125 protein-coding genes, 2 tRNA genes and 2 pseudogenes (2 of these 129 running past the window's edge) are annotated in these 115,343 nt (G+C 46.4%); 118 read left to right on the top strand and 11 right to left on the bottom strand.

Annotated elements, in window-relative coordinates:
* The 7 genes from MH117_RS10360 to MH117_RS10330 all read left to right on the top strand — a co-directional run.
* Positions 1-449, top strand: the 3' portion of a protein-coding gene (locus tag MH117_RS10360) for a TerC family protein (protein WP_239328562.1). Its footprint begins 223 nt before the window's first position; only the last 449 of its 672 coding nucleotides appear in the window; the start codon falls outside the window, past its left edge; it ends in the stop codon at positions 447-449.
* A 222-nt stretch (positions 450-671) separates the two neighbouring features.
* Positions 672-1,166, top strand: a complete 495-nt coding sequence (locus MH117_RS10355; RefSeq protein ID WP_239328561.1) for a glutamate synthase — start codon at positions 672-674, stop codon at positions 1,164-1,166.
* A gap of 66 nt (positions 1,167-1,232) precedes the next feature.
* Positions 1,233-3,068, top strand: coding sequence for a translational GTPase TypA (typA, locus tag MH117_RS10350; protein WP_239328560.1), 1,836 nt, complete (start codon positions 1,233-1,235; stop codon positions 3,066-3,068).
* Between the two features lie 178 nt (positions 3,069-3,246).
* Entirely contained in the window at positions 3,247-3,531 is a 285-nt protein-coding gene (locus MH117_RS10345) for a YlaH-like family protein (protein ID WP_239328558.1), read from the top strand.
* Positions 3,532-3,561: 30 nt separating this feature from the next.
* Positions 3,562-3,837: a hypothetical protein gene (locus tag MH117_RS10340; RefSeq protein ID WP_239328557.1), complete on the top strand. Its 276-nt coding sequence runs from the start codon at positions 3,562-3,564 to the stop codon at positions 3,835-3,837.
* Positions 3,838-3,849: 12 nt separating this feature from the next.
* A complete protein-coding gene (locus MH117_RS10335; protein ID WP_239328556.1) occupies positions 3,850-5,001 on the top strand; it encodes an LCP family protein in 1,152 nt (383 codons plus the stop codon).
* Between the two features lie 115 nt (positions 5,002-5,116).
* Positions 5,117-5,368, top strand: coding sequence for a hypothetical protein (locus MH117_RS10330; protein WP_239328555.1), 252 nt, complete (start codon positions 5,117-5,119; stop codon positions 5,366-5,368).
* A gap of 53 nt (positions 5,369-5,421) precedes the next feature.
* Here MH117_RS10330 and MH117_RS10325 read toward each other — a convergent pair whose 3' ends face one another.
* A complete protein-coding gene (locus MH117_RS10325; RefSeq protein WP_239328554.1) occupies positions 5,422-6,018 on the bottom strand; it encodes a YhcN/YlaJ family sporulation lipoprotein in 597 nt (198 codons plus the stop codon).
* 153 nt (positions 6,019-6,171) lie between these two features.
* Between MH117_RS10325 and MH117_RS10320 the strand changes: the two genes are divergently transcribed.
* Together MH117_RS10320 and MH117_RS10315 are read left to right on the top strand one after the other, a co-directional pair.
* On the top strand, positions 6,172-7,506 hold the full coding sequence (locus MH117_RS10320) for a PhoH family protein (RefSeq protein ID WP_239328553.1): 1,335 nt from the start codon (positions 6,172-6,174) through the stop codon (positions 7,504-7,506).
* 248 nt (positions 7,507-7,754) lie between these two features.
* Complete coding sequence (locus MH117_RS10315; RefSeq protein WP_239328552.1) at positions 7,755-9,221, top strand: ABC transporter substrate-binding protein; 1,467 nt, start codon at positions 7,755-7,757, stop codon at positions 9,219-9,221.
* 51 nt (positions 9,222-9,272) lie between these two features.
* On the opposite strand, the gene MH117_RS10310 is transcribed toward MH117_RS10315, so the two are convergent.
* Complete coding sequence (locus MH117_RS10310; RefSeq protein WP_239328551.1) at positions 9,273-10,388, bottom strand: hypothetical protein; 1,116 nt, start codon at positions 10,386-10,388, stop codon at positions 9,273-9,275.
* A 92-nt stretch (positions 10,389-10,480) separates the two neighbouring features.
* Here MH117_RS10310 and MH117_RS10305 point away from each other — a divergent pair, with 92 nt between their 5' ends.
* Positions 10,481-11,611, top strand: a complete 1,131-nt coding sequence (locus MH117_RS10305; protein ID WP_239328550.1) for a class I SAM-dependent methyltransferase — start codon at positions 10,481-10,483, stop codon at positions 11,609-11,611.
* A 79-nt stretch (positions 11,612-11,690) separates the two neighbouring features.
* On the opposite strand, the gene MH117_RS10300 is transcribed toward MH117_RS10305, so the two are convergent.
* Positions 11,691-11,927 (bottom strand): DUF2626 domain-containing protein, encoded by a 237-nt coding sequence (locus tag MH117_RS10300; RefSeq protein WP_028544959.1) that lies wholly within the window; start codon positions 11,925-11,927, stop codon positions 11,691-11,693.
* Between the two features lie 285 nt (positions 11,928-12,212).
* Between MH117_RS10300 and MH117_RS10295 the strand changes: the two genes are divergently transcribed.
* The 34 genes from MH117_RS10295 (at position 12,213) to MH117_RS10130 (ending at position 49,728) form a co-directional block, all read left to right on the top strand.
* The gene (locus MH117_RS10295) at positions 12,213-12,854 is read left to right on the top strand and encodes an RsfA family transcriptional regulator (protein ID WP_239328549.1); all 642 of its coding nucleotides are present in this window, start codon (positions 12,213-12,215) and stop codon (positions 12,852-12,854) included.
* A gap of 119 nt (positions 12,855-12,973) precedes the next feature.
* A complete protein-coding gene (locus MH117_RS10290) occupies positions 12,974-13,936 on the top strand; it encodes a ketopantoate reductase family protein (RefSeq protein WP_239328548.1) in 963 nt (320 codons plus the stop codon).
* 47 nt (positions 13,937-13,983) lie between these two features.
* Positions 13,984-14,370 (top strand): DUF3397 family protein, encoded by a 387-nt coding sequence (locus MH117_RS10285; RefSeq protein WP_239328547.1) that lies wholly within the window; start codon positions 13,984-13,986, stop codon positions 14,368-14,370.
* 126 nt (positions 14,371-14,496) lie between these two features.
* Positions 14,497-16,128 (top strand): bacillithiol biosynthesis cysteine-adding enzyme BshC, encoded by a 1,632-nt coding sequence (bshC, locus tag MH117_RS10280; RefSeq protein ID WP_239328546.1) that lies wholly within the window; start codon positions 14,497-14,499, stop codon positions 16,126-16,128.
* A 78-nt stretch (positions 16,129-16,206) separates the two neighbouring features.
* Positions 16,207-17,475: an adenosylhomocysteinase gene (locus MH117_RS10275; protein ID WP_239328545.1), complete on the top strand. Its 1,269-nt coding sequence runs from the start codon at positions 16,207-16,209 to the stop codon at positions 17,473-17,475.
* 279 nt (positions 17,476-17,754) lie between these two features.
* Complete coding sequence (locus tag MH117_RS10270) at positions 17,755-18,807, top strand: DUF4349 domain-containing protein (RefSeq protein WP_239328544.1); 1,053 nt, start codon at positions 17,755-17,757, stop codon at positions 18,805-18,807.
* Positions 18,808-18,959: 152 nt separating this feature from the next.
* Positions 18,960-19,391 carry a division/cell wall cluster transcriptional repressor MraZ gene (mraZ, locus tag MH117_RS10265; protein WP_239328543.1) on the top strand — a complete coding sequence of 144 codons (432 nt, stop codon included), beginning with the start codon at positions 18,960-18,962 and terminating at the stop codon, positions 19,389-19,391.
* Between the two features lie 113 nt (positions 19,392-19,504).
* Positions 19,505-20,473 (top strand): 16S rRNA (cytosine(1402)-N(4))-methyltransferase RsmH, encoded by a 969-nt coding sequence (gene rsmH, locus MH117_RS10260; RefSeq protein WP_239328542.1) that lies wholly within the window; start codon positions 19,505-19,507, stop codon positions 20,471-20,473.
* The gene (ftsL, locus tag MH117_RS10255) at positions 20,473-20,862 is read left to right on the top strand and encodes a cell division protein FtsL (RefSeq protein ID WP_239328541.1); all 390 of its coding nucleotides are present in this window, start codon (positions 20,473-20,475) and stop codon (positions 20,860-20,862) included. The genes rsmH and ftsL overlap by 1 nt, the downstream gene beginning before the upstream one ends.
* 12 nt (positions 20,863-20,874) lie before the next feature.
* Positions 20,875-23,097 (top strand): penicillin-binding transpeptidase domain-containing protein, encoded by a 2,223-nt coding sequence (locus MH117_RS10250; protein ID WP_239328540.1) that lies wholly within the window; start codon positions 20,875-20,877, stop codon positions 23,095-23,097.
* Between the two features lie 116 nt (positions 23,098-23,213).
* On the top strand, positions 23,214-25,142 hold the full coding sequence (locus tag MH117_RS10245) for a stage V sporulation protein D (RefSeq protein ID WP_239328539.1): 1,929 nt from the start codon (positions 23,214-23,216) through the stop codon (positions 25,140-25,142).
* 12 nt (positions 25,143-25,154) lie between these two features.
* Complete coding sequence (locus MH117_RS10240) at positions 25,155-26,642, top strand: UDP-N-acetylmuramoyl-L-alanyl-D-glutamate--2,6-diaminopimelate ligase (RefSeq protein WP_481857263.1); 1,488 nt, start codon at positions 25,155-25,157, stop codon at positions 26,640-26,642.
* Positions 26,639-28,042, top strand: coding sequence for a UDP-N-acetylmuramoyl-tripeptide--D-alanyl-D-alanine ligase (locus MH117_RS10235; protein ID WP_239328537.1), 1,404 nt, complete (start codon positions 26,639-26,641; stop codon positions 28,040-28,042). Before MH117_RS10240 ends, MH117_RS10235 begins: the two co-directional genes overlap by 4 nt.
* 29 nt (positions 28,043-28,071) lie before the next feature.
* Positions 28,072-29,034 (top strand): phospho-N-acetylmuramoyl-pentapeptide-transferase, encoded by a 963-nt coding sequence (mraY, locus tag MH117_RS10230; RefSeq protein WP_239328536.1) that lies wholly within the window; start codon positions 28,072-28,074, stop codon positions 29,032-29,034.
* Positions 29,035-29,038: 4 nt separating this feature from the next.
* Positions 29,039-30,469: a UDP-N-acetylmuramoyl-L-alanine--D-glutamate ligase gene (gene murD, locus MH117_RS10225; RefSeq protein WP_239328535.1), complete on the top strand. Its 1,431-nt coding sequence runs from the start codon at positions 29,039-29,041 to the stop codon at positions 30,467-30,469.
* Positions 30,470-30,511: 42 nt separating this feature from the next.
* Positions 30,512-31,609: a stage V sporulation protein E gene (gene spoVE, locus MH117_RS10220; protein WP_239328534.1), complete on the top strand. Its 1,098-nt coding sequence runs from the start codon at positions 30,512-30,514 to the stop codon at positions 31,607-31,609.
* Positions 31,610-31,614: 5 nt separating this feature from the next.
* Positions 31,615-32,721: an undecaprenyldiphospho-muramoylpentapeptide beta-N-acetylglucosaminyltransferase gene (gene murG, locus MH117_RS10215; RefSeq protein WP_239328533.1), complete on the top strand. Its 1,107-nt coding sequence runs from the start codon at positions 31,615-31,617 to the stop codon at positions 32,719-32,721.
* A 438-nt stretch (positions 32,722-33,159) separates the two neighbouring features.
* The gene (locus MH117_RS10210; protein ID WP_275444566.1) at positions 33,160-33,372 is read left to right on the top strand and encodes a UDP-N-acetylmuramate dehydrogenase; all 213 of its coding nucleotides are present in this window, start codon (positions 33,160-33,162) and stop codon (positions 33,370-33,372) included.
* A 93-nt stretch (positions 33,373-33,465) separates the two neighbouring features.
* Positions 33,466-34,749 (top strand): UDP-N-acetylglucosamine 1-carboxyvinyltransferase, encoded by a 1,284-nt coding sequence (gene murA, locus MH117_RS10205; RefSeq protein ID WP_239328532.1) that lies wholly within the window; start codon positions 33,466-33,468, stop codon positions 34,747-34,749.
* Positions 34,750-34,812: 63 nt separating this feature from the next.
* Positions 34,813-35,598: a cell division protein FtsQ/DivIB gene (locus tag MH117_RS10200; protein WP_239328531.1), complete on the top strand. Its 786-nt coding sequence runs from the start codon at positions 34,813-34,815 to the stop codon at positions 35,596-35,598.
* Between the two features lie 239 nt (positions 35,599-35,837).
* Positions 35,838-37,082, top strand: a complete 1,245-nt coding sequence (gene ftsA, locus MH117_RS10195) for a cell division protein FtsA (RefSeq protein WP_239328530.1) — start codon at positions 35,838-35,840, stop codon at positions 37,080-37,082.
* Between the two features lie 67 nt (positions 37,083-37,149).
* Positions 37,150-38,280: a cell division protein FtsZ gene (gene ftsZ / locus MH117_RS10190; RefSeq protein WP_239328529.1), complete on the top strand. Its 1,131-nt coding sequence runs from the start codon at positions 37,150-37,152 to the stop codon at positions 38,278-38,280.
* Positions 38,281-38,512: 232 nt separating this feature from the next.
* Positions 38,513-39,496, top strand: coding sequence for a sigma-E processing peptidase SpoIIGA (locus tag MH117_RS10185; RefSeq protein ID WP_239328528.1), 984 nt, complete (start codon positions 38,513-38,515; stop codon positions 39,494-39,496).
* A 67-nt stretch (positions 39,497-39,563) separates the two neighbouring features.
* Positions 39,564-40,286: an RNA polymerase sporulation sigma factor SigE gene (gene sigE / locus MH117_RS10180; RefSeq protein ID WP_239328527.1), complete on the top strand. Its 723-nt coding sequence runs from the start codon at positions 39,564-39,566 to the stop codon at positions 40,284-40,286.
* Between the two features lie 220 nt (positions 40,287-40,506).
* Positions 40,507-41,289, top strand: a complete 783-nt coding sequence (gene sigG, locus MH117_RS10175) for an RNA polymerase sporulation sigma factor SigG (RefSeq protein WP_028544982.1) — start codon at positions 40,507-40,509, stop codon at positions 41,287-41,289.
* 239 nt (positions 41,290-41,528) lie between these two features.
* Positions 41,529-41,822 (top strand): YlmC/YmxH family sporulation protein, encoded by a 294-nt coding sequence (locus MH117_RS10170; protein WP_239328720.1) that lies wholly within the window; start codon positions 41,529-41,531, stop codon positions 41,820-41,822.
* Between the two features lie 61 nt (positions 41,823-41,883).
* Positions 41,884-42,744: a peptidoglycan editing factor PgeF gene (pgeF, locus tag MH117_RS10165; protein ID WP_239328526.1), complete on the top strand. Its 861-nt coding sequence runs from the start codon at positions 41,884-41,886 to the stop codon at positions 42,742-42,744.
* Positions 42,741-43,424: a YggS family pyridoxal phosphate-dependent enzyme gene (locus MH117_RS10160; protein WP_239328719.1), complete on the top strand. Its 684-nt coding sequence runs from the start codon at positions 42,741-42,743 to the stop codon at positions 43,422-43,424. Before pgeF ends, MH117_RS10160 begins: the two co-directional genes overlap by 4 nt.
* 1 nt (position 43,425) lies before the next feature.
* Positions 43,426-43,884, top strand: coding sequence for a cell division protein SepF (locus MH117_RS10155; RefSeq protein WP_028544986.1), 459 nt, complete (start codon positions 43,426-43,428; stop codon positions 43,882-43,884).
* A gap of 16 nt (positions 43,885-43,900) precedes the next feature.
* Positions 43,901-44,170, top strand: coding sequence for a YggT family protein (locus MH117_RS10150; RefSeq protein ID WP_239328718.1), 270 nt, complete (start codon positions 43,901-43,903; stop codon positions 44,168-44,170).
* Positions 44,171-44,189: 19 nt separating this feature from the next.
* Positions 44,190-44,975 (top strand): YlmH family RNA-binding protein, encoded by a 786-nt coding sequence (locus MH117_RS10145; RefSeq protein WP_239328525.1) that lies wholly within the window; start codon positions 44,190-44,192, stop codon positions 44,973-44,975.
* A gap of 121 nt (positions 44,976-45,096) precedes the next feature.
* Positions 45,097-45,579, top strand: a complete 483-nt coding sequence (locus MH117_RS10140) for a DivIVA domain-containing protein (protein WP_028544989.1) — start codon at positions 45,097-45,099, stop codon at positions 45,577-45,579.
* A gap of 441 nt (positions 45,580-46,020) precedes the next feature.
* Complete coding sequence (gene ileS, locus MH117_RS10135; protein ID WP_239328523.1) at positions 46,021-49,113, top strand: isoleucine--tRNA ligase; 3,093 nt, start codon at positions 46,021-46,023, stop codon at positions 49,111-49,113.
* A 228-nt stretch (positions 49,114-49,341) separates the two neighbouring features.
* Positions 49,342-49,728, top strand: a complete 387-nt coding sequence (locus MH117_RS10130) for a DUF5665 domain-containing protein (protein WP_239328522.1) — start codon at positions 49,342-49,344, stop codon at positions 49,726-49,728.
* Between the two features lie 2 nt (positions 49,729-49,730).
* Here the strand turns inward: MH117_RS10130 and MH117_RS10125 are convergent, their stop codons facing one another.
* Positions 49,731-50,480 carry a TraR/DksA C4-type zinc finger protein gene (locus MH117_RS10125; RefSeq protein ID WP_239328521.1) on the bottom strand — a complete coding sequence of 250 codons (750 nt, stop codon included), beginning with the start codon at positions 50,478-50,480 and terminating at the stop codon, positions 49,731-49,733.
* Positions 50,481-50,659: 179 nt separating this feature from the next.
* On the opposite strand from MH117_RS10125, the gene lspA reads away from it, so the two are divergent.
* The 10 genes from lspA (at position 50,660) to pyrE (ending at position 62,897) form a co-directional block, all read left to right on the top strand.
* Positions 50,660-51,169, top strand: a complete 510-nt coding sequence (lspA, locus tag MH117_RS10120) for a signal peptidase II (RefSeq protein ID WP_239328520.1) — start codon at positions 50,660-50,662, stop codon at positions 51,167-51,169.
* A gap of 47 nt (positions 51,170-51,216) precedes the next feature.
* Positions 51,217-52,128 (top strand): RluA family pseudouridine synthase, encoded by a 912-nt coding sequence (locus MH117_RS10115; protein ID WP_481857262.1) that lies wholly within the window; start codon positions 51,217-51,219, stop codon positions 52,126-52,128.
* 234 nt (positions 52,129-52,362) lie between these two features.
* The gene (locus tag MH117_RS10110) at positions 52,363-53,616 is read left to right on the top strand and encodes an LL-diaminopimelate aminotransferase (protein WP_239328518.1); all 1,254 of its coding nucleotides are present in this window, start codon (positions 52,363-52,365) and stop codon (positions 53,614-53,616) included.
* 473 nt (positions 53,617-54,089) lie between these two features.
* Entirely contained in the window at positions 54,090-54,626 is a 537-nt protein-coding gene (gene pyrR, locus MH117_RS10105; RefSeq protein WP_239328717.1) for a bifunctional pyr operon transcriptional regulator/uracil phosphoribosyltransferase PyrR, read from the top strand.
* Positions 54,627-54,631: 5 nt separating this feature from the next.
* Positions 54,632-55,543 (top strand): aspartate carbamoyltransferase catalytic subunit, encoded by a 912-nt coding sequence (locus tag MH117_RS10100; protein ID WP_239328517.1) that lies wholly within the window; start codon positions 54,632-54,634, stop codon positions 55,541-55,543.
* A 74-nt stretch (positions 55,544-55,617) separates the two neighbouring features.
* Positions 55,618-56,898: a dihydroorotase gene (locus MH117_RS10095; protein ID WP_239328516.1), complete on the top strand. Its 1,281-nt coding sequence runs from the start codon at positions 55,618-55,620 to the stop codon at positions 56,896-56,898.
* A 169-nt stretch (positions 56,899-57,067) separates the two neighbouring features.
* The gene (locus tag MH117_RS10090) at positions 57,068-58,198 is read left to right on the top strand and encodes a carbamoyl phosphate synthase small subunit (protein ID WP_239328514.1); all 1,131 of its coding nucleotides are present in this window, start codon (positions 57,068-57,070) and stop codon (positions 58,196-58,198) included.
* Between the two features lies 1 nt (position 58,199).
* On the top strand, positions 58,200-61,418 hold the full coding sequence (gene carB, locus MH117_RS10085) for a carbamoyl-phosphate synthase large subunit (RefSeq protein WP_239328513.1): 3,219 nt from the start codon (positions 58,200-58,202) through the stop codon (positions 61,416-61,418).
* Between the two features lie 128 nt (positions 61,419-61,546).
* Positions 61,547-62,257 carry an orotidine-5'-phosphate decarboxylase gene (gene pyrF / locus MH117_RS10080; protein WP_239328716.1) on the top strand — a complete coding sequence of 237 codons (711 nt, stop codon included), beginning with the start codon at positions 61,547-61,549 and terminating at the stop codon, positions 62,255-62,257.
* Between the two features lies 1 nt (position 62,258).
* Entirely contained in the window at positions 62,259-62,897 is a 639-nt protein-coding gene (gene pyrE, locus MH117_RS10075) for an orotate phosphoribosyltransferase (protein WP_239328512.1), read from the top strand.
* Between the two features lie 118 nt (positions 62,898-63,015).
* On the opposite strand, the gene MH117_RS10070 is transcribed toward pyrE, so the two are convergent.
* The 4 genes and pseudogenes from MH117_RS10070 to MH117_RS10055 form a co-directional block, all read right to left on the bottom strand.
* Positions 63,016-63,669, bottom strand: a complete 654-nt coding sequence (locus MH117_RS10070) for a PepSY domain-containing protein (RefSeq protein WP_239328511.1) — start codon at positions 63,667-63,669, stop codon at positions 63,016-63,018.
* A gap of 233 nt (positions 63,670-63,902) precedes the next feature.
* Entirely contained in the window at positions 63,903-64,670 is a 768-nt protein-coding gene (locus MH117_RS10065; RefSeq protein WP_239328510.1) for a PepSY domain-containing protein, read from the bottom strand.
* Between the two features lie 82 nt (positions 64,671-64,752).
* Positions 64,753-66,114 carry a sensor histidine kinase gene (locus tag MH117_RS10060; protein WP_239328509.1) on the bottom strand — a complete coding sequence of 454 codons (1,362 nt, stop codon included), beginning with the start codon at positions 66,112-66,114 and terminating at the stop codon, positions 64,753-64,755.
* 16 nt (positions 66,115-66,130) lie between these two features.
* Positions 66,131-66,829: pseudogene (locus tag MH117_RS10055) on the bottom strand (response regulator transcription factor); the annotation flags it as partial.
* Positions 66,830-67,337: 508 nt separating this feature from the next.
* Here MH117_RS10055 and MH117_RS10050 point away from each other — a divergent pair.
* The 19 genes from MH117_RS10050 to MH117_RS09960 all read left to right on the top strand — a co-directional run bounded on the left by MH117_RS10050 (position 67,338) and on the right by MH117_RS09960 (position 80,022).
* Positions 67,338-68,066 (top strand): ABC transporter ATP-binding protein, encoded by a 729-nt coding sequence (locus MH117_RS10050; RefSeq protein ID WP_239328715.1) that lies wholly within the window; start codon positions 67,338-67,340, stop codon positions 68,064-68,066.
* A complete protein-coding gene (locus MH117_RS10045) occupies positions 68,029-69,132 on the top strand; it encodes an efflux RND transporter periplasmic adaptor subunit (protein WP_239328508.1) in 1,104 nt (367 codons plus the stop codon). Before MH117_RS10050 ends, MH117_RS10045 begins: the two co-directional genes overlap by 38 nt.
* Positions 69,132-71,969: an ABC transporter permease gene (locus MH117_RS10040; RefSeq protein ID WP_239328507.1), complete on the top strand. Its 2,838-nt coding sequence runs from the start codon at positions 69,132-69,134 to the stop codon at positions 71,967-71,969. Before MH117_RS10045 ends, MH117_RS10040 begins: the two co-directional genes overlap by 1 nt.
* 3 nt (positions 71,970-71,972) lie before the next feature.
* On the top strand, positions 71,973-72,860 hold the full coding sequence (locus tag MH117_RS10035) for an ABC transporter ATP-binding protein (protein ID WP_239328506.1): 888 nt from the start codon (positions 71,973-71,975) through the stop codon (positions 72,858-72,860).
* Complete coding sequence (locus MH117_RS10030; protein WP_239328505.1) at positions 72,857-74,341, top strand: ABC transporter substrate-binding protein; 1,485 nt, start codon at positions 72,857-72,859, stop codon at positions 74,339-74,341. Before MH117_RS10035 ends, MH117_RS10030 begins: the two co-directional genes overlap by 4 nt.
* Positions 74,342-74,512: 171 nt before the next feature.
* Positions 74,513-74,680, top strand: coding sequence for a hypothetical protein (locus MH117_RS10025; protein ID WP_239328504.1), 168 nt, complete (start codon positions 74,513-74,515; stop codon positions 74,678-74,680).
* 143 nt (positions 74,681-74,823) lie between these two features.
* A tRNA-Met gene (locus MH117_RS10020) sits at positions 74,824-74,900 on the top strand.
* A 29-nt stretch (positions 74,901-74,929) separates the two neighbouring features.
* Positions 74,930-75,006: transfer RNA gene (locus MH117_RS10015), tRNA-Ile, on the top strand.
* 253 nt (positions 75,007-75,259) lie between these two features.
* The gene (locus tag MH117_RS10010; protein WP_239328503.1) at positions 75,260-76,231 is read left to right on the top strand and encodes a tyrosine-type recombinase/integrase; all 972 of its coding nucleotides are present in this window, start codon (positions 75,260-75,262) and stop codon (positions 76,229-76,231) included.
* 192 nt (positions 76,232-76,423) lie between these two features.
* Entirely contained in the window at positions 76,424-76,732 is a 309-nt protein-coding gene (locus MH117_RS10005) for a helix-turn-helix domain-containing protein (RefSeq protein ID WP_239328714.1), read from the top strand.
* Positions 76,733-77,013: 281 nt separating this feature from the next.
* The gene (locus MH117_RS10000) at positions 77,014-77,343 is read left to right on the top strand and encodes a hypothetical protein (RefSeq protein WP_239328502.1); all 330 of its coding nucleotides are present in this window, start codon (positions 77,014-77,016) and stop codon (positions 77,341-77,343) included.
* A 125-nt stretch (positions 77,344-77,468) separates the two neighbouring features.
* On the top strand, positions 77,469-77,834 hold the full coding sequence (locus MH117_RS09995; RefSeq protein WP_239328501.1) for a hypothetical protein: 366 nt from the start codon (positions 77,469-77,471) through the stop codon (positions 77,832-77,834).
* A complete protein-coding gene (locus tag MH117_RS09990; protein WP_239328500.1) occupies positions 77,821-78,186 on the top strand; it encodes a hypothetical protein in 366 nt (121 codons plus the stop codon). Before MH117_RS09995 ends, MH117_RS09990 begins: the two co-directional genes overlap by 14 nt.
* Positions 78,177-78,581, top strand: coding sequence for a BC1872 family protein (locus MH117_RS09985; protein ID WP_239328499.1), 405 nt, complete (start codon positions 78,177-78,179; stop codon positions 78,579-78,581). The genes MH117_RS09990 and MH117_RS09985 overlap by 10 nt, the downstream gene beginning before the upstream one ends.
* A gap of 112 nt (positions 78,582-78,693) precedes the next feature.
* Entirely contained in the window at positions 78,694-79,053 is a 360-nt protein-coding gene (locus tag MH117_RS09980) for a hypothetical protein (RefSeq protein ID WP_239328498.1), read from the top strand.
* Positions 79,050-79,226 carry a hypothetical protein gene (locus MH117_RS09975; RefSeq protein WP_239328496.1) on the top strand — a complete coding sequence of 59 codons (177 nt, stop codon included), beginning with the start codon at positions 79,050-79,052 and terminating at the stop codon, positions 79,224-79,226. The genes MH117_RS09980 and MH117_RS09975 overlap by 4 nt, the downstream gene beginning before the upstream one ends.
* Positions 79,223-79,444 carry a hypothetical protein gene (locus tag MH117_RS09970; protein WP_239328495.1) on the top strand — a complete coding sequence of 74 codons (222 nt, stop codon included), beginning with the start codon at positions 79,223-79,225 and terminating at the stop codon, positions 79,442-79,444. Before MH117_RS09975 ends, MH117_RS09970 begins: the two co-directional genes overlap by 4 nt.
* Positions 79,444-79,839 carry a hypothetical protein gene (locus MH117_RS09965; RefSeq protein ID WP_239328713.1) on the top strand — a complete coding sequence of 132 codons (396 nt, stop codon included), beginning with the start codon at positions 79,444-79,446 and terminating at the stop codon, positions 79,837-79,839. The genes MH117_RS09970 and MH117_RS09965 overlap by 1 nt, the downstream gene beginning before the upstream one ends.
* Before the next feature lie 24 nt (positions 79,840-79,863).
* On the top strand, positions 79,864-80,022 hold the full coding sequence (locus MH117_RS09960; RefSeq protein WP_239328494.1) for a hypothetical protein: 159 nt from the start codon (positions 79,864-79,866) through the stop codon (positions 80,020-80,022).
* Here MH117_RS09960 and MH117_RS09955 read toward each other — a convergent pair.
* Positions 80,019-80,189, bottom strand: a complete 171-nt coding sequence (locus tag MH117_RS09955) for a hypothetical protein (protein ID WP_239328493.1) — start codon at positions 80,187-80,189, stop codon at positions 80,019-80,021. The two genes, MH117_RS09960 and MH117_RS09955, sit on opposite strands and share 4 nt — an antisense overlap.
* 117 nt (positions 80,190-80,306) lie before the next feature.
* On the opposite strand from MH117_RS09955, the gene MH117_RS09950 reads away from it, so the two are divergent.
* The 7 genes from MH117_RS09950 (at position 80,307) to MH117_RS09920 (ending at position 85,947) form a co-directional block, all read left to right on the top strand.
* Positions 80,307-80,519, top strand: a complete 213-nt coding sequence (locus tag MH117_RS09950) for a hypothetical protein (protein ID WP_239328492.1) — start codon at positions 80,307-80,309, stop codon at positions 80,517-80,519.
* A gap of 56 nt (positions 80,520-80,575) precedes the next feature.
* Positions 80,576-81,439 (top strand): DUF3102 domain-containing protein, encoded by an 864-nt coding sequence (locus MH117_RS09945; protein WP_239328491.1) that lies wholly within the window; start codon positions 80,576-80,578, stop codon positions 81,437-81,439.
* A 13-nt stretch (positions 81,440-81,452) separates the two neighbouring features.
* A complete protein-coding gene (locus tag MH117_RS09940) occupies positions 81,453-81,968 on the top strand; it encodes a hypothetical protein (RefSeq protein WP_239328490.1) in 516 nt (171 codons plus the stop codon).
* A gap of 100 nt (positions 81,969-82,068) precedes the next feature.
* Complete coding sequence (locus MH117_RS09935; protein ID WP_239328489.1) at positions 82,069-82,830, top strand: ATP-binding protein; 762 nt, start codon at positions 82,069-82,071, stop codon at positions 82,828-82,830.
* A gap of 207 nt (positions 82,831-83,037) precedes the next feature.
* A complete protein-coding gene (locus MH117_RS09930) occupies positions 83,038-84,387 on the top strand; it encodes an AAA family ATPase (protein ID WP_239328488.1) in 1,350 nt (449 codons plus the stop codon).
* Positions 84,388-84,467: 80 nt separating this feature from the next.
* Positions 84,468-84,992 carry a hypothetical protein gene (locus MH117_RS09925; protein WP_239328487.1) on the top strand — a complete coding sequence of 175 codons (525 nt, stop codon included), beginning with the start codon at positions 84,468-84,470 and terminating at the stop codon, positions 84,990-84,992.
* 1 nt (position 84,993) lies between these two features.
* Positions 84,994-85,947 (top strand): toprim domain-containing protein, encoded by a 954-nt coding sequence (locus MH117_RS09920; protein ID WP_239328486.1) that lies wholly within the window; start codon positions 84,994-84,996, stop codon positions 85,945-85,947.
* Between the two features lie 76 nt (positions 85,948-86,023).
* Here MH117_RS09920 and MH117_RS26815 read toward each other — a convergent pair whose 3' ends face one another.
* A complete protein-coding gene (locus MH117_RS26815; RefSeq protein WP_481857253.1) occupies positions 86,024-86,254 on the bottom strand; it encodes a helix-turn-helix domain-containing protein in 231 nt (76 codons plus the stop codon).
* Between the two features lie 140 nt (positions 86,255-86,394).
* Between MH117_RS26815 and MH117_RS09915 the strand changes: the two genes are divergently transcribed.
* The 37 genes and pseudogenes from MH117_RS09915 to terL all read left to right on the top strand — a co-directional run bounded on the left by MH117_RS09915 (position 86,395) and on the right by terL (position 113,289).
* Complete coding sequence (locus MH117_RS09915) at positions 86,395-87,009, top strand: sigma factor (protein ID WP_239328485.1); 615 nt, start codon at positions 86,395-86,397, stop codon at positions 87,007-87,009.
* 332 nt (positions 87,010-87,341) lie between these two features.
* Positions 87,342-87,491 carry a hypothetical protein gene (locus MH117_RS09910; RefSeq protein ID WP_239328484.1) on the top strand — a complete coding sequence of 50 codons (150 nt, stop codon included), beginning with the start codon at positions 87,342-87,344 and terminating at the stop codon, positions 87,489-87,491.
* Between the two features lie 15 nt (positions 87,492-87,506).
* Positions 87,507-88,034 (top strand): hypothetical protein, encoded by a 528-nt coding sequence (locus MH117_RS09905; protein WP_239328483.1) that lies wholly within the window; start codon positions 87,507-87,509, stop codon positions 88,032-88,034.
* Between the two features lie 198 nt (positions 88,035-88,232).
* Positions 88,233-89,009, top strand: coding sequence for a single-stranded DNA-binding protein (locus MH117_RS09900; RefSeq protein WP_239328482.1), 777 nt, complete (start codon positions 88,233-88,235; stop codon positions 89,007-89,009).
* A gap of 21 nt (positions 89,010-89,030) precedes the next feature.
* On the top strand, positions 89,031-89,189 hold the full coding sequence (locus tag MH117_RS09895; protein WP_239328481.1) for a hypothetical protein: 159 nt from the start codon (positions 89,031-89,033) through the stop codon (positions 89,187-89,189).
* On the top strand, positions 89,182-89,568 hold the full coding sequence (locus MH117_RS09890; protein ID WP_239328480.1) for a group I intron-associated PD-(D/E)XK endonuclease: 387 nt from the start codon (positions 89,182-89,184) through the stop codon (positions 89,566-89,568). Before MH117_RS09895 ends, MH117_RS09890 begins: the two co-directional genes overlap by 8 nt.
* A gap of 27 nt (positions 89,569-89,595) precedes the next feature.
* Complete coding sequence (locus MH117_RS09885; RefSeq protein ID WP_239328478.1) at positions 89,596-91,296, top strand: hypothetical protein; 1,701 nt, start codon at positions 89,596-89,598, stop codon at positions 91,294-91,296.
* Between the two features lie 15 nt (positions 91,297-91,311).
* Positions 91,312-94,131, top strand: a complete 2,820-nt coding sequence (locus MH117_RS09880; protein ID WP_239328477.1) for a DNA polymerase — start codon at positions 91,312-91,314, stop codon at positions 94,129-94,131.
* Entirely contained in the window at positions 94,132-94,395 is a 264-nt protein-coding gene (locus MH117_RS09875) for a hypothetical protein (protein ID WP_239328476.1), read from the top strand.
* Positions 94,395-94,967 (top strand): 3'-5' exonuclease, encoded by a 573-nt coding sequence (locus MH117_RS09870; protein ID WP_239328475.1) that lies wholly within the window; start codon positions 94,395-94,397, stop codon positions 94,965-94,967. The genes MH117_RS09875 and MH117_RS09870 overlap by 1 nt, the downstream gene beginning before the upstream one ends.
* A complete protein-coding gene (locus tag MH117_RS09865) occupies positions 94,967-95,302 on the top strand; it encodes a hypothetical protein (protein WP_239328474.1) in 336 nt (111 codons plus the stop codon). The genes MH117_RS09870 and MH117_RS09865 overlap by 1 nt, the downstream gene beginning before the upstream one ends.
* Before the next feature lie 20 nt (positions 95,303-95,322).
* Positions 95,323-96,363: a hypothetical protein gene (locus tag MH117_RS09860; protein WP_239328473.1), complete on the top strand. Its 1,041-nt coding sequence runs from the start codon at positions 95,323-95,325 to the stop codon at positions 96,361-96,363.
* A complete protein-coding gene (locus tag MH117_RS09855) occupies positions 96,364-96,750 on the top strand; it encodes a hypothetical protein (protein ID WP_239328472.1) in 387 nt (128 codons plus the stop codon).
* Complete coding sequence (locus MH117_RS09850) at positions 96,750-97,058, top strand: ImmA/IrrE family metallo-endopeptidase (protein WP_239328471.1); 309 nt, start codon at positions 96,750-96,752, stop codon at positions 97,056-97,058. Before MH117_RS09855 ends, MH117_RS09850 begins: the two co-directional genes overlap by 1 nt.
* On the top strand, positions 97,058-97,279 hold the full coding sequence (locus MH117_RS09845; protein WP_239328470.1) for a hypothetical protein: 222 nt from the start codon (positions 97,058-97,060) through the stop codon (positions 97,277-97,279). Before MH117_RS09850 ends, MH117_RS09845 begins: the two co-directional genes overlap by 1 nt.
* Positions 97,276-97,782, top strand: a complete 507-nt coding sequence (locus MH117_RS09840; protein ID WP_239328469.1) for a crossover junction endodeoxyribonuclease RuvC — start codon at positions 97,276-97,278, stop codon at positions 97,780-97,782. Before MH117_RS09845 ends, MH117_RS09840 begins: the two co-directional genes overlap by 4 nt.
* A 228-nt stretch (positions 97,783-98,010) precedes the next feature.
* Positions 98,011-100,221 carry a ribonucleoside-triphosphate reductase, adenosylcobalamin-dependent gene (gene nrdJ, locus MH117_RS09835; RefSeq protein ID WP_239328712.1) on the top strand — a complete coding sequence of 737 codons (2,211 nt, stop codon included), beginning with the start codon at positions 98,011-98,013 and terminating at the stop codon, positions 100,219-100,221.
* 18 nt (positions 100,222-100,239) lie between these two features.
* Positions 100,240-100,419, top strand: coding sequence for a hypothetical protein (locus MH117_RS09830; RefSeq protein WP_239328467.1), 180 nt, complete (start codon positions 100,240-100,242; stop codon positions 100,417-100,419).
* Positions 100,406-100,738 carry a hypothetical protein gene (locus MH117_RS09825; protein WP_239328466.1) on the top strand — a complete coding sequence of 111 codons (333 nt, stop codon included), beginning with the start codon at positions 100,406-100,408 and terminating at the stop codon, positions 100,736-100,738. The genes MH117_RS09830 and MH117_RS09825 overlap by 14 nt, the downstream gene beginning before the upstream one ends.
* A 58-nt stretch (positions 100,739-100,796) precedes the next feature.
* Positions 100,797-101,330, top strand: a pseudogene (gene dut, locus MH117_RS09820) (dUTP diphosphatase); the annotation flags it as partial.
* A 177-nt stretch (positions 101,331-101,507) separates the two neighbouring features.
* Positions 101,508-101,810 (top strand): hypothetical protein, encoded by a 303-nt coding sequence (locus MH117_RS09815; protein WP_239328465.1) that lies wholly within the window; start codon positions 101,508-101,510, stop codon positions 101,808-101,810.
* Positions 101,811-101,892: 82 nt separating this feature from the next.
* Positions 101,893-102,297 carry a 3D domain-containing protein gene (locus MH117_RS09810; RefSeq protein ID WP_239328464.1) on the top strand — a complete coding sequence of 135 codons (405 nt, stop codon included), beginning with the start codon at positions 101,893-101,895 and terminating at the stop codon, positions 102,295-102,297.
* Complete coding sequence (locus MH117_RS09805) at positions 102,294-103,835, top strand: hypothetical protein (protein WP_239328463.1); 1,542 nt, start codon at positions 102,294-102,296, stop codon at positions 103,833-103,835. The genes MH117_RS09810 and MH117_RS09805 overlap by 4 nt, the downstream gene beginning before the upstream one ends.
* Positions 103,832-104,398, top strand: a complete 567-nt coding sequence (locus MH117_RS09800; protein ID WP_239328462.1) for an HNH endonuclease — start codon at positions 103,832-103,834, stop codon at positions 104,396-104,398. Before MH117_RS09805 ends, MH117_RS09800 begins: the two co-directional genes overlap by 4 nt.
* 104 nt (positions 104,399-104,502) lie before the next feature.
* On the top strand, positions 104,503-104,970 hold the full coding sequence (locus MH117_RS09795; RefSeq protein ID WP_239328461.1) for a nucleoside/nucleotide kinase family protein: 468 nt from the start codon (positions 104,503-104,505) through the stop codon (positions 104,968-104,970).
* Positions 104,954-105,130 carry a hypothetical protein gene (locus MH117_RS09790; protein WP_239328460.1) on the top strand — a complete coding sequence of 59 codons (177 nt, stop codon included), beginning with the start codon at positions 104,954-104,956 and terminating at the stop codon, positions 105,128-105,130. Before MH117_RS09795 ends, MH117_RS09790 begins: the two co-directional genes overlap by 17 nt.
* Entirely contained in the window at positions 105,130-105,519 is a 390-nt protein-coding gene (locus MH117_RS09785; protein ID WP_239328459.1) for an RNA polymerase subunit sigma, read from the top strand. The genes MH117_RS09790 and MH117_RS09785 overlap by 1 nt, the downstream gene beginning before the upstream one ends.
* 97 nt (positions 105,520-105,616) lie before the next feature.
* Complete coding sequence (locus tag MH117_RS09780) at positions 105,617-106,936, top strand: DNA cytosine methyltransferase (RefSeq protein ID WP_239328458.1); 1,320 nt, start codon at positions 105,617-105,619, stop codon at positions 106,934-106,936.
* Positions 106,933-107,511: a hypothetical protein gene (locus MH117_RS09775; protein WP_239328456.1), complete on the top strand. Its 579-nt coding sequence runs from the start codon at positions 106,933-106,935 to the stop codon at positions 107,509-107,511. The genes MH117_RS09780 and MH117_RS09775 overlap by 4 nt, the downstream gene beginning before the upstream one ends.
* Positions 107,502-108,065 carry a GIY-YIG nuclease family protein gene (locus MH117_RS09770; RefSeq protein WP_239328455.1) on the top strand — a complete coding sequence of 188 codons (564 nt, stop codon included), beginning with the start codon at positions 107,502-107,504 and terminating at the stop codon, positions 108,063-108,065. Before MH117_RS09775 ends, MH117_RS09770 begins: the two co-directional genes overlap by 10 nt.
* Positions 108,066-108,181: 116 nt before the next feature.
* On the top strand, positions 108,182-108,388 hold the full coding sequence (locus MH117_RS09765) for a hypothetical protein (RefSeq protein WP_239328454.1): 207 nt from the start codon (positions 108,182-108,184) through the stop codon (positions 108,386-108,388).
* Positions 108,375-109,226: a hypothetical protein gene (locus tag MH117_RS09760; RefSeq protein ID WP_239328453.1), complete on the top strand. Its 852-nt coding sequence runs from the start codon at positions 108,375-108,377 to the stop codon at positions 109,224-109,226. Before MH117_RS09765 ends, MH117_RS09760 begins: the two co-directional genes overlap by 14 nt.
* Before the next feature lie 162 nt (positions 109,227-109,388).
* Complete coding sequence (locus MH117_RS09755) at positions 109,389-109,658, top strand: hypothetical protein (protein WP_239328452.1); 270 nt, start codon at positions 109,389-109,391, stop codon at positions 109,656-109,658.
* A 272-nt stretch (positions 109,659-109,930) separates the two neighbouring features.
* Positions 109,931-110,077, top strand: a complete 147-nt coding sequence (locus MH117_RS09750) for a hypothetical protein (protein ID WP_239328451.1) — start codon at positions 109,931-109,933, stop codon at positions 110,075-110,077.
* Between the two features lie 733 nt (positions 110,078-110,810).
* Positions 110,811-111,272, top strand: coding sequence for a phBC6A51 family helix-turn-helix protein (locus MH117_RS09745; protein ID WP_239328450.1), 462 nt, complete (start codon positions 110,811-110,813; stop codon positions 111,270-111,272).
* 13 nt (positions 111,273-111,285) lie between these two features.
* Positions 111,286-111,510 (top strand): DUF2829 domain-containing protein, encoded by a 225-nt coding sequence (locus MH117_RS09740; protein ID WP_239328449.1) that lies wholly within the window; start codon positions 111,286-111,288, stop codon positions 111,508-111,510.
* Positions 111,511-111,525: 15 nt separating this feature from the next.
* Positions 111,526-113,289, top strand: a complete 1,764-nt coding sequence (gene terL / locus MH117_RS09735) for a phage terminase large subunit (protein WP_239328448.1) — start codon at positions 111,526-111,528, stop codon at positions 113,287-113,289.
* Here the strand turns inward: terL and MH117_RS09730 are convergent.
* On the bottom strand, positions 113,286-113,906 hold the full coding sequence (locus tag MH117_RS09730) for a hypothetical protein (RefSeq protein WP_239328447.1): 621 nt from the start codon (positions 113,904-113,906) through the stop codon (positions 113,286-113,288). The two genes, terL and MH117_RS09730, sit on opposite strands and share 4 nt — an antisense overlap.
* A 178-nt stretch (positions 113,907-114,084) precedes the next feature.
* On the opposite strand from MH117_RS09730, the gene MH117_RS09725 reads away from it, so the two are divergent.
* On the top strand, positions 114,085-115,343 hold the 5' portion of the coding sequence (locus MH117_RS09725) for a phage portal protein (RefSeq protein ID WP_239328446.1). 202 nt of this gene lie beyond the right edge of the window; 1,259 of the gene's 1,461 nt are visible here — the first part of the coding sequence; the start codon lies at positions 114,085-114,087; its stop codon lies beyond the right edge, outside the window.

The raw sequence follows: 115,343 nt of genomic DNA, 5'->3' as shown, positions 1-115,343 counted from the left end.
TGCTGTTTGCCATCGCGATTCAACTGCTCGCAGGCAGCGGCTCCCACGTGGGACGTAAAGAGGGCATAGTGTCTCTTGCGAGCGCAATTCGTACGATATTGGTTGCTGATGTCGTGATGAGCTTGGACAATGTTCTCGCAATAGCAGCCGTGTCCCAAGGACATCTGCCTTATTTAATCGCAGGGATTGCGATCAGCATTCCGATCGTGGTATGGGGAAGCACATTAATTAGCCTCTGGCTGACACGCTTCCCGATATTGATCTACGCTGGAGCTGGTATACTCGGCTATACAGCTGGCGAAATGATAGCGAGTGATACAAAGCTAAGGCTGTGGATGCCAGAATTGTGGCTCAATTTGCATGTGATGCTCCCATGGGTGCTCACTGCGATGGTTTTGATTGCAGGTTATTGGATCAAACGTCAGACTTGCAACACCGTTCAGGAGTAAGCTGGATTCATATTCTGTGCAATGCGGAGAACTATGCTTGTCTAATGCTTAACTTCTTGCAAATAGTCGCTGAAGCGATGCATGCAGGAAGTTTTTTGCGTGGAAGGTAGTATTTTTACCACGTATCAAGTAAACTAGAAAAAGTAAAATGGGCGCGAAAAACGTCGTTCCGTGTCCTTCATCCCTGTCCAATGTATAATGGATGCAAGAGGTGAGTGTGTCATGTCCAAAAAAGAACCGATTATCGGGATTGTTATTTTGGCAGCAGGACTATTTATTTTGTTAGGAAAATGGGGGTTCTTCTCCTTCCTGGGAGGAACAATGTGGCCGTTGTTTATTTTTTTAGCAGGCGTTGTCCTGTTTGGCCTCATTCGGGCGCGTTTGCTGCCTCCGATTGCTTTTGTTCCTGCCGGCGCGTTATTGGTGTATGGATTGTTATTTATGTTAAGCCATTGGATCAGCTGGGGGCTGTTCGGTTATTTATGGCCGTTCCTGCTTCTTGGTTTGTCATTCGGCTTATTCGGGTACTGCCAGCTTGATCCATATGCGTCTCGCAGCGCATGGATCGGTGCAATGGGATTAGGCGCGCTCGGCATCATTATGCTGCTGTTTACAGTTTTCGTAAGCATCGGCATTTATTTGATTGCGGCAGCCTTGATTGTTGTTGGAGCAGCACTGGTTTTTGGAAGCCGGACAGGCCTTTGGCGGCGCCGATAACGGTCCAAGTTAGAGAGTTAGAAGCCCCATTCATTTTTGGTATAAGAGAAGGGAAAGATCGATTGTATGCATCAAAGAGAACATATTCGTAACATCGCTATTATTGCCCACGTTGACCATGGCAAGACAACACTTGTAGACAAGTTGCTTCAACAATCAGGAACATACCGGGACAATGAAGCGGTTCAAGAGCGCGTTATGGATTCCAACGATTTGGAACGTGAGCGCGGCATTACCATTTTGGCTAAAAATACAGCAATTACGTATAAAGACAATCTCATTAATATTGTCGATACCCCAGGACATGCTGACTTTGGCGGCGAAGTAGAACGTATTATGAAAATGGTTGACGGCGTGTTGCTGGTTGTGGACGCGTTTGAAGGCTGTATGCCGCAAACCAAATTCGTACTTCGCAAAGCATTGGCTCATAACTTGACGCCAATCGTCGTTGTGAATAAGATTGACCGTCCTAACGCTCGTCCAAGTGAAGTTATCGACGAAGTGTTGGACTTGTTCATCGAGCTGGAAGCTAATGATGATCAGCTTGAGTTCCCTGTTGTTTATGCTTCTGCATTAAACGGTACGTCCAGCTTAGACCCTGAGAAGCAGGACGATAACATGCAAGCGATGTACGACACAATTGTTAAGCACATCCCGGCTCCGCAAGAGAATCCGGATGAGCCGTTCCAATTCCTCGTGACGTTGCTTGATTACAACGAATACCTTGGACGAATCGCTATCGGACGTATTAACCGTGGTACAGTTCGCCAAGGTCAATCGATTGCCGTTATCGACCGTGAAGGTAAAGTGAAACAAGCTCGTATTGAGAAGCTTTTTGGCTTCCAGGGCTTGAAGCGTGTGGAACGTGAGATTGCGGGTGCTGGCGACATCGTGGCGATTGCAGGTATCAAGGAGATCAACATCGGAGAAACGATGACAGATCCTGCTACACCTGAACCATTGCCAGTTCTTCATATTGATGAGCCGACTTTGCAAATGACATTCCTCGTTAACAACAGTCCATTTGCAGGTCGTGAAGGCAAATGGGTAACGTCCCGTAAAATTCGTGAGCGTCTGTTCAAGGAATTGGAGACGGACGTGTCGCTGCGAGTGGAAGAGACGGATAGTCCGGATGCATTTGTCGTGTCTGGCCGCGGTGAGCTTCACCTTGGTATTTTGATCGAGAACATGCGCCGTGAAGGTTTCGAGATGCAAGTGTCGAAGCCGGAAGTTATTATTCGCCATATTGAAGGCAAGAGAATGGAACCGATGGAGCGCCTGATGATTGATGTTCCAGAAGAATCCACGGGTGCTGTAATGGAAAGCTTGGGAACACGCAAAGCGGAAATGGTCAACATGATTAACCATGGTAATGGCCAAGTTCGCTTGGAGTTTATTATTCCAGCGCGTGGTTTGATCGGCTATCGTACACACTTCTTGACGTTGACACGTGGCTACGGCATCATGAACCATGCCTTTGACCATTACGGTCCATATGCAGGCAGCCAGGTTGGCGGACGTCACCAAGGCGTATTGGTATCTACTGAAACAGGTAATTCCACTTTGTACGGCATCATGTCCGTAGAAGATCGGGGTATCTTGTTTGTTCATCCGAGCACAGAAGTATACGAAGGTATGATTGTAGGCGAGCATACTCGCGACAATGATATCGTCGTTAACATCTGTAAGGAAAAAGCGCTTACGAACGTACGTTCTGCAACGAAGGAAGATACAGTACGGATGAAGACTCCTCGTATTTACTCGTTGGAAGGTGCGCTTGAATATCTAAATGATGACGAGTATTGCGAGATCACACCAACTTCGATTCGTTTGCGCAAGAAAATATTAAACAAAAGTGAGCGTGAACGTGCAGAGAAGCAGCGCAAGTCGTCTGAAGTATAATCTGCTTCAGCTTCGGCCCTCTTCTTCTAAATAGCTGCACCGATGTATTTGATTACATCGATATGGTGCAAGTTGCTAATGATTGATGTTTGCACAAGTTGATGCCAACGTACATTTACATGCAGGCAAGACAGATGTTTAGGATTGGACATATCTTCTACAAAAGGAGTGTCTGTTCATGCAGCACTGGTTAGCGACTCATCCGATAGTCAGTTATTTGCTTATCTTTGCATTTGTAACGTATGTATTTAATAGAGTGTTTCGCGTAAAGAAGCTGCCGATCCTAAAGGAAATCGCCATCTATATAGTGATGGCGATCGGCTGCTTTATGCTGCTCATTTTCCAGATTGACAAGCTGCCTATTATACAGTGCTTGTTTGTGGCTGTTGTGCTTATGTTTATGGTCCGTATTCGTTATTTTGTGGAGGAACGCCGCAAGAAGCAGGAACAGAAGCAAGGGTAAGTACGTGCAGTATTTTGGGGAGGGCGAAGTATGAAGCTCAGCGATGCACTGTTTAATTGGCTGCAGATGGACATTGTCTCCAGCATGCGACCATATGATGTAGCCGCAAAGGAAACGTTTGATTTCTTTGCGGTTATTCTGTATGAAGATCATCAAATTCGGAATGTCAAGGCCTTGTTGACGAATGAAGATTCATATGTAATCACTTATGAATTAGACGGACAGCAAGCTCAAGCCATCTTTGACCGTCAACATGCAGAGCAGTTATGGCATGATATTGAATCGAATCCGAAATACAACGAGTAAGTGAGGTACAGTATGAGTTCAAAAACACCATTGCCACCTCGACAAACAGCGCGCAAGCAGACTAAACCGGCAGTAAAGAAAAGAAAAGGCATGCCGACATGGTTGAAGTGGTTGTTAACGATAATTATGATTGTTCTGATCGTTATTATTGGTTATGCGACATACATATTGTTATACGGGAACAGCAAGCTGGATAAGATCTCGACGGTTACCAATAAGGGCGAAGGCACCTCCACTGTAACAGAAACATTGTCCCCACAAACGGAACCGTTTTCATTTGTCTTGATGGGTATTGATTACCGTAAAGAGCTTCCGGGGCTGCGTACGGATGTTGTGATGGTTGGTGCACTGCATCCCAAAACAAAGGAAGCCGTCCTTGTATCTTTGCCGCGTGATACGTATTTTCAAGTAGGGGAATATCGTGCAGATAAATTAAATCATTTCTATCCCAAGTTCCATGAGATGAAGAAGCATAATACGTTAGAAAGTGCCTCTCCAGAGGACGAGATGAAGATTATGCTTGGCCAGTACTTAGGGATGAAATTTGATCATGCTGCAGTAATCAACTTCCAAGGTTTCGTAGATGTTGTTAATGCACTGGACGGCATTGAAGTAAATGTAGACCAGAACATGTGTTATCGCGACCGTGCCGATGGGACTAACATTAACCTTAAAGCAGGATTTCAAGAGATAGATGGACAACAGGCACTTGACTTTGTCCGCTACAGAAAGTCGAATTGCAGTCCTATGACCAAAGGGACGACTGATTTTGACCGGAATATGCGTCAGAACGCAGTTCTTCAGGAACTGGTTGGCAAGATGCAATCACTTGGTGGTATAACGAAGGTGACATCTATTATTGATGCATTAGCTGACAACTTTAAGATGGATATGACACCTGATCAGATGCGAAGCTCTATTATGACGTATCTTGATATTAATCGTAAAAATATCCATTATATTTCGGTAGATGGCGAATGGAAGAGCCCTTATATTTATATTAATGATAGCAAGCTGCAAGAAGCAAAACAGGCACTTGAAGATGTGCTAGCAGGCAAATCCTTAGCAACGACGTCTGAAAGCTCAACAAGTGGAGATTCCAATGGAAGTACTTTAGACAGTTCAACACGATCTAAGGGAGATACCGGAACAGGTGGCAAGTAGTGTGCCGCTTGGACATTCACCCGATTTTGAGCCAAGTTGCAAAAGTGGATGCAATTTTTCCCTTATGTTATAATACAATATGTATAAGCCGTGAAGCGATATGGGAGGTCTGAAGATGTCCGATAATGATGCTGCTCTGAAAGAGGCTATGTATGCACAATTACAGCAGGACATGTTTGTGCTGCATACGACAAGTATCGTATCGCTTGGACCAATAACCAACGTATTCGCAGGGGTATACAAGATGGGACAGAATACAGTTCGAGTGGCGCTGGCTGGTCGTTCTCGATTTGTGTCGAATATGATTAATAAGCGTGCGGCTAAGAAGCTGGACGAACAAGTGCATGCTTATACGAAGAAAGCCTAGCGGGGTCGCCGCTAGGCTTTCTGTGCATTACGCGAGCTTGTCCTTGTTGCGCTTTAATTTGCATGATCATGGGATGATTTGGTGGTTGGATTGGACCTTGATTTTGCTTTAGGGATGCTTGTTTCTGCATCAGCCTTCATATTCTTCACATCTTTAGGGATTTGTGGCACCATCCGTCCGATAATGTCGGATAATTCCTCCGTGATGCCAGCTATCGGGCGACCTCGCTTAATATCAGTAGACATTTCTTGTATTCGTTGATTAAGATCAATGTCTGCTGTAACGTACGCGTTCACTCCGTATTTATCCTTGCTTAAGGCTTCAGCTACTGAGTATTTGATAGTGCCGACACGTGATCGATCCAGCTTACTATCGACATCAATTCCAACTACTGCTGTATTACCCAACACGACGCAATTGACATGCTTAACGCCTGGAACACGCTGCGCGAGTTCAACTAGATGCTGCTTTACAGCCTCGCGATCGCGAATCGGCTCCTTGGCCGATGCTTGCTGCCTCATGTTAGAACGCATTTGTACGCTTGAGTCTGTCGTGTAAGAGTGGGCGTCTCCAACGGATTGCTTCTTCAACGTGTCGCAACCTGCAATAAACACACACAACATGACAACAGCGATTAAAGTTCTGCGCATGTATCATCGATCCTTTCACATCAATTCATGGAACAACATTGCGGCATTGCTACTGCTAATAGTGTGAGCGACGTCCACAATTTTTATGTAGCCTCGAGAGATATGTCGCAAGGCTGGTGCAAAAAGTAATGCTGCCCACGCGGAGGGGAAGCTATGAACAAGATTTTTGTATTGGACACCAACGTGCTGCTGCACGATCCAAATGCTCTGTTTGCGTTTGCTGACAATGAGGTGGTCATTCCGGCTGTTGTTCTGGAGGAGATTGACTCCAAGAAACGGAATGCAGACGAGATTGGCCGCAATGCGCGTTCTGTGTCACGGCTCTTGGATGGCTTAAGAGAACTGGGTCATTTGCATAGCGGAGTCCCCTTGCCGACGGGTGGAACGCTCAAAGTGGAATTAAATCATCGCAGCTTCGCAAAGGTTCAGGAAATGTTTGGAGATATGTCTAATGATAATAGGATTATAGCGGTAGCGCTTAATTATAGTCTGGAGCAGCATGACCAAGAGCACCCCAAAACGACAGTACTTGTAAGCAAGGACGTGCTTGTAAGAGTAAAAGCTGACGTGCTGGGTTTGTTGACGGAAGACTATTTATCAGATCATACCGTTCGTTCAGGGGATGAGCTGTACTCTGGGCATGTGACGTTATTTGTTCACCCGGCTGTTATTGACGAGTTTTACACGTACCGATATTTATTGATCAAGCATATGACAATTAAAGTGCAGCTAAATCCACATGAATTCGTTATTTTAAAAGACGAGATGGGTACGAGCAAATCGGCGCTTCTTAAAGTAAATGCCGAGGGAACAAAGCTGGAGCCGCTATATTTAAGCAATGATCCGGTGTGGGGGATCACTGCACGCAATGCGCAGCAGCGTATGGCGCTTGAACTGCTGTTGAATGACGATATTCCACTGGTTACGATGTCGGGTAAGGCAGGTACAGGCAAGACGCTGGTTGCCCTTGCTTCTGGTTTGTTGAAAGTGGAGGATGAACGCAAATACAAGAAGCTGCTGATTGGCAGACCTGTGGTGCCAATGGGGAAAGATATTGGATACTTGCCAGGAGAAAAGGAAGAGAAGCTGAGACCGTGGATGCAGCCGATTTATGATAATTTGGAATTTTTGTTTGACACAAAGAAAGCGGGAGACATTGAGAAAATTTTGTTTGGCATGAGTAATATACAGGTAGAGGCTTTAACGTATATCCGAGGGCGCTCGATCCCGGGACAATTTATTATTATTGATGAAGCTCAAAACTTATCAAAGCATGAAGTGAAGACGATTGTATCACGTGTTGGAGAGGGCAGTAAAATTGTGTTGATGGGCGACCCCGAGCAGATCGATCATCCTTATTTGGACTCCGCAAGTAATGGCCTCACTTATTTGGTAGAACGGTTCAAGTCTGAAGGGATCAGTGGGCACATTACCCTGGAGAAAGGGGAACGTTCGAAACTGGCACAGCTTGCGGCTGACTTACTGTAAGGGGAGAGGTTCTGAGTTGTTTATCACAGCTATATAGCTTAAAACATGTGATCATAAACTAATGGAATATTGAGCTTGGAGATGCAGCCCCCTCTTAATTGGGAGGCTGCTTTTTTTTGGTGCAGACATACCAAAGTTGAAAGTGTTAAAATAGAATGGCGCCTATAGCTTAGCCTATTAGCTGCAAGGAAGGCGTATCTGCGGTTCGCTGTGGTTCGATAAAGAGCTCAGAAAGGAGTTCCAGATAGATGCCCAGTACGAAAAATACGCTAATTGTTGTTATTCTAATATTTATTACTTTACTACTTATGAGTGAGTTTGGCGGACATCCTATTTTTATGAATACGCTGCCAAAGAAAGAAGCTCGCCAACTAGAGCAAGTTGTCCCCGATTCAACGATGTCGCCAAGGCAATTGCGGGTCGAGGTGGGGATGTCTCCCCTTGCGTTTACCAAGCTTCGTAAGCTAAATGAGGCATTTATGAAAGAACATGGCATTTTAGTGGATCTGGTTAATCGTGATACGACTCAAATTCGATCTGCTTTGCCAGAAGAGTTCCAATTGCAGCAAAGTGCCGATGTAGTGCTGGTGGAGAGTGAAATGGTTAATCGCTATGCGGTCAAAGGCTGGCTGCTGCCTAACGATTCGGACACAAGCTGGATGGAGGCGGGGCCTGAATGGATCGGGGTGTATACACGCTGGAATGGCTTAATGTGGGGCTTTCCTGCGTACGTAGATCCTTATGTGCTGGTGTGGAACAAAGACAAGCTGCAGGCTGCAACGGGTCTTGATATGCCTCCGTCTACGTTAAAGGAATGGCACAGAGTATTAAACGCGTATGCGCATTCTAAGAAGCTGCATGCAGGATCAGGGGATACCGACCAGCGCATGAAAACAACCAAGGTTGCGGTAGATAAGGATGCTCAGCCTTTGCAATTTATGTTTGCATGGCAGGGTGATGACGATTATGCCTTATTGTCATTGTTATGGAGACTAGGTATCGTATTCCCAGATACTAGAGACAGAACTACTATGTCTAGAGAGGCAGCACAGCAGACAGTTGACGGAGTACGGTCAGGCTCGGTTTCGCCAACTAGCAGAGAGCAGGATACTAAGGGTGCGACTGTCAAGACTAATACGAATACAAGCGATACAGAGCAAATAGAGGCAGGCTGGCAAGCTCGATTCGAAGAATGGGATACATACAAGGAATTGTTTCATGAAGTCTCGGAGCAAGAGAAATTGACGCTGTGGGACGAACTTGAAGCTGGCAACTACTTGTTTGCAATCGTACCCTATTCCACGGCTATGCTTCAGCTAAAAGAGCCGTTTGCCATTGAAGATCCAGAGCACATTGCATCTCCTTACAGCCATTGGGTACGAAGCAGCAGCTACGTCATCTCTGCGCATAGTGAACTGCCGGAGGATGCAAAGAAGTGGATTGCATTTATGACACAAGTTTCAATTCAGCAGGATATATTGGAATCTGTTTCGCTGTTACCTGCTGACCGTAAAGCAGTTGAACAAGTATGGCCGTTAATGAGTCGACGTATTCCACGGATGTTTGACCAGGATAATCCAAGCCTGAAGCTTGCACTGCAAAGAACTACATATATTGAGAAATGGCTTCCCAAGGTTAAGCAGTGGCTGCATGGTAGAACGTCACTGTCAGAAGTGCAAACGGGATGGAAAGAAGTATGGATAGACAATAAATAGGAGCCTCAACTTCCGGGTTGTGTTCACCCAGGAGTTGAGGCTCCATCGTACTTACCACTTGACGGATAGCTTGACCGTTAATACATGAGGTTCAAGTGTTACTTCTTTAGCTTCAATGAACTGTATCAGTTGTTGGGGGTAGAAGTTGAGATCAAATTGCTCCTCCAACTGCTTGCGGGTAGACTCCGGCAATTCGAGTCCATTAAACTGTAATCGCTCGACATGAAACCGAATGGCATGCTCAGGGTCATTTTCAAGTGTATAAGAGCCTTCTACAATAACCTTTATCCCTTCACGCTCGCCGACAGCGGCTATTGTGCCTTTACGAAACACAAAGCTAAAATCTTTGAACAGCGGATCTTGCTTGCTCAGGAATTCATTCAGTTCCGAGTCCTTGATGGAGACGGTGTAATTTAGGCCGTCGGAAGTTAGATTTCCATTTTTTTGAATGAAATTCGGGAGTTTTTGCATGGACTGTGCAATCGCTTTAAAATAATGCTTGACCTCAAAAAGACCGACACTTTGCCAGTACTTGTTGAATTCAGCGATGAGCTGCTGCATGGCTGCTGGGTCCTTGCTGCCTGCTACATCATTGTCTAACTGGCTTTTCATTTGGATGAGACGATCTCTTTGTTCAATAAGCTGTGTTCTGACCTGCGACAGATCTTTCTCTAGCGATGCCTGCTCTTGATGCAGACGATCAATATGCTTGACATTGTTGCGATAGGAAGCAAGTGTGTTCTGGTCCGTTTCGATCAAAAATTGATAATAGTCCAGTAGTTTAAACATATCAGACCACCGATCTGCGGATAAGGCAGCCGCAAGCAGTGTATCACGTTCACCTATGTAATAAGCCCTTAACACCCTACCCGCTTGGTCCTGCTTATCAAGCAGCGCGGCTTCCTGAGACTTCAGTTCGTCTTCTAGTTCTTGGCGCCGAGTGGCTGCTTCGCCTTGACGTGTTGTTATTCGACGAATCTCTTGATCTAGTTCTTGAATGGATAAGCTTTGCTGCAGCAGATGCTGCATTTCTTTGGATTGTTCGGCCGCCTCCCATGGGATGGGCTGCACTGGCTCTGCGTGTGTGCTGTAAGGTACAGAAGCCGCAAACAGGATAAATAGACACAACCTGAGGCAGTGCTTGGCGGCACGTCTGCCATCTATCATCAGGTACCCCCTTGTACATAGTGCGCATTATCATCATATGATAGGCATGACCAGGTCATTACCTATCTTTTGGAAATGGACGTGACAAATCAATGAACCAAAATGGCTCACAGAAGTTGATTGCCCGCCTTCGGGAACAATTGTCGCAATTTCCCGATAATCGTATGCCGTTTTCTATCTATATGTCAAGCTGTTTATATGATGTGGAGCATGGTTATTATATGAGCCATCGTCCCAAAGTAGGGCGGGACGGGGATTTCTATACTAGTGTATACGTTGGCGATTTCATGGCACAGATGATTAGCCGTTACATTGTTCAACGTACAGCGGCAAGAGGCTGGCAGCCCGAACAAGTTCGGATTGTTGAGTGGGGAGCAGGTCCTGGACGGCTGGCGGCACAATTGCTGCGTGCTCTTTATGCAAATGATTATACTCCATATTCTTATACGATGGTCGAAGCGAGTGCCCACCACCGGACAGAGGCTGAACAGACTTTGGTCCCGTTATTGTCTGCACAGACCCAGATTGAATGGTGGGACATGGCTGAATTTCAGCGCTGCGCCTCGCATAGTCCAGTAATTTTTATTGCCAATGAGTTGTTGGATGCGTTTCCTATTGAACGTGTTCGCTGGGCCACATCTCACTTCGAACAAGCCTATGTGTGCTGGGACGAAAGGAAGGACCGGCTTGAACTGATATGGGGGCCTGCTTCTAGTGATGTTATCCAATGGATGAAGCAGCATCAGATCCACCTGCGGAATGAACAGATTTATGAGGCCCATATAAGTGGGACTGTTTGGTTATCTCAGGTTATGCAGTCAATGGCCGCTGCTGAAATGATATTTATTGATTACGGTGATATAACGGAAGAATTGACAGCTAGTCACCGTATGAACGGCAGCTTGATGTGTTACCGTAATCATATCGCAAGTGATGATCCGTTTGCAGCGCCGGGAGAACAAGATTTGACTTCTTTTGTCGATTTTGATGTATTTAAGCATGTCGTTCTTCATACGGGCACAGGCGAGTGCATCGTATATCCCTTGATTCATCAGCAGCAATTTCTGCTGGAGTACGGGATTATGGATTTGCTCCAATCTCATGCTGATTTGAATCCTTTCAGCGAAGTGGCGAGACACAATCGAGCGATTCGTCAATTATTGTTATCTGATCATATGAGTGAAAGATTTAAAGTGATGCGAATTAGCAAAGGTCCATTATAAGCTTACAGTATCAAAATAAAACGACCGGAGCACAAAGCGCTCCGGTCGTATTTGTGTGGTATGAATAAAAGTGACAGGATTAAAAAGGCTTGCCCATGACGAATACAGACCAGTATGAAAAACCGGTAAAGCATACGATCATGTACGCCCAAAACGTTAAGATGTATGTACGTTCGGACAACTTCAAATAACCAAGCAACACGAAAAATGCCGTTTGCATAAAGAACAGCAAAGCCATTTCAATCATGTCCCCAGCAAATGCCATCAGACCGATGACCAATGTCCAGAAACCGAGTACGCGAAACATCCGTGCCACGATTCATCCCCCTCTCGTTACAATCGGCCCAACATTTACTAATTGACATTATAGCCTTCATGTAATCTGGTGTAAACTGTAAATGATGACGAAATGGAGAACATTTTGTGTACGGCCGTCTGAATGTGATATTCCGCATGGACAAAGCCTACGTATGTTTCGTAGAGAAATTGGTTATACATTTTAGTATCCGATAGATTCTATGAACTCTACCATGGGCATAGAGATGAATAAGCGGTGAAATACCGAGAGCAATAATGATGGATGTCGTTAGGAGGGTATGGCATGACAGCAATAAGACAGGATGCATGGACTGCAGATGATGATTTAATATTGGCAGAGGTAACGCTTCGGCATATTCGTGAAGGAAGCACCCAATTAGCGGCCTTTGAAGAAGTAGGAGAGAAAATAGGGCGGACATCGGCTGCGTGCGGGTTCCGGTGGAACAGTTGCGTTCGTAAAAAATATGAAGCTGCAATCCAACTGGCCAAAGCACAGCGGCAAAAACGGAATTATTTCAAGAAACAGCCGATAGGCGCACAAGTGGCTTCCATAGCACTTACAGATCATGAGGAACTGAATATGAAAGCGGATCTATCGGAAGACTCCTTGTCTATCGATATGGTCATACGCTTCTTACGTCAATGGCGCAATAATCATCAGGATGTAACTCGCCAGTTAAAGCAGTTGGAAAAAGAACTACATGATAAAGACGAAATTATGCTGCGCCTGCGTCAAGAAAATGATTATTTGTCCAAACAGGTAAATGAGGTTCAAACCGATTATCGTACCGTTAATGATGATTATAAGGCGCTTATTCAAATCATGGATCGTGCACGGCGTCTTGCTATTCTCAGCGAGGATGAAGAGGACAACAAGACTAGATTTAGAATGGACGCAAATGGAAATTTAGAAAGAATCGAATAGACCACATCAAAAGCGGATTACGGAGGATTAGTCTTCCTGTAATGCGCTTTTTTTGTATTTTATGCAGAGCTTTGATATAACTAACTTAGCATATAAGCAAGAAAGAAAGGTGCGTAATATTGTTAATTGATATTGTTGGTGCAGGTGCAGTTGGTTTGTTATATACGTCTGGCTTAATTCGTGCAGGAATTCACGTACGTTTGTGGACACGAACGAAGCAGCAGGCGGACATACTTCGAACAGAAGGCTTGATGGTAACGGAACGAGATGGGAGTCTCGCAAGATGGCGCCAGGTTGAAGCTTACCCGTTTCAGGAAGCTGCTCAAGTTATACAAGACAGTGGCAGTCCGATAGAGATATTAGGACTATTTGTGAAGCAGACACACTTGACGAATTCATTTATTAATCAGTTGGGTGCTCTGCCAAGAGCGACAGACAGTCTGTTTGTCTGCTTTCAAAACGGCATTGGTCATATGGAGCGATTACAGTCTGTTATCGCTGGAGAACAGCTTGTTAAAGCGGTCACAACAGAGGCGGCTACACGAGTAGAAGCTAACCGTATCATACATGCAGGATCAGGTATAACCTGGCTCGGACAAGACTTAACAAGCTGTGAGCGACTGCAAAAGAATATAAAAGTATTAAATAACTTGTTGAATCAGGCAGGATTTCAGGCAAATCTGTCGAACAACATCGATAATATGATTTATCATAAACTTCTCATAAATGCTGTTATTAATCCGATTACAGCGATGCTTCGCATCCCGAACGGCGAACTGCTCCAGACGGAGCGACGTGTTCAGCTTATGCGGGATGTGTATGAGGAAGTGACGTCTATTTACCGGGAAGCAGGTATTCCGGTTGCAAATGATGCATGGGATAATGTCCAATTGGTATGCCGAAACACGGCCCATAATACCTCCTCTATGCTTGCAGACGTACTGCAAGGCCGGTCCACAGAGATCGATTCTATTACGGGAGAACTGCTCCGCAAAGCGGATGCCCATGCTTTAAATGTACCTGTACAGCGTGCGCTCTATCAATTTATACAAGCTTTGGACCCGATGAACCCTTTACTTTGAAAGTGAGTTCCATACCCCCTTAAAGAAAGGAGCGGGCCTTAACCAACATGATAAGCCTTATAGCTAACTCTTTTGGTCTACTGGCAGTTTTACCGTTTTTTCCATTTGCAGCAGTCTTTTTCCTATCATCTTTCTGGATGGAGGACAAGAAGAAGCGACTTATGCTGGCAATGGATGTAACAACGTTATTTCTAATCGCTTCTGTCTCCGGCATATTTAATGTGTTGTTTCATTTTTCCTTTGGTTTGTACGGACTTATTTTGTTTCTTCTTTTGGCAGCTGGCTTGCTTGGGAATATGAAGCACCGTAAGCATGGCAAGGTCAATATTAGACGATTGATCAGAACGATTTGGCGGTTATCCTTTTTTTTGCTGAGTATTATATACGTGCTGCTGCTTCTCATCGGTATAATTGTGTATTGGACTCATGTCTAAGACATCGTACTCAGCAATGCGAGGGTCATTTACTATGGATAATAGACTAAATTTGAACAGTCTTCCACTTTGACGGACAGGAATATATTTGTGTACAATCAAGTCAAAAGAGGGAGGCGGCTTCATATGATGTCTTGGCCTACAATGCCAATTCCAACGCAACAAGATTTATCCCGACATTACATAGAACGTAATGGTGAGATCATACATAAACTGTACGAGTTTCATCCTGATGAAGATTGGGACAAACGTGTGCAATGGATTGATGAATCACATTCTACACGTGTGAACAGATCAGAACTCGCTGAGGTTCTAGAGCGTTATCAAAAGTTGGTGAATCCCGCTCCAGAAGCTATGCAGTCGCTTTCTCGGCTTAAGGAAGAAGATGCGCTGGTAATAGTAGGGGGGCAGCAAGGTGGTCTGTTTATGGGACCACTGCTCATGATATACAAGGCGATCTCCATCATCCGCATGTCACAGGAAGCTGAGCAGCGCCTTGGCCGGCCTGTAGTTCCTGTTTTCTGGCTTGCTGGAGAAGACCACGATTATGATGAGGTAAACCATACGTACGTATTGACAACAGATCCGGCTATTCAACGGATTAGAGTGGATAAAGACACAGATAAGCGTATGCCGGTCAGTCAACTGCATCTTTCTGATGAGGCGTGGCAGGCAGTCCTGAAGGAGCTAGAAACATCGCTGCCACAAAGTGAATTTAAGCCAATTATGATGGATCGGCTGCAGCGCATTTGCAGCGATGGCCGCTCCCTGACGGAGGCGTGCGCCCTCATGCTTGGGCAGTTGTTTGGCCAATATGGTTTGGTGCTGCTTGATTCGGCCGATCCATTGCTTCGCAGGCTGGAGCAGCCGATGTTCGAGCAGCTTATCTTGAAGCAAGCCAAACTGCATGAAGCAGTAGATCATAGTGAGCGTAATATAACTGAGAGTGGTTACACTCTTCAGGCTGTACACGCGGCGAATAGTGCGAATTTGTTTCTAGTTGAGGACGGCGAACGGCTGCTTTTGCTTCGAGATGAGGACGTGTATGCAGATCGTCATGGTCGTGTCAGTCTTACACAGACTGAACTGCTGCAGCGTCTGGAGGCCCATCCAGAGCAATTCAGTAATAACGTACTGACGCGTCCGCTAATGCAAGATTATTTATTCCCTGTACTGGGGACGGTACTTGGCCCAGGCGAGATTGCTTACTGGGCCCAAACTAAGGATTCTTTTCATGTGTGTGGCATGAGAATGCCTATCCTATGGCCTCGTATGGGCTTCACATGTGTCGAAGGTACCCTGCAGAAGCTGCTGCAGAAGTATGGAGTTGAGGCAGCAGATATTTGTTTCCGTTATGAGGAGAAGCGTGATGCATGGCTAGCTCTACAGGACCAAATCCATTTGGATGATCGATTCGGAGCTTTGAAAGAAAATGTAGATACCCAGTATAAAGAACTGCTCGGCGTGATTACAGAAGCACTGCCCTCGCTAGGCAAGCTAGGGCAGACAAATCACCTTAAAGTGCTCGAACAGATCGATTTCCTTCATCAGCGTGCGCAAGATGCGCTGTCCAAGCAACATGAAACGGGATTGCGCCAGTGGGAGCGCTTGAAGCTGGCTATTTGGCCGCAGGATCGGCCGCAGGAGCGTGTGCTGAATCCGCTCGTGTATGAGTGCCGTTACGGTCAAGATTGGTTTGCACCGATTATGGAAGTACCGGTTGTATGGAATGGGGAACACCGCTTAGTGTCATTATAAACATTCTGGTTGTATGTGCAGGGTGGGCAGCATACCAATGATTGACGCTGGCGTAGAATATATGTGGAGGGATTGTAGATGTCGACTAAGGCTTTGCAAGACAGCATTATTCGTGATATCGGCTTAGCGCCGGAAGGGCACTTGAAGATTGATTGGGTAAGAGCACATATGCCAGTATTGAACCGTATTCGCGAGCAGTTCGAAGCGGAACAGCCCTTTAAGGGGCTAAAGGTAACTATATCACTTCACCTGGAAGCAAAGACTGCTTACTTAGCAAAAGTCGTTCAGGCTGGTGGTGCGGAAGTGACGATTACAGGCAGTAATCCACTGTCTACCCAAGATGACGTCTGTGCAGCTCTTGTCGAAGATGGCATTAAAGTATATGCCAAATACAATCCTGACCCAGAAGAGTATAAACAACTCTTGATCAAAGCGCTGGAGACGAAGCCAGATTTGATTATCGATGATGGCGGCGATCTGATTTCTATTCTTCATTCCGAGCGTCCTGACCTTCGTGCGCAGGTGCGTGGCGGAGCAGAAGAGACTACTACCGGTATTTTACGTTTGAAAGCTATGGAAAAAGAAAACAAGTTGGAGTTCCCGATGGTGGCGGTTAATGACGCTTTTTGCAAATACTTGTTTGACAATCGATATGGTACGGGTCAATCCGTATGGGATGGTATCAATCGGACAACTAATCTAGTCGTAGCAGGCAAGACGGTCGTAGTTGTTGGATACGGCTGGTGCGGCAAGGGTGTTGCGATGCGTGCGAAAGGCTTGGGTGCTAACGTCGTAGTAACGGAAATAGATGCGATAAAAGGCGTAGAAGCGTACATGGACGGATTTACAGTCCTGCCGATGAGTGAAGCGGCTAAAGTCGGTGATTTCTTCGTAACAGTGACTGGTAATAAAGACGTTATCCGTGGAGAGCACTTTGATGTTATGAAGGATGGAGCAATTCTGTCTAATGCGGGCCACTTTGATGTTGAAGTAAACAAACCTGAACTGGAATCACGCTCTAGCAGTGTGCGCACGGTTCGTCGCAATATTGAAGAATATCGTCTTGTAGATGGACGCAGCATTTATGTATTAGCTGAAGGTCGATTGGTTAACCTTGCTGCAGGTGATGGCCATCCGGCAGAAATTATGGATATGACGTTTGCCCTGCAAGCGATGTCGCTGAGGTATGTGAATGAGCAATATGAGCAATTAGGCAAACATGTTATTGCAGTTCCGTATGAGTTGGATGAGCAGGTTGCGCGTGTGAAGCTTGAATCTCTTGGCATTCATATTGATGAGCTCAGCGAGGAACAAAGATCCTATTTGGATAGTTGGCAAGAGCATTAACATCAGCATTTTATCATTGGAATATTTCACAAGCATCGGGTGCAACAATCCGATGCTTGTTTGCGTTTGGGGATTAATACCAGATATAAACAAACTTAGATTTACACATGAACAGAGAATTTATGCTGTTAATCCAGACACAAGATATCAGGGATAGGAAAAGTAGAAAGGGGCGATGTAATGGAAACAAAAAGCGAAATTGAAAGTAATAAGAACAGCAGAAATGGTAGAACTATTTTATGCAGATTGAGATGTATACGCAGGCATTCTATCGTTTGGGTGAGTGTGTGCTTATGGTTCATCCTTGCTGTACTGGCAGCAGGTTGTTCTAGCTCTGGAGGCAAGCAAGATGTGGTGGCTCGTCTGGAATCGACTGCTGCTTCCTCAGAAGCAAATAATGAAGTCAGTAGCGCAGATAAGGCGGAAGATTCTAAGACGCTCCAAGATCAGGGGGAGCATCCCGTAACAACAGTGCTGTCCGAGCCACAAGCACAGACGGATCGTAAGCTGATCTACAAAGCAAACCTTACGATGGAAGTGGAGAGTTACGATAAAGCGAAGCAACAAATTAACGATATCATTCACTTGGCTCGTGGATACATTTTATCTTTCGAAGACCAGTATTCGGAATACGAACGAGCTGGGTTATATGTCATGAAGGTGCCTGCGGACGGTTTTCAATCCCTTCTTGAGCAGATAAACAAGCTGCCTAATTTGAGGTTTCAGCGCAGCTATTCAGCAACGGATGTCACTGAAGAATTTGTAGATTTGAGCGCACGATTGAAGGCTCGTCGGGTGGTTGAGTCACGATTGTTGGGATATATGGATAAGGCGGGGAATTCCAACGATTTATTGAAATTTTCAAACGAGCTGGATACGGTTCAAGAAGAGATTGAAAGAATAGTTGGTCGTATGCGATATTTAAACAATAATGTAGCAATGTCTACAATTGAGTTTCGACTATACGAGACGATCCAGATAGATCATACGAGAGCGGCGCTGACGGCTCCGTTTGGAGAACGAATTGGCAGTACATTATCAAGCAGCATTCAATCGCTTACCGAGCTGTTTAAGAATATCGTGCTCTTTACCGTTGCGGTGTTACCCTATTTAATTGTTTTGGTACTGCTTGTTCTTCCGACTTGGTGGATGATCCGATTCAAGCGAAGATCAAGTGGTGTGAGTGGTAGTGATCCATATACCGAGCATAATCGACGGCTAGCAGAACAAACAAATACAGCAGCCCCTAAACAGGATCTTCTTTTGGAGCAGAATGGCGATTCCTCATCCGTTTCTATGAATGAAAAAGAACCTTTAGACAACAACAAGTAAAGTGATTTTGGAATAATGGTATTATAACCAAATATCGGATATAGAAAAATCCTGCCTTCCAAGCAGGATTTTTTGCTTGTGTGGCGAATAAGTTAACCGTCGTGGTGAAAAGTGGTGAGTTGTGGTGGAAATAGGGAGAGGAGTGGTGGCACATGTTCATGGGTGAATATCAACACAGCATCGATGACAAAGGCCGCTTAATCATTCCTGCCAAGCTCCGTGACAATCTCGGCACTACTTTTATTATTACAAGAGGATTAGACCAATGCTTATTTGTATATCCCATGGATCAGTGGAGCTTGTTGGAGCAGAAGCTGCAGGCGCTGCCGCTTATGAAGGCGGATGCTCGTGCGTTCTCGCGGTTTTTCTTCTCAGGGGCTTGCGAATGCGAGTGGGATAAACAAGGCCGTATTAACATTCCGAACCATCTGCGAGAGTATGCCAAGCTTGAGAAAGAATGTATGGTTATAGGGGTACAGAACCGTGTGGAAGTGTGGAGCAAAGGCGCTTGGGAGCACTATTTTAATGAATCTGCGTCAACCTTTAACGAGATTGCGGAGACGTTGGTTGATTTTAATTTTTAGTGCAGCAGCCTTCAGTAGACACATAATCGGCACAAGGTACGTTGACTGAGGTCTAGAAAACAGTAAATATTGGCATACAACTAAGAGGGAATCGGAATGCAGGAGGAATGGAAATGTTTCATCATATAACAGTATTGCGGGAACAATCAGTCGACGGTTTGGCCGTTCGTCCTGATGGTATATATGTGGATTGCACGCTTGGTGGTGCGGGACATAGCGAGTTGATCGCGTCCAAGCTATCAGCAGAGGGAAGATTGATTGCGCTTGATCAGGATGACTGGGCTCATGATAATGCAAAGCAGCGTTTGGCTGCATATATGGACCGTGTCACACTTGTCCGCACGAATTTTCGTCATTTGGAAGAGGCGTTGTTAGAAGCAGGTGTGCCGCAGATTAATGGCGTGCCGCAAGTCGACGGCATTTTGTTTGATTTAGGCGTGTCATCCCCCCAGTTGGATGAAGGAGACCGTGGATTCAGTTATAACCATGATGCGCCGCTTGATATGCGTATGGATCAGTTAGGACTTCTGACAGCTCATGATATTGTTAATGAATGGTCAGAGGCGGAAATAGCGAAGATTTTGTTTGAGTACGGAGAGGAAAAATTCTCACGACGGATTGCCAAGGTTATCGTAGAGGCGCGGGCGCAAGAACCGATCGAAACGACAGGCCAACTGGCTGAATTGGTGAAGAAGGGGATACCTGCAGCTGCCCGTCGTACAGGCGGTCATCCTGCGAAGAGAAGCTTCCAAGCGCTGCGGATAGCGGTCAATGACGAGTTGGGCGCATTTGAAGATTCGCTTCACCAGGCAGTCAGATGCTTGAACCCGGGTGGTCGTGTAGCTGTTATTACGTTCCACTCGTTGGAGGATCGTATATGCAAGAAGACGTTTACCTCTTACGTAGGCAGATGCACGTGTCCGCCAGGCTTGCCAGTGTGCGGCTGCAACAGTACTGGCAGCCTAACCTTAGTGAATCGCAAGCCTATTCTTCCAAGTGAGGAAGAACTCGAACACAATCCTCGCTCACGTTCCGCTAAGCTGCGTATTGCCGAGAAGTTGAATGGAGAGGGGAACAGGTAATGGGATATGTTAGAGGTAATTTAGCTGTTCGTCCTGAACGGCGTCCACAGGTACAAGAACGATATAAGGAAACGACTAAGAAAGTTGTACGTAAGGCTAGTCTACCTATGCGCGAGAAGATGCTGTATCTGCTCACGATTGTATTCTATTCAGCGGTTGCGTTCATGCTAATTGCCAGATATGCAGACATCTATACGTTGAACCGAGAGATTCAAAGCTCCAAGCGGGAAGTTGACAAAATGGCTACCGAGATGGGCGTGCTGAAAGTAAAGCAGCAGCAATTATCGGATTGGGATCGGATCAGACAGGTCGCAGAGGCTAATGGCTTGCGTTTGCCCGATCAGCCTGCGGAAATTCATTCATTTAAAGTCGATAGCGGGAATGAGTAATGGGGCAGCAATATGATTAAACGTATAAAAATTCGAACGTTAATAATTGGCGGCTTGTTCTTACTATTTTTTGCAGTTATTATAAGTCGCTTGTTCTGGTATCAGGTGTGGAACCAGGATTTTTGGCTCAGTAAGGCAGAAGCGACATGGTCTGTTGAGAAAAATATCCCTGCGAAACGCGGTACCATATTTGACCAGAATGGCGAAGTGTTGGCTATGGACGCTCCTGCTTATGATGTGGTTTTGAATCCAAAGGTTATCCAGGAACTGAGGACTAACGATAAGTTGGTCAAAGACCGCATAGACGTGGAGCGTTTGATCGTAGAGAAATTACATGAAGTGTTGGGCAAGTCGGAAGATGAATTATACCAACTGGTGCGTAAGCTGAATGATAAAGGAAAATACCATGTTTATCGTGAAGTAAGAAGTGAAGGTTGGAAAATTAATCAAGAGCCTGCAGATAAGCTGACTACGTTTATTTCCGATTTGAAAAAACAGACGGAACAAGCGGACATCGGCTTATATGTGCTTAGAGACACTAAAAGGTACTATGCCAAAAACACGCTTGCTTCCCATGTGCTTGGCTACATAAACAAAGAGGGCAAACCAGTGGGTGGCATCGAGTCCCAATTTAATGATTTGCTTGATGGGACAGATGGCAAGCTTAATTATCAGAAAGATCGGCAAGGGAACAAGCTTCCATCCGCGAACGAATTGTATGCGCCGGCTCAAGATGGCAGCAATATTTACTTGACGATAGACCGTACAATCCAACAGTATATCGAAGAAGCGATGAAGAAGGTGTACAATCAGTACAGCCCGCAGAGTATGACTGTCATTGCTGCTGACCCAAGCACAGGGGATATTCTAGGTATGGCAAACCTGCCTACCTTTGATCCGAATAAATATTGGGAATCAGCAAAGGATCTTCGTTCATTTAACAATTTAGCAGTAAGCGGAGGATATGAACCAGGGTCCACCTTCAAAATTGTAACGCTGGCGGCTGCCGTGCAAGAGAACTTATTTAATCCAAATGATTACTTTCAGTCAGGAAGTATCGTAGCCGGCGGCAGAAGAATTCATGACCATAACAAAGTTGGGTGGGGCACGATTCCTTATCTGGAAGGTTTGAAGCGTTCTAGTAACGTCGCCTTCGTCAAGCTTGGGTTTGAAAAGCTCGGTGAGACACAGTTTAAGTCCTATATTGATCAATTTGGCTTTGGTAAAAAGACAGGAATTGAACTGCCGGGCGAGATCGGCGGGAAAATACATTTTCAATATCCGGCTGACGTTGCAGCTGCTTCTTATGGCCATGGTCAGCTCGTTGTAACACCGTTGCAGCAGATTATGGCGGTATCTGCTGTTGCGAACGGCGGCAAGTTGATGACGCCGCACATCGTCAAGAAGATCGTAGATCCGATGACGGGCAAAGTGGAGAATCGTGAGCCTGAAGTGCTGCGTCAAGTGCTGAAGCCAGACATATCCAAGCAAGTCAGCGAATACTTGGAACAGGTCGTTTCCGATCAGAAAATCGGTACAGGGAAAAATGCGTATATCGAAGGTTATCGTGTAGCGGGTAAGACGGGCACAGCGCTTAAAGTTATTAATGGTAAATATGACGATGTCAGATCCGTTGTATCCTTTATCGGATATGCGCCGGTTGACAATCCGAAGATCGCCTTAATCGTTGTCGTCGATGATCCGAATGATTTTTATGCGGGCGGAGGCTTCGTGGCTGCGCCTTTATTTAAGGAAATTGTAAGTAAATCACTCCGTCACATGGGTGTACCTACTACAACTGAATCGCAAACATCGGTCCAAGAGAAGAAACAAACCATGACAACACTTGCTAAAGCTCCTAATATTCAAGGGCTGAAGCCGTTTGAAGCCAAGAAACGCCTTGCAGAGAAGGGCATTGTCTTTGAGACGGTAGGAGCAGGTGTTGAAGTAAAGCGGCAGTACCCTGAGCCTGGTACGGAATTAGCGGTGGGGCAGCGCATTTATTTGCTCACCGATGAACCTACCAAGATGCCACTTCCAGAGTTAAAAGGCAAATCATTACGTGACGTGCTTGAGATTACATCCTTGCTGGAGTGGAAGCTTACGATGGAAGGTGAAGGTTATGTGAAGGAATATACGAAGTCAACGGAAAATGGCCAACGTATCGTTCATGTAAAGCTTGAGCCTACATTAGCACTAGAAGCTGACAAGCCGGATGAAGAGAAGACTGAATAACGTCCTCCCCTCTTTAAGCTCTTAAAAGCTCTAAATAGCTTTTAAGAGCTTGTTCTAACCCGTGGTTGTTCGGAATAGGTTGATTATAACCATTGTCGGACAAGGGAGGGATTGACGTGAAAGTATCTGGTGTAACTGTCCGTAAACGTCTAATCATTGGATTTGCGCTAATGGCGGTTGGCTTTATGGCGCTTGTCGTCCGTCTTGCCTACGTACAGCTGTGGCAAGGCAGTGAATTGGGTGCCAAGGCGGAGGAGTCTTGGCGACGCAACATTCCTGTAATCGCAAAGCGAGGGGAAATCGTAGACCGCAATGGAGAGCGATTAGCCTATAATATTAGCTCTCCTTCGGTCATGGCAGTGCCAGCACAAATCAAGGATGCCCAACAAACAGCGGAGCAGCTTGCTCCGTTACTTGGCATGTCTGTAGAAAAAGTGCACAAGGAAATTACAAAAAGAGCTTTAATTGTCCGACTGAAACCAGGCGGGCGCAAAATACCGCTTGACTTGGCGACCCAAATCCGAGCATTAAAGCTGTCAGGGATAGTAGTCGCAGAAGATAATAAGCGCTTTTACCCTAACAAGGACTTGGCCTCACACATATTAGGCTTTACGGGGATTGACAATCAGGGTCTGACAGGCATCGAGGCCAAATATGATACGGCATTAAGCGGCCTGCGAGGAAGTATCACATTTTTGGCCGATGCCAAGGGACGGTTAATGCCAAATTCAACTGAAAAATTTGAACAGCCACGAGATGGGTTAAATTTGCAATTGACGATTGACAAAGATATACAGACAATAATGGAGCGGGAGTTGGATCAGGCGATGCTTGATTTAAGCCCCAAACATATCGTCTCCATCGCGATGGATCCGAATAGCGGCGAAATTCTAGCTATGGCAAGTCGGCCGAACTACAGTCCAGAACATTACCGGGATTATCCTGCAGAAGTGTACAACCGTAATTTACCTGTATGGATGACTTACGAGCCAGGATCAACCTTTAAAATTATTACACTGGCCGCTGCACTTGAAGAAGGCAAGGTGAACTTGTATAATGAGCATTTCTTCGATCCTGGCCGAGTAGAAGTTGGCGGTGCCAAGCTTCGCTGCTGGAAGAAGGGCGGACATGGCAGTCAGACATTCTTGGAAGTTGTCGAGAATTCATGTAATCCCGGCTTCGTAGCTCTTGGTCAACGCTTGGGCAAAGAGAAGCTGTTTGAGTACATACGCAACTTCGGCTTCGGCAAGAAGACGGGCATCGATATGAGTGGTGAAGAGAATGGCATCATGTTTAGACTGGATAAGGTTGGACCAGTGGAATTGGCAACAACTGCATTCGGCCAAGGTGTATCTGTGACGCCGATTCAGCAGATTGCAGCTGTGTCAGCGGCTATCAATGGAGGAAAGTGGTATAAGCCGCATGTTGCAAAAGCTTTTATCCAGCCGGAGACAGGTTTAATAGTGGATGAGGTTAAACCCGAGATGGTTCGTCAAGTCATTTCACCAGATACCTCTAAGAAGGTGCGGGATGCGCTTGAGCATGTCGTGGCTCAGGGCACTGGCCGTAATGCGTTTATTGATGGTTACCGAGTAGGCGGGAAGACAGGAACGGCCCAGAAAGTTATTAACGGTAAATATTCACCAGATGAACATATTGTATCCTTTATCGGCTTTGCGCCTGCCGATGATCCAAAGATTGTGATTTATACAGCCGTTGATGATCCCCAAGGGATTCAATTCGGTGGATTGATTGCAGCACCGATCGTAAAACGTATTATGGAGGATGCGCTGCATGTGCTTGGAGTCAAGCCGAGACAAGATCAGGTGAAGCGAGAATATCGCTTTGATGAGCAGCCATTAGTTACGGTCCCGAACCTCGTGGGTAAGACGCTGACTGATATTTACGAAGATATGAACGTGAATTTTCAGCTGGCCAAGTCTGGCGCAGGACTTACTGTTATTCATCAGGCGCCTAAGCCGGGTACAAGAGTAGAAAAAGGAACTACCATTCGCATTTATATGGGTGAGGATACGGAGGAATAACTGATGCAGCAGATGAACTTAGCAGTAGCAACTTCTCAAGTAGTAACAGCGTCATTAATTGGAGACGGAAATACCGTGTTTAGTGGTCTTGCTGTCGATTCACGGCGTGTGCAGAAGGGGGATTTATTCTTCTGTATTTCCGGAACGGCTGATGATGGACACCGTTACGCACCACAAGCAATTGAAGCCGGTGCAGCAGCGTTGGTCGTTGAGCGGGAGCTAGAGATCAATATCCCTCAATTAATTGTCAAGGATGCGAGGCACGCATTAGCTGTCTTGTCTAACGCTTATTATAAACACCCGAGCCAGGATCTCCGCTTAATTGGGGTGACGGGCACTAATGGCAAAACCACAGTTACGTATTTAATCGAAAAAATATTAACTGACGCACGCACAAGCACAGGGGTTATCGGAACAATTGAGATGCGTTATGCCAATGAGACGTACTCGATGTCTGGAACGACACCGAATGCCTATGAACTGCAGCACGCGCTGCGTGATATGGCCGACAAGGGTGTTCAGGCGTGCGCGATGGAAGTATCTTCGCACGCGTTGGAGCAGGGGCGCGTGAAAGGCTGTCGCTTCCGCACAGCAGTGTTTACCAACTTGACACAGGATCACCTGGATTATCATGGAACAATGGAAGCTTATCGTGAAGCGAAAGGTTTGTTCTTCTCTCGTTTGGGCAATACATTTGCTGAGAAGGAACAAGATCGTTCGTATGCTGTCCTGAATGCAGATGATCAGGCTACTGCGTACTTCAAGTCCATAACAACGGCGGAGACGGTTACGTATGGACTTCACGAGTCGGCAGATATTAGAGCGGAAAATATCCGAATAACAGCGCAGGGCACCAGCTTTACAGTACACACGTTCAAGGGTTCTGCGAACGTCCAATTGAAGATGGTTGGTAAATTTAACGTATACAACGCACTTGCTGCAATCGCAGTAGGCTTGTTGGAATATATTGAACTGGCCGATCTGGTTAAGAGCTTGGAAGCAGTTGAGGGTGTTGCTGGTCGTGTTGAAGCGGTGCAGGCAGGGCAGTCATTCTCTGTAATCGTTGATTATGCACATACGCCTGATGGCTTGGAGAACGTGCTGAGTACCGTAAAAGAGTTCGCTGAAGGCCATGTTTATTGCGTATTTGGATGCGGTGGTGACAGAGATAGGAAGAAGCGGCCGATTATGGGGCAGATTGCAGCGAAGTATGCGGACTATATTTATGTAACGTCTGATAACCCGCGTACGGAAGATCCAAACCTCATTTTGCTTGATATTGAAGAAGGCCTGAAGGTGGATAGAGTATCTAAGGAGCGCTATGAGTTAATTGTGGATCGTCGAGCTGCAATTATGAAAGCTATTGAAAAGGCAAGCCCTCGCGATGTAGTATTGATTGCGGGGAAGGGCCATGAAACGTATCAGTTGATCGGCAAAGAAATTCATGATTTCGACGACCGTAAGGTTGCGGAAGAAGCGATAAGGGGATTGAACCGGTGATTGAAACGAATTTAACATCAATAGCAGCGATGTGCGGGGGCACATTGCTGGACGCTGCACAAGAACATACGGCTGTGCGGGGCGTATTCACGGACTCGCGCCATGTTGAGCAAGGCGCACTGTTTGTCCCGCTTGCCGGAGATCGCTTCGACGGACATACCTACGTCGAACAAGCTCTGGCAGCAGGTGCAGCCGCCGCTTTATGGCAGGCGGATCACCCGCTTCCTGAAGCAAGGCTGCCGCTTGTGATCGTAGATGACACGCTGCTTGCTTTACAGCGTATGGCAACCAATTATATCAAGCAGCTTGATGTCAAGGTGATTGCCGTAACGGGTAGTAACGGCAAGACAACGACCAAGGATCTGATTACGGCTGTGCTGTCTCGCTCCTATCGTGTTCATAAGACTGAAGGCAATTTCAACAATCATATCGGCCTGCCGCTTACCGTATTGCGAATGCCAACTGATACAGATGTTGCGGTGCTGGAGATGGGGATGAGTGGACGGGGAGAGATAGAACTGCTGACCAAGCTTGTTCATCCTGACATTGCCGTCATTACGAATATTGGCGAGGCGCATTTGCTGCAGCTTGGTTCGCGAACAGAGATTGCGCGGGCTAAACTGGAAATTATCAGTGGTTTAAAAGAAGAGGGTGTGCTTATTTGTCTTGGTGACGAGCCGCTTTTGGAGCAAGTTATTGCCGAGCCGGAGACGACCCAACCAGCGTGCATGAATGTGGTTACATACGGTGTTGAGCCGCGCAACGACTACAGGCCGGATTCGATCATGCAAATGGAAGATGGAATGGCTTTCTCCGTGACGACTGCTGCAGGCGAGAGTGTTGTCTACAGCATTCCGATTTTGGGTCAGCATAATGTGTTAAATGCTATAGCTGCAATTGCAGCAGGTCGCTTGCTTCATGTTCCAGAGCAGATGATCAGGGCAGCTTTGGAGAGCGTTCAGATCTCCGGTATGCGCATTGAGAAGATTGACACGGAACAAGGCTGGACGATCTTAAATGATGCTTATAATGCGAGTCCTACTGCGATGAAAGCAGCAATAGACGTATTGGCATCTGTGCGTGGAGGCAAGCGGATTGCGATTCTGGGCGATATGCTTGAGTTGGGCGAACAAGAGGCGCAGCTCCATCGTGAGGTTGGAGCTTATATAACGTCTGAAAAGACAGACGTACTATTAACTTACGGCAGGCTGGGGAGTGAGATTGCAGAAGGTGCAAGATCTAATCTGCCTGAAGATGCTGTAAGGTCGTTCCAGAATAAAGAGGAACTTAAATCCTATATGCTGGAGATTGTAGAGCCGCGCACTACCGTGCTGGTTAAGGCGTCACGCGGGATGAAAATGGAAGAAATCATTAAGCAATGGATTCAGATTAAGCATTAGCGGTCTGTGGTAACGGGAGGTGAAAGGAATTGGACTTCAAGTTGATATTAATGACAATCGGGGTTTCTTTTATACTAGCTGTCATATTAGGCCCGTTATGCATACCGTTGTTAAGACGGTTGAAATTCGGTCAGCAAGTTAGAGAAGATGGACCTAAAGGGCATTTGAAGAAAGCAGGTACTCCCACAATGGGAGGAGCTATTATTTTGCTTGCATTCACGTTAGCCTTTTTGAAGTTTTCAGTAATGGATACGGACTTTTACGTGTTATTGGTAGCTACATTAGGATTCGGTTTAGTCGGATTCCTGGATGACTATATTAAAATTATTTTTAAGAGATCACTGGGATTGACAGCCAAACAAAAGTTGTTCGGTCAGCTTTTGTTCTCTGGCATTGTATGCGTCCTGCTCGCACAGTCGGGACACAGCACCTTTGTTGGTATTCCAGGCACATCCGTCGGGTTGGAGCTTGGATGGTTCTACTATGTGTTTGTAATATTGATGATGCTGGCAATCAGCAATGCGGTTAATTTTACGGATGGTTTGGACGGCTTGCTGTCTGGCGTTAGTGCAATTGCGTTTGCTGCATTTGCAATTATTGCGCTGCAAGCATCCGAAATCGCAGCTGCAGTCTGTGCAGCAGCAATGATCGGTGCGGTACTTGGTTTTCTGGTCTTTAATGCACATCCTGCTAAAGTGTTTATGGGAGATTCCGGCTCGCTTGGTATCGGCGGAGCTATTGCGGCGGTAGCAATCTTGACCAAGACGGAGTTGCTGTTTATCATTATCGGCGGTATATTTGTCATTGAGATGCTTTCGGTTGTTATTCAGGTCGTATCTTTTAAGACAACAGGCAAGCGAGTATTTAAAATGAGCCCTATTCACCACCATTTTGAATTATCGGGATGGTCGGAATGGCGCGTTGTCATCACGTTCTGGGTGGTCGGCATCCTGCTAGCTGGACTCGGACTATGGATTAACAAGGGGTTGTAACATTATGAATCATCCAGATATGTATCGTGGAGAACAAATTGTTATTTTAGGTCTTGCCAAGAGCGGGTTCGATGTAGCTAAGCGTCTGCATGAGCGCGGTGCAATCGTGACCGTCAATGATAAAAAGGAACGCCACCAGTGTCCCGAAGCTTCTGATTTGGAAGCTTTGGGCATTTGTGTTGTATTGGGTGCACATCCGGATAATTTGATCACCGAGCAAGTGAAACTGCTTGTGAAAAACCCAGGCATCCCTTACAGCGCAGCGCCAGTACAGCGTGCTATAGAGCTTGGCATTGATGTAGTTACTGAGATTGAGGTAGGCTATCATTTGTGCGCAGCGCCTATCATTGGGATTACAGGCAGTAATGGCAAGACAACTACAACGACATGGGTCGGACATATGCTGGAAGACGCGGGACTTCAGCCTATCGTTGCAGGCAACATTGGAACACCGTTCAGCGGTATTGCGGCAGATGCCAGTGAGGACCAATGCGTCGTTCTTGAATTAAGCAGCTTCCAATTGAAAGGAACTCAACAGTTTCATCCTCATGTTGCCTGCTTGCTGAACATAGCGGAAACACATCTGGATTATCATGGTGGTATGGAAGACTACATCAGCTCTAAAGCGAAGCTGTTTGCCAACATGGACACTAGTGATATTGCGATACTTAATGCGGACGATCCAATCTGCAGCGCACTTGCATCTACTGTTCAAGCGCGCATTTGGAACTTCTCTTCCAAGCAAGAAGTGAAGATAGGTACATATGTAGACCCGTCTTTCCCTTCAGACGCTAGTGCTGCATCTGAGCAGACGCATCGAATTGTATTCCGGGATGAGCATGGGGTTAAGCATGACATTGTTAACGTAGATGAAATCGGTTTGCCTGCTCGTTATAACGTGGACAACGCATTGGCCGCTGTTACGATTGCGGTGGCTGCAGGCGCTAAGCCAGAGAGTCTAAGGGATTCGCTGCGTTCCTTTAAAGGTGTGGAGCATCGTTTAGAATGGGTACGTGAGCATCAGGGCGTCCAATATTATAACAACTCGAAAGCAACCAATACGATTGCGACACAGATGGCCTTGGAAGCCTTTCAAGGCAATATTGTACTGATTGCAGGCGGGTTAGATCGTGGCCTCGATTTTAAAGAGCTTGTCCCTTATTTGCGCGAGCGGGTAAAGGCAGTAGTTACATTAGGCGAGACGCGTCATATTTTTAGAGACGTTGCGTTGGAGGCGGGTTTGAAGTCTGTTAAGGTCGTCGACAATAAAGATGATGCCGCAGAAGCTATTCAGGAAGCGGTAAGTGCTGCTGAACAATTTGCGACAGAAGGCGACATTGTCCTATTATCACCTGCTTGTGCGAGTTGGGACATGTTTCCTTCCTATGAGATACGTGGAAGCATTTTTAAAGAAGCGGTGCATAGTCTTAAGTAGAGGGGTGTTCAAGCCTCTACATTGTCCAATGAGGTGTACCGAATGGTCAAAGCAAAAACCGCGCCCGATGTGTGGCTAATCGTTGCTGTCGTATCGCTTCTCGCGATCGGTATCGTCATGGTGTACAGCGCAGGAGCTGTTGTCGCCTTTCATGATTACGGGGACTCCTTTTATTTTGTGAAGCGGCAGCTGCTTTTCGCCGGATTAGGCCTGGCTGCTATGTTTGTGACGATGAATGTGGACTATCACGTCTGGAAGCGGTATTCCAAAGTCGGGCTGGTTGTCTGTTTTTGCTTGTTGATTATTGTATTGATACCTGGTATTGGAAATGTGCGGGGTGGCGCACGCAGCTGGCTTGGCATCGGTTCATTTGGCATACAGCCGTCTGAATTTATGAAGCTGGCTATGGTGACTTTTCTGGCGTATCTGCTGTCGCAATCGCAGCATACGATTACGAACTTTACAAAGGGACTTCTGCCTGCACTTGGCATTATGGGGCTGGCATTTGGCATGATTATGCTGCAGCCTGATCTAGGTTCAGGTACCGTTATGGTGGGAGCATCATTACTCCTTATCTTTATATCAGGCGCTCGCATTCAGCATTTGCTGGGCTTGGCTATGGTTGGGGTAGCGGGCTTAGTAGGGCTTATATTAGCTGCACCTTACCGTATGGATCGAATTACTGGTTTCCTCGACCCTTGGAAAGATCCGCTTGGTACAGGCTATCAGATTATTCAATCGCTTTATGCGATTGGCCCTGGTGGCTTAACGGGGCTAGGACTTGGTGCAAGTCGTCAGAAATACAATTACGTTCCGGAACCGCAGACCGATTTTATATTTGCTATCTTAGCAGAAGAGCTTGGGTTCATCGGCTGTATAACGGTCATTATTTTGTTTTTGGTACTTGTATGGAGAGGAATGCGTGCAGCTCTGACAGCGCCGGACTCCTTTGGCAGCCTGCTTGGTGCAGGCATTGTCGGGATTGTAGCTGTCCAGGTTATTATTAATATCGGGGTTGTGATCGGGCTTATGCCGGTTACAGGAATTACATTGCCACTTATTAGCTATGGCGGTTCATCGTTAACTTTGATGCTTACCGCATTAGGAATTCTACTTAACATATCACGTTATGCGAGGTGAACGACATGCGCGTCGTGCTTAGCGGCGGTGGCACGGGGGGACACATTTATCCTGCGCTGGCCATCGCACGGGAATGCGAGAAGCACTATCCCAGCTGCGCTTTTTTATATATTGGAACCGAACGCGGGCTTGAGAGCAAGCTCGTTCGTGAAGAGGGCATACCATTTGAATCTATAGAGATTACTGGTTTTCGTCGTAAATTGTCAGTGGAGAACGTTAAAACGGTGCTGCGTTTTTTAAAGGGTGTTAGCCGCGCCAAGCAGTTGCTAAGAGATTTTAAGCCTGATGTTGTAATCGGAACGGGTGGTTATGTTTGTGGACCGGTTGTATATGCCGCTGCCAAGTTAGGCATTCCGACGATCATTCATGAGCAAAATGTGATCCCGGGCCTGACTAACAAGTTTTTGAGCCGTTACGTAAATACGGTAGCTGTCAGCTTTGCAGAGTCAACACCATACTTTACCAAGGCTAAGCATGTACTGTTCAGCGGCAATCCTCGAGCGACTGCCGTAGTAGAGGCTAACCGTGAACGGGGCTTTGCATCGCTTGGGCTTCCGCAAGACAGTCCGATTGTGCTTGTAGTTGGAGGCAGTCGCGGGGCAAAAGCGATTAATGATGCGATGGTTCGAATGGTTCCGATGCTAAAACGGCTGCCAAACGTTCATTTCGTTTATGTAACAGGTCAGCATTATTATGAGCATACACGTAAAGAAGTGCTCAAGAGCAGTGATGGCGTTCGCAATCATCTGCACGTGCTGCCATACATCAGCAATATGCCTGAGGTGCTTGCAGCTACAACGCTTGCCATTAGCAGAGCAGGTGCATCATCGCTTGCTGAACTTACGGCGCTAGGAATACCGTCGATATTGATTCCGTCCCCCAATGTAACAAACAATCATCAAGAAGCAAACGCACGTTCGTTGGAGCAGGCTGGTGCTGCTGTGATGATGACGGAGAAGCAGTTGACAGCCGAGTTGCTGTTTGGCCAGATTGAACAATTGTTAAAGAACGATGGTCATCGGGAGACGATGCGGGATCGTTCAAGAGCGCTCGGACAGCCGGATGCGGCGATGCGAGTAGTATCAGAGATCGAACGCTTAGCGGGCAAGTAATATTTGCCCGCTTTTTGCTGTTCTCTTTTAGAATAGCAGCAAAGTATCTCTCTCAAAGCATTCATGCACTTTCACATCAACTTCCGATGATGTGGGCGTCTGTCACACAACCTAAGACACTGTCATAAGATACACTATAATCGTGACAATCTCCCATTGGCAGCAGCTTTGACGGTTATTTCGCCTTTTCTAAAATCGCTTCATTACACAGTTGGCAGGGGATAAATGCCGGATGTCATTCGACGATCTTGGGTACAGGGTATTGTGTTCCTGAGGCAGACTGTTTGTATGAGCGGAGTCAGAAGCAAAGACCGGTCCATAATTCGGGGAGATAACTCCTGACACGGTTGGCGGGGCCGTGTAGACGAATGAAGGCGCAAAGGGGAACGATGTGTCACGCCTATTTGAATCTGCTGAGATTGTACGGGAGACAGGAGATTGGTGATTTACAGCGTGGAGGAAATTCATTTTGCGTACCGTCATTCCATTTTGCATGATCAAAAGGCATCGTGGTGGAGGCGAGGTTCCGTCATGGAACTGGAGCATTGCAACGATATGGCTGTGGCAGGCGGCGCCGGAGTTTCCACGCAGCATCTCAATTTCATTGTAAACACCGGGCAAGCAACAGCGTCAACGTGCTCACCCTTATAGAACGCATACAACAGATAGTCCCGGAGGATTTCGGGGTGCAGTTGGTGCCCGAAGTATTGGCGGTGGGTGAGCGGTAATCTCGGAGGTGATACATTGGACAAATTGGTGATTGAGGGTGGGAAGCCTCTTTCGGGAACCATTCGTATCCATGGAGCGAAAAATGCCGCTTTACCGATTATGGCAGCTGCCATCTTAGCCGACGGTGTCGTTCAGCTTGATAATGTTCCTAAGTTGCTTGACATCGAGGTCATGCTGAACATTTTAAGGCGTCTTGGCTGCCGGGCGTCACATGACGGTCACACGGTCACTATCGACAATACAAGTGTACATTCATCTCATGTGCCTGAGGATCTGATGCGGCAAATGCGGTCCTCAATCTTCCTGATGGGTCCGCTGCTGGCACGATACAAAGAAGTACACATTTATCAGCCCGGTGGGTGTGCGATTGGAGAACGTAAGATTGATCTTCATCTTAGAGGTTTGCAGGCGCTAGGAGCTGCGCTTGTGCATGAGGGGAACCGAATCACATGCAAGGCAGAACAATTAATTGGAACGGAAGTTCATCTCGATTTTCCGAGTGTTGGCGCAACAGAAAATATTATGATGGCTGCTGTGTTGGCAGAAGGTACAACGGTATTAACGAATGCTGCGCGTGAACCTGAAATTGTTGATTTACAACGGTTTTTGAATGCAATGGGAGCGAACATAATTGGCGCAGGAACCGATACGATTACGATTGAGGGTGTGCGGGAACTCAATGGCTGCCGCTACGAGATTATTCCTGACCGGATCGTCGCCGGGACGTTGATGATTGCTGCTGCAGCAACAAGAGGAGCGGTAACGCTAACCAATGCCCATGCAGGTCATTTAACTGCTCTCATTCATATTCTGCGCAGAGCCGGGGTGCAGATTGCTACAAGTGATGGTATAATTAACGTGACTTGTTTTGGCCGACCTAAGGCTGTGGAACGCATCGTAACTTCGCCGTATCCTGCTTTTCCTACTGACCTCCAATCTCAATTGATGGTTCTGCTATCATTGGCCGACGGGGTTAGTGTGATGAAGGAGACGATATTCGAAGGACGGTTCAAGCATGTTGACGAGCTTGGCAGAATGGGCGCGGACATTCGCGTAGATCTGAGCAGCGCTTTTGTAAGAGGTGTTCCCCGTATGTACGGTACGACTGTGGAAGCGACTGATTTACGTGCTGGTGCAGCGCTTGTTATTGCGGGTCTGGCGTCGCAAGGCCATACAATTATTGAACAGGTGCATCATATTGATCGTGGTTATGACCACATTGAGAATATGTTTAGGAAGCTTGGCGCTAAGATTGAACGTTACACACCTGTTCCGAAGCTGGACTTTGCGAACGGCTGAAGTAAAGGTGAGAAATAGTGCTTGGTCCCCTCTTGCAAGAGGGGACTATTCACGAGAAAGGGTTTGGAGCGATTGCAAGCGAGAACGATTCCACGACTGCCTGACCAACCGAAGAAGAAGCGGAAAGGAACCAAGCTCATTTGGTTGCTCTTTATTTTATTTCTCGTGCTGCTTGGAGTTCTCTTCTTCCGATCTTCCATCAGTAAGATTACAGATGTACGGTTTATTGGCAACACATTAGTCAATTCAAGTGAATTAAGCGGAGTAAGCGGACTGCGTGTGGGTGAGCCTTTCTTTTTGATCTCGGAAAGTGCGATTACATCCCGGGTGCAGGAGCGCTACCCTTATATTAAAGGATTGCGGTTGGAGAAGCATTTTCCAGGCCAAATCGATGTGTATGTGCAAGAATATGAAACAGTTGCTTTTGAATTAACGTCGGACGGGCAGGTGATGGCCTCGCTGGAAAATGGTTCTGATGTGACACTGAAGCAGGAAAAGAAGCTTGTATTGGAGAAACCAGTACTTACGCAGTGGTCAGACAAGGGGGCGCTTGCAATCAAGGCTGACTTGTGCAAGAGGCTTGCGAATATTCCGAATGGCTTGCTAGCCGACATCTCGGAGATTCGATATGATCCTTCTGACTCCTATCAGGATCGAATCAAGATGTATACCCGATCAGGGTTTGAAGTGGTTACGACCGTCTCGATGCTTCCGGATAAGATTGCTTATCTGAGCGGGGTTGTAGAGACGCAGGAACCGGGTCGGATCACGATGCTGAACGCAGATTCATATATCTCATATACGAACCTGAACCAGGGCCAACAGGAAAAATCCGACGATTCAGAATAGGAAAAAAACTCTACTCAACAAACTGAAAAAATGCTAGAATAATAGTTATGGTATTTCTCGTTACAACCTGCTTTTTTCTTCAAGTTTTTTTAAAAAATGTCTGTCAGTGAATATTTCACTTGACTACATTCAAAAAAAATGTAGAAAAAAGAGGGAATGACTAAAGTTTGTTGAATACATACAAGGTGTCCGGGGGATACAAACATACCAATTTACTTGGAAGTGGGAGGTGCCACGGCTTGAGCAGCAATGACATCATTGTGAGTTTGGACATCGGTACATCCAAAGTGCGCGCTATCATCGGCGAAATAAACAACGGAACGCTGCAAATTATCGGCGTTGGTTCTGCTGAATCAGAAGGAATTCGCAAAGGTGCGATTGTAGATATTGACCAGACTGTGCAATCTATACGTAATGCGGTTGAACATGCTGAGCGCATGGTCGGTATTGAAATATCGGAAGTGTATGTTGGAATTACTGGTAACCATATTGGATTGCAAACAAGTCACGGCGTAGTGGCCGTATCTAATGAAGATCGTGAAATTGGCGAAGAGGACATCGTTCGTGTGCTGAAAGCAGCCGAAGTGATTGCTCTGCCGCCTGAACGTGAGATTATTGATGTAGTAGCGAAGCAATATGTCGTTGATGGGCTGCATGATATTCATGACCCTCGCGGCATGATTGGCGTTCGTCTGGAAGTGGATGCTACAATTATTACAGGTGCAAAGACAGCCATTCATAATCTGATGCGCTGTGTGGAGAAGGCTGGACTCCATGTGAAGGATCTCGTGCTGATGCCACTGTCTGGAGGTCAGCTTGCGTTGTCGAAGGACGAGAAGATGGTTGGTTCCGTTCTGGTTGATGTTGGAGCCGGAGCAACGACGATCTCTGTCTTCCAGGACGGCACGTTGACAGCTACCTCAACGCTTCCAATAGGAGGCGACTTCGTTACGAATGATATTGCGTACGGTCTGCGTACGATGTCAGATCAGGCGGAGAAGATCAAGCTGAAGTTTGGTTGTGCATGGATAGATGATGCCTCCGAAGATGCAGTGTTCAAAGTGACACGAATTGGGAGTAATGTGGAAAAAGAGTTCAATCAAGTGTTCTTGGCGAACGTTGTCGAACCACGTGTGCAAGAAATATTCCATCTCGTTAAAAATGAAGTGAAGCGCCTAGGTTTTAATGATTTGCCAGGCGGTTATATATTGTCGGGCGGAACGGTCTCGATGCCAGGAGTGCTGAGTGCCGCTCAAGCGGAACTACAGACTTCTGTTCGGATTGCCGTACCTGATTTTATAGGTGTTCGTGATCCAGGCTTTGTGAGCGGTGTTGGCGTGCTTCACCACGTGCTTCGCTCTGTACGTCCGCGTGGAGGCGGTGGTGCCAAGAAGACGGCTCCACGTAAAGTGACTCCTGCGGAAACATCAAGCAAACCTGGGTTTATTGAGCGGCTGAAAAATATGTTTAGTGAATTTATTTAATATGGAATGTTACGAAAGAAAGTGACCTCGCGCCATCCATGCACATTGAAGGGGAGATGGAGAACTCATGTTGGAATTTGAATTTGAGATGGAACAATTAGCCCAGATTAAAGTTATCGGGGTCGGCGGTGGCGGCAGCAATGCTGTTAACCGAATGATTGATAACGGCGTACAGGGTGTTGAATTTATTACAGTAAATACGGACGCGCAGGCGCTCCACTTCGCAAAGTCTGAGCATAAGCTGCAGATCGGGGACAAGCTTACGCGTGGGCTTGGTGCAGGTGCTAATCCGGACGTAGGGAAGAAAGCTGCTGAAGAATCCCGTGAAATGATCATGAACACGCTAAAAGGCGCTGACATGGTATTTGTTACTGCTGGTATGGGTGGCGGTACTGGAACGGGAGCTGCGCCTGTTATTGCTGAGATCGCACGTGAGTGTGGCGCATTGACAGTTGGTGTTGTCACGCGTCCCTTCACATTTGAAGGTCGCAAACGTCTTTCTCAAGCGGAATTGGGCATTGAGGCTCTTAAAGAGAAGGTAGATACCTTAATCGTAATTCCGAACGATCGATTGCTTGAAATCGTAGACAAGAAGACTCCGATGCTTGAAGCGTTCCGCGCAGCAGATGGCGTGCTGCGCCAAGCGGTTCAAGGCATCTCCGACCTAATCGCGGTGCCGGGCTTAATTAACTTGGACTTTGCTGACGTGAAGACCATTATGACAGAACGAGGCTCTGCATTGATGGGTATCGGCATAGCGACGGGTGAAGAACGTGCGTCTGAAGCAGCACGCAAAGCCATAATGAGTCCACTGCTTGAGACATCTATTGATGGAGCGCGAGGCGTCATCATGAATATTACTGGCGGCTCAAACTTATCGCTTTATGAAGTGAACGAGGCTGCTGAAATCGTGACCGCTGCGTCTGATCCAGAAGTAAATATGATCTTTGGTGCTATCATTGATGAGAACATGAAGGAAGATATAAAGGTAACAGTTATCGCGACGGGCTTCGAACATAAGCCTGCACCGCAGATTCCTTCCGTACGTCGTCCATCTGCAACTCACAGTACTACTGCGCAGGAGCCCCAGGATTCACGTACATCCACACTCCGTCCATTTGGCAATCAAGCCTCTTCGGACCAGTTGGATATACCAACTTTTTTACGTAATCGTCCACGCAACTCAAATAACGATTAATAGGTATTACATCTTAAGGGATGCCCTCAGTCTATTGACTGTGAGGGCATCCCTTTTTAGTATTTCATCGATGATAATACTTATCCCACATGTTATCGTTGACTCTCCTCGACAAAAAAAGTGACATTCCTCACCCAGTATTAGACAGACTTCGAAGCTTGCGATCATTATACTAGTCTTAATCTCAATGAACTCAATAGATACTGGCGGTTTAGTTAAAGGAGGGAGCGCATTGGCCGTCATTTATGCCGATCTTGTCTTTGGTTTAAACGCAGTACTTGACTGGACACTGCTTGCGATGTCGGCGCGCTTGAGGGGCCTTCGACCGTCAAAATGGCGAATGGCAAGCGCAGCAGCAATTGGAACGGTATATGCAGCTGTTCTATTTGTGCCAACAGTCCCTTTCCTCGTTACTATAGGGGGAAAGGTGCTTATATCTATATGTATGCTTATAGTGGCGTTTGGATTTCACCAACTTGGATTTTTCTTACGTAACTTGTTAGCTTTTTATTTTAGTGCGTTTGTTATAGCAGGTGGTGCATTTGGCATTCAGTACTTAATAAAGGATGCCACTTTGTGGTCCGTATTTGGAACGACAAGTACTGAGGCTGTGCATGAACAGCTGAAATTAGGTGCGGGAATGCTAGTATTCGGCCTTGCTGCTTCCTATGCGATCTATCGAATCGCTTGGCGTCAGCAGAAGGATCAGACTCAGATGAACAGCTTTATTGCAGACGTGGAGATCGGAATAGGCGATACGGTTAGAACGTGTCAAGGACTTATTGATACAGGAAATAGCTTAAAAGAGCCTATATCGGGTGCTCCTGTTGTGATTACTAACGCAAGCTTGTGGAACGGGGTACTCCCAGCAGAATGGCTTAAAGCTATTCAAGAAGGAGCGGTTTTGGATTGCTTTCACGCATATGACGCTGAATCTTCGGCCAATGGAACATGTCCGATTGATGAAGCTAAGCTGCGTATTCTGCCTTACCGTGGTGTCAATCAGGCAACACAGTGGATGCTAGGTTTTAAGCCTGATTATATAGTAGTTAAGCATGAAGGACTTATCTATAGGAGCCGACAAGTCATTATCGGGCTCGATAGTGGTCGTCTATCGCAAGATGAACAGTTCCAGGCGATTATACACCCGGAACTTATAGCAGCAGCACTGCAACAACCGGAAGCCTCTGTACCGGTATCTACGAAGGCATCTTAATAGGATAGTTGCGTAAGAGGCACTCCTATCATCATTATTTTATTTACGTTCATAGGGAGGAACGGCGATGCGGTTGAAATGGAAAATGTTTATACAGATACAAATGTACAGAATGCTTCTGCTATTAGGCCTTAAGCGTGCGGATGTGTATTATATTGGAGGAAGTGAAGCACTGCCACCACCTCTTACCCGGGAAGAGGAAGAGTATTTATTAGGCAAGCTTTCCTCAGGGGATACGGCAATACGGGCTATGCTGATAGAGCGAAATCTACGACTTGTCGTTTATATAGCACGTAAATTTGAAAATACAGGTATACACATAGAAGACTTGGTGTCGATTGGTGCTATCGGGCTGATCAAGGCTGTGAATACCTTTGACCCTGAGAAGAAAATTAAATTAGCCACTTATGCTTCACGCTGTATTGAAAATGAAATTCTGATGTACCTGCGGCGTAACAGCAAAACAAGAACAGAGGTCTCTTTTGACGAGCCGTTAAACATCGACTGGGATGGTAATGAATTGTTATTGTCTGATGTATTAGGTACGGAAAATGATACGATTTACAAAAACATTGAAGAGCAAGTTGATCGTAAGCTGCTGCACAAAGCACTAGATAAGTTAAGTGAACGCGAGCGTATGATAATGGAGCTGCGCTTTGGTTTATCAGACGGTGAAGAGAAGACCCAAAAGGACGTAGCCGATCTGCTTGGCATTTCCCAGTCTTACATATCCCGTCTTGAAAAGCGTATTATTAAGCGATTGCGCAAAGAATTTAATAAAATGGTGTAAAAGGCGGGCCCGAAGTCATTGTATAGATTTCGGGCCCTTTGTATGCAGAAATGACCTTAAATTTTTTTAAGAGAAGAAAAATGAAAATATCGTTGATGGGATGCGACTTTGAGCCCTGTAAAGCGAACTTGAGCATTCCATCTTGTTAACGGAACAGGAATAATTCGGGGGTCCAAGGAGATAATGTACATTAATGTTTCTCCTTGGGAGGTAATCACGAATGACCCGAAATAAAGTCGAAATTTGCGGTGTCGATACATCTAAGCTGCCCGTGCTCACGAACGCTGAAATGCGTGCATTGTTCGTGGCTCTACAGGAACGAAACGAACTTATAGCCCGAGAGAAGCTTGTAAACGGCAATTTACGGCTTGTGCTTAGCGTAATACAACGGTTTAACAACCGTGGTGAGTTTGTGGATGATTTGTTTCAAGTCGGCTGCATCGGTCTTATGAAGGCAATTGATAATTTTGATCTAGGGCAGAACGTTAAATTTTCAACTTATGCCGTACCGATGATTATCGGGGAGATCAGGCGTTATTTGCGGGATAACAATCCCATTCGGGTATCGCGCAGCTTGCGTGATATTGCTTATAAAGCGCTGCAGGTTCGGGACGCGTTAACGAATCAAAATTCACGTGAACCGACCATTCATGAGATTTCGGAAGCTCTAAATGTCCCAAAGGAAGACGTTGTGTTTGCTTTGGATGCGATACAGGATCCCGTGTCTTTATTTGAACCGATATATCACGATGGTGGCGACCCGATATTTGTTATGGATCAGATCAGTGATGACAAAAACAAAGACGTGTCATGGATTGAAGAGATCGCGCTTCGTGAAGCGATGCGCAAGTTGAATGAACGCGAGAAAATGATATTATCCATGCGCTTCTTTGAAGGTAAAACACAGATGGAGGTGGCAGACGAAATCGGAATATCACAGGCTCAGGTCTCGCGCCTCGAAAAATCAGCCATCAACCAGATGCAGAAGCATGTCCGAGTATAGGATGCCATGCGACAAGTGCAGCGGATTATGCCCCTGAAGTGGATTCCGTTATATATGCAAATGTAGAGGTGAGTACAAAAGGCGATCGCATCCCTGATAACTTAGGATGTAGATCGCCTTTTGTTGTGTATTGATGTATTTTAAAGCTGCAATTGTATCCTGTAAGCTTGTACGCTGCTCTTTTTTGCCTGATTCGTTCATATACTAGTTGAAAGATGGCAGAGGGTGTGATGAGCGCGATGAAAATATCTGACTTTCAAACAAAAGATGTTATCAATATCGTGGATGGCAAAAAGCTAGGCCAGATCAGTGATTTGGAGCTTGATCTGAAGCAGGGACGAATTGAGGCAATTGTAGTTCCTAACTACAGTAAGTTTCTTGGCTTGTTCGGTGGGGGGGCTGAGCTTATTATCCCATGGCGCCACATTGTCAAGATTGGTGCAGACGTCGTATTGGTGAAGATGGAAGAAGTGAAGCCGCCGCGGCTTGACGAGGCTGAACATGCAATCGCTCCTTATAAAGTCCAGCCATAACAGCCCTGTAGGTAGTTTTGGCTTCGCGGATTGTGGTAAACTGTACGTTGAGGTGAGGACAATGGAACCTTTTGAGCTCAAGCACTCCGAGCGCGGTGATTCGCCAACTGCATTGGAAATAACAAAATGGGTGCAAGAAATACCTGGTTTAACAGTTGGATTTACAACGAGAATCGGTGGCGTAAGTTCCGGCGGATATGATTCTTTGAACTGTGCCTTACATGTAGATGATCATAAGGAGACGGTCATAACGAACCGTCAACGGCTAGCTCAGGTGAGCGGCTTACCCTTCGAAACTTGGACATGCGCAGAACAAATTCATGGCAACCGTGTACATATAGTAACAGCGAATGATCGGGGCAAAGGTCGATGTGAACGTGAGGATGCGATTGCAAATGCAGACGCGCTGCTAACCGTCGAATCGGGGTTGTGGTTAACTTCGTTCTATGCAGATTGCGTCCCGCTGTTATTTGTGGATCCGGCAACACGTGTTGTCGGACTCGCTCATGCAGGGTGGAAGGGGACCGTTGAACAGATTGCGATTGCAACTGTGAACGCCATGATAGATCAATTTGGATGCAAGAAGGAACATATCCGAGCGGCGATAGGACCTTCTATAGGCAAGTGCTGTTATGAAGTGGACGAGCGGGTCATTCATCGCATTCGATCGTTGTATGAACAGTTGCAGCTTGATATAAGAGATGTACTGACACCTGTGTCTGATGGGCATGCCATGGTAGATCTACGGGAAATCAATCGACAATTGTTGATCAAAGCAGGAATTTTGACAACAAATATCGAATGTACTAATTGGTGTACTGGCTGTCGAACAGATCTGTTCTATTCACATCGAATGGAAGGCGGACAGACAGGACGTATGGCAAGTTGGATCGGTTGGCTGGAAGAAGGGATGACAATATGACGCTGCAGCACAGAATAGACAACGTAGAAGCACGGATTCAAGCCGCGTGTACACGAAGCGGAAGAAGCCGCGAAGACGTTCATGTGATCGCGGTGACCAAGTATGTATCGCTTGACGTGACTGGTGCAGCTATACAGGCTGGACTAACACATATTGGTGAGAACCGTTGGCAAGATGCCGAAGAGAAGTGGAATTCCTTTCACTCAGATGCGACGTGGCATTTTATCGGGTCGCTTCAATCAAAGAAAGCTAAGGATGTCGTTGGTAAGTTTCCGTACATCCATTCCTTAGATCGTGTGTCATTGGCGGAAGCAATCGAGAAGCGTGCGAGTTCACTCCAGACGAAGGTGCGCTGCTTTATTCAAGTGAATATTTCAGGTGAACAAACTAAGCAAGGGCTTGCTCCTGATGAAGTGAAGCCGTTTTTGGAGCAGTTGCGTGAGTACCCGCATATTGTGCCGTTTGGGTTTATGACAATGGCACCTTATGAGGCAGAGCCTGAAGATACGAGACCTGTGTTTCGCGGCTTGCGCCAATTGCGCGACGAGATCAATCACAATTTGTCGGAACCTATACAACATCTATCCATGGGGATGTCAAACGATTTCGAAGTAGCAATCGAAGAGGGAGCAACCTGGGTTCGACTCGGTTCCATCCTGGTGGGGAAAGAAGGGGAATAAGATGGGCGTAATGAACCGTTTTTTGAATTTTATCGGTATGCAGGAAGAAGAAGAATATACAGAGCGGGAGAAAGTAGCTTCTCATGATGATTATGAGCAGGAAGTTGAAGCGCCTGTATTTGATCAACATCGTAAATCTGCGAAGGGAGCTAATATTGTGAGTATACATTCACAAAAGGCTAGCAAAGTGGTACTTTATGAGCCTCGCTCTTACGATGAAGCGCAGGAAATTGCCGACCATCTTCGCTCCCGCCGCTCGGTTGTCATCAATCTACAACGTATTCGCAATGATCAAGCGCTGCGTATTATCGATTTTTTGAGCGGAACCGTGTATGCTTTAAGTGGTAACATTTCTAAGATCGGTAGTAATATTTTCTTATGTGTGCCTGAGCATATTGAAGTACAAGGTTCGATCACAGAAATGTTTTCCGAAGAGCTTGATTATAATCAAATGAGGTGAACTTAATTTGACTGGTTTGGAATATCAAATAATTAAGTATATAAATGTGTTGTTTGAGGTCTACTGGTGGCTAATTATTATTTATGTACTGATGTCATGGGTGCCGAATGTTCGGTCTAGTTTTATTGGGGAGACAATTGGTAAATTGGTAGAGCCTTACTTAGGGATATTCCGTCGCTTTATTCCGCCACTCGGTGGCATGATCGACATTTCACCGATTGTTGCGTTGTTTGTGCTTCGATTTGTAAATATGGGATTAATTACGGTTGTTACATCTATTTTGTAGCAGATGAAGGATAAAGCAGATGGGCAATGAACAATTAATGGTTCACTTTCATCCTGAAGAACGGGTATTTGTCGACAGAGTTCTAGAATGGATTGAGCGTGCCGCAGAACATCATGAAGTGCGACTTACAGATTTCATGGATCCGCGACAAATCTACATCGTGCAAACGTTGGCGAACCGTCATCCAGACGTTCATGTTCGGGTGGATGGCGGATATCCAGGTGCGGAGCGTCAACGGGCTTGTATTGCTCCTGATTATGTATATCTGGAAGCGGAGCCGATGAACATCCAGGTGTTAGACATTCAATCACCTGATCGCAAGTGGCTTGAGTTGGAGCACGGAGATTTTATGGGAGCGATACTCGGACTCGGCATTAAGCGGGACAAGATTGGAGACATCCATGTGGCGGACGATTGCTGTCATGTGCTTGTCACTGATGATATCTCCTCCTTTCTGGATACACATTTGCAGCAAGTGCACCGTGTGCCTGTATCAACAGGGATTGTGCCGCTCTCTAGTCTTCGACCTGTAGAAGTTACGCTTAAGCCGATGCAGCTGTCCGTCGCCTCGATGCGGCTGGATGGAATCGCAAGTGATGTTTACCGTCTTAGTCGAACCAAGATCGTCGTGCCTATCAAGGGTGGACGATGCAAGGTAAATTGGAGGGTCGAGGAAGATCCATCCGCACAGCTGAGATCAGGGGATGTCGTTTCTTTGAAAGGGTTTGGCAGATTCAAAGTGCTTGAGGAAGAGGGCGTGACGAAGAAAGGCCGTGTCCGTGTGACTGTCGGCGTATATGTATAGATGTATAGCCAGAACAGAAATAATTAGACTAAATAAAAGGCAGGAATAATGACAGTTCCTGTCGAATGATTGTAACCACTAACTGTTTTAGAGGGTTCGTAAATTTGAGGAGGTGCACACCATGCCTTTGACACCATTAGATATACATAATAAAGAGTTCGGGCGCAAGCTGCGTGGATACGATGAAGACGAAGTAAATGAATTTCTGGATCAGATCATTAAAGATTATGAAGCGATGATCCGTGAGAATAAGGAAATTCAGAATCATGCGCAGTCTTTGCAGGACAAGCTGAACCACTTTGCGAACTTGGAAGAAACGTTAAGTAAAACGATTATTGTTGCACAGGAAGCTGCTGATGAAGTGAGAGGAAATGCAAAGAAGGAAGCACAGCTTATCCTGAAAGAAGCAGAGAAAAATGCAGACCGTATTGTGAACGATGCCTTGTCGAAGTCACGTAAAATAGCGATGGAAGTAGACGAGCTGAAGAAACAGGCTTCTATATATCGAGCACGCTTCCGTACTTTAATAGAGGCGCAGCTTGAACTGCTAACTCAGGATGGCTGGGAAGCGCTTGAGCGGGCTGAAGTAAGAGAACCTTACTAAAGTCCATTTGTATGTGTATACCAGGACAGCGTTTGACTTTTTCTGCGAAACGCGTTATAAATAGTTATAATTTACGTGTGGCAGCATATGTTGCCTAGTTGTATATCGTAATTTCATGGACGGGAACGCACCTTAACGTACATGGTTCTACCAGAGAGTCGGATAAGCTGAGAACCGATGAACATGACGTAGAGGACATCATCCCCGAGATATTATGCTGAGAGCAGGCTATGTGCTTGGACCGTAAGCATAATCGGCTTCCGACCGTTATCCGGGCTGTTGAGTGCCGTTGATTGAATGAACAGAGGTCTCTCTTTTACTTGTATGTAATGAGACTTGTTCGTGATGATGATTGACGGAACAAGGGTGGTAACGCGAGCTAACCTCGTCCCTTTTTGGGGGCGGGTTTTTTTATTTTCTTAGACTGAAAGGAAGATTGCTGTGAGAAAAGTAGACGTCAAAGAACGTGCACGTGACCGTGAACTGCGAGTGTTGCAAAAATGGAATGGTGAAGGCACATTTAAAAAATCGATCAATTCCCGTGAAGACAAGCCGAACTTTGTATTCTACGAAGGGCCGCCGACTGCTAACGGTGAGCCTCATATCGGGCATGTGCTCGGTCGGGTGCTCAAAGATTTTATTTGCCGCTACAAGACGATGTCGGGCTATCGTGTTGTTCGTAAAGCTGGATGGGATACACATGGACTTCCAGTAGAACTAGGCGTGGAGAAACAGCTTGGCATATCTGGCAAGCAAGAGATTGAGAATTATGGCGTCGAAGCCTTTATTAAAAAATGTAAAGACAGCGTATTTGTATACGAACACAAATGGCGTGAACTGACAGAAGCGATCGGATACTGGACTAACATGGACGATCCGTATATTACGCTGGATAATAAATATATCGAGAGTGTATGGCACATTTTGTCGACGATTCATCAAAAAGGACTCCTGTATAAAGGTCACCGTGTAAGCCCTTATTGCCCTTGCTGCCAGACAACGCTCAGCTCACATGAAGTGGCACAAGGATACGAGACGGTGAAAGATCTGTCCGCAACAGCCAAGTTTAAGCTGCATGACAGTGGTGAATATGTGCTCGCGTGGACGACGACACCTTGGACGCTGCCGGCACACGTAGCGTTAGCGATGAATCCTGCAATGGATTATGTCCGGGTTCAGCAAGGGGACGAAGTTTATATCGTAGCAAGTAATCTTGTAACAGAGGTTATGAAAGAGGATTACGAAGTACTGTCTACACATAAAGGTGCAGAGTTTATTGGGAAGTCCTACGATGCTCCGTTCACTTATGTGAAGCCTGAGAAGGGACATCATATCGTTGGCGCCGACTTTGTGACGGATGCAAGCGGTACGGGAATCGTGCATATGGCGCCTGCACATGGTGAGGATGACTATAAGGCATGCCGCGATAACGGGCTTAGCTTCGTGAGTGTAGTCGATACACACGGACGTTATACGGACGAGATTACAGATCTGGCAGGGCGCTTCGTGAAGGATTGTGATATAGACATCGTGAAGATGTTGTCCGAGCGCGGAACTTTATTCAGTAAGGAAAAATATGAGCACAGCTATCCATTCTGCTGGCGCTGTAAATCCCCGTTGTTATATTATGCAACAGAATCCTGGTTCATTAAGACGACAGCGGTTAAAGAACAGTTAATAGAAAATAACAGCAAGGTCAACTGGTATCCTGGTCATATCCGTGAAGGACGCTTTGGTAACTTCCTAGAGGATTTGGTGGACTGGAACATCAGCCGCAATCGTTATTGGGGCACACCGCTTAACGTATGGGTATGTAACTCCTGTCATGGAGAATATGCACCGAGCAGTCATGTTGATTTGCGTGAGCGTGCAACTAGTCCGGTAAGTGAGGATTTGGAATTGCATAAGCCTTATGTAGATGCAGTGCACCTGCATTGCCCTCACTGCGAAGGCGGTGTGATGGAGCGTACATCCGAGGTTATCGACGTTTGGTTCGATAGTGGATCGATGCCATTTGCGCAGCAGCATTACCCGTTTGGTGATCAGCACAAATTTGAGGAGCAATTCCCGGCGGATATGATCTGTGAAGGAATCGACCAGACACGCGGCTGGTTCTTCAGCTTGCTGGCGGTGGCTACGCTGTTCAAAGGAGTGGCACCGTATAAAGCGGTTATGGCGACGGGGCATATTTTGGATGAGAACGGTCAGAAGATGTCCAAATCCAAAGGCAATGTCATTGATCCATGGGAAATCATCAATGAATACGGCTCAGACGCATTCCGTTGGGCGCTGCTCTCTGATAGCGCACCTTGGAACTCGAAGCGCTTCTCCAAGCAGATCGTTGCCGAAGCCAAGTCCAAAGTAATTGATACACTTGTGAATACACATGCATTTTATGCGTTGTACGCTACGATTGATAATTATGACGCAAGCGCATATCCAGTGAAGCCATCCAGCAATAAGTTGGACCGTTGGATTTTGTCTCGTCTCCATACGCTAATGACAACAGTAAGCAAAGGACTAGAAGCTAATGACTTCTTGAATCCTGCCAAAGCTATCGAGTTGTATGTTGATGAGCTGAGTAACTGGTATATTCGCCGTTCACGTGATCGTTTCTGGGGCAGTGAAATGACAGACGATAAGCTGTCTGCTTACCAGACGCTGCAACAGGTGTTGTTGACGCTGTCCAAGTTGATTGCGCCATACGCGCCAATGCTGGCAGAAGATATGTACGGCAATTTGGGTGGTGAACATGAGAGCGTGCATCTGGCCGATTATCCGCATGCTGATGCTGCAATGATTGACGTAGAGCTGGAGCGAGATATGGAGACGGCTCGTCAAATCGTCGAATTGGCGCGAAATGTTCGTAACGAGACTAGTATCAAGACACGTCAGCCGCTTTCAGAATTGATCGTGTCGATGGATCGTGAATTCGATCTTGGCGGCTACGAGGAAGTGATCAAGGACGAAATTAACGTGAAACAAATTCGCATCGAGAATAGCGATAATGGCTTTGTAGACTTTAGCCTGAAGCTTAACCTGAAAGTAGCGGGCAAGAAGTACGGCAAAAATGTCGGCCCATTACAAAATGAGCTCCGCGCTATGAATGCGCAAGCAGCGCGCAAAATCGTCGAAAGTGGATCGTGGTCCTTTACAAGCTCTGATGGAGAAGTGCTGACGGTTACGGGAGAAGAGCTTCTGATCGAGAAGATTGCGAAGGAAGGGTTTGCTTCCGCATCTGGCTACAAGATGACAGTAGCGTTGAATACAGATATTACACCTGAACTTGAGCAGGAAGGCTGGGTGCGCGAAGTGGTTCGTGCTATTCAAGATACACGCAAGAAGCACGATCTACCAATCGAGAAGCGTGTTGACCTCGTCCTGCATGTAGATGCGGAACTGCAAGCGGCCATCCAAGCATTTGAATCCACACTGCGGGACAACGTTCTGGTGTCCGCTCTGTCGTTTGGTCAAGAAGCAGACATGGAAACCATTGAATTAGGTTCCAAGACGATTGGGCTAGTGATTCGTTAATTGGATGATAGGGTCTGATGATTGTCTGATTGTAGGATGTTGAGATGTTGAGATGCTGCGATGTTAAGCATATAACCGATCTCTTCTGGTCACACTAGAGTGTGAACGTGGGACAGAACAACTTCAAGGCATATGAAGAGAGCGTCGACCGAAGCGGCACACAGTCGCGGGCGGTCACGCTCTTTTTCACAGGATACCATTGTTGACCCGAACAGGGGGCTTTCCTTAATGAAAAAGAAAAAGCAACAAAGTGAAGAGGAATTATCTGCTAAGCTTACTAAACAAATTTCGGAATGTATTCAAAATAAAAATAAATCAGACCGTGAAATATTGGAGCAGGTACATCTTCTTACGCAGAAGCTTGCGCTGCAAATGGAAAAGTCCCGTATGTACGAATATACGGAGCTTCTATTAAAACCACGCAAGTTAATCTGGGTCAACCTGATGGCTGGGGCAGCCAAAGGTGTTGGCATCGCTGTTGGCCTGACGGTAATTACAGCGATGCTGCTGTATGTGTTCCAATGGTTAGGTGCACTTAATCTGCCTATTATTGGTGATTATATTGCGGATATTGTACGAATTGTACAGCGTCAGCTGGATACGAAGATGTATTAACATTAACGCCAGTCTTCATCCAAATCTGTTATGCTGCGCTCTTCTTCAAGCAACGGTACACCTTCGCCGGCTGCAATATAACGTTCATACTGACGATTTCGAACAACTGTGACATGTCTTCCGGTCATATCGGTAGCAACAAAGCTTTCAAATGCTTCGACGCAGCCATCAAGCTCTTCCGACGCTTCAATGTATAGTTGATCATAACTATCAACGTCAGTTTCCTCGTGCATGGCAGGTGTATCGGATGTGCCCCACGCTTCAACGATCTGCCAGGCATCCTCACCATCAAATCCGTTCTGATCATCACGTTCATCAAGACTTGTGCGTCCAAACGGTGGGGTGAGAAACTGCTCTTCTACTGGTCGTCGATCAGATGTAAACGTCTCAGGGCAGTGTTCGATGCAATACATCGTAGAAGGAACAGCGTCTAGACGATCGTATGGAATGGACTGACCGCACACAACACATTTTCCATAAGTACCTTGGTCAATGTGCTGTAAAGAGGTATCGATACGTTCAAGTTCAATCTCATGATGCTCATTTAGCGCAATATCCTTCTCGCGTTCATACAACTCAGTGGCAAGATCTGCGGGATGATTGTCGATGCCGGAAAGTTCACCTGTTTGTTCGCGCAGGGAATCGGCTAGTCCATAATGATCGGATTGATGAAGACGCTGTTCATAATCTTGCTTCATTTGCTGCAGGCGAAGCTTGAGTGACTGCAACTGCTCGGAGTTGATATGGGACATGTGTCATTCTCCTTCCTGTTGGTACCTTGCTTATAGGGTGTGCGAAATTTGGATTTTTCGACATGGTAAATGAATCAGCGACTGGCTTCTATTGGACGTTATTTTTGTTCGTATGTTACAATGAGCGAGTTAAGGGAAGAATGGACAACTGTATTTTACAAATGAGGTGACTAAAGTCTGTGTGGTATTATGTACTCGCATTAATTGTGTTTCTGCTTGACCAGGGCACCAAGTGGTTGATAGCAACACGCCTGACGATTGGGGAGAGAATTCCGGTTATCGGCGACTTTTTTCTAATTACATCGCATCGTAACACAGGTGCAGCTTTCAGCATTCTTGAGAACCAACGTTGGTTTCTGCTTTCGATTACCGTAGTCGTTGTATCAGGTATTATATGGTACCTGCAGAAAATAAAGCACGGGCATGGTCTATTGCTGCCTACAGGGATTGGACTCATTTTAGGTGGGGCTATCGGCAACTTTTTAGATCGTGCACTCACAGGTGAAGTAGTAGATTTCCTAATGTTTAACTTTGGAAGTTATACGTTCCCAATATTTAATGTAGCAGACATGGGTATCTGCATTGGGGTGGGACTAGTACTTCTCGACACCATTTTGTCTGTGCGTCGTGAGAACCAAATGAAAGAGCAGGAAAGCAAGCAGGAAGGAACGGTTGAGGAAACATCATGAACAACGAAGAACAATGCATTCCAAGCCCCATTGAGACAGATTTAGATATGTTGAATTGGACGGTTACGACTGAATATGCCAAGGAACGAATCGATAAATACATTACAGAATCTATTGAACATGACGTGTCCCGTTCACAGGTGCAGTTATGGATCAAAGACGGTCATGTGTTAGTTAATGGAAAGCCCGTAAAAGCAAATTACAAATGTATGCTGGATGATGTCATTGAACTTCATATGCCAGAACCAGAAACTGTTGACCTGCTTGCAGAGGATATTCCGCTTGACGTCTACTACGAGGATGCTGATGTGATTGTTATCAACAAACCACGCGGTTTGGTTGTTCATCCAGCGCCTGGACATAGCTCTGGCACGGTTGTGAACGCTTTGATGTATCATTGCAAGGATCTGTCTGGCATTAACGGCGAGCTTCGTCCTGGTATCGTACATCGCATCGATAAAGATACTTCCGGCCTACTGATGGCTGCGAAGAATGATCGTGCTCATGCTTCATTGGCTGCACAGTTGAAGGCGCATATGGTTATTCGTAAGTATATTGCCTTGGTTCACGGGAATGTGCCGCACGATCAAGGTACCGTTGATGCACCAATTGGTCGCGATGAACACGATCGCAAAATGTATACGGTAACGGATCGGAATAGCAAACATGCCGTTACACATTTCAAAGTGCTGGAGCGATTCGGCGATTCTACTCTTGTGGAGCTGAAGCTGGAGACTGGCAGAACGCATCAGATTCGGGTACATATGAAATTTATTGGTCATCCGCTGGTGGGAGATCCTATGTACAGTCGCGGCACACGGGGCCTGACGATGGAAGGACAGGCATTACATGCTGAGACACTTGGATTTGTTCACCCGGCAACGGGGGAATTGCTGGAATTTAAAGCACCGATTCCATCGGATATGGATGATTTACTAATGAGAATTCGAAATCGATAATACGTTTACCTAGACAGCGATAGGATCATGGGCTGTATGCAAACAAGTACAAATGTTTGCATATATCATCCATACCCATCGCTGTCTTTGCTATTTTATACTTGATAAAAGTAATGACTTCACTTGTAGTGCATCCTAACTAAAGTCTAAGTATTAAAGACGGGATGTCGTACAGGGATAGCATTGTGTATGGATATCGGAATTAGTAAAGATAGATGAAGGAGAGATTGTCGGATGACGATTGAACAATATCAGGAAACTTACATTCAACAGGTGTTCGCTAATCGGATCGGCGGAGCGAATTACGGTAAAGATACGAATATTTATAAATTTGAAAAAATTAAACGTGCCAAAGCAGCTGCCAAGCTAGTCCATCCAGATGTTGAATTGATTGATATGGGTGTGGGTGAACCCGATGAAATGGCGGATTCAGGAATTGTAGCAAAGCTGGCAGAAGAAGCTGGAAAGCCTGAAAATCGAGGCTATGCAGATAACGGGATACGTGAGTTCCAAGCGGCTGCAGCTAACTACTTACGCGATGTATTTGGCGTCGAAGGCATTAACGGCGAGACTGATGTGCTGCATTCCATTGGTACGAAGCCAGCTCTTGCTATGCTTCCATCCTGCTTTATTAATCCAGGAGACGTCACGATCATGACCGTTCCGGGTTACCCGGTGCTAGGTACTCATACGAAATATTTGGGCGGCGAGGTATTTACGGTTCAATTAACCAAGGAGAACAGCTTTCTTCCGAATTTGGACAGCATTCCAGATGACATATCCAAGCGTGCCAAGCTGTTGTATTTAAACTACCCTAACAATCCTACTGGAGCTGCAGCTACTGTGGAATTTTTTGAAAAAGTGGTTGCCTGGGCTAAGAAGCATGAAGTGATCGTTGTACACGATGCTCCTTACTCTGCCCTAACGTATGACGGTGTTAAGCCGCTCAGCTTCCTCAGTATCCCAGGTGCAAAAGATGTAGGTGTTGAATTGCATTCTTTGTCAAAGTCTTTCAATATGACAGGCTGGCGTATTGGATTTATTGCGGGCAATCCCCTGGTCGTTAAGGCATTTGGGGATGTAAAAGACAATAGTGATTCAGGCCAATTTATAGCTATTCAAAAAGCAGCGGTTTATGGTTTGGAACATCCAGAAATAACAGAAGCGATCTCGGAGAAATACTCCCGTCGTCACAATTTGCTGGTAGCAGCGTTGAATGAGATTGGCTTCCATGCCGAGAAACCAAAAGGTTCTTTCTTCCTTTATGTGGAGGCTCCGAAAAGCGTGGTGGGTGGACCGGAATTTGCAACTGGTGAGGAATTCTCCCAGTACTTGATTCGGGAGAAACTCATTTCAACCGTGCCGTGGGATGACGCGGGTCGCTTTGTTCGGTTCTCTGTTACATTCCAAGCAAGCGGCGCAGAAGAAGAAAAGCGTGTTATTGCCGAGCTAAAGCGGCGATTGACGGATGTGCAGTTTGTATTTTAAGCAGTAAGATGTATGATATTTATCACATAACCTTGACAATGTGCGGGTACAGTGGCATAATCCTATTAAACGCATATTGAACCTTTAATTCAGTCCCGAGAGACTGGCAAGGTCACGCTCGTCATGCGAATGAGCTAACGGGTAGGTCAAGGAATGACTATGTGCACGAGATGCCATAATTTCCTATACACATCTACCTGAGTTGGTTATAGATTACAGTGAGACGGAAGCTCATACCCATTATTTGAGGTGTGCAGCATCAACTGGATCTATATACAACGATTTTTCATTAGCCATTCATTGTTATTTAGCATACGAACTCCTTGCCTTAGGGCAAGGAGTTTTTTTGTATCCAAAATACGGCTGGAGAAGGAACTCGGAGCAAAGTAAAGTTGTGAGTTACGCATAGAGGTTCAAATACGTGTGAAGCTAAGACAAGATCAGAGTCGAAGGGAGGGCTCGTATTGAGCACGATGGAATACAACATCATTATGGATGAAGCCGCAATTCGCAGAGCGCTGACTCGGATTGCTCATGAGATTCTCGAACGCAACAAAGGTATTGAGGATTGCGTACTCGTCGGAATTCGCACAAGAGGAATTTATTTGGCAGAACGTATTGCGGAACGGATTCAGGCGATTGAAAGCATGAGCATTCCCGTAGGCGAACTGGATATTACAAGATACCGCGACGATCGCAAGGTTAATGAGATCGACACGAGTTCGACATCTGGCGAAGGCTTTCCGATATACGGCCAAAAAATTATTTTGTGCGACGACGTTTTATATACGGGTAGAACGATACGCGCTGCCATGGACGCTATTATGGATCACGGTCGGCCGGAAATGATTCAACTTGCTGTACTGGCCGATCGGGGGCATCGCGAGCTGCCGATTCGACCAGACTACGTAGGCAAAAATGTACCAACTTCTAAATCAGAAGAAATACAAGTAGCGTTAAAAGAAATTGACGGCATCGACGAGGTTAAAATCGCGCACAACAGGGGGTAAGGTCGATGGTAGCAGTACACTTGGAACGTTCAATGAAGGATCGCAGCTTGCTAGGACTAAAAGACATCAGCCGGAGCGAAATAGAGTCCATTCTGGAACGTGCGGCTTATTGGGAAGCTCAAACTGTGAAAGTAAGCGATAAGCTTCAACATAAATTTATTGCCAACATGTTCTTCGAGAACAGCACCCGAACGCGCTGCTCTTTTGAAGTCGCGCAGAAGCGGCTAGGTGCCGAAGTCATCAACTTCACGGCAGCAGCATCGAGCGTAGAGAAAGGCGAATCCGTCTATGATACGGTGCGCACCTTAGAATCAATGGGAATGGACGCAGGTGTCATTCGCTTGAAGCCAGCAGGGGTGCTGCAGCAATTGGCAGCTCAAGTCAAAATACCTTTAATTAACGCCGGGGACGGCAACAATGAACATCCAACGCAAGCCTTACTCGATATGTACACAATGAAGAAACATTTCGGTGAGCTAGAAGGATTGCGAGTAGCAGTAGTTGGGGATGTAGAGCATAGCCGAGTTGCTAGATCCAACCTTTGGGCGCTGCGCAAATTTGGGGCTGAGGTTCACTTCTGCGCACCAACCAATATGAGAGCAAACGAGTTGGACGTCAATTACATCACCATGGAAGAAGCGCTCAAGGCAGATGTGGTCATGATGCTGCGTGTACAGCTAGAGCGTCATAAGCACAACATGTTCTCGACTTCGGAAGAGTATCGCTCCGCTTATGGTATGACGGTTGAACGTGCAGGCCAGCTGCAAGATCACGCGATTATAATGCATCCTGCTCCAGTTAATCGCAACGTTGAGATTGATGATGCGGTGGTTGAATGCAAGCAGGCACGGATTTTTGACCAAATGAGCAATGGTGTACCCATCCGAATGGCTGTTGTAGAACGCGCTTTGAGCTAATGTGGGATGACATGACTCAGACATAAAGGTTAGGTTGACGACAAGGCATAACAGGCTGAGAGGAGAACGATTTGATGTATATACTAACAAATGCCAGCATTCTGAACGAGCAAGGTGACCTGGTACGCGCACATATCTGGGTTGAAGAGGGCGTTATTTGCCGCGTTACAACTACGGAAGAAATGATTCCGGCAGGAATCGAGACGGTAGACGTGGATGGAAAATTTGTCACGGCCGGGTTTATCGATATGCACGTGCATCTGCGTGAGCCGGGATTCGAACATAAAGAAACCATTGCGACAGGAACTCGATCGGCGGCAAGAGGCGGATATACAACAATTGCATGTATGCCTAATACACGACCTATTATAGATACACCGGAAACCGTAAAATTTGTGCTGGATAAAGCAGCTCATGAAGGGGTCGTTAAAGTCTTACCGTACGGAGCGATTACGAAAAATGAGCTGGGCCGCGAGTTAACGGACTTCGAAGCCTTAAAGGAAGCAGGCGTAGTCGGATTTACGGATGACGGAGTAGGCGTGCAGACAGCTCAGATGATGAAAGATGCAATGGCTCGCGCCAAAAAGCTTGACATGCCAGTAATCGCACATTGTGAGGATGAGTCACTGGTTAAAGGAGCTGCGGTAACGGACGGCGAATTTGCCCGCAAGCATGGCATGAAGGGCATTCCAAATGAATCCGAAGCGATTCATGTTGGTCGCGATGTACTGCTTGCTGAAGCAACAGGTGTACATTATCATGTGTGTCACGTCAGCACTGAGCAGTCCATTCGCTTAATTCGCCAAGCGAAGCAGGTCGGCGTTCGAGTCACAGCGGAAGTATGCCCGCACCACCTGCTCTTATCAGATGAAGATATTCCGTCTATGGATGCGAACTGGAAGATGAACCCGCCACTCCGCTCACCGCGTGATGTGCAAGCGTGCATCGACGCAATCAAAGATGGCACGATTGACATTTTGGTTACGGATCATGCTCCGCATAGCGAAGAAGAGAAGGCAAAGGGCATGGAGCTTGCACCTTTCGGGATTGTCGGCTTGGAGACGGCGTTCCCGCTCATGTACACAAAGTTTGTTGCAACAGGTGCTTGGTCGCTGGAATTGCTCGTCAAAAGAATGACCTCCGATCCGGCACGGGTATTCAGCTTGAATACGGGCAGATTGGAAGAGGGAGCACCTGCGGATCTCGCAGTCATCGATCTTGATACAGAGCGCGAAGTTGATCCTGCTCAGTTTCTTAGCAAGGGACGTAATACACCATTTACAGGCTGGAAATTAAAAGGCTGGACAGTGATGACAATTGTTGATGGTCGAATCGTGTGGGCGGATAACAAGTAACCTAATAAACACTTCATACTATGGGGATCATCGAAATTCCATCCGCTTATACGGGTAATGTTAAACGATGATTAGGTACTACAGATGAGAACAATATAAACAGATATAGATAGAAATTGATGCGGCTTATACGAGTCAGATAGGCCAGAGAGAGCGAGGAGAGACGTATATGCAAGCAAAATTGTTGTTGGAAGATGGCACTCTGTTCACAGGTACGGCATTCGGGGCAGATTGTGAAACAGTAGGAGAGGTCGTATTTAACACAGGAATTACTGGTTACCAGGAAGTATTGTCTGATCCGTCTTATTGTGGCCAGATCGTAACGATGACATATCCATTGATCGGCAACTACGGCATTACGCGTGACGATTTCGAAGCCATCCGCCCTTATGTTCATGGGTTCGTCGTTCGTCGCCACGAAGAGATGCCTAGCAACTGGCGCGCTGAATATTCAGTAGATCGCTTGCTGAAAGAATACGGAATTCCAGGTATCAGCGGTATTGATACACGGATGCTCACTCGTAAACTGCGCCACTTTGGCACGATGAAAGGTATACTAGCAACTGGAAGCAAGCCTGTGGGAGAACTGCAAGAGATGCTTGGCGCAACGCCAATTATTAGAGACCAAGTTGCACGTACATCTACTAAACAACTCTTCTCTAGCCCTGGCAATGGCGAACGTATCGTACTTGTTGACTTTGGTGCAAAGAGCGGCATTTTGCGCGAATTAACGCAGCGCGGCTGTGACGTGGTGGTGGTGCCGCATGACACGACAGCAGATGAGATTCGTCGCCTTCGCCCTGACGGCGTTCAACTCTCTAACGGCCCTGGAGATCCGAAAGACGTTCCACATGCGGTGAAAATGCTGCAAGAGTTAATCGGTGAAATTCCGATCTTCGGTATTTGCTTGGGACACCAATTGTTTGCACTGGCATGCGGCGCTGATACTGGGCGTTTGAAGTTCGGCCACCGCGGCGGCAATCATCCTGTCAAGGAGCTCGCAACCGATCGTTGTTATATCACTTCACAGAATCATGGATATACGGTTGTCGAAGATTCCATCGCAGGAACTGAGCTTGAAGTGACACATATCAATAACAATGACAAAACGATCGAAGGTCTGAAGCATAAAAAGTATCCGGCATTCACGGTTCAATACCATCCTGAAGCAGCACCTGGACCGCATGATAGCAGTTATTTATTCGACCAATTCATCGATATGATACACGAACACAAACGTAATTTGCCTAAAGTTCCGCGTCAGGCGGAATTGGCAGCTCAGCTGAAAGGGGAACAATAACATGCCTAAAAATACAGAACTCAAAAAAATTCTCGTTATCGGTTCCGGTCCAATCGTCATTGGTCAAGCTGCGGAATTCGACTACGCAGGAACCCAAGCATGTCAAGCTCTGAAAGAAGAGGGCTTGGAGGTTGTTCTTATCAACAGCAACCCTGCCACGATTATGACAGATACGAATATGGCAGACAAAGTATATATTGAACCTATCACGCTGGAATATGTAACCCAAATTATTCGACAAGAACGTCCGGATGGATTGCTTCCGACATTAGGTGGACAAACCGGACTTAACATGGCGGTAGAACTTGCACGTGCAGGCGTGTTGGAGCAAGAGAATGTTCGTTTGCTCGGCACGCAGCTTGAAGCGATTGAACGTGCGGAAGACCGCGATCTGTTCCGTGAGCTGATGCGTGAATTGGAGCAGCCTGTGCCAGAGAGTGTTATCGTGACCTCGGTCCAAGATGCGGTTGATTTCGCAAATCAGATTGGCTACCCGATTATCGTTCGTCCAGCTTATACGCTTGGTGGTACGGGCGGCGGAATTTGCGATGATGAGGTGCAGCTTCGTGATATCGTAGCATCTGGTATACGCTATAGCCCGATCGGTCAATGCTTGATCGAGAAGAGCATCGCGGGTATGAAGGAAGTGGAATATGAGGTCATGCGCGATGCCAATGACAACTGTATCGTCGTATGTAACATGGAGAATTTTGACCCAGTTGGTGTTCATACAGGTGACAGTATCGTTGTAGCTCCAAGCCAAACGCTGTCCGATCGTGAATACCAGATGCTTCGCTCTGCGTCGCTTAAAATTATCCGCGCTTTGAATATAGAGGGCGGATGTAACGTACAGTTTGCGCTGGATCCATTCAGCTACCAGTACTATGTCATTGAGGTGAATCCTCGTGTGAGTCGTTCATCAGCACTGGCATCCAAAGCGACGGGCTACCCAATCGCCAAGATGGCCGCTAAGATCGCGGTCGGATACACACTTGACGAGATCGTTAACCCTGTTACTGGTCAGACATACGCGTGCTTCGAACCGACACTGGATTACATCGTATCGAAGATTCCACGCTGGCCGTTTGACAAATTTACGCAAGCGAACCGCAAGCTGGGCACACAGATGAAAGCGACTGGCGAAGTGATGGCTATCGGTCGAACTTTTGAAGAGTCGATGCATAAAGCTATCCGCTCTCTGGAGATCGGCGTTCACCGTTTGTTCCTGAAAGGGACGGACGAACTGGATAAAGAAACACTTGATGCACGTCTGAAATCGCCAGACGATGAGCGAATGTTCTTGATTGCGGAAGCCTATCGTAGAGGATATAGCTTACAAGAAATTCAAAGCTTAACTAACATTGACTGGTGGTTCTTAGATAAGCTGGAGCGGATGATTCGGTTCGAGGATCGTATTAGTGCGGAGGAAACACTATCTAACGAAACATTATATGAAGCGAAACGAATGGGCTTTACGGATCGTGCTATTGCAGAAATCCGCAGCCAAGCGTTCCCTGGAGGTTACTTGACCAAGGAAGCAGACGTGCGGAAGTTGCGCAAAGACCAAGGTTTGGTCCCTGTATATAAAATGGTAGATACTTGTGCGGCTGAGTTTGAAGCAACAACGCCTTACTATTACTCGACCTATGAAACCGAGAATGAAGTCACTTCTTCTAAAAAAGAAAAAGTAATCGTATTAGGCTCCGGACCGATCCGTATTGGTCAAGGTATTGAATTCGATTACTCAACCGTGCACGCGGTATGGGCAATTCAAAATGCAGGTTACGAAGCGGTTATTATCAACAATAACCCCGAGACGGTATCGACGGACTTTAATACCTCTGATCGTCTCTACTTTGAGCCTTTGTTCTTCGAAGATGTAATGAATGTTATTGAGCAAGAGAAGCCGATTGGGGTTATCGTACAGTTCGGTGGTCAGACAGCAATCAACTTGGCAGAACCACTATCCAAGGAAGGCGTTCGTATTCTAGGTACGAGCCTTGAGAGCATTGATGAAGCGGAAGATCGGAAACGATTCGAAGCACTGTTGTCCCGTCTAAACATTGCACAGCCTCAGGGTAGCACCGTCACATCTGTGGATGAAGCAGTTGGCACAGCACAAGGACTAGGTTATCCAGTACTTGTACGTCCTTCGTATGTACTAGGTGGACGTGCGATGGAGATCGTTTACTCTGACAACGAGCTTTTAAGCTACATGGAGCAGGCTGTCAAGATCAATCCGGATCATCCGGTGTTAATTGACCGCTATATGCTCGGCAAGGAAGTTGAAGTAGACGCGATCTGTGATGGGGATACGGTGCTGATCCCGGGTATTATGGAGCATGTTGAGCGTGCAGGTGTTCACTCGGGTGACTCGATTGCGGTATATCCACCGCAGCATCTTAAACCAGAATTACAACAGAAGGTTGTAGAAATTACGATCCGAATTGCAAAAGAATTAAAGACAATCGGGCTTGTGAACATTCAGTTTGTTATCTATAAAGATGAGGTGTATGTTATCGAGGTGAACCCGCGTTCATCCCGAACAGTGCCTTTCCTAAGCAAAGTAACGAATATTCCGATGGCAAATATTGCAACGAAGCTTATTCTCGGCAGCAAGCTGAATGATCTTGGTTATCAAGAAGGACTGTGGCCTGAAGACGAGTATGTATCTGTCAAAGTTCCTGTGTTCTCCTTTGCCAAGCTGCGTCGTGTCGAGCCGACACTTGGACCGGAAATGAAATCGACCGGTGAGGTTATGGGGCGTGATGTGCAGTATGCCAAGGCTTTGTACAAAGGGCTTGTGGGATCAGGTATGAAAATCCCAACAACTGGCTCCATCATCTGTACGGTGGCTGACAAAGATAAGGAAGAAGCCATCGAGCTGATGCGCGGATTCGTCAACCTGGGTTACAAGATTATTGCAACCGGAGGAACGGCTGTAGCACTTGAAGAGGCCGGCTTAAATGTCACACACGTGAAAAAGTTAACAGAAGGATCTCCTAACATTCTGGACTTGATTCGCAACGGTGAAGCTCACTTCGTGGTGAATACGCTGACCAAAGGCAAGACGCCTGAGCGTGATGGCTTCCGTATTCGCCGTGAGGCAGTAGAAAATGGTATCGTCTGTATGACTTCTCTGGACACAGTAGGTGCCTTGCTTGGCATGCTGGAGCAAATCAATTTCTCTTCACGCCCGATGCCAACAATTCAATCCTAAATAGATGAATGTTTAAAGCTGCGAGGAGGCCATCAAGGCCTCCTCGGGCTATGAACGGGGGCTTGTATTCGGAATCATAGAATAGAGTGGAAGGGGCTGTTATCTTGATAAATGCTACGACGGAGCAAATGGCAGGCCGCATCATGGTGGCTTTAGATTATCCGAATGCAGACTCAGCTAAGCAATTAATTAGACAGTTAGAAGGCATTCCGTGTTATATGAAAGTGGGGATGCAGCTCTTTTATGCGGCGGGTCCAGACTTTGTACGTGAGCTAAAAACACGAGGCTATAAAGTATTCCTTGATGTCAAGATGCACGATATACCGAACACGGTAAAAGGTGGAGCGAACAGTGTAACGAAGCTGGGCGTGGATATGTTTAATGTCCATGCTGCGGGTGGCGTACAGATGATGCGCGCTGCACTTGAAGGTGTAGAAGCGGCAATAGCGGCCGATGCTTCACAAATAAGACCTACGGTTATCGCAGTTACCCAATTGACCAGTACAAGTCAACAGGTGATGAATGACGAAATAGGCATAGCTGGCTCTGTATCGGAAGCGGTAGTACGTTATGCGCGCTCCAGCTTAGAAGCAGGATTGAATGGTGTAGTTGCTTCTCCTCAGGAAGTAACAATGATTAAGGAAGCTTGTGGTGCTTCATTCCAAACGATAACGCCAGGAATCCGTCCTGCCGGCAGCGATCTGGGAGACCAATCTCGGGTTATGACACCTAAAGCAGCGTTTGCAGAAGGGACTGATTATGTCGTAATCGGTCGCCCGATTACAGCCGCCGCTAACCCTCGCGAAGCGCTGGAAACTATTTTGAAGGAGCTGGTCTAACATGACAACGAACCAACTGGAACTAACTATTGCGAAGCATTTACTGGATATTCAAGCGGTGGCATTACGTCCGAATGAGCCATTTACGTGGACCTCTGGCATCAAATCACCGATTTATTGTGACAACCGCTTAACGATGTCATATCCGGAAATTCGGAACGCCATTGCAGAAGGCTTTGCTCAATTAATCAAAGAGTTTGCTCCTGATGCAGAAGTTATTGCTGGCACAGCAACAGCGGGGATTCCACATGCGGCATGGGTGGCGGATAAGCTCGGTTTACCTATGGCTTATATTCGTGATAAAGCAAAAGGACACGGTAAACAAAACCAGATCGAAGGACTGATTCGTCCGGGTCAAAAAGTGGTAGTTATCGAAGATTTGATTTCAACCGGCGGAAGCTCGATTAAGGCAGCGCAAGCCATTCGTGAAGCCGGGGCAGATCCGCTTGCTGTATACGCCATTTTCAGCTATCAGTTGGACAAGGCGGTTCAAGCTTTTGCTAAGGCTGGAATTACGCTTCGCACACTATCGAATTATTCTGCGCTCATTCAAGCAGCGCTCGATAACAACGTCATTAAAGAAGCTGATCTCAGTGCGCTGCAAGCATGGCGTGAAGATCCGACTACTTGGGGCGTGTAACAAGGCTTAGAATACGTTACCGTGCTGAACAACAGGGTGCTTGGCAAGCTGACATGGCAATAAATGCTGTCAGCTTGTTTTATACCCTTGACGGAGTAATCAGTTATTAGGAGGTCACCTACTCTTTATCATCCCATTCTATTTGGAGAATGCGACCATCTGCAGCTGCAATATCAAGCTGAACGTATCGTCCATCGACGGAGCGAAGTTCGACTTCATACACCGAGACGCCATCATCTGTGTCACGTTCAATCTCAATAAGAGAGCCTGACACTTGCTGAAGGGCGATTTTAACCGCTTGTTCTTTAGAAATGGTCTGCTTAGTCTTTGCTGGTTGGTTGTTCTGTGTTGTGATGCCCTGTGTATGTTTTGTATCTTGCATGCTCACTTGCTCGTGCTTAGATTCATGCTTAATCTGATTCTTTATGCTTTTTTTCTCCCATGTGGCCTTGCCAGTCAAGGCATCGATATAGAGCTCATCAGCATTGTCTGCCCGATTCGAGAATTCTACTTCATAATAGTAACGGCGACCTTGCTTGTGCAGTTCGATCTCCTCAATGATGCCTTCTTTGACAGTGGCTAACGCTATTTGCTTTGCCTCGTTCATTTCGAGAAGGGCAGGAGGGTTGCTATCCTTTACTTGGCCAGCCAATTTGGAACCTGTAGAGCTACTGTAACCGGCTTGTGCGATATGCGCAGTCCCCATACTTATGCCGGCAATAAGCATTATTCCCCCCAGTAATCCCGCGACTATTTTGGTACGTTTATTCATATCAAATTCCTCCTTGTATATGCCTTGTTCGGCTATAACGTTCAGCATACTAGGACAAGATGAGAGGAATACAATAGGAAAATGAGAAAACGATTAGAAGTCTTTGACCTAATCACCTACCCACATAATCATCTAAAGGCAGCTTTTTTCAGCACGATCAACGCACTGCAAGCGGTAGAGAAGGCACTTAATTAGCGATGAATCTCTTCAAATGCGAATATGCATTAGCAGATCTAATCCTCCCATTTAACAGCCGCAATCTCACCAGAGTATGCATTTACGTACACAGTAACCTCCTCTTTATTAGCTGCTGTGATTTCCACCTCATATACAAGCATGCCATCTTCATCCTCCAACTCGATGGATGAGACAATACCTTTTACTTTCGCTAACGCGATTTTTTTAGCTTGATCTGAGGTGAGTCGGGTTGGCTTGTTAGGCTGCTTACTCTCGTCTGACTGCTTGGAACTACGGGTAATATGAATAACCTTTCCATCCCGCCTGTTTATTTTTACAACCGCTCGTATCGTGCTGCTCTCCAATTGAACAACGTAGACCTGAGTCCCATTTTTGTCGGTATTGATTTCTACGGATTGGACCATTCCTTTGAAGCGGGTAAGAGCAATCTTTTTAGCCGCTTCTTTGGTGATATGCGCTGATTGATCGGGCCTAGCCTCGTCCTTTTTATCAGTCGGACGGTTAGGGGGCTCATTTGTATTGCTTTTTCGCGTAAGCTGCTCTATAGTGCCGTCATGACCATTAACCGACACGTGATAGGTTCCATGTTGGTTCGATATAGCTGCCACGTATGTTGCGGCTTGCCGCGAGGAAACGAGCTCAACCTGAGAGACAGTGCCTGAATACTTATTCTCGAGAAGCAAACGAACATCAGCTTCCGTTAAGAGAGGTTGTTCTCGCTTAGATGTAAGCAAATACAGGGACCAACCTAACAGAAGCGATATAAGTGCGCAACTGATGATTATCTTAGCTGTTCGGGTCATGTTTCTCATCCTTTCTTCTTTTTACATATAATATCCGGTCTATATTAGAAAGGGCTGAGAAAGGCAGCGGGTAGAGACGCACCTATACCTCTGATCTAGGTAATAAAATGGTAAAACAACTATACTCCCCTTCTTTACTGTCGACTTCGATGCTGCCGCCATGCAAATCTACTATACGTTTGGCAATGGCAAGTCCTAGACCTGTGCCCCCGCTATTCCGTCCTCTTGCTTTATCTACCCGATAAAACCGGTCAAATATATGAGGCAACTCCGAGTCGGGAATTCCAATTCCAGTATCAGCCACCGCTATAAAGGTGTTATTTCGGATGGTGCCTACTCGCACCTCAATATCACTTGAACTGTACGCTATTGCATTTTGTAGTAAAATATACATCGCCTGTTTGAGCTTCTCACTATCAGCTTGTACAATTACAACGTCAGTACTGCAAACTGACCGTATGACACGCTGGAATCCAGCGCTTGTCAAACGTGTGGTTTCGTCAACCAGTTGCAGCACGTCTACGTCTGTGACATCCAGATTCCAGTCTTGGTCATGACGTGCTAAGTCAAGCATTTGCAGTGTCATTTCCCTCATTCGCAGTGCCTCGCTATAGATGGCTTCGACAGATTCATCCAACACTTCCGGATCATTTTTACCCCATCGTTTTAACATTTTGGCGTAACTTTCGATCACGGTTAGTGGTGTTTTTAACTCGTGGGAGGCATCAGCTATAAATTGCTGCTGTTTAGTGAAGTTGTTCTCCAACTGCTCCATCATTGTGTTAAAGGTAATGCCTAGTTTGTAAATTTCGTCGTTTGAATGTTGTTTTAGTTCTAATTTCTTAAAAATTTGTTTGCGCTGGATTTCTTGCATCGTCGATATCATCGTATGGATCGGGCGCAGCATGAGAGTACTAAGCCATCTGCCGGCCAAGAGAGACGGGATAAGAACAATTAAAGCAGCTGTAAGAAGAACCCATCTCAAGACGTATAAGTTGTGTTTAGCGGTATCCATACTTTCGGACACTTCTAGCGCGACCACGCTGCCATCCTGCCAAATGATCGGGAAATAAGCAACAGCATACATATTCCCGTTGACCTTATGAAGTTGGGTATGTTCTCTGGTCTCATATAGCAGCGGAAGCTGTGTATATTCAGGCTCCTTGGTAATTGTAAGTGCTGACTTCTCATTATTCTGAATAAGTCTGATCATGCCATTGACAGGAAGAAACGCACGCAGCACATCGCCAGTTGCCGCCTGCTCCTCAGATGTGGACGAGGGTAGGGGGTGGACAGCTTCAGTGATTTGTTCCGCCTTAGCATGGATTCGCGCAAGCGACTCCTTAGTTGTCATGTTAGCGAAGATGATATAGATGGATACATTAATAATAATGGTAATCAGCATAAGCCATACAGTCGTCAATAAATGAATTTTCCGTCGCATATTCATCCTGCTGTTCCCTTAATACATAGCCGACACCGCGCACCGTATGAAGAAGCGGGGCGGGGAAGGGATGATCCACCTTTTTACGCAAATAACGTATGTAGACGTCAACGACATTGGTATCTCCTAGGTAGTCGTATCCCCAGACGTTAGTTAGAAGCTGCTCGCGATTAAGCACCTGGTTCGTATGCCGCATTAGAAACACAAGCAGGTCATATTCTCTTGGGGTTAGCTCAATAGCAACGCCGCCGCGGACAACCTGTCGTGATTTCTCGTTAACGCTTAAGTCTGCCACTTGGATCTTGTCCGTGACCTCGTTGTTAGTGCTATAATCGGCAACTAATTGCAGCCTCATTCGCAGCAAAGCACGTATGCGCGCTAGCAGTTCTTCAATCTGAAACGGCTTGGTTACGTAGTCATTTGCTCCTAGATCCAGTCCGCTTACTTTGTCGTGAATAGAGTCACGTGCCGTCAACAAAATGACAGGTGTCATATTGTCGTTCGCTCTTAAGCGACGCAGTACCTCCAAGCCGCTTAATTCTGGAAGCATAACGTCTAGCAATATGAGGTCCCAAGGCTGCTCCGTACATGCAATCAGCCCGCGAAGGCCAGTGGCTGCGCTCTCTGTAAAGTATCCCTCGTACTCCAATTCAAGCTTCATGACTCGTGATATTTTAATGTCGTCTTCAATGATAAGAATTCGAGCTTGTGCCATTACTGTACTCCAATCTATTAATAAGTGGTACTGCAAATACAAAACTGCTCTGTACAGGGCTAGTATTTACTCAGAATATGAGATTACGCAATCGTATTCAAGCAGGTGCGCAAAAAGTTTGTTTGAAAGCAGAAATATCTAATTAACGCAAATTAACGAAAAAAATTAAAATATAGTCATATTTACTCGTTTTGGTAAGTTAGTGAACTTTTTCAGCACAATCAATTCGGTAGTAGTCGTATTTTTTTCTAACTTTTTTTATGGAAAGTACGTCAAACCGTTACAATCATTGTAACTTTTCATACATTCATTTCGTTTATACTTGAGAAGAATTTTTAAGAACCTGTCCGAGAAGGGGGCAACATCATTGTTTAAGAAGCTTCGCTTAAAGAAACAGGGCAAAGAAGCGGACTTGACCCCAGTTAACCCGGCAGAAGAGACCCATCAAGCCAACATCACAGAAGGAGAAACAGAACAAGCAACGGAAGCACTAGAAGAAGCGGCATACATAGAACAACCTAACAAACAAGATAAGTGGCCGATCCGCACTAATGTCAATCCGCACGAACCGCTGCTGCTCGTTAAAGACGTTGAGCGTACCTTTAACGTGGGTGGTCAGAAATTGCATGTTCTGAAAGGGATCCAAATGGAAGTCCGCCCAGCCCAACTCGTCATTCTTAGAGGACGTTCAGGTTCGGGCAAGACTACACTTCTGAATATGTTAGGCGGTCTTGATCTGCCTACTAAAGGGGAAATTATGTTTCGAGGAGAGCCCTTTTCCTCATGGAGCGATGACAAGAGAACAATCACTCGCCGTAATGATATCGGCTTTATATTCCAGGCTTTTGCGCTTATGCCGCTGTTGTCTGCCTATGAGAATGTAGAGCTGTCTCTTCGTATGGCCAATATTCCGCGTCATCTATGGAAAGCTCGCGTTCGCCAGTGTCTTGAGCTTGTCGGCCTTGGCAAACGGATGAACCATCGCCCGTTCGAGATGTCAGGCGGCGAACAGCAGCGCGTAGCTATTGCAAAGGCGATTGCCCATAAGCCGCTGCTGCTGCTTGCGGATGAGCCGACGGCCGATTTGGATACGCATATGGTTGCACAGGTCATGGGTGTATTTCAGCAAATTATCCGCTCTGAAAATATTTCCATCTGTATGACAACCCACGATCCTACTATTTTGGAGGTAGCAGACCATGTCTACGAAATGGTTGACGGTAAATTCGTCTCCTAAATCACACGTATTAAAGAAACGCAATTGGCGTAAAGCCATGCTGGTGCTGATTTCAAGCACCTTGTTATTTACTTCTGCCTGCTCTTTGCTCCCTAAAGAAGAAGAGGAAGAAGTGCTGCCTACTATTACGCCTCCGACGGCATCGAAGAAACCGGAATATGAGGTGACCCGCAACACATTGGAAACCAAAGTATCTTCCACCGGCAAATTAATGTCGGAGCAAGAAGAGACGTTGTCTTTTACAGTCGATGGCTTGCGTATTAAAGAAGTTAAAGTGAAAAACGGGGATAACGTCAAGGCAGGTCAAGTTATTGCCTCGCTGGATGTAGAGAAGCTGCAGAAGGAACTTCGCAATCAACGTTTGCAACTGCGGCTTGAAGAAGCAAAGATGAAAGAAACGCTGCGTAAGAAGGATGAAATGGACCCTATTGATTTTGAGCAGACACAGGTCGCCTATCAGGAGAAGCTGCAGGGCATCACGGATGCAGAGAATGAAATTGCTAAAGGAACACTCGTGGCACCATTTGACGGTACAGTTGTATCTGTCTCAGCTGTTAAGGGAGCCAACTCCAAAGCATATGATCCGATTGCGATCGTTGCAGATACTTCGCGGTTGACTATTGCTGTTCAAATGTCTAAGGATGACCAGAAGCGTATTTCTATAGGTATGGAAGCCAATGTGAGCATTAACAATATCGACGGCGTTATCAAAGGCAAGGTAAAAGCGCTGCCTGTCTCTACATCAGACGGCAACAATAACGGCAATTTGCTGCCAGGTCAGACGCCGACAGAGAAATTAGAGAACTTTGTTATTATTGGTGTTGATAAGCTGCCAAAAGGGTTGAATCGGGGACAAATGCTAAGTGTAAGTATTGTTACTCAGAGAAAGAAAGACGTTATTGTCATTCCTGTATCCGCATTGCGGACCATTGGCTCACGGACGTACGTTCAAGTCGTGGACGAGAAAGGCAAGCGTGAGGTGGATATTGAGATTGGTCAGCAGACATCAACGGAAATTGAGGTATTACAGGGGCTCCAGCCTGGTCAGAAAGTAGTGGGTCGCTAATGGGAATTCCGCTGTTACGATTTTTATTTCGCAAGATGTGGAATACCCGCTGGCTAACCTTAAGTACGTTAGTTGGACTTATTGTAGCGGTATCCTTTACCGTTAGTATTCCGATGTATGCTGATGGCGCCTTAAAACGAGTAGTCACCAAGTCGCTGCAAGAAAATAGTGGCGGTATGCCGGCAGGGTCCTTGCTGCTACGGTATCAGGGGGCAGGCGGTGCCAAGACGGATCTTAATGCATTGGCTAACGTTGACAGCTATATTAAGAATGACGTCAAGAGCGACATTGGCTTTCCTAGTCAAGTCTACGTCAACAGCAAGTCCATAAAGGGAACGGAAGTTATCCCCGTTGACCCGACGAAGGTAGACGCTAGCCGTGTGCGCAACATGACACTCACCAGCATGTCCGAGATCGACAGCAAGATTGACTGGACGATCGGCAGGGCATTCAAGGATGGCGAGAAAGACGGTATCGTGGAAGCAGTCATGCTGGAAGATGCGATGTACCGGAACGACCTTCATGTCGGTGACGAACTGGATTATCCGATATATGGCGGACTGAACATTAACATTCGTGTCAAGATTGTAGGCACTTTTAAGCCGCTGCAAGAGACGGATGCTTATTGGCAGCAAGGTCTTGAAAGTATGATGAACTCGCTGTTTATAACATCTAAGACGATGGACGACACCCTGTTAAAAGAGAAGCAAATACCGCTCCATATATCGAACTGGTATTATGCATTTGACTTGCGCAACATTCAGACGAGTCAAATATCGGCACTAGACAGTACGCTCACACGTATGCAGATTGAAGTAAGCCAGAAGATGAAGGGTACCAATCTGGAACTTTCATTTGCAAAACTGCTTGGTGAGTTTCGCAGCCAAAGTCTCCAGCTGCAAATGATGCTGTTTACACTAGCAGCACCAATGATTGCAATGGTGTTCTACTTTATAGCCATGAATGCAAATCAGGCGCTGGAGAAGCAGCAGAGTGATATATCGGTTCTGCGAAGTCGTGGAGCGAGCACCAGACAGATCATCGTGATGTATTTGATCGAAGGCGTTATATTGGGTAGCATGGCGTTGGCTGTGGCTCCATTCTTCGGTTGGTTTATGGCAAAGTCGATTGGTGCAGCAAACGGCTTCCTAGAGTTTGTGAATCGTAAATCTATTCCTATCGGATTTTCGTCTGATGCAATTATTTTTGGACTCATTGCGGTTATCATCGCAATACTTGCCAGTGTCATACCGGCTGTTATATTTGCGCGGTCTTCGATCGTAAATCTGCGTCAGAAGATGGCACGCAACAAGCGTCCTGTCTGGCAAAGATGGTACTTGGACATTGTACTCCTTGGATTGGCTGGATACGGTTACTATTTGTCCAATCAGCAGCAGATGCTGTCATTCCAAACAGGAATGACCTCAGATCAGCTGCAGGTGCAGCCGTTTCTGTTCTTTGTTCCTGCCTTGGCTATATTTGCGACGGGGCTGTTTTTCTTAAGGTTATTTCCTTGGATTTTACGTTTGCTGCAATGGATCGGAGGGAAAATGCTCCCACTTCCGTTGTACTTGACCCTAACACAGTTGTCGCGATCTGCTAAAGGTTACTACCCGCTTATGATTCTGCTTATTTTAACGTTGGGATTAGGGGTATACAACTCTTCTGCAGCACGTACAATCGATCTGAACTCGAAGGAACGTACACTTTATAATGTGGGTACAGATGTCGTCATTACGACTGTATGGGAAGGAACACCGGAGGCGGATCCGAATCCTGGAAAGGGTGGAGGTTCAGGCGGCAAGCCTGGTGGGCAGCAGCCGAAGCCCACAAAGACAATCTATAACGAACCTCCATTCCAGTTGTTCAAAGAGCAGCCTGGCGTAGAGGCGGCGGCCCGAGTACTACAAACCAAAGGGAATGTAATCGTATCAGGGAGATCGATCGGGCAGGGCAAGCTGATGGGCATCGATAACGTGGACTTTGCCAAAGTAGCCTGGTTCCGCAACGATATGTTCCCTTCGCATCCGTTCCGTTATCTCGATACTTTAGGCAAGTATTATGAGCAAGGTGTCATTATACCAACTAACGTAGCAGAAAAATATCAACTGAAGCTGGGTGATCTGGTATCCATTGGCATTCAAGAACAGATGGTAGAGTTTGTAGTTGTTGCAATTCTGCCTTATTGGCCAAGTCAATACCCAGATCAGACGCCTTTCTTTATTGCCAACCTTGATTATATTTACGATCAAGTGCCGATGATGCCATACGAAGTTTGGCTTAAGATGAAGGAAGGGGCTAAGCTAGGCCCTGTTATTGAATCGTTGCAAAAAGCGAACATCGATATTGCTTCATTTAAGGACGTACGAGCAGAACTGGTTACTCAGAGCAAGCATCCTACAAGAGGTGGCGTATTTGGTATTTTGAGTATGGGCTTCCTCGTTTCGATTATTGTCTCGTTGATTGGGTACTTGTTGTTCTGGTTCTTTAACCTGTCAGGGCGTGTTGTACAATTTGGTATATTACGAGCAATGGGCCTTTCGCGTAAGCAATTGACAGGCATGCTGCTGCTAGAGCAGCTGTTTACAGCTGGTCTGTCAATCGGACTAGGCGTTATCATTGGTAAAGTAGCAAGCCGATTGTTCCTGCCATTCCTGCAAGCGACAGAGAATGCGCAGATGCAGGTGCCTCCTTTCCGAATCGTCTTTGAAGCGAAGGATACGATGCAGCTCTACATGGTCGTAGGTGTCATGATGTTGATGGGAGCATCGATGCTCTTTATTCACATCCGCCGCTTACGGGTGCATCAAGCCGTGAAGATGGGAGAGGAGCGTTAAGCAATGATCCATTGTGAAGGACTTGTTAAAATATTTAAGACAGAAGATTTAGAAGTTGTCGCATTACAAGGTCTAAATCTGTCTGTTCAGCAAGGCGAGTTGATGGCGATCATCGGCAACAGCGGCAGCGGTAAATCAACTTTTTTGAACATTCTTGGCGGATTGGACCGTCCTTCCGCCGGGACAATCAAGGTTGGTGATTGGGATCTCTTAAAAATCACCGATGAGCAGCTTGTCAAGTATAAGCGGGATACGGTAGGTTTTATATGGCAAAACAACGCCAGAAACTTGCTTCCCTACTTGACTGCGCTGCAAAATGTTGAAGTTCCTATGATGCTTGCTGGTAAGCTGGACCGTGCATATGCCAAGCAATTGCTGGAGTGGGTCGGTCTTGGTCATCGCCTCAACAATAAACTTGCTCAGTTGTCAGGCGGAGAACAGCAGCGTGTAGCCATTGCGATATCATTGGCTAACAAGCCTAAGCTGCTGCTTGCCGATGAACCTACAGGCTCAGTGGATACGCAGACATCCGATATGATTATGGGTATTTTCCGGCGTATGAACAAGGAGATTGGTGTCACGATTGTCATCGTTACACATGACATTACATTAGCAGGTAAAGTTGACCGTGTTGTGGCAATACGTGATGGATTGACGAGTACGGAGTTTATAAAGCGTAATCCGAATCTAGATGGCGACGGACTTGCTGGTTTTGGTGGCGGTCAGCAGGATGTGCATGAGGCTTACGTGGTTGTTGACCGTGTTGGACGATTACAAGTGCCAAAGGAGTTTCTGGAGGCGCTTGACATCGGAGATAAAGCTTCAATGGAATTTGATGGAGATAAGATTGTAATTAGAACACCGAACAAGTTGGAGGGTGAAACAAAATGAAACGGAATCAATGGGTCAGAAAGCTAGTGATGACGTCCGTCGTATTAACGATGGTATTTCCGATGCTTGCCGCATGCAGCGGCGGCAAAGATACGAAAACAGGCCAGGAACGCACTTTAAGAATTGGAGTTCTGTATGGCGGTTACGACGATACTTACTTCCGTCAGCAATTTACAGATGTATATGAATATACGCACCAGAACGTTAAAATTGAAATCGTACCTGCAATCGATCAAAGCGATCAACAATATAATCAAGGCGAAGAAAAAGATAGGAAAGAACCTAACCGTCTTGAAGCCGTCAAAAAAATTATGGATGGCTCCAACCCAGTTGATATCATCGTGACTGACCCGGCGCAATTCCGTATACTGGCTCGCGACGGTATGTTAAAGCAATTGGACCCACTAATGCAGCAGGATAAATTTGATACAACTGACTTTGTTCCAGCAGTGCTGGACGGTATCAAAAGTATGGGCGACGGTAATATGCTTGGTCTAGCACCAACGTTCAATTCTTCTGTGCTGCTCTACAATAAGAAATTGTTTGCGGATGCAGGAGTTGAGCCGCCTACAGACGGGATGACATGGGATGAAGTGTTTAACAAAGCACGTCTTGTAGCAAAGGGTGAAGGCGCAGATCGGAAATACGGTTTTTCCTTTGACCGTTATGCAGGTGGAGATCCGTTCTGGTCCATGACCTACAGCTACATTACACCCCTGCAGCTGCGTATGTTCGACAATAAAGGCGAGAAGATGACAGTGAACACAGGTCCATGGGAAAAGGTGTGGAACAGTATTACTAAATTGTCCACTGACAAAATTATGCCAACACAAAACGATGGCATGATGGATAACAATACGAAACCCGGCCCGTTTGATCATGACAGCTTCTTGTCAGGCAAAGTCGCTATGGTATTATCGGACTTTGGCTATCTAAACAATGATTTGGCAAATGCTATGCGTAATGCAAGCAAAATAAAAGGCTTTAATAAATTTGATTGGGATGTCGTTACAGCGCCTTCCCATCCTGAAGCTCCAGGTATATCAGGCTCTGTAAATATGAACAACATATTTGCTATTAATAACAAAGCACCTAATCCGGATGATGCATGGGATTTTGTTAAATTTATCAATAGCGAGGACTGGGCAAAAATCCGTTCACGCAGCAGTTATGAAATGGTGTCACGCAAACAGTTTATTAAACCTAAAGATGGTTCTAGCTATAATATTGATGCATTCTTTAATGTAAAACCGGTAGTACCTACGAACCAAGATGCGGAAGACTTAATGAGCGAGAAGCCTGCTTTATGGCAAGTAAATGATATTGGACGTACATTGTTCCAAGATGTAATAAATGGGAAGAAGTCAACAAAACAAGCACTGGCTGAGTGGGAAACGAAAGGTAACGAAATGCTGCAGCAAATTAAAAATAACCCAAATGGCGGTGGTGAGACTGTCCCAGGCGGGATTTACGGCGGTTAATAGATCTTGATCACAAAAGGGTGGCTCTCAGTTAGAGCCACCCTTTTTGTGCTGTCAGAAAAACATGAGCGTTAGAAGTGACTCCAAATGGGAACAGTAAGGGAAATGGAAACATTATAGTCATGGCCCATACCATTATTAATCTGAGACCGGCTAGGAGGCGCATGTGAGTTGTTAAATTGGATTTATTGGGGCAAGCTGTACAATTCTAAATTTCAGGCTCAGACACTGCAGCAGCGTTTGGAACACGACGCTTGGATATATGGTTACGAGACACCACAAGAAATTGAAATATTCCGTTCCAGAAGGGGAAAGTACGGGGTTCGATTTTTGTTGTAACCTTTTTTAAAGAGGGGAAATTTAATGCTTAATAAGCAGAATAATAATGGCATAAAATATTTTTTGAAAAAGTTCTTGACGTAGGTTAGGTAAGTGCGGTATAGTATTACTTGTCGCTGATGAAACACGACGGACACAAATGACGCGGGGTGGAGCAGTTCGGTAGCTCGTCGGGCTCATAACCCGAAGGTCGTAGGTTCAAATCCTGCCCCCGCAACCAACATAACGCTCAACGTATTTCATACATACGGGCCCTTAGCTCAGTTGGTTAGAGCGGTCGGCTCATAACCGATTGGTCGGGGGTTCGAGTCCCTCAGGGCCCACCATATACCTATTATTAATATAAACGTGCACTTTACATGCCGGGATGGCGGAATTGGCAGACGCACAGGACTTAAAATTAAATGTTACGATTTGTAACATTTTCGTTGATTTTACTGTCCTTTACGAGGCCAATATCGATAGTCATTACGTTAATCCTTGCGTAATCCTGCGATGCACAATTACGAGACAACTACGCATCTCACTTCGTTTTATTCGCGATTTGGACGAATAATACGAATTGGAGGTGTTTTTGCATTGTCCACAAATAATCGCACTCGCCGTCACAATATTATTTCCTCAGTTGATAACTCGGGTACTAAGTTATCTAGCGTCTCCACCGATTTCGACCTCGCAGTAAACGAATTTATCCGCGCTTGCAACGTAAAGAATTTGACCGGTTTAACAATTCAATTTTATAAAGACAACCTAAGGCTTCTCGTTAAATATCTCAGTAAAATGAATGTGCATCGACCAGTAGACGTTGATAAACGTCACCTAGAGGACATTATTTTGGAAAAAAAGAAATCAGTAAAGATGGTAACTGTGGATAAAGATCTGCGCGGTTGGAAAGCTTTTTTTAACTTTTTGAACGAAGAAGGGTACTTAACATCAAATCCAACCGCAGAAATAAAACCCCTAAAGTACGAAAAAAAGATGTTGGAGACATTTACCAAGACACAGGTAAAGGCTTTGTTAGGGACGCCGAACCGGGCAACGTTCACTGGGTATCGGGATTTTGTTATCATGCAGCTATTACTCGATACTGGAATTAGGATTTCTGAGCTTGAAGGCGTTAAGATTACGAACATTGAATGGAAAAATCAAATTTTAATAGTAATGGGCAAAGGACGCAAAGAACGTGCAGTACCTATTAGTAGTACATTACTTAGACACCTAAAAGAATACGTTGCTATTCGCGGGATGTTAGACCACGATTTCTTATTCATAAACATAGATAATGATCCGTTGAGGAAACGCTCTATTCAAGACAAGATTAGTGACTATGGCAAAGAAGCTGGAATCAAAGGCGTTCGCGTTTCTCCGCACACTTTTCGTCATACGTTTGCTAAAATGTATATAATGAACGGCGGGGATGCGTTTACTTTACAAAAAATACTTGGACACACTTCTTTAGAAATAGTAAAAACTTACGTTGCAATGTTTAGCTACGATATCATGAAGCAACATAGAAAGTTTTCTCCACTCGAAAGACTGGATGAAGACTAATAGACAAACGTCGGTCCTCGGGATCGGCGTTATTTTTTTTGACTAAAGTGTGCGAATGCGTATTCCACATCGTACTAACAGATAGAATCACTTGAAAGGAGGCGATAAACAATCGATAAACTCGTCAGCATCGAGTCGCAAACGGAATACTCCGTCACATCAGGCGCAACCGAAACGCGAATCTTCGTGAAAATGTACGTCGATGCCGTTAAATCCGGCTTGCTCGCAGATATGGGCGCGGAGATGTGGCATACACTCTGCGTTATCGCATCGTACATGAACGAACGAGGCGAGTGCTACCCGACTCAAGCGCAGATTGCACGCGGAATAGGTACATCAAGGACAGCGGCAAGCAGGCGGATTAAACGGCTCTTGGATTACCGCTGGAATGAGAAGCCAATAGTGACCGTAATTAAAAAGCGAGAAGGAGGCGTGTTTGATAACAACCGTTATACAGTGCAGCCAATCAGCGGGCTTGCGATGTTCGATCGGAAGAAATGATCTACCGTGTGTAGTCTACGCCACATGGCGCGGGCTACACAGTAAGAAGAACTACATCTTTAACAAGAACTATGGTTTTAAGAAGAACTATAAAACATAGCGCTTCAGTATAGAAAACCGCTATACTTCGCGCACCAACTTTAAAAAGAAGACCATCTCATATCATTGACTCGCGGATAAGGTATATGAATGAAAATAGTTTGAATGATAAGTGCCGAGTGGTAAAGCCACGAAGGCTCGGACGATAGTCCGATATGTATTAACTACGAGGAGGAACGACAATGAAACTAACGCTAAGCCACGATCAATCAACCGCACTATCCGCGGCCATCTCCCGACTGGGCAAACACACATTACTTCGTATGCACTCACATGGTCCTGACGGTTGGGCACCCCCGTTGTCAGCACTAAACGGAATTGATCCGTTAGACATGGCCGCCGCACTTGTAAACGGATGGGAAACGGAGAAGTCCCCTGTTGATCTTCTTCGCGAAGAATTCGACTGGCATTCTAAGCGTTGCGGTATTTATTCGGATAGTACGTGGTGGTGTCGCGGCGTACGTGAAGCACTCGAAGTAACCGGACAAACTATCGAAGGCATCAACGCATAATTTTACCGTAAGTTTCCCGTTGAATTAGCCGTCTTTACCCTTCGCGGGACTCATAAGTCCAACGGATGGGATGAACGCTAATTCACCGAAAATATCACGCAAATATGAAAGGAGCATGAATAATGATGAACGTTACTATTACGCCAGACTACCAACTGACCTCGGACGGTATACAATTTATCCTTCAGCATCGCCGCATAGTCGATCCAACTAAAGCACCGAACTGGATGAAGAGAGCTGCGGAAGGAGCCGATCCAAATCCGCGAGAGAAATGGGAGGATGTCGGATATTACTCGCTGAATGAGCGTGGACTTACATCAGCGGTCGAGTCGGTTATCTATCGGACGGCTGCCATGTCGGACGCAGAGAATTTACGCGAATTTAGCGCGACTATTCGCGAGTTAGGGGAATCTATCAAGGCGGAAATAGAAGCGCTAATTCCCCGTAGATTTTGCCAAGGGGTGATGGTTAGTGAAAGTGGCAATCAATAAGTGTTACGGAGGGTTCAGTCCTTCCGACGCTCTTTACGGTGTGTTGATTGGTAAGGGTTGGGAAGTTACAACATACGATGACGACTATAACTTACTAAATCCCAACGCGCGAATAATTGATAGCTGCAATATAGATCCGCTTGTGTCTCGGTATTCATTTGTTGGCGACAGAGATGATATAAAACTACGCACTGACCCTGATTTGATTGAGGCTATCGAACTACTTGGTGATGCAGCGAATAGTATCGTTGCAAAACTAAAAGTGGTTGAAGTTCCAGATGGCGTCGAGATAGAGGTTCAAGAATATGACGGATTCGAACACATAGCGGAGGTGCATCGGATATGGCAATGACTCGCGAACAAGTCATCGAAAAATGGGACGGAATGACTCCGCGTGAACGTGACGCGTGGGTTGCGGAAGTGGTGTTCGGTAAGCGCGTGTATTGCGAGCCGAAGATAGCAGGCGGTAGGTATTACGAAGTAGGTTACGGGTATGTGACGAGTGAACTCGATGATTACACATCGGACATTTCCTCAGCGGAATCCGTACTAGCGCAGATTCCAGACGAAGTGTACATATACCGCAAGCCAACGGGAGAGTTCGTCGTATCATTCGGATACTCAACTGGTGAGTGCGATGATTGTAACGAAGAAGGATTCGAAGTTGAAGCGCAAGGCAAGGCACAGACGTTACAAGAAGCGATATGTCTCGCATCTGTCATCGCGAAATTATCAACCTCCGTGTGATTTCGACTATCTTCTATATAACTATATAGGAGGACGAAATGAAGTTCGAAACTGTTGACGACATAATCGAGTACTACGGGAAACAAAACGATAATAACGAGGAGGAATCCGAATGAACAAACCGACAATTCCGAATGAGGTTGCGGACGTAATCGAAGCAATGCGTGTCGATCCCCAGTATGACAACTCACGCATTGTATCGGTTGCATTGCGCACAGGTGGTGCAGTTTCCCACGCAACTACAGTGCTGCAAACGATCTCTTTCAATGCACTTTTATCCGCATTAGTCAACGGATACGAACGTGAGATGACGGAAGAGCAGAAACATTCAAGAATCTTGCGGGTATATACGGACCACACAGACGGAGTTGGTGATTTCTCTTCTAAGAATGAAGACGCTATATACGCCGTCGGAATCAAGTTTACGTTGGATACTCTAGGAATCCAAATCGAAGGGGTGAACGCACAATGACAAATGGACAACTCGCAGATGCGATTCAAGGCGCAACTGGTTTGGATCAACGTACAGCAATGACAGCAGCACATGCGGTAATCGATGAGCTGCGCAAGAACGGCGAGATTGTCGTTGAGAAACGGATGTATGACAGTATGATGAATCGGATTCTCGGAGGTGGTTGGCGTTGAAGACCGCTAATGTAACGTACTTCAAACCCAGTGGTAAGTATTATACGAGTGAAACGATTGAGATCGACGAGGAACTAAACGGATACCACGCACTGTTCCGAGAAATTCCGAAGCACCATCGTATTAAGAATATGTTCATGTCTGTGTCAGACAGTGGCGACGGGAAGGAGCCGTACATCGTCCCGCATTTATTTCATCCGAAGGAGGCGTGGGAATAATGACAACGAAGAAACCCCGGATCACCGCAGAGCAACGCAAGGACTGGCGCAACCTTCCGTATGACGAATGGAATGTGCGTTCAGTGCATGCCTATTTCGCGGATATGAATCGCGAGTTGCTCGGAATCACCGAATACCTTCCGATGCGTAACTGGTCGTTTGAGCAAGGCGTGATTAAGCGTTCACTGTCCGAGCATGGAGCCGAACTGCTCAAGCGTGCGTTTGACGAGTGCTTTCGTACTTATAGGCCGACGAGGGAGTATCCGTTGTTGACCGCTGGATTCGCGATAAGCTATCGGATTAACGGATTGATTCCGAAGTTGCAAGCCGAAGCAGATCGGAAGCAAAAAGACGAGACTCCGTTGGATTACGTGGAACTCGCGGGTTGGTTGTGAAAATGAAAAACGGAGGAAATAAAAATGGACAAGGTTTACATTATTTTTCGTAAGGACGTTGAGCGTGCGGAAGAAATCCGAGCATTCGCGGAGAAAAAAGGGTGGAGCAAGGAAGAGTTGGAAGGGGCGATTAATGCGCTTCGCCCCGAGAAAAACGATGATTGGATGATTACTTGGAATTAATCACCGTCTTCGTTCAACTTTTCGTAGAAGAACGAGAAGGCAGACGCGACGTCTTTGGGTTGAGGAACGTACACGTTACTAACATTCGGGTTTGTCGCGATTCTAGCTAAAGACTCAGCCCACACCTTGGTTAGCTCAACCGCAAGTTCTTTATTAGTTTTACTCACAGTAACACCTCCTCTCATATATGGAAATATTCAGTAAATAATGCCAAAATCCTTTGAAAGTATACGACGATTGTGTGACAGACGGTCACCATTGGATAAACGAAAGGAGGTAAGTAAATGGAACTTTATATTACTATGGCAGTTGTGTTGTATCTTCTCATCGGGGTGCTTCTCGCAAGTATATTCGTCCTTCGTAAAGAATCGTGGGAAAAGATAATCAAGGAGTCGCATAAGAAACCGATCCAGACTAACCGTTACATCATGTTCTTTTACATCACATTCGGATGGCTTGCACTGATTGACTTTAAAGCGAAAATTACCTTAGATTAATTCGCAACTATTTCGTAAGGTGAGACGATAGTTATTGTGAAGGGAGTGAAACGACATTGCCAACGTTAAGTAACACCAGTCAATCGCAAGAGCTATCGACAGACATCCACGTTATTACTGCGGAGATTAACGCGTATAAGCGAATCGCTGGCGAGGCAATCTTCGAAATAGGGCGGCGGTTGAAGTATGTGAGGGAAAAGATTTTTCAAGAAAATGGACACCATTCGGGAAAATGGAGTGAGTGGCTGAGAACCGTTGAATTTGATATTACCACTGCAAAACGATTCATTAAAATATTTGACGAGTTCAGCAACAAAGGTGACACGTGGCACCACTTAGGTATGCGAGTTTTATATGAAATAGCGACACTACCACCAGAACAACGCGAACAATCGCACACCATTCCGTCAACCGGCGCCGTAAAAACCGTCGACGAGATGACCGTACGTGAGCTTCGTGAAGTAAAGAAAGCTCTACGTGAGGCTGAAGCTCGCGCAGAGAAAGCGGAGCAAGACTACGAGGTTGTGCGCGAGACTTTAGAGTCTATTGAAGAGCAACCTCCGAGGATTGAGGTTCGTACGGAATATGTCCGAGATGAACAAGTCGAAGAAGAGTTGCGGAAGTATCGTGAAAGATTCGGGAATTTAGAAATATACGACGAGCATATCTCGCGAATTACAGCAGAAAAGGATGTGCTTGGAATGGCGCTCCTGTTCTCAAAAGACGTTAGGGAGTTGATCAAAAAATACTCGTTCTTATCTCACTTCAAAAAAGAATTTGATAGTACGACTGAGACTGCTAGAAAGGAGTATAGTAACGCTCTATTAGCATTAAATGATTTTATCGGAAGCCTATCCTCATCAGTCAGCGGCTATGCCCGGACCGATGCGACGATAGATGTAGAATACTCAATTTACTAAGGAGGAATTGTCTATGTTTTTATTATCTCAGAAAAAGCAAGAACAGGTATCCGTGGAGCAACTGATGGAACAAATGACCGAGAGATTCGACATGTTTTTAGCAACCGTTGAAAAAATGATTACCGAAAAGGAGGAGAGAAGCATCAAGGCAATCACAGAGTTAATTGCAGTCAACCAAACCAAACAAACAAACGTCAAGGGCTTCGCCGCGAATGAAGTGAAATTAACTCTGAACGAGGCTAGATTGGCAGGAAAGACATCCAGATTCGAGGGGATGACTAAATGTAAATTACGCGACGAAGTGTCGAGAATCCTGCGAGAGATCGAAGTGATACGCGGGATCGACCGCCGTAAAGTCTACCGCGAATTGTACGAAGAATTACGACAGAGAAACGGGTTTGACTATCACAAAGTAAAGGCGACTAAAAAATATAAAAAACACGCGACGAAACTCGATGCGCTCATTGATAAAGGGCACGGCAAGGACCTCGCAGAGATTGCGGTAGAAATGTTTGAGAAGCGTAAATGAAATTAGGTTAGTACCGAATAAGCAACGGCATTAACTCGAATAACACAGCGCCCTGTTCGCGGCAACGGACGGGGCGGATTACGAAAAGGGAGGCGGTAGGTTGTCTAACGCATCAAATTGCATTTTAGCACGAGTGTGTAAACTTGCGGGAACCGCGCAATGCACACGACTATGCTCGTCATATATCGCGATGCACGGTTACTCCGGAGACGGCGGCAGAGTCGGAGCTGCAAATGTTCCGGCAGACTATCGAAAGGTCGCGCTAACCAATTCACCAGCTCGTGGAGATCAGCCGGAAGCATATCAGATAGCCGATGCATACGCGGCAACGTTTGCTCGACAGTTCGATCCGGATGCCGAGCGAATTAAATCGCTATATCTATTTAGCCGTGAACCTGGAACGGGGAAGACAACGACGGCAATCGCTCTTCTCAATGAGTGGCTCACGATACACTACATCGGATCTTTGCAACGGGATAAGCAGCCGCTGCAACGACCGGCATATTTCTTCGACGTTAACGAGTGGCAAGAGCTTTACAATCAGTTCAATAGACCGCGGGTGCCGAATGATATTGCGGAGCTTGCGTCGCGCGAATACTACCGTCGAATGGAACACGCTCGGTTGACGCCCTTCGTTGTGATGGACGATATTGGTGTGCGGGAATGCTCCGAAGGATTTCGTGGTGATTTACATGCGATCATCAACCATCGGGTAACTAACGGACTGGTTACAGTGTATACAAGTAACGTAACAATAGAGGATTTACAAAGTGTGTTTGATCGGAGACTCGCGGATCGGATTCGCGACATGTGTGGGGTGGTACAGTTTAAAGGCGAGAGCAAAAGAGGCTTACGAAGATAGTGTCACATAATGTTCACTTTTCAAAAAAAGTCGAAATATTTCCTTCTTATGATGCAAAATTTCCACTTGGAGTAACTTTAATTCCACTTAGATGAGATTTTTTTCTCAATATATTGTACTTGAGTTGTTTTTGAATTCAACATGTTGTGTTTTGTGATTGACTAGTACAAACGTGGCATGCTAATCTTACTTGCGAGGAGGAACAATGTGGCAAATTACGGAGAGCAGTTTCTTTCAAAGATAGTTGACAATAACGACACACAAGCGTTTATCCGATATGGAATCGAAGACTCCGACTTTCCAACGGAGGCCGAACGCAAGGCGTCACGTTTTGTCCGATCATACGCCGAACAGAACGGTGGACAGGCCCCATCATATGCAACATTTGTTGCGGAGAATCCGGACATCACGTACATACCGGATGTGAGCGATTCTTTCGACTATATGGCGCGTCAGATAAAGTCGTTATCAGCGAAGATTCAAGTCAAAAGAGTCATCGAGACAGAAGCTCAGGAAGCGTTTACAAAATTGTCAGGTGAAGAGTTCCTTATTTGGTTGCGCGAACGAACAGACGGTATTATAATGAGAACATCCGTTCGCAATAAAATAGGAACAGACGTAAAGAAAGACATCGATGTCTTCTTGCGCGAATACCAAAACCGTAAGGACGGAAAGTCATTCCGTGTGTGGTTATCTAAGTTTCCGACCATCAACCGTGTGATCGGCGGTTACCTTGGCGGAAACATGTATACGTGGTATGGACGTTCCGGTCGCGGTAAATCCGTATTCACGATGGAGGAAGCGTTGGAAGCCGCGGTACAAGGCGCGAATGTTCTCATTTGGTCAATGGAGATGCCTAAGTTTCAGTGGATGGCTCGCGCATATTCTTCACTATCTGCTCGCGACAACATTGTTCAAGCTGAGGTTAACGGACAGGTATTCGCAGCAGGCTTCGAAAATACAGCGATGCTTCGAGGCAAACTTCCGGAAGAGTTCGAGGAGGGACTCCATTCGTTCCTCGTAGGACTTAATGAATCACTTGCGGGAACGATAACACTTCGCGCGGTTGATGACAAAGACTTCGACGATCGTTCGCTTAGGGCACTAGAGGCTGACATCATTGCGACTAAGGCGGATGTTGTCATAATTGACCCATTTTACTATCTTGATTATGAACGTAACACTTCAAAGACTACTGGCGGAGACGCGGCAGCAACCTCGATGAAGATACGCCGGCTAACGGGGAAATACGGAGTAGTTACCCACGCCATCACTCAAGCCGATGAGATAAAGGACGATAGGGACGAAGAAGGCAACCGAGAGTTGAATCCGGCCAAACGTGCCGAGATCAAGAAAACTAAGCAGGTGCTTGAGGATGCTGCGGCGGTATTCGGGATCGACTCACTTAACGAGGAAGGTCGCGGGATCATTTCGTTAGGAAAAGGTCGCGATGGCGGCGAGGATACCGAAGTGGAAGTCGTTTATCTTCCGAATTATGGAATTGTTCGCGAAATAACGATCGATACTAATGCTAATAAATTTAAGGTGAGTATTTGATTGACATGATAACTACTAACTATTATACTAAATCTAGATTATCTAATATAATATTAAGATTATATTTTGGAGTGATTCGCTTGAAGAATTATATAACAACACCCGATGAGATTAGAGAGATTGCACTTAATATAATAAAGAGAAATCCACAAGGAGTACGTCAGATTGATCTGATTAATTTGATTTTGGACGATTTTAGGGAGGAGTTAGCCCATCACAAAGATCCCATGGTTGCAGTTAGAAACGCGATCTGGAATCTCGAAGTGAAGTATCCAAATGAAATATCTAAACAAAATGTCGGCGGTAAAAGAGCACTGCTAATACCTAAGAACAGCATTACTCGAGAAAGAGAGGATTTTCATAGTTATAACGATTCAGAATATGTAAATGCAAAATTAGGTATTGAAAGTGCCTGGGCGGTTTTAAACGACTTAGAAATGGCGTTAGGACGTAATTCTTTGAATTTGACAGAGATCGAGATGATAACACCTGAGCAACTCAGTTACCTTAATATGGATGATATCAAGACATTGTTTGAATTACGAGGCATTGTCGAGTCAATCAGGAGGTGCCGAATGACTGTTATAGGAAGGGAAGAGGAATGAAGTGATTAATGTAGAACTAGAACGACACGACTGGATTAGACCTCGTTGGTCTTCGGATAAGTTTACGGCAAGCTCGCCGTTCCGATCCGGAGACTCTAGCGCAAGCTTCTACGTCTGGCTCAAGGATAATCCGCGCTTCAATGCGCGAGCTGGCGATTGGGGCGATAGCGGCGCAGTAGATGCCGAATGGCGACGCGGTGACTTTACTAAGCTCTTGGCGTTCCTGCGCAAGGAAACTTACGAAGAAGCTGCCGAGTACTTACGTTACACATACGCGACAGAGTGGACGAGCGAGGACGAAATATCGTTAAGTCCTCCGAGGTTAGCACTAGATACCGCAAGGAAACCGTTAGACATTCATTTACTCGACCAATACGCATTCCGACACCCATATCTCGAACGGCGCGGGGTCTCCGAGGCTGTTCAACGAGCCTATCGCGTTGGGTATGATCGAGAAAGACAAGCCGTGACTATTCCGTGGTTCTTGCCTAACGGAAACCTAGCGAATATCATGTACCGTTCGGTAAATTCGAAGGTGTTTTGGTTCGCGCTTGGCGCATGGCCGATCCGATCGTTGCTATTCGGTATCGACGTAATCTATCGGCGTAAGGTCAAACGCGCCGCTCTAGTTGAGGCTCCGATAGATGCGTTATATAATGCGAGCTGTGGAATACCTACGTTAGCAACCGGTGGGGCTACGTTTAACGAAGAGAAGCGCGACGTTATCATTCGGAGTGGTATCGAAGAGTTGACGATATTTCACGACAATGACGGCGGTCCAGGCGTCGAGATGAGGCGCGTGGCTACCGAGATGTTACAAACTCATGTGACAGTTCGTCACGTTGAGTATCCAGCAGGTGTGAAAGATCCTACGGAGGTAGGTGATAGATTTACAATTAATGAAATGTATGACAAGGCAACCAAGGCTAGTAAATCTTTTCAACTAGTTTTCTAATTATTAACATGGTAAAGTATGCGTATGCAAAAGTTAACGATAGTGTGAACTGTGCAATAGACGAGGACGGCAATCCTCATCCGCCAACTCTACGTTTAATGACGCGCACACTATAAAAATCATTGACGGAACAATTTAGCACGGATGCGTATAAAAGAGCATTTTTCATGCTCATAGTTCGCTCCAAGCTATTATACATACTTAGTTGAGACTTCTTGGTTCCAACGATTTCCGCGAATTGTTGCGGAGTGTAGCCGCGTTCATAAATTTTATCGTAGAGGTGACATCGTTCAATCACGATGTCCATACGCTTACCTCCGATATGATAGACGTATCTATCGTATCAGAAATAAGGCGCGAAAAAAAGTTTAGATAATTATTATCAAGGAATGTGCGAAGATAAAGATTCGTCGTATAAACAAGTATAAGACATAAAGAGGTGGTTAAATGCCAGCAGATTTCAACGATGCATTCCATGCTTTTGAGAGAAGAATCAAGTACTTAAGCGCAAGATACTCTAGAACATCTAGACTCACATACGAAGATTACTATAGTCATCTAAGTGAGTGCCTGTGGAATTGCTTCAAGAAGTTTGATATTAATGCAGGAGCGAAATTTAGCACATATGTGTACAAGTCATTTAATATGAAAATTATCGATTTGTTGAAGAGTAAGGAGAGCAAGCAACTATCAAAGCAAGCATACTTTGACAACATGGTTGACGAGGACTCAAACGCGGCAACGTTTGAAGTTTCGGATGAAGGTGCAGAAGAACATTACAATCAGGTGTTGTACAAAAAGAAAGAACCCGATCAACTTGTGTTAATCGAGTTCCTCCTCCAGTCTCCCCAGACTGATTCTGCAACGACGGCAATCGTTGCAGAGTTTAGAAAGTGCGATGGAAACTACTCAGAAATCGGAAGATCACTGGGAATCCATCACGAGACAGCAAGGCGAAAGTTAATTCGACTATCACGTTCGTACGACCCTTTTAAACATGGTGAAATAATTGACTATTTTCCTAAGGGTGTCGCGATTAGACGAGAGTATCTTTCAGCCTAGAGCGTTAAGCTTAAATAGTCGGTCAGTCAATCGATACATAGCGGCAACCATGCCGATAACTCCGTGACTATCACGCTTAACTATAGGAACGGGAGGGCGATTAAGCATTACGTCCTTCCGAGTCCTAGTACGATATTGTACAATAACTTACCCTTTGAAACAAACCATAAGATGTAAGTTTATTTGAGTGCGTCCAAAAAGTTACTTTATATGTGTAAACTCAGTGTTTACAACACCTAATGTACTACATATGGTTGCCTAAAGTCAACGATTTTAGACCGAATTCATACATTTTCCGTAATTAATATTTACGTTTATGGGAGGTTTTGGGCGTGAAACACGATAATTTACGAGACTTTTACGATAATTATACGGATGATTCCGATTTATATTTCGATACATTTACGCCTCAATACGAAGACAATTCCGAAGATGATCCGCATGCTCATATTAAAGCGATTCGCGGCGTCAAGCTCGCATAACGGGAGGATAACGATATGTCTCAAGCGGTTAAAGTCTCGCATCATGCAAATAAGCGAGCAACCGAACGGTTTGGCGTCAAGCAAGAAGACGCAACGAAATGGATTCGCGATCAATACGCTTCTGCGATCTACGTCGGGGACACAATCGACAGCAGCGGTGCAAAGCGTAAATTATATAGCAATGGATCGGTAATATTCGGAGTGTCTATTGAGGACGGTTGCGTTGTAACAGTTTTTAAACCGACGAGTAAGCACCGCGAAATCAAGTCAAAAGTAACCGAATTTGTAGCGAAGGAAGTACGAAAAATTGATCGCAGGCTGCAAAAATCCGAACGTGTTTCTTCTATTAAAATAGCGGAGCTGCGATTAGAGATAGCAACGTTGGAATTACGCAAAGTTAAGTCGCGAAGCACGTCCGTTATAGCTGCGTGCGATGCGCGAATAGGTGCGATTTGTCAAGAGTTAGGCTTAATCGAAGCTGAGATTAAAGAAGCGGTGAGTGAAAGACACCTCGCACTCAAAACATACGCAGCATATGTATGATGCGGACTTTTGTCCGCGTCGGTTATACGACATTAGCGTTGAAGGTTCGGGATTTCTCGACCGCCCACGTAAAATAGCCCAAGCTTTCAGCTTGCGTACTAGATGATCGCTAGTCAGGTTGTGGGATAGTAAACGTTAGTGTCGTATCACGGACGCGGGAATATCCCGAGTTCTAATAATATAAGCGGAGGTATGCGAATGAGTATTCGTAATGCATTGAAACAACGCGAGGAGCGCCGAGATCAAGCGGCAAATGGCGGAATCAACGGTGGTCTGCCTGAAGGAGTCACGCGTTATGTCCGACTCGGACAAGAGCTGAAAGACGGGAAGACATTCGTTTTACTCGCGGACCCCGACAAGTGGTTCTTCTACTACACGCATGAGGACGGTGATTTTGCGACACATGCGACATACGTTCGCAAGCATACATGCTTACACAGTCCTCACGAAGTGGGCGAAGATTTCGGCAAATACGAGAAGCCTAACAAAACTGCATGTCTCTCGTGTGCAGCAAAGGCCAAGCGTAAGCTTTACTTTATGATTCCCGTGTTTGATCCACAATATAGTGAGTGGCGCGTGTTGGACCTGAAGGAGTACCACGCAAGCAATATTATCGGAGATTACGATAAGTTAGAAAAAGCTGCGCAGAAATTCCAGAAGGGGTACACACTCGTTGGCGATGCGGTCACTATCGGTAAAACGTCCGATGGGAAGTCTTACTCGATGTCATCCGGCGATTTAGACGACGCAGTCATCGAAGCCGCGAAGAAACTCGTAGGCCAGTCGATTGATTACGAAGAACTCGCGAACTTCCGTGAAGTCGATGATATTGCGAAGATTCTCGCGGAAGCAACGCCGGAAGCGAAGTTGGACAAGTCGGTACTTGGCGCAGCAATACCGCCTGTACAAACGAAGGATGACGTGGTTCCAATCGAGCCTCCGATTGACATTTCGGACGCGGATATTCCTTTTTAATTTCGAAAGGGTGGCGAATAAATGCGAGAAATTATCGAAGTAGTTGCGATTCTTGCGCTTGCTGCGACAGGTGGGTTTGTCTTCGCACAAGGCGGAATCTTTCCGGCAATTATTGTATCGGGTGCGGCGTTTGTCTTCGCCGTACCAAAGCTGACTAAAACGGGGGAATCGAATGGCTAGCGAGTCCACGAATATCGGGACTCATTCGGAGCTGCGAGTAATGACGGCATTACTCGCGAATGGGTACGAAGTATCAAAGCCTATCGCGCCGGAAGTGTACGATTTACAAGTGCATGACCCGCGAACAGGCGAGTTTTTCCGAGTACAAGTAAAAACAGCACGGTATCGCGAGCGTGAAAATCGACTCCCTGCGTATGTAGTCGATGCGCGAAAGGGTAACGGAGATCCGTATACCTTGCGAGACGCAGAGTATATCGCAGGCGTAACGCCAGATGCTGTTTACTTAATTCCCAACAAGGGACAAATCGAGTATTGGGCGCAGCCCAGCTTGATTGACGCAAAATGGATGCGGCTAGAAGAGGCATACCAACGCAACTAATAAACCATATCTGGGAGGAATTTATTAATGGCGAAATTAAACGGTGTAGTTTTGACGGCAGCAGTACTTGAATATAACGGAGAGAAATACGAAAACGTACTTGATGGGAAGGCACAAGCAGGCGATATCCTTTACGTTGAGGATTCCAACGGCCGCGACTACGTCACAGAAGGCGCATATTACGTTGTGGACGAGGTCGATGGTGCAGGTGACCCGCAAATCACCGACGATGACGGGGACAGCTTTGATGGATACAACATCGAGTATGCCGTCTACCGAAAAGTAGCTAAGCCTCAGACGGATGTGCCGCAGCAATATCGTGAGGTTAATCGGAAAGCAAATGTTGGTGAACGGATTCGAATCGTTGCAGCTACGATGACATTCGGAAAATATAAGAACGGTGATGAATTTATCGTTAATAGTTCTTCTCGTAACGTTGATGGTTCTATAGATCATATTAAAGTCGAGGACTTCACCACTGCTATATTAGACGAGGAGTACGTTGTTCTCAAATCTATCACGGAGCAACCTGAAGACATTATCGAAGTGGACGGCTTTAAATATCGTAAAGTTGATCGTCAACATAAAATAGGTGACTTCGTACTGATTACCGTAGCAGCGATAGATCTAACAAAGGGTAACGTGTATGAAATCAAACGACTAGACTACGATGGGGACGGTATTTTCTTCGACGACGGGGAAGACGAACGATATTTCTCCCGAAACACCGAGAAGAGACAGCTTGTCGAACTAATCCCGAATGCAGCCGCTGACCTCGAAAAACAGGTCGCTGAATTACAGATGAAGCTTTCCGAAGCCGAGGTGGAGCTTACAAAGGCGCGTGATCCACGAAATCAATTCGCAGTAGGCGATCAAGTTCGCTTAATCAGCGGTGGGCAGAAACATCCGTTATCTGGATACAACAATGGGACTGTTTACACAGTGAGTGACCCGACCTCCGAAGCTCATTCAGGTCATAGAATCCAAATTCAAGGAGGTACAACGCCAAATGGTTACGCACTTCCGACCGAAATCGTAAAGTTAACACAGGAGGAAATTTCACAGGCCAATCGGTTGAAAGTCGGTGAGTTTGCGCGAGTTGTCGGAGGGTTCGGAGATCATTCCGCAGATCGGGACGATGTGGTAAAAATTCTGCTAGATGACGAATCGACACAACCATTTAAATGTGGAGATATTGACGGAAAGGAGCTGACTCGTCCGTGGTTCCATGAATCAGAACTTGTCCGCGCAACTGACGAAGAGGTCGCGGAAGCCAGACGTAAGTTATCCGAAGCAGAACGATTTAAAGTGGGCGAGTATGCGCGCACTCTTGTAGAATCGGACTTGCCAAAAGGATCTATTGTTAAAATCGTACGAGATGATCAGGATAGCAAACCGTTTAAGGGGCAACTGCTCGACGAAAGTGACTTCGATTACTTTACGCAGAATCAGCTTGAGCGTGTGATGCCGGAAGCGTTGGAGTGGGCGAAGCTAGGTCGTAGTGTTGGCGAGTTTAAAGTTGGCGACGTCGTTGAGGTAACGAGAAGTCTTGCTGGACATCCTGTTGGGTCAGTCGGCGTAGTTGCAGAGTGGCCGAGTCACTTCCTTAGTCACTCTCACGGTAATAACACTGCGGTTAAGTTCAATGGCTCCATTAAAGACCACTCAGGTGACGTAAAACTCATCGCACCAGTCGAATCCGTCGTCAATCTCGCGGTGTCTGAGTAATCGGAGGGTCATCCGATGGAGGTTAAACTAACGTTAAATCTGCCGAAGCAATCTGATGCTTCGCGAGAAGCGGTGAAGCAAGCGGTTGCGAAACGCAGCAAGGCGAGGGAAACGGTAGAGGATGCTTTCGAGCGAGTCGGGCAGTTAAAGTTTGGCGAGAAGGAACGAGAGCTTTACGAGTTGGCTAAACATGCGTATTCCTCCGGAACGATAAGCAGGTTATCGGACGGTACGCTTACCAAAAGCGAGGTTCTCGCTATGGGTGCGAAAGTTCAACGGGAAAACGAGAGTGCGGCGCGGCAACGTCGCATCTCGGAAACCCTGCGAACGCGCCCCGAAAATTATCACATTATCACCGATGAGTCGGAACTTCCGCAGATGATTGTTCGTCTGCGGGAGGAAATTCGATTGCAGCAGCAAGACGAATGGTTTCGGGAAGTCTTCGAGCTATTCAATAACACGTTAATTCGTCGGAAGTTATCCGAACGTGGAATCGACATCCCTGCGGCTGTTTCTTTAACGGTGTGGGATACGGAGACATCCGGAGTTGATACACGAATTGACTTAACCGGTGGCTATTCGTTATGGCTTCCGTTGCTTAACGAAGGATATTATGTTGCCTACGGACATTTGACGGGCGAGAAGCAATGCCGCCGTTCGGTAGCACTCGAAGCTATTCGTCAATTCATGGAGAGTCCGCGACAGATCAAATCGTTCCACAATGCGGAATTCGACTTAGCAATGTTCCGGAATGATGGGATCGACGCAAAGGGTGTTCGTTTTGATTCGATGGATGCACAGAACATCCTCAATGATCACGAGGATAGTTACGGATTGAAGCCGCTATTCACACGTTATAAACAAATGATTGGCGGAGCCGCTCTTGAGATGGACGACTTTACATTCGAGGACTTGTTCGACAAAGGCTCTCCGATGGTTTACGAGATCGAAGTTGTCGGCATCTACGCGATTAAGGACGTTCACAAAGGTTGGCTGCTAACAAAGTGGCAAATTGACATGCTACGGAAACGCGACGATCTTCACGTTCCGTATTTTGAGATTCGACAGTATTTAACGGAAGTCAACGTGACTATCGAACGTACAGGATTCGAAATCGACCTCGATGAACTCGCGACACTAGGCGTTGAGTACCGAAAACGACTCGAACAAGCGAGAGTGGATTTGTTCCAGGCGTACAATATTGACGATGCGTTTCTACTCGATATGTCAATGACGATTAAAGGCGATAAGATTCGCGAATGGATCGAGAAGCAGACGCAACGTATCGCGAAGCAATCGGAAATGCTTTCTAAATGTCGTACGGAACTGTCCACCGCAAATCCGACGACGAAGAAATATGCGCAATTAAAGGAGAGAGTCCAACGTTATGAGACGGAAAAGCTTGCGGAACCGAATCCGCAAAATGCTCCGGATTATATTGCGGAATTTAACATCTCATCCAACGATCATATCGCCTATCTGATTTATGACCATCTCGGAATCAAGGACCGGACAAAGGAAATCGTCAAGGACAAAAAGAAGGTACGCGCTGTATCTAACGATGTTCTTCAACGTTATTTTGACGAGGAGGAGTCGTTGAAGCCGCTTGCCGAATACGCAAAATTCGATAAGCTGCTCGGAACATATGTCGATAAGATTCCGTATGCGCTCGACGTTGATGGGCGGTTGCACACGCAGCTCAAAACGGTATCAACTGGACGGTATGGTTCTAGCGGATATTCCGGCAAGCCTAACGAGCTGATGCCGGAAGATGTGCGCGACAGTAACTTCCTCGATACTATGCGCCGGCTGGTCGAGTGTGAGACGAAGGTTCCGAAAGGAACGAACCTTCAAAACATTCCGTCGCGGAACGAAGAAGGTTTGCGAGTACGTCGAACGTTCAAGCCGCGTGAAGGCTCGGTGTTTCTCGGGTCTGACTTGTCCGCGATTGAGCCGCGTATCCAGGCTCATCGAATGGCAGCGGAGTTCGGTGACTATGTCTTCGCGGAGATGTTCCGGAAGAAGCTCGATCCTTATGTCGAATTTGCTTCGATACTATTCGAAGTTTCGAAAGAGGTGTGTTACGAAGCGTATTACAAATCCGTTAAGGGCACACCGAATGCCGTTCCGCCTTATCGGAAGCTTATGAAGCAACTCTTCCTTGCGGAAGGTTACGGTCAGGCATTCGAGCAGTTTTATAAATCCGTCCAGCCCTACGGAGTTTCCGAGGAGCAGGCGCGGAGAGCTTACGCCAAGTTTGACGAGGTACTTCCGGGATTCAAGCGGATGGTCGAGACGACCTTCGAGCATTTGCGGTCACATGGTTGGGTCGCGACTCTATGGGGACAAAAACGGAGATTTCCGGAGTATGTTGCGCAATGGAAACGCCTATGTCAGCTCATGCGGAAGGTCCGCATTAGTGACAAGAACGATCCGGAACTCGGAAAGAAGTCGTCGAAACTCAAATGGGAAGAACGTTCGGAGTTTTGGCAGCTTATCAAGGCGACTGGTCGTGCAGAGAGACAAGCGTTTAACCATACGATACAAGGTTCGGGCGCTAACGTTCTACAGTTATGCATGATCCGAAGCTATTACGAGCTGACGCTTGCTCGCGGATGGGAATTTAACCTGACGTTGCATGACGAGCAAAAGCACAGCGTTCCACTCGACCAGTTAACGGAAGAGGCTATCGCATTATACGACGATATCATGACGAATACGGTTACGTTGGAGACTCCGTTAGAGTGCGACACAGTGATTGAAATTAACTGGATGAGTGAATATGCCGCGGAAGATTGGGATTTTGAGAACGGAAAACCGAAAGGGGATGTGTAAGTGAAATTGATCGAAGCGCGCTGTGTGCGTAAAGAGTACGGATATGAAACCGGAAAAGGTTCCGTCAGAGTTAAGTTAGTGGACGACGTAGGCAACGCGATAAAAAGTGCATCAATATATGCAGGCGAATCAGAGGATGCTACATTCTATCGCGATTTAGACGGAGCGTTTAATATTGCAGACCTCGTTAAAGTTGCGTACGAAGCTGGAAAACGAGGCGAGACATTGGAATACGAGTTTGTGGACGAAAGTGAGGACGATTAATGCTCGAAACGACCGGACTCGATCATGAAACGGATTATATTACGGAGATTGCCGCAATCCGCACCGATGGGATTCGCGAGTATGGTCGGTTTCATACTTTCGTCAGATTACAGCAGGGAGTCGAAATTCCAACGGAAATCACAGAGTTAACCGGAATCACATCGGAAGATTTGACGGGAGCACCGATAGAGTACGATGCGCTCCAGGCACTTAAAGCCTTCACGTATGGGACGACTATTGTTGCGCATTATGCGCCGTTTGACCTTTCGTTCGTTTCCTATGTATTCACACCATTTAATTTCGTATGTACTCGCGCACTATCGAAACTAGTCGAGCCGCCAGAATCTGCGAGTTTGAAAGACGTTTGCGCTCGTCATGGGATCGAACTTAACGGACATCACCGCGCAATGAATGATGCAGAGGCTACCGTAAAAGTATTCGGCAAGCTACGAGAGATTGCGGAGATCAACGGGATAAGCTACCGGAACGTCGTGATCGACTCGGAAGAGCGTCCGTTAAAGTTTACGCCTAAAGGCGCGATAGTCCGGACTATTCGGAAGGAGGCGGTTTAGTGGCGGGAAAGATCAAAGTTCCACGATGTACGAGTTGCGGAAAGGAAAGTGAGTTCGGTTACTGTTACGAATGCCTTTGCCGTTGTGAAATAATCACGCGAGATAAACAGCAGGTGTCTGGAGATTTTACAATTGTCGATTGGTTTACCTCGCGGGCGAGTGCAGGTCTTATAGTCGAGGATACCCAATCAGGCGTTAGATATCAATTATACATGTCAGATGTATTTGCATACTTAGACGGATTGAAACTTGCCGATCTTACATTGGAGGAGACGAAGAAGGGCTCGGCATATGGCTGGAAAGTTATCACAGAGGAGGCGGTCATATCACAGTAAACAATCGATCAGCAGCGCAAATGTTACGAGAACGAACGCAAGCAACCGAATCTGCCGAACTAGGCGAGCGATTAGTAACGGACTTCCTCGCAATGCTGGACGCATGGCACGCAGCTCCCGAAGTGTTCGACGATGAGTTGGATGCGCAGATTCATCGCTGGTATGCGGACATTTTATCGGACCACAGCCGTAAGGTATGGCCACCGCGAAACATGCCGTACTTCTCGCCTTCATCCGCGAATAGTTGCCGACGAGAGCTATATGAGAAGTTACGGAAATCACCGAAGGACAAGCGCGTACAACCGCCGCACCAAGGGCGATGGACACGATTCGGGACTGCGATCGGCGATACGATTCAACGCGATTTACTTTTCATCGAAAAGCATTACGTAAAGGCGCTTGGACGCACACCTCGGTTTACTGTTGAGACAAATTTTCTACGTGAGCCGATGTTCGAAGACTTCGCAAAGAAGTCGCAAGTAATCGAACATAACGGAAAGAAATTCGCGCTCTACGGAACTTGTGATGGCGTTATGCTTTATCGGACGGATGATGGAGAGATTATCCGCGTCGGTCTCGAAATCAAGTCGAAGCAAACGACGGCGGCGAAAACTTCTCACTACTCGATGCGTGCGCCAGACGAGAGTCACGTCAAGCAATGCGTCACATACTCGCTGATGTACGGTGTTGACCACTACATCATCTTGTATGTAAACGCGTCGAAATCAAACTGGAACCTAACAGAGGAGCAATATGCAAAGTCTCCGGATATACGAGCATTCTACGTCAACGTCACTGAACGCGATAAGCAGGCGCTTATGGACGAATTTGTTGACGTAATACAAGCGGTAGAGGACGGCAATCCTCCGCCGGTAAATCCGGAGAAATGGACGTTCAATGGCTTCAAATCGGCAATTGCTCAGTCATTGACGGATGAAGAATTTTCGCAGCTTGAACGTAAGGTTGCGCAAGTCTTACGGTCACAAATGTCGGACGCGAAGAAACGAGATTATGCGCGGTGTCTCGATGATATCGTCAGGATTCGAGGGGAGGCGGTTTAGTTGGGTACGGAAGTAATCGATAAGATTTCGCAGTATGTTGATGCGCTTGCGGCTAGTCTAGGTGTAGCAGCGACGCATGTATACGAAGTAATGATTCGACAGATGGTTGCAGAAGGAATCGTATATGGCGTGCTACTCTCGTTACTATACATCGTCGTTGCAATTGTTGTCTTAAAATTAGCAAAATTGACAGTTGTTAAATGGGAAAGTCTTACCGTGAAAGGTTGGGATTATCCTGTCTTTGTGGGTTGGTTTGTCGGCGGATCTCTATTCACTGCCCTTACTATAACGGTCTTTAGTACTGTTCCAGAAAGTGTAATGAAGTTATGTAATCCAGAATATTTCATAATTCGCGACATTCTTTCGGTGATTAAGGGGGCGGTTTGATGCAGATCAAAGTTGCAGGTACTCATTACGAAGTTGTCCGCGAAAAGTTACTTGGTGCTGCTGAAAATATCTACGGAGACGCTAACTTCACGATTCATCGAATTAGAATCGACGAGTCCATAACGCCAGAACGTGCACAGCAAACGTTGATTCACGAACTACTTCATGCAATCTTCTACGAGGCTGGATATGACGAACAGGACGAGGATGTTATCCGACGCGTTTCAACCGTACTCTATCAAGTCCTTGCAGATAACGACGTACTCTCGCTAATGGAAGAGGTTGCGGAAAAGGCGGTGATCCATTGATGCTTGAGCATCCGGATATCACTAACGTTAATCTGACGGGATATCCGCAGACAGAGGCATACACGCAGGTTATTGTTCAGTGTCCAACGTGCAACAACGTTCATCATGTGACCGAAGTCGTGCTCTGTTATCGATCCGAGCATTACTTTTGTAATCAATCGTGCTTCGTCGAATGGATGTTAAACAACGATGATCTTTCTTGGTCGGAGGTGGGCGATTGATTACCTACCATCTCGGATTAGACACATCGTTGACTAAAAGCGGATGGGCAATCATATCGGTTGCTCACCGCAAAGCTTCACTCGTTGATTACGGACTTATTAAATCCACCGCAAAACTAAGCGATGGCGAACGGCTGCGGCAGATTCACATGGGTATAACCGGAATTATAGCGAAGTACCCGCAAATTGAACGCGTCATTCCACGTGAGGAAGGGATCGTGCGGTTCAACGTTGCGACAAGGCAGGTCTTCAAAAGTCACGGAGTCTCGGAGTTTGCGTTAGCGGATTACAACATCGCGGATATCAATATCCAGACGGTCAAAGCGTGGGCACGTCGAGTCACAGGCTCACCTGGAAGCCGAAAGGACAAAGATATGATCGCAGAAGCTGTGCGGATTTATTTCGGAGATCCGACATTACAATTAAATAAAGGCGGGGACGAAGCCGACGCCATTGCGGTAGTGCTCGTCCATCTTCAACGCGAAGGGTTGATAGCTGCGTGAGCCAACTCGGTAGACTACGGTGGCTAGAGCGGACGCTTGCATGTGAACTGGAACACGTCAGGCATTGCCTAACAATAAGACAAGAAGACGTCGCGAAGCTAGTTGCGGATGAGGCAGATATCCGGCGGCGGTTATCCGAGACAAAAAGCGCAATCGAGGAGGTTTCGTGTGACAGAGCAGCTATTGACCGATGATTTTATCGCAGATTATCCGGAGTTTCCGGAACATATGAATGCTTTAGGAACTTTCGTTTATTATCGGACTTACTCGCGCTGGCTACCGTCAAAAGGCCGGCGCGAGACGTGGAAAGAGACGTGCCGCCGAGCGGTCGAGTACAACGTCCATCTCGGCGTGAAGCATACAGAGAAAATCGGATATCCGGTAGATTTCGAATGGCATCGTAAGGAAGCCGAGATGCTCTTCAATAACATGTTCAACCTGCGGCAATTCTTGTCGGGACGGACGTTGTGGGTTGGCGGTGCGGAGAATGGTGTTGCCGAGCGATATCCTCTATCTAACTTTAATTGTTCGTTTATTAACATCAAATCGTGGTCTGACCTAGGCGATCTCTTCTATTTGTTAATGGTTGGGACGGGCGTTGGATTCAAATGTACTAAGGCGTTCGTGGCAGGACTCGCACCAATTCGAACGAACACAACGTTATTGCATTCCGATTATGAGCCGGTTCCAAAAGAAGCGCGATATGAGCACTCCGTACTCCGAGATATGGATAATGGTTACGCAAAAATTTACGTTGGAGATTCGAAGGAAGGATGGGTCGAGAGCCTGCGAATTTACCTCGATATCCTTACGGAAGCCAAGTGTGAGCATATCCATACTGTAAAAATCTCGTACAACTCGGTTCGACCGAATGGCGAGCGACTGAGCACATTCGGTGGCACTGCGTCTGGTCACGAACCACTACGCGAGATGTTCGAAGGAATCGACAATGTTTTGAAGAATCGGATTGATCGAACGTTAGAACCTCCCGAATATGCTTGGCATGAAGACGGTGGGTATTATGGATATCACCGAGTGCGTCCGATTCACATCCTGGACATCGCGAATCTCATCGGAAATAACGTAGTGGTCGGAGGCGTTCGAAGGACTGCGGAAATTGCGCTGTTCGACGCAGATGATTTCGAGTGTGTCTTTGCAAAGTATGGTATCAACGGCATTTGGAACGAGGAGCAGCACCGCAAGGTAATCGAAAAGACTCGCGCGCTTGGTCTCGAAAAGGAAGCGAAGTTTCTCGAAAGTATTCCGTTGAACAATCCGAATGCTCGTCCATTGCATCACCGTCGAATGTCGAACAACTCCATCGCGTTTGAGTTGAAGCCTTCCCGTGAAATGCTGAACTTGATATTCGAAATGATGCAAGGGGAAGGGGAGCCGGGTTTCGTTAATCTCGAAGAGGCGCGGAGGCGTCGTCCGAATGCTGAAGGATTAAATCCCTGCGCTGAGATACTTCTCGATTCGTATGGTGTCTGTAACCTGACTACCGTTAACATGATGGCATTCGTTAAAGACGGAAGGCTCGACGTAGAATCGTTAGACGAAGCACAACGATTATCCGCCCGTGCCGGTATGCGAATGACTCTCGCAGAATTAGAGATTCCGCACTGGAATGCGGTTCAGCAGCGCGACAGGTTGCTAGGTACTTCGTTGACCGGCGTAAAGGATGCGTTTGCCAGCATAACAAAGCGACATGCAGCGTGGTCTAGCCCGTCCATGGATTATGAAGCTGCGACGTTACAGCATCTAGGGTACATGGCGCGAAAAGAAGCCGACAGTTACGCAAAGGAACTTCGAGTGTCCTCACCGCTTCTCGTAACTACTGTGAAGCCGGAAGGCACGTTGTCGCAAGTAGCCGGTGGAGTTTCGTCTGGTCTGCATTGGTCGCATTCGCCATATTACATCCGACGCATCCGAATAAACGCAGCCGATCCGTTAGCACGCGCAGTAATCGACCTTGGGTGGACGGTAAATCCCGAGGTTGGTACACCAGGTGAGACGAACGAAGAGCGCATGGCAAACGCAAGGACTTATGTAATCGACTTCCCTGTCGCAAGCAGTGCGACGCGAACAAAGGACGATGTTTCGGCTGCGGAACAACTCTACACATACTTCGCGTTCCAACGTCACTACACGGAGCACAACTCGTCAAATACAATCACGGTTCGGCCGCATGAATGGGCGGAAGTCGAGTCGATAGTTCACGAAAAATGGGACGAGTTCACGGCGGTATCATTCCTCGCGTTAGATGGCGGTACATATCAACTAGCGCCATACGAAGCGATTTCCCGCGAACAGTATGAGGCGTTATCCGCGAAGATGAAGCCATTTGATCCTACGATATTGCAACGATTTGAGACGGATGGATTAAGCGATTTAGATGGCGCGGATAGTTGCGAAGGCGGTTACTGTCCAATTCGATAGACAGCGAGGTACCTGCGTATGGCATCAATAATTATGTACGAGATCCTCACGACAATCCGCAAGCATCCGTTTCTTCTAACGGTAGCCGAAATCACTTGGCTGTCGGAGGAAGAAGCGAGAAAGGTTGACGGGATGATTGCTGAAGGATTCCGGCAAGCTGCGATTAAACGAAAGGAGGATGCGCGTGGATATTCTTAATACATTTGGTGGAGATCCAGAAACTGCGCTCTCACTAGGCGGATTTATTAACGGAATGTTTATCGTAGCTGGCGTTGCTATTCTTGCGAGTTCAGCCGAAAGTAAAAACGGCAAAGGCGCATTCCTCGGGTTCCTCATCGTTCTGATAGGACTTCCGATTTTACTTTCGGGCGTAGGCGTGAAGGAAACCGGAGAGTTCACGCCGATACGACATGAGGTAATGCTTCGCGACGGTCAAGTAATCGACGCGACCAAATACGAAATCGTCGAGCAACGTGGGAAGATTTACGTGATTCAAGAACGGGAGGCATCCGAATAGTGTTCGCTATCTTAACGCGCACAATCGAACTATTGCTTTGCGGAAAGGGTGGCGAAGAATGAACGTTGAACACGCGAAAGGTTTACGCGAAATTCCCGTCAAGATCAAGCGGCTACATCCCGACGCAGTCATTCCGAAGTATGCAACGGATCTTGCGGCAGGCTTCGACCTAGTCGCGGTTGAAGACGTGATAATCGCGCCAGGAGAAACGAAGCTCGTTCCGTTAGGATTTGCGGTGGAAATTCCGGAAGGGTTCGAAATGCAGATTCGGCCGCGTTCGGGAGTTACGTGGAAGACGAAGCTTCGCGTAGGGAATTCGCCAGGGACGATTGATGCGGATTTCAGGTCGGAAGTGAAGGTCATCGTTGATAACATCTCCCGTGAAGGATTGAGCTTCAGCGAATGGGTACGTGATATCACCGGAAGTCCTTACGGAATTAGTGGCGAGTATGAAGATGGAACATACATCGTTCGCAAAGGTGATCGTTTAGCTCAAGGCGTAATCGTTCCGGTCTGTCGCGCTGACTTCATCGAAGTTGACGTATTGAGCGAGACGGGACGAGGCGACGGAGGATTCGGATCAACAGGTGTAGGAACGGGAGGCGTAAATGTGTTCGAAAAAATTACGAGGTTCGATGATTCGGACCTTAATGGTAAAACGCTTGAAATGTACTATACAAAGTGTGGCGGGATGGTTCTACTTGCGGGTAGAGACGTAGAGACTGGAGTTATATATGTAATAAGACTCGAAAAGGAGGTACGTGAGTAAATGAGCGATAAAATCGCGTTAGCAAGTCCGGTATATGAAATCATCGATATCAAACGGCGAACAAAAGCCGAGACAATGAGAGATTGGCGCCAAGGCGACCGAATCCGATTCAGCACCGTCATGAAGGCGATGGCTGGCGCATCTGGCGGCGGAGTTTACGCATCCATGTACTGCGCGGCGAACTTGACGCAAGGTACTAGCGTGTATAAATCGCAAACTCAATTATCCTGCTTCTTCGGATTCGGAACGGATTCATATTACGATAAGTACGCGACGTTTACGATTCAGGAAATTAATTCATAGATAACGCCCATTCAACGCAGCCTCATCGGTATTATCTAATAGCACGCCGAAAGGAGGCGGTCATATCATCGTTTATCTCGCGTTGCTGCTAAATCTATTAGCTAACGTAGACGCGACGCACATAGACGCAGATACTAAACCGACTAAGCCCATCGAAAAAGTAACGATTGAATCGAAGCAAGAACCGGAATGGGAAACGTGGACACTCACGGCATACGACGATTCACCCGAAGAAAACGGAGGCTGGACGATCACTGCGAGCGGCGAGGAGTTTCACGACAACTATACGCTTGCATGTCCGCGAGAGCTTCCTTTTGGAACCGAGATTGAAATTGAAGATATCGGAGTTCGCGTCTGTCAAGACGTGGGCGGAGCCATTAAAGGCAAACGGCTCGACGTATTTATCCGAGATGCTGACGAGATGCGGCGTTTCGGGAGGCAAGAGCGGAAAATCCGGATATTAAACGAAAAGGGGACGGTTGAATGACGAAGATCGACGGACGTAAGGCGGAGATTATCAACGCAGGTAATTGGTACAACACATACGCGGGTTTCGCAGTAAGACACGGATATCCGGACGCGGCCTACAACGTTTATGATCAAGGCAAAGACCTTCGGAAGGAACCGAAGAATGGAGATTATGTAACGTTGTTGGTTAGCGGAGAGCATGAGAGTAGTGGAGTTACACTTTGGATCGTTGAAGCTTCGAATGGTGAGCGACACATTATCGGTGAAAAGGGGCTGCGTATATTGGACGATGTTATCGGAAATGTAACGGTACTGAAGGATGAACTCGGATTACAACGTGAGTATCGCGAGGTTAAACGGAAGGCTGAAGTTGGTGAACGGATAAAAACAACTGATAAGAGTTTGATATATGACTACTCAGATCGTGATGTTCTTACAATTACGGATAGTGATCGATGGAATGACGGTATTGGTGTTAGTGCTGGTCAAGCAGCGTTATTCCATAGTGAATACGTGGTCCTCGAACCGACCGACATTGTCCGAATCAAGGACGAGCGCTTCTGCGCGGTCAAACGTCAGGCAGACGTGGGTGAGCGCGTGGTTGTTGTTAATGAAGGCAGAGAGTCGAGCGGAGGTCGTTACTACTGTAAGGGAGACTTTGGTAATATGACTGGTTTCGGAATTTCCAATGGTAATATTCGTGTGGAGTTCGAAGATAGCGCTAGTACTTGTGGGAACGGTAATCGAGCGGTTTCTCCTGATGATTACGTCGTACTCGAGCCGTTAGCTAAAGCATCTTCCACCGAGCAATCGTCGCAACCTACCGAACAGCAAGCGCAGATTGACGGCCTGACCGAAACGGTTGCGAATCTAGCTCGAAGACTATCGAAGGCTGAGACGCAGCTTCGTGTAGCTCGCGAGGACATCATTTTGATCGAGGAAGGTGTGAGCGAGGATATCCGCAAGTTGGAGGAGATAGTTGCGGAGTTGGAACACATACAGGTTCCGAAAGAAGTCTGCGAGCCTGTCATAAGCAAACCGCTAACTCGCGATGGGATTATCGAGCAGGCGAAGGCGGACGTTGCGGAGTTGATTCGAATAGGTGACGCTTTGGAAGCCAGACTGCCGTGGCAAACGCCGTTTTATTCGAAACTCTATTGCGTAGAGTTTGCGGTGAACAGGAAGAAACGAACGGTAGTTGCGTTGATTCGTTATGGATTTGGCGATAAAGTTACGATTCAATCCCGTGGGATCGCAAAGGCCGCACCAGACGATTGCTTCAACGTTTATATCGGACAAGCGATTGCCCTTCGTCGCGCTCTCGGATTGGATTTTCCGCAGGAATACGTGAATGCTCCGCAGCCGACGGAGGTTCGAGTTGGAGATGTTGTGAAGTATTGGGATAATCGCGTTTCCGAAGTGGTACAAGAACGTACACCTCAGCAGGGATCTGCATGTACAGGCGTTGATTTTGCAAACAGGCGTTTTGAAGACGAGTGCGTAGAAATTCTCGACGACTCCCGCGATGGTCGTTACGGGGAGGTGTATAGCGTTTGAAGAATGAGTACCACATCGACGGAGATGTTATCAAAATATTTGTTAAATTACGAGATGATGTATTTGTAACAATCGTCGATCGTGATAGTTTTGACGTCGTAAACAGCTTTCGTGGATCGTGGTATGCATTTAAAAATAGGCACAATCTTTATGTGGCAATGTGTCTTCGAGAGAAAGGGAAAAACGTTTATCACTATTTACATCGGGTAGTTAATGACTGTCCTCCTGATTTGGTAGTCGATCACATAAACGGTAACACTTTTGATAACAGAAAAAGTAATCTGAGAAATGTGACCGTAGGCGAGAACACTAAAAATAGAAACGGACCTAATCGCGATAATAAATCCACAGGTGTGTTGGGCGTGTATTACAGGAAGGAGATTGATAAGTTTAGGGCAATCATCGGGTACGGGGATAGACTTATACATTTAGGACATTTTCCCACAATCAATGAAGCCATAGCCGCGAGAAAAGAAGCAGAAAGAATCTATCAACCATTTTCAAAGAGAATCAGAAATAGAGGGTATGTTAAGCAGGTATCTTCTAAAAGTCAAGGAGGCTGAAAATGAACATTGCTATCTGCGGTAAGCTTCGATCTGGTAAGGATTCTGTTGGAGAATATCTTTGCGAGAACTACGGTTACTCACAGTTCGCTTTCGGCGACGAGTTGAGGCGATACGCAAACGAACTGTTCGGGATTCATGGCGGCGGCAAACGCCGTGAACTCTATCAATGGTTTGGTCAGGCGATGAGAGAGCGCGATCCTGACATTTGGGTTCGAAAGTGCTTCGATTCTATCGAGACATACCGATCTTTTTCTGCCGCGGACTACTACATGTACGGAGAGAAGACGGAACGTGCCGTCATCTCCGACCTTCGTCAACCCAGCGAATATGACCGATGTCGCACAGAAGGCTTCGTCATCATCCGCGTAACAGCTCCGGATGGCATCCGTATTCAACGCGCGATAGAGTCAGGTGACAAGTTCGATTATGCTGATCTCGTTCACGAGACGGAAAGCCACGTTGACTCATTCGTAGTTGATTACGAGATTATCAACGACGGGACTCTCGACCAACTACACTCGCAGATTGATTCGTTTATGGAGGCGGTTGGTTTTGAGCGAATCGGATAAACAAGCGTTAATATCCGCGATGGAAGCCGGATTTAGGATCGGCTTCCGCGTTGGTTACGTAAAAGGACGCAATGATTCCGCGATGGAACGTCGGTTTGATTCGGCGCCTCCGGATGGGTATCTCGCGGAATTGCTGTTAACTACGGAGGAGGCGATTTAATGGGCACGGTCAAAGTTGATATTGCGGAAGATTCCCGTAAGTACATGCAAACCTACGCATTAAATACGGCAAAAGGCGTTGAGAAGCTGCTTCGCGACCGGCACAAGATTGCCGCACGGAGATTCGGCGGAGATTACGCTGCTTGCGACATTATCCTTGATCTTAACGATGCGATAGATAACGCAAAGTTGTCGAGGCGGCAAGCGGAGTCCGTTACGTACCTGTACGGCTGTGACATGACGCAAACCGACGCAGCCGCAGAGATGGACGTGACGCAGCAAGCGGTGGCGAAGTTCAGCGCAGAGGCATGCCGGAAGATTGCGAGAGTGTTCCGCGATTGGGATTACGGGGAAGTTGCGGTGGAGATGACGGAGGAAGGCGAGGAGTAATAAGCGTGATAAGCAGGCGTTTATTACTGTTCCTAACATCGTAGTCTGTTCGCGGCAACGGACAGGCTTCAGAAAATATACGAGTGGAGGCGGTTTGTTGAGAGAGTTGATCGTAGATAACTTCGCAGGTGGCGGCGGTGCAAGCGAAGGAATCGAAATAGCTACGAGACGCAACATCGACATAGCAGTTAACCACGATCCAGCAGCAATCGTTATGCATAAAGCGAATCATCCAGATTCTGAGCACTACTGCGAGTCGGTATGGGACATAAATCCGATTCAAGCAACACGCAACCGTCCTGTTGGTATAGCGTGGTTTAGCCCAGACTGCACGCATCACAGCAAAGCGCGTGGTGGAAAACCACGCGAAAAAAGCATTAGAGGACTAGCGTGGGTTGTTGTGAGGTGGGCAATTACTGTACGCCCTCGATGTATCTACCTTGAGAATGTAGAAGAGTTTAAGGACTGGGGGCCGTTGTTAGATAACGGAACTCCGGATGAGTCGCAAAAGGGTGTGACGTTTAAGTCTTTCGTCAAATCATTACAATCGTTAGGTTACGCGGTTGAATGGCGTGAGCTACGCGCATGTGATTACGGAGCGCCAACGTCCCGCAAACGACTATTCCTTATTGCGCGATGCGATGGCTTACCGATAGTCTGGCCGGAAGTGACTCATGGAATAGATACTCCTTTTCGGAGTGCTGCGGAGATTATCGACTGGTCTATCCCTTGTCAATCTATTTTCTCGCGTAAAAGAGAGCTTGTCGATAAGACCAAGAGAAGAATAGCTCGCGGTATAGTTAAATTTCTAATCGAAGAGGATAATCCGTACATCTTATCGGAGGAACAAGTACGTGCCACAAACTGGTTAAGCGATCCCCCTTCCGACCAATCGGATATATTTGGAGGTTATATATCGAGTTATTACGGTGAGACATCTTCGACGGAAGTGAGAGGTAGTGAATTAGATAGTCCACTCCACACGATAACAGCCGGCGGTAATCGTTTTGCGCTTGTAACCACTCGATTATCAAAGGACTTTTCGAAGGAACAGTCGCATCGAGTGTCCGCATTCTTGACGACATACTACGGAGCAAGCACGGGACAGGACCTCCGTAGTCCAATTAATACTATAGTGACGAAAGATAGATTCGGGCTTGTCGTAGTAAAAGGGACGCCATACCACATCACGGACATAAGCATGCGAATGTTATCTCCCCGCGAGTTGTACAGAGGGCAAGGGTTTCCTGATGACTATATAATCGACCCTATCTTTAATGGAAAGCCACTTCCTAAGTCTGAACAAGTTGCGAAATGCGGCAATTCAGTTTCGCCTTTGATGGCTGCGGCGATTATTCGAGCTAATCAACCTGAGATGTGTAACAACAGCAATTATAGACTGGAGGCGGTTGTTTGAAGACATTCCGAGGGGATTCCGATTATAAGGGAACATTTGAACGTGCGGCAACGTGTTTGATTGACGCAAAGATCGAGGACAGAGACGAGCGTATGACGGCGGTGCAGGCGTTGATTGACGAGTATATAACGCAAATAGGCGAGAAACCTGACGGAACCATTCTCGAGCAGTTGACAGACTATATATTGCGCGAGGAGTTGACGGACGACAATCCGCACAAGGTTACGCATAATGAGTATCCGTTTTTAAGTCGAATGCAACTAGAGCGCAGACAATTTGGACAACGCGGCTCACAGGATTCGAATATTGGCGGGGAATCCTCGCTAGATTCGTTTCATACGTACGATGCTGACGGTAGAAACCACAGATATCCTGCGCGAAGAAAGCTTACTGAGCACGAGCAGTTATTCGTAGATCAGTACACAAAGATACGGAATAAGGCACGCGCAGAACAATACAAACTCGACACATCTCCTGGAGCTGTGCTTGCGTACAATCTCTACGATACTGGCGGTGAATTGACGCAGGAGTTCGTCGCCTGTTGGAAAGCAAGTGAGGTGTTATCGTGGGTATAGTTATATCACTACCTGACAATCACATCGAACTGTCGCCAATAGATATCCGCAAAAAGAAATACCTTTTCGATAGTTGTGACACAGGAATATACGTTATTTATGACATGGAAGGGCTGGTCATGTACGTAGGCAAATCAAAACACTTACGAAACAGACTGCTCGCACATCTCCGCGGCAGAGACGTCACAAATGGACATGCTGACAAAATTGTGAAGGTTAGAGTTTACTTCGTCGAGGACAGACTAGAGCGAGAATTATACGAGACATACGCAATCAACACGCTAAAGCCGTGGTTAAATTCTGCTAAAGTTTATCATGACGAAGCTCTAGTTCACATCGAAGAAGAAATCGCGGAAACAGAATTAGTCATTAGAGATTTAGAGGAAGAGCGCGCCATGATTATCGGAGATGATTATACAAAAGACGGTGAATACGGTCATTTTGATAATTCTCAGGTGTACTTGTATTCAGAAGAAACTAGAAAATTAGCAGAACTAGAAAGCGAAATAAAAGAGAATAAAACTAAACTTACTAGACTAAAAGCTGTTTCATGAGGTTGTAATTGTGCTTATCTCATGACTATAAAGGTGAATCTTTGTGACCTGATCGGACGCTCTCCGGTTGGGTCTTTTTGCGTTTATATTTATCACTCGAAAGGTAGGCGTTGTATATGGCGGAATCTACTTCACGCGAATCAAACGCATTTGCGGAAAAGCATCGCGAACTAAACGTAATGAACCTCGGAACAATGACGGTGGGTCTCGATGTATCCGAAGCACTTGTTGGACTCAAAGCGATCCAACGCGAAGCAAAGAAAGCTGCGCAGGCGTTACGCGAGTTGGAAAGTGCGATGATGGCGGTGGTTGGCGATAATTAATCGACAGCACACCGCAGAGCATATCGCATTTACCAGAACCGGTACGGCGTTCGATCCAGAAACCGGTGAAACTCTCGTTTATGCGCCAGCAGCCACACACAAGGTGACTAACATCGCGCAGTCTGAAGCTTACAAAGATCGTCGTCAATTTAACGGAAGACAACCGGACTTTACCTTTACCGCGATGGAAGCGATAAGCGAAGTGATCAGCGTATTGACTACGGCACAATGTGGATACCTTACGTTGCTTCAGTGCTATGTCGGATATGACGATGGATTACTTGTAAGCGCCGATGGCTCTCCGATGAAGTCAGCGGATATGCTCGATGCGTTACAACTAAAGCGCAAGCGACAGACATTCTACGACTTCATGAACGCATGTATTGAACACGGAATAATCACACAGGGCGACGGTGGATACCGCGTTAATCCTAAGTATCATTTTCGGGGAGTAACGCAGAATCGAGCCGTCGTTCGTTCATATACGGCAAAAGTAAAACAGCTATATCGCGAGGTACGGGCGGTTGATATCGGGTTAATGTATCGAATGTTTGCGTTTGTACACTACGGGACAAATGCATTATGTGCGAATCCACTCGAACGCGATCCGGAGAAGATTCGGTGGTTCAGTGGGAAGGAACTCGCGGAGGCAATCGGAATCGATCCGAAGGAGTTATATAAGCGACTTCCCCGGATGAAGTTCGGTAATGAATACGTAATTGCTCGATTAACTGTCGGAGATACAACCTCCTACGTATTCAATCCGAACGTATTTTATCGGAAAAGTACGAAGCCGGACGACACACTTATCGCCATGTTTTCGACTAAGGCGAAATAAAAAGGTGTGCTTATTCGTACAAAACGGGGTAAAAAGGTGTGCTTATTCGTACAACATAAAACGCCGAAACTCCACGTGGCACTAAGTGAGTCGCCATTTTGGGTGTTAAATTATATCTTAATCTTCTCCAATCGGTAAATTTAACGGGAGGGAGTCCGATTCATGGCGTACATACTTTTCGTTGTTCAAACACAAGAGGAAGCGAATGTAATGAACGCAAGCTTTCCGATATCTGACGTTGATTACTGGCTAGCGATATACTGCGGACAACGCGTTTGTGGATTACGACATAAGACGCAACGTCCGAATGTTGTCGTAGTGGGTTACGTTGAATTGACGGATAAAGATAAACACTGGACTAACGAGATATTACGTCCATGTGCGGATTATAATGCGGTTTGGGTAACGGGGAAATACGAAGGAAAGAGATAATCGCTGCGGAACTGCGTTCCTTGCGAGCACGGCCGGACAAGCCGACCATGCAATACCTATAACATACATTATTCGCGGATATTTAAGAGAGCGCGGGTGGGTTGTCTAATAACTACATTGCCGAGCGCCTTGGCGCGAAGGCTTGTGCTTCAGCACAATTCTGCCTTTGCTCTTTTATATTTATATCCTCGATGAGCTATCAGCTCCACGTTAATACAACAACGCCTTTATCGGCCATATAAACACGACAGGTATCCGCATGATTATAACACATGATTCCCGTTAGTTTAGCCGCTTTACTACCGTATAGGTATGACGCCTATGATCGTATGGAGAGCGGCTTATTTGCCGCGGATTCTGCGGTAGAAACAACGGTGTGTATCTTACGGATGATTGACGTTAGATTAAACGGCATTTAATGAAGCGATTGGTTGGCGTGGGGATACGTTGCCGATACGGTAGCATACGAGGTTAGGCGGACTCATATAAGTACCTATTCGCGTATATCATCGGTTGGGCGGTAACGACCGGAGGCCCTCGTCAAACTCACGGGGGCGTCGAGTCAAGCCGGAATCCACCGGGAATCATCGTTGATATGCGATGCATAATCGTTGCATAAACGAATGAGCGTTCGTGTGCTACCCGTTGCATAAACTACCAGTTACTCGCGACAGTAAACGGACATAAACCGCGTAGTTATGCGGATGTTTATCGGTGCCAAATGGTAATGCATATTCGTTGCATAACGTTATTTTATGCATACGAAATAAACGGCGTAGTGGCGCGGGTTTCCGGGATTTACTGTAGTCTAAAACCAGAGTTTTGTACACATGTATATGCATAAACGTTGCATAACGTAATTACTACGAACTACCAATTAAATGTAAATAAAATAAGTAAAAATAATTGTTGACAAACCCCCAAGAGTATGCTTAAGATTCGCGGCATCCGACGATTGTAACCTGCGTACAATTTTTTGAAGTCGGGGGTGCCGAAAGCATCTACGAAGGATTACGTAAAATCACCGTGAAATTATCGTTTTCCTTTCGCGATAAGGTGTTTGTACCTTTTCGGTGGGAAAACGGCTAATTTCACGTAAATTCTACGGTAAAAACATGCGATTGCTATATTACAAACGAAGGAGGCGGCGTATTGGCGTCTGAACAACGGAAAAGAGCGCTAGAGGCGAAGCTTACCGCGAAGCAACGGGAGGCTGCGCTTCTTTGTGTTGAACGGGAGCTTGCGGAGGACACACAAACGCGAATGACATTCGATGAAATTGCGGAACAAGTAGGCTATCGACGGAACGAACTCTATAAATGGCGTACGCAAAACAAGACGTTTATCGAATACGTGAACCTGTTGTGTGATGATTTTCTCGAATCGAAGCGAGTCGTCGTTTACCGGAACTTGATGAAACTCATCGACCCGAAAGGGGAAAATGCGATGCCATCCGTTAAGGGAATCGACCTATACTTGCGTCGTCACGGATTACTGACGGATAAGACGGTAGTCGAGACGAAGGATGTAGGCGGATCTCGTAGTACGGATGATATCGCGAAGGATATCGAGGAATTGGACGAGCTGCTTGCTGAAGTGCCGAGCGAAGAATAACGGAGGGAATTTTATGAATTTCGGACAAGCGATTGAGGTATTGAAGCAGGGAGATAAAGTTGCACGAGCAGGGTGGAATGGTAAAGGTATGTATCTTGGATTGTGTGAAGGCGGTGGGTTTCGAGATGGTTATCGTACACAAGACTTTATCTACATGAAAACAGTACAGGATACCATCGTCCCGTGGCTTGCCTCACAGACTGACGTACTTGCAGAGGATTGGGAATTCATTAAGTAACGGAGGCGATTGTGCTTGGCTTACGTAGACGGACGATGGCTTGACCGCGAAAAACGCGCCGAGCGCATCGCCGTTATTTCCGAACGCGCGACAAAGCTGAAAGCGCTTGTGCAATCTGGACGCGGGACCGATTATCATGTCGAGATGCTTCGCGGGGATGTTGCCGAGTTGAAGCGTTTAACGCGAATTCATCGTGCGGAAGTGGACATGCTCTACTTCTTCTACGAATACTTCTCGGAAGCTCGCAATCCTGGGAATTCGGACAATCTCGTACCGACAACATCCGTTGATATGGACGACGCGCCGAATTTTCACCAGAAGCTTTCGCGGATTCTTGACTCGGTTTCTAACGTCAATCGAACGGCACGTATCGCATGGGCTGCGTCTCGTGGTCACGCTAAATCTGCGTATTTATCGAATGCTTTTCCGGTACATGAGATTGCGTATCGCAAGCGTCGGATGATTCTGATCATATCGGAGACCAACGCGGGATCGAAGAAGTTTATCAAGTGGGTAGCCGGACAACTCAAGTACAACGTTAAACTTCGGGATGACTTTGGCGAACTCTTATACGAAAAAAAGACGATGAATGAGAAGGATTCGGAAGAAGCGTTCCTTACGACATCTGGCGCGAAGATGGAAGCGACGTCACTCGGGATGCAGATTCGCGGTTTCCGTAACGGTGCGCAGCGTCCGGACCTTATTCTTCTCGATGACTTGGAATCGCGGGATTCTAACAACACACCTGAGTTACGCCAGAAAGCGAAGGATTGGCTCAACGCAGACTTGATGCCTGCGTACGATCCGACGCAGACTGCTATTATATTCATGGGAACACTAGTCCATCACGATAGCTTGCTTAATTACGTTCTGAAAGAGCGGAAGGATTTCGTTAAGAATAGTTTCCCTGCGATAATCAAGCAACCGGAACGCGCCGATCTTTGGGCGGAATTTGAACGAATTTACAAGGAGTACGAACCTTGTGACGAAGAAGTTGCCGCAATGGAAGAGATGGACGACGAAACCGCAGCTCCCAACGTAAAAGCTGCACTAACCTTCTTCGAATCCAATCGAGACGAGATGGAGGAAGGCGCAGAGGTCTTGTGGTCATCACGGTTTCCGATACAGTTTCTCATGTTGGAAAAGATGAACTACGGCAACAAGGCGTTTAATACAGAGTTTCAAAATAACCCTATTGACGAAGAGTCGCAGATATTCAAACCTGAGCGTTTCAAATATTACGATACGGCGATGAAGTTCGATCACAGCGAGTACTATTTCGGGATGGGCATCGACTTTGCGATGGGTAAACAGAAAGGCGACTACTCTGCGATAGTTACGACGGCCAAGCATAAAAAGCTTGGTGCATATTACGTTGTGGACGCGTTTGGTGCTCGAATCCATCCAGACGAATTTATGCGAATAATCGTCGAGAAGGTCATGCAGTATCAACCGGACGGCATCGCGGCTGAAGCGCAAATGGCACAAGAGTTCTTTGTTCAGAAGCTCAAACAAGCGCTACAAGAAAAAGGGTATCCTGCGCGTAATCGGGTGAAAGAGATCCATCAAAGGACGCGTAAGGAACTTCGGATTGAGGCGATGCTTCCCGATATTGAAAACGGAACTATTCGATTTAATCGTGAACATACGTTGTTGCTTGAGCATTTTGAGCGCTACGGTAGTAAATGGCATGATGATATGCCGGACGCACTGGAAATGGCGATATCAGCAAGTAAAAAAGGCGTACGTAAGGTACGCCGTAAGCCATCTTGGATTTAGGATTGTTCTACAGCAACTTCGTACCACTCGATCATTAAATATGTCGTTATGTATCGCAGTTTATTGTGAATATCCGCCATAAAGATAGTGTTGTCGAGGAAATCTAGTTTCTTAAACATACTTATGAAATACCAGCTCAATATGTCGCTGGAAATTGGGGAGTGCGGGAGTTCTCCGTCACCTTCAACCCATAACAAGCATTCTTCATCCTCTTCATCTGAATCAGCGAAGTAACGACTGATGATCCTTTTATCTACGTGAAATGAGCTTCTATTTCTAGTGGTTCTCAGTACTTTATTTTTGAAGTCTTGTACGTCAGTTGAGTTAATAAAGTCTACCATTTCTTTAACATTGTCATTTGGCTTAGATAGTAGTTCTGATATAATTTCATTTTTTAATGCGTCGAACCCTAATAAGGCTTCGTAGAGTGAGCCGATTGTAAATAACATTGAAATTGGTGCCTCATGTAAGAATAGGGGAGATCTTGTTTCCTTAGGTCTTCTAGTTGTGAGATTAAGAGTGAAGTTACACTTTTCAAGACTTATAAGTATCTCTAGGAGCTGTTTATTTCGTTTGTTCTTAATTAGTTTGTTCTTGGTAGTTGTTATTTTAGCCACGACTACACCCCTTTACTTCTAATCATATCAGCTAAAGGAGGGATTAACCATTACGGATTTTATTACGCGAACATCGAAACTTATCGATGTCGGAAAGCAGTTTCCACCGCAATCCCACATTGAAAGGTTAGCGAAGTATGAACGTGGTCGTACGATATTTGACGGTAGATTATACGAAGTGTACGAACGAGCTGCTGCATTACTCAAAGACACGCCGGCCGCACCGCAACTTAAAAAGCTGTATATCGCGTGCAACATTGTCGATGTGCTACTAACGAAGCCGTCGGATTTGCTCGTTGGGGAACCACCGACATACGAGTCCGGAAAGCCCGACGATTCCCGCGAACAAAAGGCTTTGAATTCGATTGTCGAGGAGAACGACATGACCGCAAGGATTCACGAATCGGTTATCGGTGCAGGATATCGAGGCGATTCGTTCTTCAAAGTCCGGCATGGCTTCGCGCAAGACTTTTCGGCGATTCCGGAAGGGTTATTACCTCCGAATGCAAAGCAAGAATCGATCATTGAAACGGTGGATGCTTCGATTGTGTTTCCGGAGTTGGCGCGAGGCTCGAAAAAGAAGTTTAAGGCGGTAAATATCGCATGGGTCGAATGGGTTGAGGAGCCAAACGGATTTTTCACGTCAAAGTTCTCTCGCGAGAAGATGAATGCAATTCCGCATCTTAACGTTGAACGTCACGTCCCAGGATTCATTCTGTACGAGCGTTATCGTTTACATACGAACGGCATCGATAACCGATACGGTGTGCCCGTTGAGTTATTTCGGATAGGTGAGAAGCTTCCGACTGGCCGCGAAGAGGATATTGTCGAGACTGGCGTTGCCCGTCCGTTGGTGTTTCACATCCCGTATAAGTCGCTAGATGACCGATGGGAAGGCGTAAGTGGTGTAGAGAAAATCGAGTCACTACTTGCCGCTATTAATGATCGTCTAGTGCAGATCGATTATATTTTGTGGAAGCACTCTGATCCAACCGCGTATGGTCCTGATGACCTCGAGGAGGGCGATGGTGCTTCTGTTCGTCTTGGCGGCAAATATATTCCAGTTGGCAAGGAAGACGCAACGCCTGGTTATATGGTTTGGAATAGCCAACTAGACGGCGCGTTTAAGGAACTTGACTATCTGCTTGGAATGGTATTCCAAATGTCCGAGACCCCGCAGTGGTTGTTTGGTACGACTCTCGCAGGCGATTCGCGAGGTGGATCAGGTACGTCACATACGGATTCCGGCGCGATCAAAGCGAGATTCATGCCAATTTTAGCGAAGGTCAATCGCATCCGTGTACATGTCGATAAAGCGATTCGAGACGCACTATGGACGGCAATGGAACTCGAAAACTTTGCGAATAGAGGGGTAGACGGCTTCGAAAGTTACGAGCCAATTTATCCAAAAATCGCTTGGAATGACGGACTCCCAGT

Origin of the sequence: Paenibacillus sp. ACRRX (assembly GCF_022346885.1) — a bacterium.
Taxonomy (GTDB): Bacteria; Bacillota; Bacilli; order Paenibacillales; family Paenibacillaceae; genus Paenibacillus_B.
This window is presented reverse-complemented; position numbering and strand designations above follow the sequence as displayed.

Excerpts from the sequence above, each read along its gene's own strand:
- MH117_RS10335 (WP_239328556.1), top strand. The coding sequence starts at position 3,850 with ATGAGTTCAAAAACACCATTGCCACCTCGACAAACAGCGCGCAAGCAG.
- MH117_RS09755 (WP_239328452.1), top strand. The coding sequence starts at position 109,389 with ATGGCGTACATACTTTTCGTTGTTCAAACACAAGAGGAAGCGAATGTA.
- MH117_RS09965 (WP_239328713.1), top strand. The coding sequence starts at position 79,444 with ATGACAACGAAGAAACCCCGGATCACCGCAGAGCAACGCAAGGACTGG.
- mraZ (WP_239328543.1), top strand. The coding sequence starts at position 18,960 with ATGTTCATGGGTGAATATCAACACAGCATCGATGACAAAGGCCGCTTA.
- MH117_RS10040 (WP_239328507.1), top strand. The coding sequence starts at position 69,132 with ATGGGAATTCCGCTGTTACGATTTTTATTTCGCAAGATGTGGAATACC.
- MH117_RS09890 (WP_239328480.1), top strand. The coding sequence starts at position 89,182 with ATGGCTAGCGAGTCCACGAATATCGGGACTCATTCGGAGCTGCGAGTA.
- pyrE (WP_239328512.1), top strand. The coding sequence starts at position 62,259 with ATGACAACGAACCAACTGGAACTAACTATTGCGAAGCATTTACTGGAT.
- spoVE (WP_239328534.1), top strand. The coding sequence starts at position 30,512 with ATGGTCAAAGCAAAAACCGCGCCCGATGTGTGGCTAATCGTTGCTGTC.
- ftsL (WP_239328541.1), top strand. The coding sequence starts at position 20,473 with ATGGGATATGTTAGAGGTAATTTAGCTGTTCGTCCTGAACGGCGTCCA.
- MH117_RS09870 (WP_239328475.1), top strand. The coding sequence starts at position 94,395 with ATGCTCGAAACGACCGGACTCGATCATGAAACGGATTATATTACGGAG.
- MH117_RS10345 (WP_239328558.1), top strand. The coding sequence starts at position 3,247 with ATGCAGCACTGGTTAGCGACTCATCCGATAGTCAGTTATTTGCTTATC.
- MH117_RS10145 (WP_239328525.1), top strand. The coding sequence starts at position 44,190 with ATGGGCAATGAACAATTAATGGTTCACTTTCATCCTGAAGAACGGGTA.
- MH117_RS10045 (WP_239328508.1), top strand. The coding sequence starts at position 68,029 with ATGTCTACGAAATGGTTGACGGTAAATTCGTCTCCTAAATCACACGTA.
- MH117_RS10110 (WP_239328518.1), top strand. The coding sequence starts at position 52,363 with ATGACGATTGAACAATATCAGGAAACTTACATTCAACAGGTGTTCGCT.
- MH117_RS09905 (WP_239328483.1), top strand. The coding sequence starts at position 87,507 with ATGTCTCAAGCGGTTAAAGTCTCGCATCATGCAAATAAGCGAGCAACC.
- MH117_RS10100 (WP_239328517.1), top strand. The coding sequence starts at position 54,632 with ATGGTAGCAGTACACTTGGAACGTTCAATGAAGGATCGCAGCTTGCTA.
- MH117_RS10035 (WP_239328506.1), top strand. The coding sequence starts at position 71,973 with ATGATCCATTGTGAAGGACTTGTTAAAATATTTAAGACAGAAGATTTA.
- MH117_RS09845 (WP_239328470.1), top strand. The coding sequence starts at position 97,058 with ATGCTTGAGCATCCGGATATCACTAACGTTAATCTGACGGGATATCCG.
- MH117_RS09850 (WP_239328471.1), top strand. The coding sequence starts at position 96,750 with ATGCAGATCAAAGTTGCAGGTACTCATTACGAAGTTGTCCGCGAAAAG.
- MH117_RS10295 (WP_239328549.1), top strand. The coding sequence starts at position 12,213 with ATGACAGCAATAAGACAGGATGCATGGACTGCAGATGATGATTTAATA.
- MH117_RS10140 (WP_028544989.1), top strand. The coding sequence starts at position 45,097 with ATGCCTTTGACACCATTAGATATACATAATAAAGAGTTCGGGCGCAAG.
- MH117_RS10030 (WP_239328505.1), top strand. The coding sequence starts at position 72,857 with ATGAAACGGAATCAATGGGTCAGAAAGCTAGTGATGACGTCCGTCGTA.
- MH117_RS10305 (WP_239328550.1), top strand. The coding sequence starts at position 10,481 with ATGAACCAAAATGGCTCACAGAAGTTGATTGCCCGCCTTCGGGAACAA.
- MH117_RS10130 (WP_239328522.1), top strand. The coding sequence starts at position 49,342 with ATGAAAAAGAAAAAGCAACAAAGTGAAGAGGAATTATCTGCTAAGCTT.
- MH117_RS09805 (WP_239328463.1), top strand. The coding sequence starts at position 102,294 with ATGACGAAGATCGACGGACGTAAGGCGGAGATTATCAACGCAGGTAAT.
- MH117_RS09750 (WP_239328451.1), top strand. The coding sequence starts at position 109,931 with ATGATTCCCGTTAGTTTAGCCGCTTTACTACCGTATAGGTATGACGCC.
- MH117_RS09960 (WP_239328494.1), top strand. The coding sequence starts at position 79,864 with ATGGACAAGGTTTACATTATTTTTCGTAAGGACGTTGAGCGTGCGGAA.
- sigG (WP_028544982.1), top strand. The coding sequence starts at position 40,507 with ATGACCCGAAATAAAGTCGAAATTTGCGGTGTCGATACATCTAAGCTG.
- MH117_RS10285 (WP_239328547.1), top strand. The coding sequence starts at position 13,984 with ATGATAAGCCTTATAGCTAACTCTTTTGGTCTACTGGCAGTTTTACCG.
- pyrR (WP_239328717.1), top strand. The coding sequence starts at position 54,090 with ATGGAATACAACATCATTATGGATGAAGCCGCAATTCGCAGAGCGCTG.
- MH117_RS10325 (WP_239328554.1), bottom strand. The coding sequence starts at position 6,018 with ATGCGCAGAACTTTAATCGCTGTTGTCATGTTGTGTGTGTTTATTGCA.
- MH117_RS09895 (WP_239328481.1), top strand. The coding sequence starts at position 89,031 with ATGCGAGAAATTATCGAAGTAGTTGCGATTCTTGCGCTTGCTGCGACA.
- MH117_RS09880 (WP_239328477.1), top strand. The coding sequence starts at position 91,312 with ATGGAGGTTAAACTAACGTTAAATCTGCCGAAGCAATCTGATGCTTCG.
- MH117_RS09740 (WP_239328449.1), top strand. The coding sequence starts at position 111,286 with ATGAATTTCGGACAAGCGATTGAGGTATTGAAGCAGGGAGATAAAGTT.
- MH117_RS26815 (WP_481857253.1), bottom strand. The coding sequence starts at position 86,254 with ATGGACATCGTGATTGAACGATGTCACCTCTACGATAAAATTTATGAA.
- MH117_RS10060 (WP_239328509.1), bottom strand. The coding sequence starts at position 66,114 with ATGCGACGGAAAATTCATTTATTGACGACTGTATGGCTTATGCTGATT.
- MH117_RS10355 (WP_239328561.1), top strand. The coding sequence starts at position 672 with ATGTCCAAAAAAGAACCGATTATCGGGATTGTTATTTTGGCAGCAGGA.
- MH117_RS10315 (WP_239328552.1), top strand. The coding sequence starts at position 7,755 with ATGCCCAGTACGAAAAATACGCTAATTGTTGTTATTCTAATATTTATT.
- MH117_RS10330 (WP_239328555.1), top strand. The coding sequence starts at position 5,117 with ATGTCCGATAATGATGCTGCTCTGAAAGAGGCTATGTATGCACAATTA.
- MH117_RS10320 (WP_239328553.1), top strand. The coding sequence starts at position 6,172 with ATGAACAAGATTTTTGTATTGGACACCAACGTGCTGCTGCACGATCCA.
- ftsZ (WP_239328529.1), top strand. The coding sequence starts at position 37,150 with ATGTTGGAATTTGAATTTGAGATGGAACAATTAGCCCAGATTAAAGTT.
- MH117_RS09765 (WP_239328454.1), top strand. The coding sequence starts at position 108,182 with ATGGCGGAATCTACTTCACGCGAATCAAACGCATTTGCGGAAAAGCAT.
- MH117_RS09985 (WP_239328499.1), top strand. The coding sequence starts at position 78,177 with ATGGCAATGACTCGCGAACAAGTCATCGAAAAATGGGACGGAATGACT.
- MH117_RS10125 (WP_239328521.1), bottom strand. The coding sequence starts at position 50,480 with ATGTCCCATATCAACTCCGAGCAGTTGCAGTCACTCAAGCTTCGCCTG.
- MH117_RS10065 (WP_239328510.1), bottom strand. The coding sequence starts at position 64,670 with ATGACCCGAACAGCTAAGATAATCATCAGTTGCGCACTTATATCGCTT.
- MH117_RS10115 (WP_481857262.1), top strand. The coding sequence starts at position 51,217 with ATGTTGAATTGGACGGTTACGACTGAATATGCCAAGGAACGAATCGAT.
- MH117_RS09900 (WP_239328482.1), top strand. The coding sequence starts at position 88,233 with ATGAGTATTCGTAATGCATTGAAACAACGCGAGGAGCGCCGAGATCAA.
- MH117_RS09980 (WP_239328498.1), top strand. The coding sequence starts at position 78,694 with ATGAACAAACCGACAATTCCGAATGAGGTTGCGGACGTAATCGAAGCA.
- pyrF (WP_239328716.1), top strand. The coding sequence starts at position 61,547 with ATGGCAGGCCGCATCATGGTGGCTTTAGATTATCCGAATGCAGACTCA.
- MH117_RS09815 (WP_239328465.1), top strand. The coding sequence starts at position 101,508 with ATGAGCGATAAAATCGCGTTAGCAAGTCCGGTATATGAAATCATCGAT.
- MH117_RS09915 (WP_239328485.1), top strand. The coding sequence starts at position 86,395 with ATGCCAGCAGATTTCAACGATGCATTCCATGCTTTTGAGAGAAGAATC.
- MH117_RS10170 (WP_239328720.1), top strand. The coding sequence starts at position 41,529 with ATGAAAATATCTGACTTTCAAACAAAAGATGTTATCAATATCGTGGAT.
- MH117_RS09785 (WP_239328459.1), top strand. The coding sequence starts at position 105,130 with ATGGGCACGGTCAAAGTTGATATTGCGGAAGATTCCCGTAAGTACATG.
- MH117_RS10000 (WP_239328502.1), top strand. The coding sequence starts at position 77,014 with ATGAAACTAACGCTAAGCCACGATCAATCAACCGCACTATCCGCGGCC.
- pgeF (WP_239328526.1), top strand. The coding sequence starts at position 41,884 with ATGGAACCTTTTGAGCTCAAGCACTCCGAGCGCGGTGATTCGCCAACT.
- murG (WP_239328533.1), top strand. The coding sequence starts at position 31,615 with ATGCGCGTCGTGCTTAGCGGCGGTGGCACGGGGGGACACATTTATCCT.
- MH117_RS09940 (WP_239328490.1), top strand. The coding sequence starts at position 81,453 with ATGTTTTTATTATCTCAGAAAAAGCAAGAACAGGTATCCGTGGAGCAA.
- MH117_RS10155 (WP_028544986.1), top strand. The coding sequence starts at position 43,426 with ATGGGCGTAATGAACCGTTTTTTGAATTTTATCGGTATGCAGGAAGAA.
- MH117_RS09950 (WP_239328492.1), top strand. The coding sequence starts at position 80,307 with ATGGAACTTTATATTACTATGGCAGTTGTGTTGTATCTTCTCATCGGG.
- MH117_RS10275 (WP_239328545.1), top strand. The coding sequence starts at position 16,207 with ATGTCGACTAAGGCTTTGCAAGACAGCATTATTCGTGATATCGGCTTA.
- MH117_RS10005 (WP_239328714.1), top strand. The coding sequence starts at position 76,424 with ATGTACGTCGATGCCGTTAAATCCGGCTTGCTCGCAGATATGGGCGCG.
- MH117_RS10095 (WP_239328516.1), top strand. The coding sequence starts at position 55,618 with ATGTATATACTAACAAATGCCAGCATTCTGAACGAGCAAGGTGACCTG.
- nrdJ (WP_239328712.1), top strand. The coding sequence starts at position 98,011 with ATGAATGCTTTAGGAACTTTCGTTTATTATCGGACTTACTCGCGCTGG.
- MH117_RS09995 (WP_239328501.1), top strand. The coding sequence starts at position 77,469 with ATGAACGTTACTATTACGCCAGACTACCAACTGACCTCGGACGGTATA.
- MH117_RS10160 (WP_239328719.1), top strand. The coding sequence starts at position 42,741 with ATGACGCTGCAGCACAGAATAGACAACGTAGAAGCACGGATTCAAGCC.
- rsmH (WP_239328542.1), top strand. The coding sequence starts at position 19,505 with ATGTTTCATCATATAACAGTATTGCGGGAACAATCAGTCGACGGTTTG.
- MH117_RS10070 (WP_239328511.1), bottom strand. The coding sequence starts at position 63,669 with ATGAATAAACGTACCAAAATAGTCGCGGGATTACTGGGGGGAATAATG.
- MH117_RS10310 (WP_239328551.1), bottom strand. The coding sequence starts at position 10,388 with ATGATAGATGGCAGACGTGCCGCCAAGCACTGCCTCAGGTTGTGTCTA.
- MH117_RS09885 (WP_239328478.1), top strand. The coding sequence starts at position 89,596 with ATGGCGAAATTAAACGGTGTAGTTTTGACGGCAGCAGTACTTGAATAT.
- MH117_RS09860 (WP_239328473.1), top strand. The coding sequence starts at position 95,323 with ATGTTACGAGAACGAACGCAAGCAACCGAATCTGCCGAACTAGGCGAG.
- carB (WP_239328513.1), top strand. The coding sequence starts at position 58,200 with ATGCCTAAAAATACAGAACTCAAAAAAATTCTCGTTATCGGTTCCGGT.
- MH117_RS09830 (WP_239328467.1), top strand. The coding sequence starts at position 100,240 with ATGGCATCAATAATTATGTACGAGATCCTCACGACAATCCGCAAGCAT.
- MH117_RS10340 (WP_239328557.1), top strand. The coding sequence starts at position 3,562 with ATGAAGCTCAGCGATGCACTGTTTAATTGGCTGCAGATGGACATTGTC.
- murD (WP_239328535.1), top strand. The coding sequence starts at position 29,039 with ATGAATCATCCAGATATGTATCGTGGAGAACAAATTGTTATTTTAGGT.
- MH117_RS10240 (WP_481857263.1), top strand. The coding sequence starts at position 25,155 with ATGAACTTAGCAGTAGCAACTTCTCAAGTAGTAACAGCGTCATTAATT.
- MH117_RS09975 (WP_239328496.1), top strand. The coding sequence starts at position 79,050 with ATGACAAATGGACAACTCGCAGATGCGATTCAAGGCGCAACTGGTTTG.
- bshC (WP_239328546.1), top strand. The coding sequence starts at position 14,497 with ATGATGTCTTGGCCTACAATGCCAATTCCAACGCAACAAGATTTATCC.
- typA (WP_239328560.1), top strand. The coding sequence starts at position 1,233 with ATGCATCAAAGAGAACATATTCGTAACATCGCTATTATTGCCCACGTT.
- MH117_RS10090 (WP_239328514.1), top strand. The coding sequence starts at position 57,068 with ATGCAAGCAAAATTGTTGTTGGAAGATGGCACTCTGTTCACAGGTACG.
- MH117_RS10250 (WP_239328540.1), top strand. The coding sequence starts at position 20,875 with ATGATTAAACGTATAAAAATTCGAACGTTAATAATTGGCGGCTTGTTC.
- sigE (WP_239328527.1), top strand. The coding sequence starts at position 39,564 with ATGCGGTTGAAATGGAAAATGTTTATACAGATACAAATGTACAGAATG.